The sequence below is a fragment of the Vibrio orientalis CIP 102891 = ATCC 33934 genome (assembly GCF_000176235.1).
GTDB classification, from domain to species: Bacteria; Pseudomonadota; Gammaproteobacteria; order Enterobacterales; family Vibrionaceae; genus Vibrio; species Vibrio orientalis.
Genome location: NZ_ACZV01000004.1, coordinates 1440832 through 1556174, shown reverse-complemented (window position 1 = coordinate 1556174; position 115343 = coordinate 1440832). Strand labels below are relative to the sequence as shown.

Sequence of the window (115343 nt, the reverse complement as noted above, 5' to 3'; positions counted from 1 at the left end):
AACCATCACTACGCTTTCTCAAATTCTAGGGTGCTTTAACTGTGCTGACGGCGCAAATTATCCAAGATAATGCCTGTCGCCATCGCTACGTTCAGTGACTCTGCACCGCCAAAAGCAGGAATGGTAATCTTATCGGTAACAAACTTAGCCGCTTGTTCACGAATACCGTGTGACTCACTGCCCATTAACAAAATGCCTTCAGCAGCAAAGTCAGTTCTATGCACGCTTTCACCTTCTAGAAACGCACCGTAAACTGGCAGGTTTGACTGCTCTAGATAGCTAGGTAAATCTAACTGACTCACCGTAACACGGCCAAAGCTGCCCATGGTTGCGCTGATGGTTTTCGGGTTGTATGGATCAGCACAGTCACTGCTTGCGACAATGTGTTTGATACCGTACCAGTCAGCAACACGAATAATGGTACCTAGATTGCCTGGATCCGACACGCCATCTAGCGCAATCATCAAACCCTGTGCTTTGGGTATTTCAATACTCGGGATTTCAACCACCGCAATCGCAGCGTTATTGCTTACCAGAGTGCTCGCTTTGGTTAAGTCATCAAGTGACGCTTCAATACACTCGAAATGACCAAGTTCACCCTGATGCTCTGTTAAGAACTCAGCAGTAGCAAAAACTTGCTTTACCTTCAGTGAGCTATTTGCCAACTCAAGTACGTTCTTCTCTCCTTGAACCAAAAACAGACCATGTGCTTTACGCTGTTTCTTTTGGCCAAGAGCTCGAAGTAATTTAAGTTGGTTTTTTGAAATCATAATCTATCCAAAGTAAGAGGGCTTAACCCAAATAAAAGCGCGGCAATTATAGAGTAAAGCTCAGCATAGCTAAAGAGGCGAAGCCATTTAACTCGGTTCAGATGAAACCATTTCAATGATTTTCTTTGCCTTCTCAAAATGGTCTAGATGATGAGTTTGAATCCACCATGTTGCCGCTTCCATCAGCAACTCAGGATCGTCGTTCTTATTGGCAAAGAAGGCATAAAATGAAACACCGACGCCATCACCCTTTTGCGCGATTTTCTTTTCACAAACCTGGATGATTTTATCTCTTAACGAACTACGCATTTTAATCCTTTTCTATTCCTTGTTTAATGAGCTAACCCTACTGAAATTACCTGTCACTCACAACCCTTGCCATTGCGTTTTGTAAGCCTGAGACATAGCCATAACCAAGACGATATTCTGCCGTCACATTGGTTTGGTGTTCCGTGTTAATATCTGAGTATCAATGACTTAATGGAGCACATTTGTGGATGTAGTTCAGCGTTTCGAACCTAAACTATTCGAATTTATCAGCCAAGAAATGGTGCAAGACCCTGCTCATGACCTTAGCCATGTAAAGAGAGTGGTCAAAACGGCGATTGAGTTATGCCAGCAAGAAAACGCTCGCATTGAAGTTGTGTTGCCTGCAGCTTACCTACACGACTGTTTTACCTTTGCCAAGAATCACCCTGAACGCGCTCAAAGCTCTACCATAGCTGCGGATAAAGCAACGCAGTTTTTGGCAAGTATTGATTATCCACGCGAGTTTCTCAGCGATATTCGCCATGCTATTTGCGCCCACAGTTACAGCGCTAATATCCCCCCGACTACGATTGAAGCCAAGGTTGTGCAAGATGCAGATAGATTGGATGCACTCGGTGCAGTAGGGATAGCACGCTGCTTACAAGTCAGTGCTAGCTTTGGCGCAAGTCTTTACCAAGTCGATGATCCGTTTTGTGCCAATCGCGAATTAGACGACAGAAACTACACCATTGATCACTTCTACAATAAGCTGTTTAAGCTAGAAGCCATGATGAATACGGCATCAGCAAAACTAGAAGCGAGAAAAAGAACGCAGTATATGGAAGGCTTTCTTAACCAACTGAAAGATGAAATTGAAAGATAAGCCCACCGTTTATCATTCTCGTATCTCAGTAAACAGCTGTTTGTTCATCAAATAATACTGCCTGAAGAGGCGAATACTGCGTGATTCAGCTTGCTAATAACCAAATACCGACACCCATCATCAACGTACCAGCGATGCGGTTCATCAAACGGACATTTTGCGATTGACCAAGCAGACGCTTTAAGCCTTTACCACCTGTGGCATAAAGCGTCATACAGATGAACTCAAACAATAGAATAATTGACACCAATACAATCAACTGAGGCGTAAGATCGGAGTTTTGGTCAATGAAAGGAGGCAATAGAGAGATCATAAACGCCCAGCCTTTCGGGTTAGCAATCGCCGTTACAAAGCCTTGAGCGACCAAACCCCAGTCACTTTGCGGGGCAGACTCTTGCTGATCGACATTAATGGCTAACTTGCCGCGAGAACGCCACATTTGCACGCCCAGATAACATAGATAACCGCCACCCACCAGCTTCAACGCCACGAACAACCAAGGATAATTGAGCATCACTGCCGCGATACCTAACACAGCAGCAACCGCGACTAAACCAACACCCACTAGCTCTCCGGCCATCATCCAGAGTGTACGTCTATAGCCGATACTCATTCCTAAAGTCAGAGCTAACGTCATGCACATACCTGGTGTGATAGAGACAAAAAAGAAAGTCGGAATAAACATTCCCAGCAAAGCGGTATTCATAATGGTGTCTTTATCAATAATTAAATTTATCAAGCGAGATTAGCATGCTTCTCAGGGAAGGTAACCTGAGATTTTGTAGTATGGTGTTTGTCCTCCCTATCGACCACTGCCTATCTAATTTATCAAGGCAGTATCAAAGAAATTATCTTTGAACCCTGCTAACGTACGCCAAATTTTGCTTTTGGTACATGAGCCCTATCTGATGAAATTAACCCAGTTGAATGCGTTTAAAGCGGTAGTCGAATGTCAAACCGTGACAGCTGCGGCAGATCGTTTGAGCTTGAGTCAACCCGCGGTAAGCCGCTTACTCTCTGGTTTAGAGCAACGTATTGGCTTTCAACTCTTTATTCGCAAAGGCAATCGGCTTGAACTCAGTGATGAAGGACAAGCCTTTTATCTTGAAGTTGCTAAAGTATTCGACGCGGTATCTGGATTGTCACAATCAGCATCTTCGATTCGCTCACGCCACTTCGGTAGTTTAAATATCGCGGCGATGCCACTACTGTCTAATGCATTCCTGCCCCGCATCTTAGCGACCTTTCTCAAACAAACTGGCAAGACAAAAATCAGCTTCAAAACATACCGCTCAGAGGAAGTGGTGAATCGAATTCAAAGTCAAACTACCGATATCGGCTTCGCCTTTGTTGACGAACATCTTGCCGGGGTAAAAGCACAGAAAGTGGAATGTGAGTGTGTGTGTTTAATTCCGGTGACTTCCCCGCTTGCCAAGCGTACGGTAATTGATCTGTACGACATCGCAGGTCAGGTATTGATTCGCCACGAGCGAGATATGACCCAAAGACGTGTTGACGCATTACTACGTCGCTACAACCTATCGACGATCGAGCAAATTGAAGTATCTCTTGCCAGTACCGCAGCAGCGTTAGTTCGTGAAGGTATCGGAATTGCAATAACCGATCCCTTTACGGCTCACATCGAAAGTGAGAATGCTAACGTGGTCATGCGTCCGTTGGTGTTTAGCTTACCTTTTGAATTTGACATTCTTTACCCTGCACTCAAACCCATTCACCGTCATGCGGAACAATTTATAGAGCACTTTATGCTGCTAGCCGATCAAATGGACATCTACCTGAAAGTGGGGCCAATGCGAGACCTCAACGAACAGTTGCAAACGTGACTTCACAGTTACACAGCGAGCAAATAGCGTAAGCGAATAAAGTTTAAGTTTTTATATTTCAAACAGTTAAAACGAAAACAAGATAACAGCATTACCTTTTTGCATACTAGTCTACAACTTTGTCATTGGCGAATTAGCGTCGTAATTCCTTAGTCTGATAACGGTTAAATCAGACATCAATAAGGATAGATTTATGAAACCTCGTGTGTCAGTTATCGGATCTGGCAATGCTGGTCTTACAGCGGCTTATCACTTCACATTAAATGGTGCAGATGTATGTTTGTACGGTGCACCCGGATATGACCAACCACTCACAGATATCGAACATCACGGCGGTATTCGTGCCTTGGAGAGCTTTAACGATGCGCCACTGACCTACGCGGGATTCGAGAAATGCGATAAAGTCAGTCGTGATTTAGCCGAAACGCTCGCTTACGCCGATATTCTCGTTTTGCCAGTTCCATCTTTTGCTCAAGAACCTTTGTTCATCGAAATGTTGCCCCACCTTCGAGATGGTCAGATTATCATGCTAATGCCTGGCAACTACGGTTCCTTGGTTCTCAACCGGATCAAAAAAGAGCAAGGCTATCACTCGCTTGATGTCACCTTTGTTGACGCAATTTCTATCCCATGGGCAACGCGTATTGTTGGTCCAGCCGAAATCGCAATTTTGGGTATGAAGCAGTTTCTTCCCGTCGCGGCTTTTCCGGCAGATCGAATCACTCACGCAATTGAAAGACTTCAACGTGTGATGCCGTTACCACTTAAACCTCTGAGAAATGTCATTGAGGCTGGTTTGGAGAATGTTAACTTTGGTGGTCACCCACTTCTCACCACGTTGAATATGGGCTTGCTTGAAAACTTTGACGGTAAGTTCAATTACTACAAAGATTGCTGCTCGGTCTCGACCGCAAAAGCGGCAGCGGTGATGGAAGCCGAACGTCAATCTATCGGTAATGCACTTGGGTTGGAGCTTCAATCTGAACTCAATGCGATGAATGCTTTATACGACATGGATTGTGAGAGTGTGTATGAAGTAAACCGTACCTCGGAAACTCACGGTAAACTCAACAGTGCACCGAATTCTGCCAGTAACCGTTACATCACCGAGGATGCTGCCTACCTTTTAGTTCCTTGCTACGAGTTCGCTCAACTGCTGGAGATCAACACACCGATCATCACCTCATGTTTGCATATCGATAATGCTTACAACGATACCAACTATTTTGAAAATGGAAGAACACTAAAACTCATGGGGTTAGACAACAAGTCTGCTCAAGAAATTATGGACTTCGTTAGTTAAACCGTGGAGCACGTATTCGTGACCAAAAATTTATGGGCTTCGTGCCCATAAAATAAGAGGACAACCCTATGACAAAACTAAAATTTCCTTCCGCTTATACAATTTTAATGTTGCTCACGGTATTGATGGCAATCTTAACTTGGGCAATTCCAGCGGGTCAGTACCAAATGGAAACCAACGAAACCTTAGGAAAAATGGTTCCTGTGGTTGGTACTTATCAAACCGTTGAGCCTAATCCGCAAGGATTAGTCGATATCCTGATGGCTCCGATTCAAGGCTTCTATGACCCTATCAGCTATACTGCACGAGCCGTTGACGTTGCACTGTTTGTTTTGGTTATTGGTGGCTTTCTTTCGGTCGTTACTCAGACCGGAGCTATTGATGCGGGTATCGCTGGCACGATGAAACGTCTAACCGGACGTGAGAAATGGATGATTCCAATCCTAATGGGCCTTTTTGCTCTTGGCGGCACTGTGTATGGCATGGCGGAAGAAACAATCCCTTTTTACGCTCTTTTAATTCCGGTCATGATCGCCGCAGGTTACGATAGCATCGTTGGCGTTGCCATCATCATGATTGGCGCAGGGATCGGTTGCTTAGGTTCGACCATCAACCCGTTTGCAACAGTCATCGCTTCTAACGCAGCAGAAATCAATTTTATGGAAGGTTTTGCGCTACGTGCGACCATTTTGGTACTTGGTTGGATTGCCTGCGTGGTCTACGTGATGCGCTACGCTGAAAAAGTGAAACAAAACCCAGAACTGTCAATTGTTGCCCACCAGCGAGAATCTAACCTCGATCACTTCTTACACGGTAAGCAACAACAAACCCCAGAGTTCACCATTACTCGAAAGATTGTATTGGCCATTTTTGGCATTACCTTTGTGATTATGATGTGGGGTGTATCCATCGCCGGTTGGTGGATGGCAGAGCTATCTGCGTTATTCATAGGTTCAAGTATTGTGGTCGGATTCGTCGCGCGTATGTCAGAAACTGAAGTTACCGAAAGTTTCGTCAACGGTGCTCGTGACTTACTTGGCGTGGCATTGATCATCGCCATCGCTCGTGGCCTTGTTGTCGTCATGGATAACGGCAATATCACCCATACAATTTTAAACTACGCTGAAGGCTTACTTGGCGGGCTGCACGAAGTTGCATTTATCAATGCTATCTATTGGATTGAAATAGTCATGTGTCTCGTCGTCCCTTCATCATCGGGTTTGGCAGTGCTATCAATGCCGATCCTAGCTCCACTAGCTGACTTTGCTGGTGTTAGCCGTGAACTCGTTGTAACCGCTTACCAATCAGCATCAGGGCTGCCAAACCTCGTCACACCGACATCAGGCGTTGTGATGGGCGGCTTGGCAATAGGACGTGTAGCCTACCCACTATGGTTAAAGTTCATCGGTCCATTGCTAGCAATACTGACTGCTATGGTGATGACACTATTGAGCTTAGGTGTTGTATTTAGTTAATACCATAGCCAGCGTGACTTAAAAGCTTGATCAAAGCGGGAGCCCATATAGCTCCCGTTTTTTGATTACGCAGTGGTTAAACTTTCTGTAAAGATTGAGGGGACAGATAAAGTTTGTGAACTCTCAGGGATGCAACAACAAGATTTGAGTACTTTAACTGAAAGTACGACGCCTGACGCTGAATCAATTCCTGAAGCCGTTCTGAGTACTAACCAAGCTATTTAAAGAAATATTTAAGTAACTAGGCGTTGAATGCATGTCGAACTTACCCCAATGATACAACTCGGGAATTTGCAACAAACATCATTAGAAGAATGGATAACTTTTAGTAAGGCAAAAGCTCATGAACAGAATGTTAATGGGGTAAAAGATCGACCAAACTATGGACCAAGAATAAGTCAGCACAAACTCCACTGACTCAATGGGAGTAAATATTCACGCCATGAGGTTCCCTGCTCCTTCCTTCGTCGTTCTATGGAATGACCGAAAATAACGCGCGCCTTCCCTTTACTGTGGCTTGAAAACAATAAAGGGTCTATGTCTGTACCTGTCATCCTCAAGAGGGAGGGACGACCGAGTTGGGGATCTGTAACTCTATTGGTTAATTTTATTTAGTTACAACGCAAAAAAGAGCGACGAATCGCTCTTTTTCTTCAATCATTTCGCTACTGATGAGCTGTGAGAATACGCTGGTGAAGATTATCTTTCAGCATCGCTCTATCGTGTTTCATTTGATGCATATCTTCATCGCTGATCGGAGAGTCTTTTAACTCTAACGTCCTAATCTCCTTATCTAGCCCGTCGTACGTTTTCATGTCTTTCAAAAACGCTTCGTTCATCTTTGCTAGAGCAAGAATCGTCTCTTTAAATTCCGAAAACTCACTAAGTAATGAATGATCTTCACCTAACATAGTTACCCCTTTCGTTTGTGATAGCAAAATGCCGATTTTAGCCGAATAAACTGGTTACTATGCGTACTACACTACCACCTAGAATCGCGCCTAACTGAGACCAAGATCGCCTCTTTACACATCCGTACTGACGGTATCAATTTCGATAAAAAGCGTAACGTCTGACACGTCCTTCACTTGGGTCTTCAAACTCCCCTAAGAACTCGCCAGAACACGCTTCAATCACTCTGCGAGAAGCCGTATTATTGACATCGCATGTCACTATCGCACGCTCGTCAATGGCATTTTCTACAACCCAAGACAACAGATATTTAGCCACGCCTCGCCCACGAGCTGAAGGTCGAGTTTCATAACCGATATGACCGATCACATTTTCAACCCACTCATTGTTGCCGTTGCGAACCCGGATTGCCCCTAATACTTTGTCATTCTCAACACAGTAGTAGGTTGTACTTGGAAGCCAACCCTCAGGGAGATCGGCGCAGTCAGCGCTTTTTCTCGCAACAAGGCTTGCTAAATACCCCTTAGGATCCGCAATGACACGCTCATACATGGGAATACCCGCTGCAGAACACTCATTCGCATAGTCAAGTAAGGTTGCATGCAGATCTACGTTGGCTTCGATAACGTTCATAGTCTCTCCTTAGGAAGGATTAAACTCATAGCCCGTAGTATGAGTGACAAATTGAAAACCGTACTTCTCTACGATAGGTCGGCTCATATCAGAGGCATCAATCGTGAGATACTTTTTTCCTCTTGCCTTGGCTTCCACAATACGCTTGTTAAGCAACAACGAGTAGTAACCTTGACCCCGATGCGCTTCTACCGTGCTCCCACCCCAAATGCCGGCAAACGGACTCTCACCATTAAAGGTTAACCATGCTGAGGTTACGGGCTCACCTTGGTGATACACGACATAAATGGAAATCGCATCCGGATCTTGCTGCTTTAAACTCAACAAATGCTGAAATTGCCAATCAAAGTTGCCACCCCAAACTTGCTCTTGAACACGAATGGCATCACGTATTCCTTGCTCATCATGCACTTCAGTAAACAGTGATTCATCAGTGGGTTTAGCGGTAATTGCTGTCAGATCCACCACCATAAACGCTTCTTTATCCGCTTGCTCAAAGCCATTGTTTAACAAGCGCTGTTGGATATCTGAGGGTAAGTCTGTGTCGTAAGTTTTCCACTCAAAACATTTACCAAGATGGCTAAAAAACGCCTTCTCTCGATCAATCACCGCTTGAGCATTGTCTACGGTCAACGAGAAATAGGCGATGTAGCTGCCATATTGCTGTGGCGAAACAAAGCGGACCAATTCTGGGGTATCCACTTTCTTTCCCCCTTGCGCACTAAACTGCTGCCTTTCAAACTGGTTATATTCCAGCATCACTTGTCGGGTATCCATACCACCTCTCAAAAACCATTAGACTAATACAATCAATGAATTAGAAACGAATATATTCACTTAGATTACTATAAGTTGGCAACAATAAACATGCTTAACAAATCGCCAGTAGCATTCATTTTCACATTAAGGTAGCATTGCCGACCTTTTTTCAATGGTAGGAGGTTCGAATGTTTATTGGCTTTGACTATGGAACAGCAAATTGCTCAGTGGCAAAAATGGAGCAAGGAGAGCCAAAGCTGCTCAAACTGGAAGGCGACAGCGTTTATATTCCTTCTACCCTATCCGCCCCTAGCCGTGAAGCGGTCGCTGAATATCTGTTCAAGTATCGCGATATCAAACCGCTGGATAATATCGGCGAACAGGTGCTGCGCAGAGCAATCAACATTAATCGCGAAGAAGGGATAGAGTTTATTGCCGATGAGGTTGCATTTGGTCAAGCGGCACTGGACCACTACCTGCAAGATCCGAGTGAGAGTTACTACGTTAAGTCACCAAAATCATTCTTAGGCGCCTCAGGCCTGCGTGATGTCCAGGTGAGCTTTTTTGAAGATCTGGTATGCGCGATGATGGATAACATCAAGCGCAAAGCAGAAAGCGATGCTCAGCACACCATCACAGATACCGTCATTGGTCGCCCAGTTAACTTTCATGGTCGTGACAGCGAAGCGGCTAACCGTCAGGCAGAAAACATTCTTCTTAAAGCGGCAACGCGTGCGGGCTTTAAAAATGTCGAGTTTCAGTTTGAACCTGTTGCGGCAGGGCTTGAGTACGAAGCGTCACTTAGCGACAACAAGACCGTTCTGGTGGTCGATATCGGCGGTGGTACGACAGACTGTTCATTGATTGAGATGGGCCCATGCTGGCGCGGTAAAGCAGACAGAACACAAAGTCTGTTGGCGCACAGCGGTCAGCGCGTCGGAGGGAATGATCTCGATATCGCCCTTGCCTTTAAACAGTTAATGACACCATTTGGCCTTGGCAGTAAAACCACGGCCAATATCGTTATGCCAACCATTCAGTTCTGGAACCCAATCGCGATCAACAGTGTTGATGCACAGGCCGATTTCTATTCTCGCGCCAACTTGGCGACGTTAAAGCTGTTGAAGAAAGAAGCGCAAGAGCCTGAAAAACTCGCTCGCCTTCTGGAAGTTTTTCACGAAACGCTCGGCTACCGATTAGTTCGCCAAGCAGAAGAAGCCAAGATCGCTCTGTCTGACCACGCGCACTATCGCGGTGTTATCCAATTATTGTCCGAGCAATTGGAAGTGGACATCCACTTTGAAGATATGACCGATGCGATAGAAACGCCCAAGCAGAAAATGGCTGAACTGGTTAAAGAAGCCGTGGAACAAGGCAATGTTAAGCCGGATGCGATCTTTATGACCGGAGGTTCTGCGCGCTCACCGATTTTACGCGGTGCGGTCCAACAAACCTTACCCAATATTGAAGTAGTGTCTGGTAACTACTTTGGTTCGGTCACGGCTGGACTCGCGCGCTGGGCTGAGGTGTGCTTTAAATAAATCGCTTAACGGGCACAGCTACACAAGAAATCGCCTCAAGTACGGCTTGAGGCGATTTACAATGTAAATTCATATTTAACACACCTTACCTTCACCTACTACTATTCTTGGTAGAGACTTTTGAGCGTTTCTCTTAACCAAGTAATCTTAGGGTTTTGATTGTTACGCTTATGCCAAATCATGGTAAATGGAATCACTAACTTGTGCTGATATTCCTCTCCAATTGGAATCGGTAACGCGACTAGATCTGGGTGAATCTGCTGGCAATAGCGCTGACAATATTTAGGCGCGGTAGTGAGCATCTCATGCCCCGGCTTCTCTGCGACGAACAGCGCTTGCTCAAAAGTCGCCATGGTAACTCTTACATCTCTTACAAGACCTTGTTCAATGAGTATTTCATCAAGCGCCCATTCTTCACTTTTTTCCCAAATCACATTGATATGCGAGTAGCTTAGAAAGGTCTCTAAGTTCCACTCTTGCTCTAATGCTGAGTGATCTTTACGTAAGTAAACCAGAGGAAGATCGGAAAACAGCACCTCAAAGTTGATGAAGTATGGCAGCAAATTTAATGACTCTTTGGAACGAGGGTGGCTCTCACGGCCAGTGAAACCAATATCAACTTCTCCACGCGTTATGGCATCAACCGAATCATAGTCCCAGTTGTAGAACTTAACTTTTGAGTCTGGATAGGTTTTATGGATACGACTGGTCAGCTCATCAACCATAATTAATGATAAAGGCGATTCAACACTTAGATTAAAGCGCACACCAGTAGGCGCTGCATCACCACGACGAGAGATAAGCTCAGTGCCGATCTGGGTCCAATCAGACAAACTTTCTTCCATACTCGTCGCAAGGGTCGTTGGCTTAAGTCCCTGCGGAGTATTAACAAACAGTGGATCACCGAACCAATCTCTCAACTTGGCCAAGGATTTACTCACCGTTGAAGGAGTAACATTGAGTTTTTTCGCGGTTTTAGTGACACTCTGCTCCTGCAATAACAATTGCAGAGTGAACAACAAATTTAGGTCAAGACGGGCAAGAGATTTCTTCATGGCATTCACTAGAGTGCTGATTTGAAACTAATAATATTAGACAGAGACCGACAACACTACCCATCGCCAGAGCAATAAACAACATCATCACTGCAGAAACGCCGAGTAAAGCCATCACCCAGATGTAGAATGCCGAAAAAGAAACCTGAGCAATACCTAGCATGGAACTCGCAAGACCTGCTTTGCGAGAAAATAGACTGAGGGCCTGACTCATCGCGACACCAAAGCCGAGCGAAAATCCCATACTAACCAATACAAAACCCAGCATGTAAAGAGTCGAGCTATCGCCATTCACGTGAGCCGCGAGAATAGCGATAGCCGACATCATGATTATTACTTGCGACGCTATCAGTAATGTTTTTTGCTTGAAGTAACTCAGGAAGATCGGCGCAGAAAATGAAGTCGACATCCCTACCATGGCAAGTAAAGCCATCGCCATCGAGTACTCACCACGAGTGAAATTAAGTGTATCCATTACGATCATTGGAGAGGTGTTCACATAAGAAAGTATCGCCGTCACCCCCAATGCAGTGAACAAGACTCGTGAAATAAAGAATCGATTGAATAACGACTCTTGGCTGTCAGCCTCTTTACTTACCTCCGTTCGAGTCTGCTGTGGCAAGGTCTCTTTCAGTATTACCGTCGCGATAAAACCTACCGCGAGTCCCATCATTGTCATGACAGTAAAAAGGGCTGGCCACGGAAACTTAAGCATAATTAGATGACCAATTACGGGCGCCAACACAGGGATCATGCAAGTAATACCATTGAGCATCGACAGCACTTTAGCTCGCTTATGGTCATCTAATGTGTCTCGTAAAATGGCAAAGGCCACGACGTAACAACAAGCGGCTCCAACCCCTTGGAAAAATCGCATCACAAGAAAGCTGTCACTGGTTTCTGACACTCCAGCCAGCATTGAAGCAATCGAAAATATCACCGCACCTGCCATTGCTACCGGTTTTCGGCCAAAACGATCAGCAAGGCGACCAACAAACAGCATTGTCGTCGCCATACCTGCAAGATAGATTGAGAATGCGATATGGAGTTGCGACTCGCTCGCCGCCAGATCTTTCGCAATTTGAGGCAGTGCGACCAAGTAAAGATCAATCGCGGTTGGATAAAGCAGTACAAAGGCAAAACTGCATAAAAGGAATCGGGACATCGTGGTTCGCTCACAGTAATCGTTTGCGAAGATAATATGTCAATGAAGGGAAATTAGCGTGTTGCCATTGTGACAACAGGTATTTCCAGTTACGACATCGCTAAAGTGATCCATTCATACCTAAATGGATCACTTTACCAACAAGTACTAACGTATTTGAGCTGAGTAGGTTACTTTACGCCACCATGCTCAGCTTGGAGATCTTGGTTTTTATGATAGAGGTGAGCTTGATTTCTCTCAATCAGCACCATGGCTAGCAGAGGATTCAGCGCACGTACCTCCCCTTTTAAGTAAGGGACTGGAATATCCCACGGGTTATTTTGGTACATACCTTCTTCATCAAACTGGACAAAAAAATTCATGCTTACCTCCAACCATAAACGCATCAAGCACCCGTTAATTTTAGTTGGTAATTTATAATTTTATTAGTAAGGTAATTCAAAGATTGAACAGGATGTTTCTTAATCCTTACTATTCAATATATTATCGGTAAACTTTAGCGAGAGTACTAACTCAAAACCATTTAATTTTGGGTTAAGTCCACCACTCCAGAATATCGAACTCCCGCAAGGTGGGCCATTTCCCGATCCCAAGTCGCAAGGTCATAACGATTAAACTGACTCAACTGATGGTGACCACACGCCCTTGCCATTACACTCATCAACTCGGTTGACGCTTCAAAGAAGTTCTTCAATTGATTGGACGCCTTATCGATATTGAGCCTTTGTCTTAAGTCCGCTTTTTGCGTCGCAATCCCAGCGGGACAATTGTTGGTGTTACACATTCTTGCCGCAACACAACCAATCGACTGCATGGCACTATTGGAAATCGCCACACCATCAGCCCCTAACGCCATCGCTTTAACAAAATCCATTGGCACTCGCAGACCTCCGGTAATGATCAAGGTAACCCGACCACTAGCGCCGACTTTGTCCAAATAAGCTCTGGCTCTGGCTAGAGCAGGAATGGTCGGCACGCTGATATGATCACGGAACATTTCCGGCGCGGCGCCCGTGCCGCCCCCTCTGCCATCTAAGATGATGTAATCAGCACTGGCATCTAAAGCAAATTGAATATCTTCCTCGATATGGTTAGCGCTGAGCTTAAAACCAATCGGGATACCGCCAGTGACTTCTCTGACTCGATTGGCAAACTGCTTAAAATCTTCGGTGGTTGTTAAGTCTTTAAATGTTGGTGGAGATATCGCTGCCGTTCCCGCCTCTATGCCGCGAACTTGGGCAATCTTACCAATATTCTTGGCGCCCGGAAGATGGCCTCCGGTTCCGGTTTTCGCGCCTTGACCACCTTTAAAATGAAACGCCTGAACATTCTTCAGCTTTGACTCATCATAACCAAACCCGGCACTGGCTAACTCATAGAAATAGCGTGAGTTTGCTGCCTGCTCTTCTGGCAACATTCCGCCCTCGCCCGAGCAAATGCCTGTACCGGCAAGCTCAGCCCCTTTGGCTAAAGAGACTTTCGCTTCTTCAGATAGCGCACCAAAACTCATGTCAGAGACAAACAACGGGATATTCAGTTTAAGCGGCTTTTTCGCTTGCGGGCCAATAATCAGCTCTGTAGCGACTGGCACATCTTCCATTAATGGCTTGCTCGCCATCTGCGCCACCATCACTTGAATGTCATCCCAATGGGGCAGTAAATGTCGTGGTACACCCATAGAGGTCATTGGGCCGTGATGTCCCACTTTGGCTAAACCTTCTCGCGCCAACTGATGAATAAATTCAACCGTGGGTTCTTCTTTGGTTGCACTTGCTGCTGGAGCGACATCAATGGTTTGGATCTGAACCCCTGGGCCTTCCTTGCAAACATCTGCATCAGTAAATTGCTTATGGGCTCCATCACAAAACGGTGGATTCTGGGTATGTTTACAGCGACATAGGTAGGCATCGCCACTCTCTTCAGTAGTGAAGGCTTTGGGTTTAAAGCCCGTCCCTGCATGAGAGCCATCGCAGTATGGTTGATTGCTAGAACGGCCGCAAGTACAGAAGTAATTCTCTTCCCCGGCAGTGAGTTCGACTTTGATTGGTTTGTTTGCAGCTATAACAGGTTTGCTCATCACGTTATCCATTATTATTGGGTTTATAGTTATGGGATAAAGTAAAGGCACAAAAGTTGGGGATTACAATTTTTGCCGACTCAAAGCTAGTCACTCATGGCTGCGAATTAGAATCGAAAATGAGCGGCTATCTAAAACAAAAACGCCTCCATCTGATTCAGAATAGAGGCGCTTTGGAAACCGTGGGATAATGTGATTACTCGGAAACGAGGGCAACCGCTTCACGAGTGAGCTTAGCCAGTTCGTCCCATTGGCCTGCTTCAATCAGCTTTTTATCAACCATCCATGTGCCACCACACGCCAGTACTCGTGGCACCGCTAAGTAGTCTTTGATGTTGGCAGGATTGATTCCACCCGTCGGCATTAAACTCACGTCGGTGTATGGAGCCAGCAATGCCTTAACCATGTTTACGCCACCTGATGCTTCCGCTGGGAAGAACTTGAGCGTGGTTAGGCCCATTTCTAAGGCCGCTTCAATGGTGCTTGGGTTGTTTACGCCCGGCACGATATCAATACCAATCTCTTGGCACGCTTTGACAGTATTTGGGTTAAAACCCGGTGACACAATAAAGGTTGCGCCCGCTTCTTTTGCTGCCATCGCCTGTTCTTTATTAAGCACAGTGCCTGCGCCGATCAGCATATCTGGCTGCGCTTCACGCAAGAGTCGAATTGCTTCTACTGCCGCTTCTGAGCGAAAAGTAATTTCTGCTGCTGGCAGGCCGTTTTCCGCCAACACTTTACCCAGTGGAATAATGTCTTGTGCATTATCAATCGCAATAACAGGGATAACTTTCAGCGCTTGTAGCTGCTCGTTTAAGGTAGGCATTGTTTTGTTCCTATTTGAATTTATTCTTTGCGGCGTCTGCGTACGTTGTTAATACATTATAGGGTTCATTGACACCCGATTCCGAGACTAAACACCCGTTAGCACCAAGTTTGACGATTACCGTCTTTACCCCAAGAGCAGTGAGCCGTTCGCAAGTTTGCAGAGGTGTATCATCTCCTCCTGACAACCCAAAATAGCGGCTTAGATCAGATAGGGCAGCCCATGATGAGCTGCCCATTTACTTGAGGTGTTTAAGAGCTTAAAACTCGTAATTCACATTTAGCTCGATTGACTGCTCCGCTCCGTACCAACAATTGTACTTGTCGTAGCAAGTGTAATTATCGGTATCAAATAGGTTGTTGATGATAAGGTTCGCTTGAGCACCGCTTAAAGAGTCGCTCGCATAACCTAAATCATAGCCAAGAGAAAGATCGACAACCGTGTATGAAGGGACTTTACCTTGGGTATTGCTCGCGTCCATCTGCATTTCGCCAACATAACGAGCACCACCGCCCAAGCGAGCACCGTCTAATGCCCCCGAGCTTACGTAATAGTTAGCCCAAAGTGTCGCCGAGTGTTCTGGTACATAAATTGGCGTCGTTCCTTGTAGGCCGTTGTCACCATCTTCGGTAATCTCAACATCTAAGTAGGTGTAGCTAGCCAGTACATCGACAGAGTCTGTTGGGTACCAACGCGCTTCAAACTCAGCGCCTTGTGACGTCACTTCACCGACTTGCAACTGACCTTGGTAATCGGCAGATGATGGGTCTGTGATAACCACATTTTCCTTAACGATGTGGAAAACAGACACGGTCGATTCCACTGCACCGCCTTCAGACTGGTACTTCACACCACCTTCGATTTGGCTGCCAGTTTCTGCTTCGAACGGTTCGTTAAATGCACTTACACCAGCAACAGGTTCAAAGCTGGTCGCATAGTTGATGAAAGGAGAGATACCATTGGATAGCTCATACAATGCGCCAACACGGTAAGAGAATTCACTTTGGTCAGCTTTGGTCTCGAAGCCATTGTAGTTACTGGTTGATTCATACTGGTCGTAGCGACCACCAGCAATCAACACAAGTGCGTTATAGCGCAACTGATCTTGGAAGTAGAAACCTAACTGCTCGACATCCACTTTATCGTTGCTAACACTGGTTGCTGTCAGTTGGCTACGATCAATCATGTTGTTGTTCGGGTTAAAGACGTTAAAGCCACTGATTTGACCGAAGGTCGTGTATTTCGCATCACCACTTAGCTGTTGGTAATCAAAACCAAACAGTAAGTTATGTTCAACATCACCGGTAACAACTAGCTTGGACAACTGGTTATCAATCACAAAGCCAGTTGAGCTTTCATCGGTGCTGTAGATGTTACGAGTTAACTCGCCAGTTTGAGCATTAAAATCACAGTAGCCGCTCGCTTCATCGCAGTAGTGATAAGTGTTTTCTTGATACAAAGACGCATCGGTATAGCGAGCGTTTTGTAAGAAGCTCCAACCACTCTCAAAATCGTGGTTAATTTTGTAGCCCAGCATCAGAACTTCACGTTCGAATGTACTCCAGTTCTTGTCTCCTGCTGACGTAGAAGATGAAATTGAACCAACTGGACTGTCAGTCACCATGCCCATAGAAGGCAGGGATGAGTTGATACCCAGCGACGGATCATTTTGGTAGTAGAGGTTAAAGTTGATTAACGTACGATCGGTCACTTGCCAATCTAGTGATGGAGCGAATACGTAACGTTCCTCTTCAGCGAAATCGACCTGACTATCTTGCTTACGAGCAAGCGCAATAACACGGTAAGATAAGTTGCTATCGCCGATTTGCCCTGTGGTATCAATTGAAGCTTCCATCAAGTTTCTAGAACCCGTCGCCACACCGACTGAGGTGCTGTCTTGCAACTGAGGGCTTTTAGCGATGATATTGACCATACCACCCGGTGGCATTGCACCATAAAGAACTGATGTTGGGCCTTTAAATACCTCAATCTGCTGAATCGCAATAGGGTCAATTTGTGGCTGTAAGTTCCAACCGTTTAAGTACTGAAGTGCCAAACCATCGTAGTAGTTAACGTTCTTGTTATCGAAACCACGAATTGAGTAGTTATCATACATGGTCACTGATGCACCTTTTTGCTCAGTCACTACACCCGGCGCATAGCGAAGCGCTTGAGATACGGATTTGACGCCACGCTGTTCAAGCAACTCACCATCAAGAACGGTAATGCCTTGCGGCGTTTCTTCTGGCTCCAGTGCGGTTTTGGTTGCGGTATTTCGATACGCCTTACCTAGCACAGTGATGGTTTCAAGTTGAGTGGTATCAGGGTTGCTTTGATCGGCTGCTAAAATGGGAGCTGAAAATGTCGCTAGCAACGCGAGCGCTACGGCTGAGCGCTTAAATGTCATCGTATTATCCATGTTGTTCTTCTATACCAATGCTTTTCTTTATTGAGAATAAATATCATTTGCATAATATAGGCAGACGGAAATTAAAGTTAACAATTTGGTGCAAGTTAACGAGAAAATGGCAGTGGAGAGGGTTTATCAAACAGCTTAAACCTTGGAGATCGGCACCCAATACTCCATCTCCGCATCTGGAGAATCCGCTTGGTAGTGTTGCGGGTATACTTCCAGCTCATAGCCATCAATACCGCGGTAATCAGAATTCGGTAACCAATGTAAAATGAACCACTCTAAGGTTTTTGGCAAAGTCTCTATCGGACCTTTATGTTTTACCGCAGCGTAAGTTTGCTGGGGAACATTCAAGATATCTAACTCGTCAGAAACCACGCTCGGCAATTGGGGCATTAGCGTGCTCTGGTGCAGCTCAAGCCCAGCCCAATAGAAAAGATTGCTGCCATCAAAAGCCGCTTTCGTCACATCAACGACCCCAAGTAGTTGGCCTTGAGGCACAGAGGAAGGGTGAACAATCGCCTCTAACTGCTGCCAAAGTTTTGGTACCACATAGGAAAAATCAGGCAATAGAGAGAAAAGCCCTTTAATCTCGCCTTTTACCCCCTTCAGAATAAAGGCTTCTTTGGTGTCGATTCGGACCTCAACAAACGCGAGCTCATTGGCGCCATTGATACTTACTTCAGACACTTCAATCGGCTTTTTCAGCCCTATGCGTTGGGCATTGTTGCGGTACGTTCTTGGACTGTGACCAAAAAATTGCTTAAACGCACGGCTAAAGGCAATTTCAGAATTGAAGCCCAGTGCGATGGCAATGTCGATCACTCTCTGATCAGAATCTAATAGCAACTCGGCTGCTGCACTAAGTTTTAATTCACGGACATAGTTGGCCACCGTCAACCCTGTCTCTGCCTGAAAGACGCGTTGTAATTGCCAGCGAGACCAACAGCTCTGCGCCGCGATATCTTCAAGTGAAAGCGGCGCATCCAGGTGACTGTGAATAAAGGATAAAACCTTACTAATACGATTAAACGTCGCTACCGCCTTCGCTGTATTAGATGCCTTTGCCACAATGCCCCCGATAAATTAATGATATTTCTAACACTACCAAGCTAGATATTGTACCAATGGTTATATAAAAATGATAACTATTTACAACAACGAAACGTTATTGCTGAAAAGTGAACCGTCACTGAGAATCCGTTAACTTTACTCACCTCACTGAAATTCCGTCATGGCTTAGGTAGACTCAACTATTCGCTCAAAAACACGATATGAATAGATGGAAAACGTACTTTCAAAGGATTGGAAAAACATTGAATGGGTACTGACTGACGTCGACGATACCTTGACTTGGCAAGGCAAACTTCCGCCAGAAACACTGATTGCTCTCAACGCTCTTAAGCAGCAAGGAATCAAGATTGTGGCCGTCACCGGCGCATGTGCGGGTTGGTGTGATCATATCGCGCAACTTTGGCCAGTGGATGCGGTACTGGGAGAAAACGGTGCTTTCACCTTAGAAAAAGGGGAGCACGGGATTAGCTTAACAAGCAGCGTTCCGCTTGAAACCATGCGCTCCCAACAAGCAGAACTAAAGAGCCAAGTCGAACAACTGCTGAGTCAATATTCAGATATCAACCTGACTCTGGATCAAGCGTACCGCTTATGCGAAGTCGCCATCGATATTGGCCAAAACCGCGAACCGCTTGACCCAAGGGTAATTGAACAACTTGTGGCCCAAATCCACCAACTAGGCGCCCATGCGACGGCGAGCTCTATTCACATCAACGCTTGGTATGGTGAACACTCTAAGCGCAACAGTGCGTTTGCCTACCTGAAAAGCAAAGGGCTCAACGAGCAAGAGATTTTGGATAAATGCTGCTATGTGGGTGATTCGCTCAATGACCAGCAAATGTTCGAGACACTGCCAATGACGGTCGGCGTTAAGAACATAGAGCATTATTGGCACAAATTGAGCCATAAACCGAGTCTTGTCATGAGTCAGCCAGGCGGCTTTGGCTTTTCTGAATTTAGCCAACAGTTGCTCGTACTCAAAAACGAAAATTAATACCCTACCAACCTCTCACTTTGAGCAATCATTGTGGACCTTCGCCTCTGGGTGGGTCACGGCTAACTATACTTTAAATAGGACGTCGTGATTCCAAGGAGGCAAGCCATGGACTTTACGGAAAAACTCAGACTCAGAGGCAAAGCTGAAGAAGACCTTTACTTCGCCCACGTAGATCAAGAGCTGATAGAAGCAATACATAACAACCCGCATTGGTTGGAAGAACACCAAACTCACCATCCTGATGATGAGCCAACTCTTGTCGACACTTTAAGCGAGTAACCTTTTTGACAAGATGCCAAGCTGAAAGGGATTGATAATGGATTAATTGAAAAAGGCAGAGTCCCCCCTGCCTTTTTGTTTTTGCTGTACACGGCTTAAGCTTAAATTAGCTTCTTACGTACATGCACGACCAATGCCTCAGCCAATACAACCACAGCGAAAATGCTCACTAGTACCATCGATACTTTCTGCCACTCAAATAGGTTTTGAGCATCATTTAGAACCACACCAATACCACCCGCACCAACCAAACCAAGTACAGCAGATTCACGCACGTTGATATCCCAGCGGAACAGCACAATCGAGAAGAATGCCGGCATAACCTGAGGCCAATAACCTTTCATCAAGATACTTGCCCAAGAAGCTCCTGTCGCTTTTAGCGCTTCAATGGTGCCCATATTGACTTCGGCAATCGCCTCCGCCAATAGCTTGCCCACGAAGCCAATACTACGGACTGCAATCGCCATAATGCCCGCCAGTACACCCGGACCAAACAGTGCAATGAAAAGTAAAGCCCAAACTAAGGAGTTTACTGAACGCGATGACACTAAGAAGAACTGCGCTATCCAGTTTAACGTTTTATTTGGTGTGATATTTGGCGCATTAAGCAATGCCAATGGAATTGCCAATATCAGTGTAAACAAGGTACCTAACGTCGCGATGTGCAAAGTTTCAATCAGCGCAGCATGGATGGTTGTCGGGTAGAAACCATAATCGAGCGGCACCATTCGACCAAACATATCCGCAAACTGCGCCGGCGCGTCGTAGAGAAACTCAGGAATGACTTCTACCGTCTGCCAAGACCATACAATGGCCGAAACAAAACAAAGGTAGGCTGCGAATCTTGCAATGCGCTCATTAAAGGTAAAACGTTGCCATTCTCTATCAATAGAAGCTGTCGTCATTAGAAGATTCTCCTTACTACATTAGACAAGAACTCACCCACTAGAATCAGCGCGATAATCGTAATCAGAATCGCTGCGACAAAATCATAGTCAAAGCGTTGGAATGCTGAAAACAGTGTCCCACCTAAGCCACCCGCACCAACGATACCGACCATGGTCGAGTTACGTAGATTTGAATCAAGCTGGTAACTGGAAAATCCGATGAAACGAGTAAATACCTGCGGCATGACCGCAAACAGAATCACGCTAATAAAGCTCGCGCCCGTTGCTCGGATCGCTTCCACCTGTTTAAAGGAGATTTCTTCAATCGCTTCGGCAAACAACTTGGCAATAAAGCCGATGGAGGCAAAGACTAAGGTTAAAATCCCGGCTAGTGCGCCAAAGCCTACCGCTTTTACAAACAAGATTGCGATGATGACTGGGTGGAAAGAGCGACATAAGGCGATAAAACCACGCACTGGCGTCGACACAATCGATGGCATCATGTTACGCGCAGCCAATAAGCCCAAGAACAACGATATAACGATGCCAAAAAAGCTCGAAATAATCGCAATTTGTAAGCTTTCCGCTAAACCACTGAGGAGTAGATTAGAGCGAGAAAAGTCAGGCGGGAACATACGAGAAAGTAAGCGTTCGCTTTCACCAAAACCAATAATTAATCTATCAAGCGTTAGATCTAAGGTTGCAAAGCTGTAGAACAAATAGGCCACGATAGCAACGACACCTAAACGACTCGCCCAAGACGTTTTAAATGGGTTTTCTACATTGATTGACGCAGAAGATGAGGAGCTTAATCCAGCCATGACTCACCTCCGTAAATGATCTTGAGATCTTCTTCACTGATGCCTTCAGGACTACCATCATAATGAACTTTGCCGTTACACATGCCGATAATGCGGTTAGCAAAACGCTTAGCCAAGTTCACGTCATGGATGTTCACCAGCACAGGGATCTGTTTTTCTTTGGCGAAGGTTTCCATCAACTCCATGATCTCAACCGCCGTTTTCGGATCGAGTGAAGAGGTCGGCTCATCTGCCAGTAAGATATATGGATCTTGCATGACAGCACGGGCAATACCGACACGTTGGCGCTGACCACCAGAAAGACTGTCTGCGCGCTGATTAGCAAAATCTTGTAAGCCTACGAATTCTAAAAGCTCGAACGCTTTGCGCAAATCTTCTTTTGAATAGTTACGACGCCAAGCATTCCATGAAGACATATAGCCCAATCGGCCACTTAAGACATTTTCAATCACGGTTAGGCGTTCAACTAAGTTGTACTCTTGGAAAACCATACCAATATGGCGACGTTGCTTACGTAGCGCTTGGCCTTGCAACTTGGTTAAGTCTTCCCCTTCGAATAAGATCTCACCGCTGGTTGGATCGTTAAGGCGGTTGATGCAACGAAGCAAAGTACTTTTACCTGTCCCTGATGGGCCAATGATGGCAATAATGCCCGGTTGGTCGATATCAATATCAATACCTTTAAGGATTGGCTTGCCTGCCACGTATTCATGAAAAAGGTTGTTGATCTTTATTCCGTCATACTTAGTTCTGTCACAGCTTGCTACAGCCATACTACTCTTCCTTTTTAATATCTTGAGCCTAAATTTAGGGTGTACGATGCCCCGAGCCCTACACACAAGGCACCGTACTTAGTCGTTATTGATTGAAGAATTACTGGTTGGTTGCTTGCTTCGCTAACTCTGCCGCTTTTTTCTTAGCGCGCTTCGCAGCATCTTTTTCAGCAAGTTTCTTCAGGCCCGCTTTGGTGTAAGCCGTACCTGTTGCGTGTGCGATATCACGGATCACCGCCCACTCTTCTTGGTAGGAAATTGGTGAGAAACGATCAGCACCTTTAAAGGCATCACTCATTTCTTCAGTAAAGCGATAGCTAAAGAAGGCTTCGTTAATTTTCTCTGCTAACTCAGGTTTTAGGTTGTACGCGTAGCCAAATGCAGACGTTGGGAAACGTGGGCTACGGTAAATGATTTTCAGCTCAGAATCATCAACACGACCTGCTGCAACCATACGGTCATAAACATCAGAGGCCACAGGCGCGGCATCGTAGTCGCCATTGAATACGCCTAGAATAGATTGATCATGCTTACCAGAGTAAAGCACTTTGTAATCTTGGTCAGGTACTAAGCCTTGTGCTGGAAACAGAGCGCGTGGCGCAAGGTTACCTGAGTTAGAAGAGGCCGAAGTGTGGGCAACTCGCTTACCTTTTAGATCCGCCATCCCATTAATGCCACTGTCTTTACGTACGATCGTCACTAGGTTGTAGCCTTGGAAGCCCGATTCATCCCCTTTTACGGCGATAGGTACGTAACCCGCTAGGTTTACTGCATAACCCGTTGGACCTGTTGAGAAACCCGCAACGTGAAGGCGACCTGAACGCATCGCTTCAACCTGAGCTGAGTTTGAGTGAACAGTGTAGTAGATAACCTTTTTGCCAGTAACCTTACTTAGGTGCGCTTGGAAATCGGCAAAAGCATCTTTATAAAGCGCTGGGTCTTCTACTGGCGTATACGTAAACACCAAGGTACTTGGGTCGATCCACTCGTTTGCATCCTTTGGCGCATCTGCCACTAAATCTTGGTTTTCATCACAGTATCTATCATCCAGTACCCCGCGAGTAGCACACTCACTTGCCATCGCCAGAGAAGGTAGCAGCAAAGAGCCAGCGATTAACAATCCATTTACACTGTTTTTCATATTAGAACCTTACATTCACGTTATTGTTGATGTTCCCTCTCCATATAGCAGGTGGCGTGCCAATATTTAAATCTTTATTTTTCAATAATTTAAATTGAATTCAAAATAACCAAAAACACTTTGGGTCATTGATGTCCAACGTTAGATAACGCATTTGGGTCATTTATGTCCCATAAATTTCACTCAGTGAATCTACGCTTCCTGCTAGTTAATCAAAGGGGGTGATAGCAAGCTGAGTAGATAATATCTGAATAAAACTTAATCACATGGAAAAATGCCGAACCCGTTTGTTAGCGAGATCATAGAGTGAATGAATAATTTAACTCGGTTATCTGCTCTGTTCACATAAATAGAATATCGACTGAAGATGTCGCATAAATATGTACCCACTCCTGTTAAATAACTAGTACCTCACCGCTATTATTCTTTTCTATCAAACAGTTATTTGGCATATAAATTCAACTTCTTGACCTTAATCTGCACCAAAATCAATGTTTCAATTTGAAGCATTTCACACAAATAAGCCATGCAGCGTGATAGCCTTCTCCTGCTCCCTAAAATAGGTAGCTCAAACCTATAAGCCGCAACTATGTGTTCAATTGGATATTGTCGACAAGCGGCAGATACTGCTCCTCATAGTCTAAGGATCTATTATGAAGAAGACCCTGTTATGCTCTGCACTCTTCACATTGAGTGTGTCTGGATATAGCTTTGCAACCGACGCTCCCACTACAACGAACTACAGTGATAAAGCGGTCAAATACCTTGCTCAAATTGCCGATGGCAGTGATGGGATTGGTGCTCGCCCAGCAAGCTCGGCTAAAGAAATTGAGACTGGCGAATGGATCAAAAACAAACTGACACAAGTAGGCTACGACGTAATAACCCAACCTTTCAGCTACGAGAAGAGCGGTAAAACTAAGACTTCAAACAACTACATTGTTGAAAAAGCAGGACTTTCAACAGACACCATCGTCCTCGTCGCACACTATGATTCCACTGGCGATGACCACGGATCATTAGGCGCAACGGATAATGGTGCGGGTCTAGCGGCCGCAACCGCCATCGCTGAAGCCCTTCATGCGGCGCAAGAGATCCCGTATACCGTTAGAGTTCTATTTGTCGGTGCGGAAGAAAATGGTCTCAACGGTTCTAAACATTACGTCACCGAGGCGCTCAAGAAAGGCCAATTAGACAACGTCATTGCCATGATTAACTATGACACTGTCGGCGGTGGCGATATTGTCTATGTTCACGCGGCACACTCTGACTACAAGCAATACCAGAAAACTTGTGAAGCGATTGGTCTTAGCGATAAAACCTACAATAAAGAGACTTGGGTTCGCGATGGCATGCTCGCAGCTTCAATTGATAGAATCGGTGAAGAGCAAAAGTATGTCGTTCACCCTGGCTTCCCGGGCTACCCAGCGGGAGAAACGGGCTCTTGGTCTGATCACGCGCCGTTTGCCTGTGCAGGCATTCCAATCGCCTATGTCGAGTCGACCAACTTTAATATCAACGGCGAAGAAGGCTATGACGGTTACTCACAGACCGAGAATCCACTGATGTGGGACTGCTACGATGCTGAGAACAAAACCGCTTGCGACCGCAAAACAGAAACCAAGTGGGGTAAGATTTGGCACACTGAGTTTGACCGCCTCGACAAGCTAGAACAAGCCTTCCCAGGGCGAGTGAATAAGCAGACTAAAAACAACGTCGAAGTGGTTGTTGAATACTTAACCAACAACAAATACTTCAAGCAGTCTTAGACGTTAGCGTTATTCCAATACAAAAAAGCCCGAGTTAACTCGGGCTTGTTTATTAGTGACGATAGAATTAGATATCCATACAGTTCGCGTAGTAGGTGACCGTTGAAGGCCAGTCACTGAACACACCAAGTACACCAACATCTTTCGCTAATACATCTAGCACTTTCATCATGTCGCCATCTTGATTGATCTGCTCAGTCACGGTTTGGTAATACCAACCGCCACCTTGCGCTAAAGGACCAGAGCGCTCTAATGTCCACGCGATAATATCGAGATCGGCTTGCTTAGCTAACTTAGCGTACTCTGACTGCACAATCGCATTCTTATCATCAAGTTGAATCAGTGCATAAAGCGGTGGTGCGATGATTTGCACGCCCTCTTTTGATAGCGCTTTCATGTTTTCCAACGTCGCGGTAAAGCCTTCTAGGTTGTAGACACGGTCATCTAAGTAGACCGCTTGTTTACCAAATTCTGGCTCGTTGTTAATCCAGTATTTCACATCATCAAGATTGAATGACTGCACATAAGCATCTTTCGCTGAGAAGCCAGCCTCCTTTAGCTCATCAACTAACTTCTGCGCATAATCCGCTTGGCTAAAGCCTTTGTATGGCATATCAACTGCCGCTGACTTCAGCTCTGGCGTCACCTTCACACCATGCTTTTTGAAAAGCTCAGCACTTTCAGCATGCGTCATCAAAGTACCCGTTTGCGAGTAAAGATCGGTACGCCAGCCCGGAGTGCCATTCATGTACTCTTCAATCGTAGTTGCTTTCGGATTCGCACCATCCATTTTGCCTTTAAGGGTTTTGAATTCCGCCAACGTGAAATCTGATGTACGACATTCCACTTGCGCATCTTCACCTGTTGCTGGGTTAGCAGGTTTAAACGGCACAGAGCACTTTTTAGCCAACTCAGGGTGAGCAAGAACGTCGGTTGTGGTATGCAAATCGCTTTGTGAATGACGACAGACCAGTTCTTTATCTTTAGTGAACGTGACGTCACATTCCAAGACACCTGCGCCCATCGCAATCGCTGCTAGATAAGACTCTTTAGTATGCTCAGGAAACTGCATGGCAGCGCCGCGGTGGCCGATAGAAAAGTCACTACGATAAAATGGGCCGGCTTCGCAGCTTTCCAATTTGGTTTTCAGTGGTCCCTCTTCCATATCACTCACTAGGTATAATGGTCGAGGACCGACTTGAGCGGGTTCATTGCTCGCCATAGCAACTGAACTAACACCTAACAAAAGTGCGATACCACTGGTTAAAATTTGCTTCATCTGTTGATTCTCCTTGCAGCAAAATAGTTTTGTTATAAGGCTCAGTTTGTCGAAGTTGTGGTTCGCCGTTAGCGAAACATTCCCTCACTTCTAACTAAGCCAATTGTCTAAATAGCACGCAGCGTGCCAAAAACTTTTCACTTATAATTCAAACAGATAAATATAATACTTTTATTAAACTTCTATGATGGGTCAATTATGTCTTGTCGGTTATGCTTTGAAGTTCTCTTTATCGAGTTGATGCTTTTTCATCTTACGATAGAGGGTCTTACGTGGCAGATTGAGTCGCAGTGAAACTTCATTGATGTTGCCGGACATTTCAATCAGCGCTTCGGTCAGTACGTTGCGCTCATATTGCTCCATTTGTTGCTCAAAGGCGAACGCATCATTCCCTTGAGTCGGAGGCGCTTGCAGATCAAAACCCTCGCCAACAATCCCGAGTACAAAACGGTCAGCGACATTTCTTAGCTCACGAACATTCCCCGGCCAATCGTGGCGACATAGCTGCTGAATTTGCTCAGAGTAGAGCGTTGATGGGCGGGTTTTATACTTCTGACTCGCTTGGACCACAAAGTGTCGAAACAGAGATTGAATATCTTCTTTGCGTTGCCTTAGTGGAGGTAAGTTTAAACTGGCAATGTTCAATCGATAGAAGAGGTCAGCGCGAAACTCACCTTGTTTACTTAGCTCAGCCAAATCAGCTTTACTCGCTGCCACCACAACAATATCGACCGGAATTAAGCGGTTACCGCCAACACGTTCGATGACTCGCTCTTGGATCACGCGCAGCAATTTAATCTGCACTGCGATTGGCATACTCTCTATTTCATCAAGGAATAAGGTTCCGCCATGCGCTTGCTCTATCTTGCCGATACGCTTTTTGTTAGCGCTGGTAAAGGAGCCTGCTTCATGACCAAACAGCTCACTTTCAATGATGCTTTCAGTCATCCCGCCGCAGTTAATCGCAACAAAGGGGTTATCGCGGCGCTTTGAATATTGGTGCAGAGCGGAAGCAATAACCTCTTTGCCAGTGCCCGTCTCGCCATTAATAATGGTATCGACCCCAGTACGCGCGAGTGCGAGCACTTGAGTTCGCACCATCTCCATTTGGTTAGAGACACCGATCACCACCTCTTCAATCGGCAATTGCTGAGATTCGTTCGCCGCCTCAGGAACGTTACGAATATGAGTAACGGCTAAATCGAGTTTTTCAATCAGCTCATCGCTTTGCAGCGGCTTCTCAATAAAATCAAATGCGCCCAGCTTCATCGCCTCAATCGCCATAGGAATATCGCCATGGCCACTCATTAATATCACTTCGCACTTTGGAGCTCGACTTTGAATCGTATCAAGCATGGCTAAACCATCAAGGTAGGGCATGCGTACGTCACACAGCACCACCTGTTTGCTATCTAGTGATAACGATTTCAGGCCAAGCTTAGGATCGGTAAAACTCGTCACACTGAACCCTTCTAGCTCTAGCATCTCACTCACCGCTTCAACCACATCCAATTCATCATCAATGAGGGTAATGTTCTTTTGCATAACCATGGTTATCTGCCTTGTTCTAGATGTACAACAAACTCACTGCCGATATTGAGCTGAGAGTTAACTCGAATCGAACCACCAAAATCCTTGATGATGTTAAATGCGATGGAGAGGCCTAAACCTAGGCCCTTACCCACCTCTTTCTGGGTGTAAAACGGGTCAAATATATGGGGGATATCTTCAGCTATAATCCCTTTGCCATTATCTTTCACTGCGATTGTCACTTCGTTATCCGCACACTCTACACATACAACGATTAATGGCTCAGAGCACTGCTCTACGGCATCAATGGCGTTGCTGATGAGATTCACCAACACTTGTTCTAAACGTATTGGGTTCGCGCGTACGCTTGCCTTTGATGACAGAGTACAATCTAGGACGATCGGGATCTGTTTGTTGGCAAACAGCTCGATTGCATCATTCACAACGGGCATTACGGCAACCGAAGAAATCTTGCCATCACTCTTGCGCGAAAAGGCTTTAAGATGATGAGTCAACGCCGCCACCTTGCCCAATAAAGTTTCAATCTTAAGTAAATTCTGCGTCGCTTTGTCGGCGCGATCTTGCTCTAGCCATTTCTGTGCGCTGCGAGTATGACTGCTGATCGCGGTGAGCGGTTGATTGATCTCATGAGTAATTCCCACGCTTAACTGACCTAAGGCAGCCAACTTACCCGCTTGCACCAGTTCGTCTTGTGTCACTCTTAACCGCTCTTCAGCCATGCGACGCTCTTCGACCTCTGCTTCGAGTTTTTGATTGGTCTTTTTCACCACTTTGGCGGTCGCTTGGAACACCTGTAGAGACTTTGCCATTTGAGTGACTTCGTCATGCCCTTTGAGCTCTATTTGGGTGTCTAAGTGCCCGGTTGAAATCGCGAACATGTCGTCTCTTAAATTGAGCAATCGCTCCAAGATATTTTTGCGCACATAGAACCAAGCCACGCCTGCTGCGGCAAATAGGCTGAATACCGATAACACCAACGAGAAAGTGCGATTCGAGGCAAGAGACTTTTGAACTTGAGCAATGGAGGAGTCGATTTCAAGGTTAACGTTGGAGGTATTACGCTCAATTTGAACCGACAGTTGATGCAAGTATTTGCGGCTGTTCTCCAGCAAAAACTCTTGTTGGTAATAGTGCTCCAACGCCTGATTTTTGAGCTGAACTAATCGACTAGAACGAGACGCTAAAGTGTAGATAACCGATAACTTTTCATCCAACGCAGGTAGCGACTCAGCAAGCCCACTTGCCAACCACAAACTAAACCATTCTTGGCCAAGTTGCTCCAATCGATAAGTGGTGTAATCCAACTCATTAAAGCTACCATCGTTGTACAGCTTTTCGACCAAACCTAACTGGTAGAAAAGCAGTGCTTTAAGCTGGCTATACTGAAGGCGAGATTTTTGGCTCTCTGGCAGGTTATCGAGTTCTTCACTGACTTGTTGCAACAGAGGATAAAAGCCTTCCAATAAGTTGCGCAGCTCTTTATTTAATTGTCGGGATTCTTCGCCACTTTGGTAGAGCAAACTTAAGCTGTTACTCACCTGCATGATCAAATCTTTAAAATAGGCATGGTATTCAGGAAAGTGGGCCAGAACCAGATTCATACCATTGATGCTCTCTTCGATGCGCTCCATCGCATGACGACGCTCTAGGTTAGAATCTGCGGCAACCAGCTGGGAGGCGTCGGTAATCACTAGGCGCACCATATCATTAAGGCGCGCCGCCTGTTCTAATGCGGGTATCTCTTTTTCTTTTAGATCGACTAACGCCAGTTCTAACTTGTCGTAGGTGGTCGAGCTGTACAACGCCAAAAACAAGGTCGTCATCGAGAGCATCGCAAGTGCTAATCCAAGGCGAACTTCAATACCGCGCCACTTGAACTTGCTACGGGGACTATTCTTTCCGATTGGTTGAGTGCTACGCACATTTGGTTCTTGGCTAGCGTTCTGATTCACAAGGATATTCTCTACGACTGAATAAAGCGCACTGGTTTGCACTTCAGTGCGCTTAACAAATTACATAAAACATCACTACATTTTATTAATAAAGTCGTAAGTATCAGATTTGTGGAATCGGTGGTGAGAAATTCTGTAATTCTTGAAGTTGAGTCTGAGAAGGTCTTACTAAAAAATAAATAAAAAAAGCCACTCGAACATCGAGTGGCCAATCAAAAATAAACAGGCAGTGGATTGTTTATTTTTTCGCAGTAGAGCTCAAATTGAGTTCCAAACTTCTTCTCTGTGTCTTCCGAAAGCATTAATACGTTTCGAACACACCTGAATTGTAATCTTGAATAGCTTGCTCTATCTCTTGCATGCTGTTCATTACAAATGGTCCATAGTGAACCACTGGTTCATCGATCGGTTGCCCAGAAAAGACCAGTGCGCCACTATTTTCTTGTGCCTCTAATGCCAACCGTTCACCTTTGCTTAGCAGCACTAATTCGCCTTGCTTTATACGCTGCTCACCAATAACCAACTCCCCTTTATAAGCATAAACCATAACGTTAAATTGCTCCGGAAGTTCTAGGCTCGTCATTTGGCCTTGATTCGCTCGCCAGTCAGTCACGCTAAGCTCAACACCGGTTTTATCGAGAGGCCCATGCAGTACTTGACCATCGGCAATGATCGAACCCGCTAGCACTCGCAGCAAACCATGTTGCTCAGTGGAATGCTCGGTGATCGTCTCCGGCTGGAAGTCAAAGTATTGTGCTGGCTTCATTTTGTCGCGCGCTGGCTGATTAATCCAAATCTGAAAGCCGTGCAATTCGCCCTCTTCCATAATTGGCATTTCACTATGAATCACACCTCGCCCTGCAGCCATCCACTGCGCCCCACCAGAACGAAGCTCGCCGACATTGCCCATATGGTCTTTATGTTGGAAGTGACCTTTCATCATATAAGTCAGCGTTTCAATGCCGCGATGAGGATGTGGAGGAAAGCCTCCTACATAATCTGAACGCTGATCGGACTTAAGCTCATCGACCATCAAAAATGGTGAGAATTGAGCATTATTGAAACCCGCTACTCGTTGGATTTTCACGCCGTCACCATCAGAGGTCGCATGCGCTCGGATGATTTGATTAATTGTTCTCACGTTGCTCATAACAAAGCTCCTTGATGTCACTCTTGACTGAATGACCTCAGTTTAGCGCTTTGATTTAGCAACATGAGCGGAGGGATTAGAGCTAGTCGTTCGAAAAAATTGAATAAGGAAATATCAACGAGCAATTAAGCTATTTAATGATTTCGGCACGATCACTTTATGTACTGGCGCAACAAAGAACATATACACCTTGCCAAAGGTATTTTTAACATGCACCACTGTAGTGGCATGTAACGTCACTTGATTGCCATTAGGTACTAACAGGAATGACAAGCGTACATTGAGGTGCTTATCGCAATCTTCCACCACGACTTCATTATGACGTAAACTAACAATCGAGAAAATACCGACCTGATCGCCCACTTTGTAATCCTCAACGGGTTTGTTTTGATCGAGATCCGCCATCCGACCTAAATGCTTTAAACCAAGCTTAGACACAATACGATTGCGTAAATCCATTAAAAAGTTCACCCATTTCGGTGTGCGACTGACCATCTCGAAGTAAATTTCTAATGCCGATTCCCCTCGATATGAAAGCTCAATTGAATGGCTATCCGCAAAATAGGATTGGGGAAGATAAGGGTGAATATCAGCATTAGCAGGCAGTTCCATTGGCATTTTTTGCTCCATTTATCATCAATCAATCCACCTTATCCAACACCGCATTCAAAGCAAAGGCGAGGTTGCTCAATCCCTCGCCTTGTCTCACCAATAATACGTACTAGTAAGCGAATGGATCATCAAGCTACTACACCGTATTTCCTACTATATCCAGAATAAACTGACTTGTTGCTTTGGGCATTTTTTGAAAAAATTCGGTTGAAAAAAAAGACAAATAACAAACATATCAGTTAGCGATTAAGGTATCGAAATATCATCGTTCGTTCACCGTTAACTCTGAAGGTACTGGTTAAATGTTCCTCTTTCTACCTTCAATTTTTTTCCCAAAATTCAGGTTCAATGAAATGCAAATTAGGACTGTTTTCTCAACTCTCTTTTGCCTGTTATCGTTAACAGGCTGCGATTTCGACCAAGAACGAAATGAAGAGCCCAAAACGACTGTCACAGAGATAACGTTTAGTGAAAAAAAGCTTTCATTACCGTTGGGCGTCAGACATGCCTTAAAGGTAAACGCGGTCTTCTCAGATGGACGTATTGACGACATCCCCGGCTCCCCAGAGGTAACGTTTTTCGTTGACGACACTCAACTAGCTTACCTTGATAATGGCAAAAACAACGTCGTCGTTGGGCAGACGATTGGCAAAACCTCAATTCGCGCACGTACCAAGCTCAACTCAACGGAACATCAAAGCAGTATGACGTTGGTCATCACTCCCCCTATCATAAAAGAACTTTCTTTGGAGTCAGCATCCACAGCAATAACTGCCGGTGTCCCTCACATACTGCAAGTCATCGCGACAATGTCCGATGGTTCTCAAGTTAATGTTACGGACAACTCAACTCTAGAGTGGGAAGTTGATCAAAGTGGTATCGCAGAGATCACTTCATCTAAAGGCGGGATAGTTGTTACCGGAATTGAAAAAGGCGAAGTCAGCATTTCAGTTAGCGCTAACTCTTTCACTTCGACAATCGCCAGCAACAAAACGTTTACCGTGATACCTAAAAACTTTGCGATTAAGCTGAAAAAGGATGCTCTATCTCCTCTAGCTCGCTCCGTGTTTGCAGGCTATGACATTGATGATGTAAAAGTTCGACATAACGATTCGACAAGCTTTGATTTGTTAAATGCAACACCGCGCTATCTGAACAATCCATTGGTCACCATAAATCAACAGCACTTTCGAATTGATGCAGTAATTCCTCCATTTCAAAGTGTGCGTTTCGACTTGCCTACATGGTTTGATGAACCAATCATCTCTGCTTACTTTGTCGAAGAGCAGCCTTTGTTTAAAGCCCATGTGCGATCTTATGCGGATGTCAAACCCAACGATGATAAGTACGCGCAACCAACAGAAGAAAACGTCTATCAATATGAAAAAGAATTGCGCGGCTTTAAGCAGTTAATGAATAACTATGACTATAACCATCGATTTATCGGTTTCATTCAAAACTACATGAACTCAAAAACGCGCATGGTTCGACATCAAGATCATTGGTGTGAAGTAGAAACGCAATTACCCTTAACTCGTTCAATAGAGAGTAGCTCTACTGACTTTGCCAAATTCAAAGGTAATGACAGCTCACCACAAACATTGAAGCACGTCAGCCTGATTGCGAATAAGCCAAGTGCGACATACACGATGCTGACCCGAGAAGCCAACGGAGTGGCGACCATTGGCGATGGATGGCTAAGCGTACGTGACTATAGGTTGTTTACTGAAGGCGCAACATCACCTAAAACAACCTACCTGCACGAGAAGATGCATAACCACGGTTTTGGTCACTCTGGCGGCATGACTTATGGCTATCCATCTGATACGGGCACATTTGTAAATCGTTATTGGGAGCAGTTTTATGAAGATGGTGCAGTAGAAGCATCGACACCAACGCTCGCAAGTCGATACGAGCTCAAAGATCTTGGTGAGCAATTTAAATTAGAGATTTCGTTTTTGGATAAGAGCTCATCAGGTTCATCAAACAAAGGTATTGATAAGTTCATCTTACTCACCACCTCATTGCCTGAATTGAAACATAGCTACGTGGTTGATGATCAAAACAACGCCAGCGAAATTTTTCCACAGATCAATCCTGGCTATGACCATACGTATCTGTTCAACGATATCGCAAACATCTCAGCTCAAAGCATAAGTGAGGTCAACGCCAAATCTGCTCCATCAAAATTAGCCTTTATTTTTGATAAGCCACAACAAGCAAACCAAAACAATATCCCTGCGTCGATTATCTTCATCGGTGGTAGCGAAGCCGATACCAAGCAGCAAACCAATCTTGTGCTCAATTATTCAGGCTCAGGAGGATTCGTCAGTGAAAGTGGGCAGTACATCTATCTATTGAAACAGTGGAATAAAAATGACAATAACGTTTTCGTGAATGAGGTAAATACTTACTCTCCTTCTGAAGCCGAACAGATTTGTAAAGATAGAGGGCTCACGCTAGGAACCTTAACACCGTTTCGTTCAGATGAGATGATGGCTTTTCAAACCAAATATCAGAAATACGGCAGCCAAGTGGGACTTTCACATGAAACAGGATCGCCAATAGCTATCTCCGTTCCCACTACTTATCGCCCAAACACGATCAAAGAAGTAGAAAAAGGCGCGGTCATCGTGTGCAGTGAATAATCGGTCGTATACTCATGAGCGACATTAATATCTACTAAATAAGACAAAATAAAGGCGAGGAGATTCAATCCCTCGCCTTGTCTCATCAATAGTACGTGCTAGTTATCGAATCTTCTGTTGCCAGTAGTCGTAAAGACCATCGATGTCAGCACTGCTCAGCAGCTTCATTGCTCCAGCCAGTTGTTCATCTGACCAATGCCACCACTGCATTTCAATCAACTTGTCGATCTGCTCAGGAGAGAAGCGAAACTTAATGTGCTTCGCTGGGTTCGATCCGACGACTTCATATGGTTGGACATCTTTGGTCACCACCGCTCTGCTCGCAATGATCGCCCCATCACCGATGGTCACACCGGCCATGATCATCGCCTCTGAACCTATCCAGACATCGTTACCAATCACAGTATCACCTGAGCGCTGAAAGCCATCTTCTGCGCCTACAAAATGTTCATTATTTTGATAGAAAAATGGGAACGTGGTTACCCAATCAGAGCGGTGGCCTTGGTTGCCAGCCATCATAAATACCGCGCCAGATCCGATGGAACAGAAATTACCAATGATGAGTTTATCAACGTCGTCTCTGTCCGGAGTCAAGTAGCGAGCGCAGTCATCAAAGCTATGTCCATGATAATAGCCAGAGTAGTAACTGTGGCGCCCAACGATAATATTGGGGTTGGTTATTTGTTCAACTAGGGGTTTGCCAGCAAATGGCGATTCAAAGTAGTTCATAGTTTCATTCTTTTAGTTAGTCTCTTTGAGGTCTATTGACCTAGCCTGTTTAGGATATGCCTAAATTTGATGCCCGTCACTCTACTTTCGCCGCCGTTGAACTAAGCCCGCACATCATAAAACTTACGTTGGTCTCGGTATGTCATCAGGTTAAGATAAGCCGTCTAATAGTCATGGAAGTTAAAACATAATAATGAACGCTCAAGAATTTATTGATGCGGGAGTTAAATACACCCCGCACACTTTCCAGTTGCCGCTGGACTATGCAAACAAAGATGCCAATACCATCAAAGTGTTTGCCCGCGAGCTATCACTGGTTGCCGATGGTGACAGCAACAAGCCTTGGTTGGTCTACTTTCAAGGTGGACCAGGCTTTCCGTCACCGCGCCAAAACGGCCACAGTGGCTGGGTGAAACGTGCCCTGCAAGATTACCGTGTGTTACTACTCGACCAACGTGGTACGGGTAACAGCAGTGTCATCAACCACCAAACACTGGCTCACCTAACTGCCGAGCAACAAGCTGACTATTTAAGCCATTTCCGCGCGGATAACATCGTGCGTGACGCCGAAGAAATTCGTAAGCAGTTTGGCGTTGAGCAGTGGTCTATTTTAGGCCAAAGCTTTGGCGGCTTTTGCTCGCTGACCTATCTTTCTCTGTTTCCTAAAAGTCTGGCGCGCAGCTTCATTACCGGCGGTGTACCTTCAACGACTCGCCATGCAGATGATGTGTACCAAGCGACGTTTAAACGCACGCTACAAAAGAACCAAGCGTTCTTTCAGCAATTTCCAAAAGCGCAGCAGCTATGTAAGCAGATTGCCGATCATCTGATTGAAAATGAAGAGTTGCTACCAAACGGTCAGCGTTTCACAGTAGAACAGTTCCAACAAATTGGCATCAATTTCGGCATGAGTGATACGTTCTTGCCGACCTACTACGCACTTGAAAATGCCTTGATTGATGTGAACGGTAAGTCTCAACTGAACTATGAGTTCCTCAATAACATGTTGATGGAGCAAAGCTTTCAGACCAATCCTATCTACGCGATTTTGCATGAGTCGATTTACTGCCAAGGCTTCGCTTCTAACTGGAGTGCGCACCGCGTCCGTCAAGACAACCTAGCATTCAACTATGACCCTAGTAAGCCATTCTTGTTTACTGGCGAAATGGTCTTCCCGTGGATGTTTGACCAATACCAATGCTTAAAGCCGCTTAAAGAGGCCGCTGAATTACTAGCAGCAAAAGAAGATTGGACACCACTGTATGACGACAGTGTACTGGCACAAAATAAAGTGCCTGTTAGCTGCGCCGTCTACGCCGATGATATGTTTGTGGAAATGGACATCAGCCGCGAAACACTGGCAAAAATTCCAAACTCAAAAGCATGGATAACCAACGAATATGAGCACAACGGCCTACGCGCTGACGGCGAACGTATTCTCGATAAGTTGATTGCAATGGGTAATCAAACTGCGGTGACTTTGGTATAAATAAACGCCATATGTAATGCAAAAGCCCTGAACTTGGTTCAGGGCTTTTTTGTATGTGCTGCTCACTCAGGACCAATCACCAGTGATCGGTAGCGAAAATGCCAAAAGTAATCATATTCAATGTGTCGGTAACGCTCTCTATCGACTTAATCACTTGCTTGGTCGGTTCATTGTTAAGCAAGTAATGGCTTTTTTCACTAGCCGATTTGTTGTGAATATCCTTATTTTGATTCTCTATTACTTGTTCAGTTTCAATGAGTTGATGTTCTGTCTGAGTGTTTGTATTTTCGTCATCATTTGCACTAAGGAGCATCTTGGAATCATCGTCAGATAATGGCTCTGAATCTGCCGTTAAGTTAGGCTGAATTTCTACACCTGTTGACGCCTTATCTTCGTTGCTCAACCTCTTCTCATTCTGCTGAACTTCATTGCTTGCAGAACAAGCGGCTAGGAATAGAAGGCTAACCATAAATATGATTCTACTTCTCATCATATTGATTACTTATGAATTAATAAAACGCCGTTCAATTGTAAGTTTCTTGGCTTTAAAGATCCAGTGGTAATCAGATTAAACTCAAGGCTCCCTTGTTGAGATTCCCTACTCGCTCCTTCGTCACTCTATGGAATGACGGCAAGCAGAAGTCCCCAAGAACACAAAAGCCCCAACACTAGGTTCGGGGCTTATTAACTTCAATTTACACCCTTGGCGAAGGGCCTTCTCTGTTCGGTACAAAACTATCCATTTGTATTAGGACTCCCATTGATGGTGAGAAAACTCCATCCAAAGCTTCCTCTATAAGGTGCTTAAGAAACTATTGATCTTCTCTTCATGATGCTTGATGGTTTCTTGCGTAGGGATAACCGAGTCCTTATGCGTGAAGTAAACCAAGATAGCCATTTGAGCCGTTAGACGGTTTTCAGCCTCATCGAATGCTACGGAGTATTCACTCTCTAGCGCACCACGAGTCACTTCTTCTTTGTCGTTTGCAGGCAAGCAATGAAGAAGCATCGCGCCAGGTCGAGCTTTCGCCATCAGCTCTTCAGTGATGACGTAGTCCGGCATAAATGCCGCCAAGCGTTCTTCTTTCTCGTCCATTTGAGTAACCCAGTAGAAGCTGTCGCCGTAAACCACATCACAGTCACTGATACGTTCCACGTCATCGGTAATTTCAATCGTACCGCCAGACTCTTCACAGAAGTTGAGCGCCATATCAATCCATTCTTGCTCCATTTGATACTTCTTAGGACCAATTTGCTTAAAGCCCATGCCATATTTGGCACAAGTCAGCATTAAGGAACGGCACACATCCGTAGCATCCCCCATAAAGGCCAGTGTTAAGTCAGACAGCTTACGTCCGTCAGTAATGTGCTCTCTGATGGTATAAAGGTCAGCCAGCATCTGGGTTGGGTGGAAGCGTGTATCAAGGCCATTGATGACAGGCACTGTCGACATGTTTAGCAGACCGTCCAAGGTTTCAGGGCTATTGGTACGAGCCATGATGACGTCACACATACGCGATATAACGCGAGAGGTATCATCAATCGACTCTTTGCCACCTAGGTGAATGTCTTTCGGAGAAAGGAACAGCGCGTGACCACCCAGTAAAGTTGCGGCTACTTCAAACGACACCCGAGTTCGTGTAGAGCCAGCTTCGAAAATCATACCCACTGACTTACCTTTAAACAGTTGTGGAATCGCGTTGTCTTTACGTGCCTGTTTTAGGTAAGTCATTAGCTCCATCATGTTATCCATCTCTTCAACAGAGAAGTCTTTCATTGACACCATATGCTCAAGGTTTGCTTTGCTTAGTTCAGTCGCGCTAGAAGAAGGTAATTTCATAATATGTTCCTATTTTTCGTCGTTTCACGTTTTCGTTTGAGTCGATCTCGTGATGATTTCGTTTTGGTTGGATTTAAATTTTTCTGTTTTTATGTTTGAGGCGATGGCCTCAAGTTAGATTCTTGGTACTTGTTGAGTAATGCAGTGAATATTGCCGCCACCGAGTAAGATCTCTCGCGCTGGAATGCCATTCACTTCATAGCCCGGATAGATCTCTTCTAGGATTTCAATTACATCGTCGTCATAGCGTTTATCGAGCAGTGGCAACACAATTTGTTTGTTTGTAATCAGGTAGTTGGCGTACGATGCGGCTAACCGCTCACCCGCTTCACGCTCCATCCCTTCAGCAATATCAATCCCTGCCGCTTCGTCAGCAGACATATACAAAGGACCTGGCATTGGCAGCTTATGTACTTTGATTTCTCGCCCTTTAGCATCGGTTTGGCTCGTGATGTAGTCATACGCTTCTCGACTGATGTCATACTGAGGGTCGTTTTCATCATCACACCAAGTCAGTACCACTTCGCCCGGCTTTACCACATGTAAGATGTTGTCTACATGACCATTGGTTTCATCGTTATAAAGGCCACGAGGTAGCCAGACCACCTTCTCGACATTGAGGTGTTCACACAGCACTTCTGTCAGCTCTTGCTTGCTTAAGTCTGGATTGCGGCTTTCATGCAGCAGACACTCTTCCGTTGTATAAAGCGTGCCTTCGCCATCAACATGGATTGAGCCTCCTTCCAATACGATTGGCGCTCGATATCTTGAGTCTCGGATGGTTTCACACATCTTTTGTGCGACTTGATTGTCTCTGTTCCAAGGTGAATACAAGCCATCGACGAAGCCCCCCCAAGCGTTAAACTCCCAATCAACACCGCGACGCTCACCATTGTCATCCACGACATAAGTCGCTCCAATATCACGCATCCATGAGTCATCGGTTGATACTTCAAGAACTCGAATATCTTCGGGTAAACGAGACACTGCGTTGTCGTACTGAGCTGAGCTCGCGAGCATCGTTACTGGTGTGGTTTTGCTAATCTGCTTAGCAACATCTGAGAAAACTTTCTGCGCTGGCTTTGCACCATCACGCCAGTTATCCGTACGCTCCGGCCAGGCCATCCAAATTTCATTGTGTGGCTCATGCTCACCCGGCATTCTGAAACCATCATGTTTTGGTGTGGTATCAATTACTTTTTTCATTGCTCTATCCTCCAACTTAAGCTTGAGCTTGTTTATTTTCTGAAGTGTTGTCAGCGCGACTCTCTTGTTCGCTTTGTGCTTTTTTACGCTTGAGAGCCCCCAACAAAATCCATTCACCAATCAAGACTGTCGCGATAACCCCAATCAAAACTGGCCCTGTGTATCCCCAATCTGCCACCGTGAGATCGAGCGCCTCTGGGAAGATAAATAGAATCACCGCTTGGAAAATCACGAAAAAGCACACAATCGATATCAGCCACTGAACAGCCATACCACCCGGTACTTTGAATGGGCGCTCACGTTTGCCATCAACCACACGCAGCTTCAGATACGCTGGGAACATGAACAGATAAGGAAGTAAGAAAATGCAGCTTGAGAAAGCGAAGATAGACCAGAACAGATCATCATTACCTTGAGCAAACAACGCGTACGACAAAATGACAACCGTTGAAACTATGCCTGTAATGTTGTTCGCGCCAACTGGAGAACCTTTCTCGGATACTTTTGCCACTGGAGCAGGGAGTTCACCTTCTTGAGCCGCTTCTGCTGCCGCACGGCTTGCCCCCATCGTCCAGCTCACCATGTTGCCGATCAGCGTGAGTAGAGCGAACGTACCAAAGACGTAAACCATTGCCGTACCGAACGGTCCTTCACCAAACAAGGTTTTAAAGGTGTCGATCAAGCCAGCAACAAGGCCGATACTTTCAACGGGTAAGGCCATCAAAATTCCAACAGTACCGAAGATGTATAGGAAAGCGGTGATACCGATGGAAAGGAAAACAGCCTTAGGCATGTCACGGACGTCTTTCATCTCTTTGGTCATCGTCGCGACAAGCTCGAAACCCATTAGATTAAAGACAATGGCTGGTAAAAAAGAGACCGCTGAATCTAATGACGGCATCATCGCGGGCAAAGTGAACTCATTGGCAACGCCATTTTTCATCGCGTAGATAAATCCGCCCACACCTAGTGTGCTGATTACGATGATTTTTAGTACCGCGCCGATGTTCGTTACCCACACGCCAATATCAGCTGACACATTACAAATCCATACCGTTAACCAAGTTAGCAAGATACAAATGGCAATCTGCCCCCATAAAGACAGACCAGGCATAAACAGCTCTGCGAACATACCCGCAAACATGATGTAGACCGCTGGCATCCACAGACCGACGTTAATCCAATAAAACCAAGTGGTTCTTACTGCCCACTTAAAGTTAAAGGCTTGCTTTACCCAATCGTAAATGCCCCCTTCTCCTGGGTAGGTGGTACTTAACTCTGAAGTGATTAATCCATAGGGAATAACAAAGAAGACCAGCATTAACACCCACCAGCCGATGGCGCTAACGCCAATACTTGCTGACGCGGTTAATGTGTCGACGACTAACACAGCACACAGTGTAAAGAGTGCTATTCCAGTGACCCCCATTTTTCCTTGCGTTTCATTGCTCATCGCTTAGCTCCTTAATATCTAATTCGGAACTTATTAAACGGCAAAGTGATGAGGTGAACTGGGATGAAAATTGAATATCGGTTTTGAGTGAATGAACACAGATTACAAATGAAATAAAGTCGACAAAAACTGGATAAAAAACAGCCAAACGCTGAATGATTGATTTTCATCAACAAAAGCACTGTTTATTTATTGAGCACATTAAGTTGAAAACAAGATCACATATCCGCTTGAATTTGTGATTATTTTCACTTTCTGTGATGAGGAGGCAACTAAATAGACCCACTTTTGAATAGAAATCGAACTGTGATTTTTATCGCCAATAGCTCACTGATATTTCAATAGAGTATTTCCATCTTACTTGGCTTTGAGCCAATCATTATTTGGAGATTAAGATATGTTGAAGCCTATTATTGTTGTTGCGGTCGGTGGCAATGCATTGCTGCAGCGCGGAGAAGTAATGAGCTGTGAAAACCAGCAAAAGAGTATTGAGCAAACAGCAAGTTCATTGGCTGCCCTAAGTAAAGATTACCGCTTGGTTATCGTTCACGGTAATGGCCCTCAAGTCGGCCTACTTTCTCTACAAAATGATGCGTATAAAGAGTGCCCGCCGTATCCATTTGATGTATTAGGCGCTGAAACCCAAGGTATGATCGGCTACCTGATTCAACAGGGATTAAATGCTGCAATCGAAGATCGCTTTACCACCACAATTCTGACTCGCATCGTTGTCGATGAGAACGACCCTGCCATCGCAGATCCAAGCAAGTTTATTGGCCCTGTTTATACTGAAGATCAAGCTAAACAGCTGGCAGAAGCCAATAATTGGATAGTAAAACCAGACGGCGTACATTGGCGCCGCGTTGTTCCATCTCCTGCGCCTAGAGAAGTGTTAGAAATCAAAGCAATTAAAGACTTACTTGAGAAAGAGCATCTTATTATTTGTGGCGGCGGTGGCGGCGCACCAGTTATCGAAAAAGACGGCGCCTATGTCGGTTTTGAAGCTGTGATTGATAAAGATATGACAGCCGCACTGATTGCCGAAGAAATTGGCGCAGAGCACTTACTGATCCTAACGGATGGCACTCATGTGTGTTTGGATTGGGGCACACCACAAGAACAAAAGCTGGAAAGAGTGACGGTTAAAGAGATGAAGGGATATAACTTCCCTGCCGGTTCGATGGGGCCAAAAGTCGATGCATGCTGCCAATTTGTGGAAAATACTAGGCAACATGGTCATATCGGCGATCTTTCCTGCGCACTCAAAATCATAGAAGGGAAATCAGGCACACATATCCAAGTGTAGTTTTGATCAAGCTCGGTTTTTGCCTTGATATTCATACGTTCTAAACAAAGGGTTAATGACGTCAAACTTCATATTGATAAGATTGATTTTTGAGCATCAACCCTTTATTTTTTAATCTGCTTTGACAATAAGTGACGACAGTTTTATGCGAAAAGTAACGACAAAAGAGAAACTTAAAAAAATCCATAACGCCGTTGCTCAATTAATGGAAAGGCGTGAAGCGACAGACATCTCTATGTACGATGTGGCAAAGGAATGCGGTATGGCAACCTCGACCGTTTATCACCACTATCCAAACATCGAGAATCTATTCCATAGCTTATTGGACGATGTGTTTACCGATTTCGACTCACTACTTGGTCAATGTATCGATGCCGACAAAGTCACGCATTGGACTGATATCAACCGTATGATCGAAACCGCTTACGTGGATTACTACAACAATAATCCAATCGCGAGAAAACTGATTTTAGGTCGCCACACTTTTACTGAACTTGGCCACGCTGACACCAAACATGACTTAATATTGGGCAAAGAAGTCGAAGCTATCTATCGTCAATTCTTCGATGTTCCTCAGCTTACTCAACCCGTCAATGTATTCGCTATTTCACTGCAAGTTGCCGACAAGATATATTCATTGTCTTACCGTGAACATGGCTGCATCACCCCTGAACTCGCCAACGAAGCTCTGCGTTTAACTGAGTCTTACCTTCAGCTTTATATTCCGCATATTTGTCAGAAGTCGAATCAGCACGGCATAGTGCAGCATTAGGTAACGCGCAGATTATAATCAGTGTACCTTTCACGAGATTCCCTACTCGCTCCTTCGTCTCTCTATGGAATGACTGAAAATGAAAAGACCCTACACTAGATCATCGTCATCCCCGAGAGGAAGGTACGACCGAGTTGGGGATCTCTAAGAACAAGTGACTCACCTAGTAACCTAGGTATTCGGGATGGATTAAAAGTAGATGTACAAAACAATCTGCCGACTCTTATCCTACTACAGAAAAAGAACCGACAGACTAATTGAAATATTGAGGGATTATTGGAAATTAGGCCATCGAATGAAGGCCAATCATATTGCCTTCGGTATCAGCGACCATTGAAATAAAGCCGTGCTCGCCGATAGAGAATTTAGGGTGTACAACTTTACCGCCCGCACCTTCTACTCGCCCTTGCTCCACTTCGCAGTCTTGGCATGAGAAGTAAACTAGCGTGCTATTGCCACCAGGTGTGACCCCCTCCATTTTTGATAACGCTCCTGCCGCGCCGTATTGCTCCATGGATGATGGAAAGCCCCACATATCGATATCCATCATCGCTTCGCCACCAATCTTCTCTAACGTGGTGTTAAACACCGTTTGATAGAAACCTTTCGCGCGGTCCATATCCTCGACGTAAATTTCAAACCAACCTACTGGATTCGTCTGCATCACCTAGCCTCCTTTATTGCCACATTTAGTGATAATAGAAAGCTAGTTCACACGGAGCATTCTTGCGCAGTTAAAACCTAATTTTCGTTTCGGGTCTCAATGCTGATTCAATTTAGTCGCTTGTGCGATGGTAAGTGGTTTGCACAATCGCATCTAAATGAATTTGGCTTTCAACTAATTTGAAAGATTGCATCATATCTAGCTCACCAAACAACGGTGAACCACCACCCAGCAATACAGGCATAGTGGTAATAGACATTTCATCGATTAAACCTTCTTTTAAGAAGCTCTGAATCGTCTTACCACCATCAATGTAAAGATCGTTATAACCCTGCTCATTAAGATTTTGTACGATCTCTTTGAGTTCACCTTTAACCAAAAAGACTTTATCTTCATAGCCATCTGGTACTTGAGTCAGGGTATTACTTAGCACAAATACGGGCTTTGAATATGGCCATTCAACGCCAAAGCTGAGTACCACATCTAAGGTATTGCGCCCCATCACTAAGGCATCGACTCGCGCCATTAATGCCGCAAAGCCCATATCAATATTGTCTGGATTTGGCACCGACTGTAGCCAATCTAAACCACCATTTTTGTCAGCAATGTAGCCATCTAAACTGGTTGCGATAAATACGATATTCGCCATTAGGAACTCCTCACATTGAGTGTTTGGATAAAAAACAAATCTGGGTTACAATTTAATTCTACACTGTAGAATTTGTATTATTAGATTAAAGAGGAACAACTATGTCTGTCAAGGAAAAGCGTCGCGGTCGACCAAAAGGCAGCCAAGTACAACTCAGCGCAGAGGCGATCTTAACCCAAGCCAAAAGTATGATGCTTGAATTGGGCAAAATGCCAAGTGTGCGTGCCCTTGCCGCCGCGCTAGAAGTTGATGCCATGGCAATTTATCATTACTTTGCCAATAAAAATGCGCTACAAGAAGCAATAGTTGTTTCCTTGGTTGAAGAGATTTATCAGCCGCAAGATAACGGGCATTGGCAGCAAGAACTCAGCCAGCTGTGCTTTAGTTATGTCTCGCTGCTTCATCAATATCCGGGATTACTTGAAACGCTGTTGAAGATGGAAGCAAGCGGGCCCGCAGAAGTCTTCATTGAACGCTTTGACCAGATTGCTGAACCGCTTTCATTACCAAGTGAAACCAAGAAAGATGCCATTGATTTGCTCGCAGATTACCTGCACGGTTTTGCATTAGCACTGAACTGTCAGCCCGGCGGTGAGTTAAGCCTTGAAATGATGCAAAGGCCACTCAATTTCTACTTCCAAGCATTTCAGCCCACGCAGAAAAGCTAAATCGTTTACAATAGCGCTAAGATAGACAAGAGTTACTACAATGCTGAAGATTTCAAATACCGTTACCCTGCAAGCGTGGGAGATCCAACTCACAGCAATTCGAGCTCAAGGGGCCGGCGGACAAAACGTCAATAAGGTCTCTTCAGCGATCCACTTACAGTTCGATGTAAAGCACTCTACACTGCCTGCTATCTACAAAGAACGTATCTTGGCGCTGAAAGACTCGCGCATCTCAAAAGAGGGCGTTATTACCATTAAAGCCCAGCAGTTCCGTACTCAAGAGCAAAACAAAGAAGATGCCCTCAACCGTCTTGCGGAGATGATCCAAGCAGCAATGGTGGTACAGAAAAAGCGCCGTGAAACGAAGCCGACGCGCGCCTCTAAGGAACGTCGCCTAAAAGGTAAGAACATCAAATCTCAAACGAAATCTTTACGTGGCCGAGTCAGCCACTGACTGTTTTTAATCATCAATTTGTATATGCTAGAGATAAGGATGATTTGGAGATAGGAACAAAGATGACGAACTTAGGGAAAAGTGCGTTACTGATTGGATTGTTTGTTTCATTGCCCATTTGGGCGGAGGCCTTTACTGGCTGGAAATTTGAAGGAAATAACGACGGTATTTCAATCTATTCTCGTGAGCACAGTGATGGACTTGTCGAAGTGCGAGCACAGATGTTCACCCCCACCAGCTATGGCGCTTTTCTGACCTTGCTTGAAGACAGCGAAAATGTCCCAAATTGGATTGATAATGTCAGTCATAGTCGTGTATTAACTCAGCTTTCTGCTAACGAGAACATCGTGTATACCCAATTTTCTGCGCCATGGCCTGCCCTAGACCGAGATATGGTGACCTACTCAAAATACACCATTGATGATTTGGGCTTTATCCTAAAGATTAAGGATGCCCCTGAGTCTGCTTTGCCAGAGCAAGATGGCTATATTCGGATTCGTAACGTTGATGCCACATGGACGCTGCAAAAACTCACCAATGGCACCACGTTAATTGAATATACCGCTTTCGCCAATCCTGGCGGGATTCTTCCCGATTGGCTCATCAATAATCTAACCAAAGAAAGTGCGCACAATACCTTTGAAAACTTGCGTCAGCAGCTTCCTCAGTATCAGCAATTTAGTCATCCTAATATCAGAGAGTCGTCTCAGTAACGAAAGGGGTCAGGCAAACAGCCGTCAACTCGCTCGCTAGGTTTGCCCAACCATCCGCTAGAAACGCTTTACTGCTAGAGCTTGTTGCTCTATTTGATTCCGTATTTCGCCAGTATTTTATCGAAAGTGCCATTGGCCTTAATTTCTACTAACCCTTTATTGAAGGCTTCAATATACTCGGCATGATTAGGGTTCGCTAACCCCGACGTTACATGCAATGGGTTTACCGACAGAGCATTGTTAGTGAAATCAAAGTCGTCTAAATTCATACCCGCAGCAGATAAAGTGGACTTCGCCACAAGTTCATCTTCTAGAGTCAAATCAACGCGTTTTGCTGTTAGCTTTTTCGCATTGGCTATCAGGTCGTTGGCTTCAGGTTTTTTAAAGTTAGTCGCGGATAAAAACTCATCACCATAGCCATAATTACGAATGATCCCTACGGTCTTGCCTGACAAGCTGTCTAAGCCGTTATACTCAAACCCTTCCCCCTTACGCATAATAAACTTAAGTGAGTTCTCTAAGTAAGGATCACTGTATTTTAAGAATGAAGTACGCTCATTGGTAAACCAGGTAGCAACTAATACATCCACCTTGCCACTTTTGACTTCATTGAGCGCTCGTGTCCAAGGCATAATTTTAAAATCGACGCTATGCCCCTGCGACTTAAACGCTTCAGTGATGATCTCTACCGAGACTCCTGGATTCGCTTTATCCTTTTGAACAAATGGGGCCCAAGGGTCTTGCGCAGCCGTTATAACCGCTGAATTAACAGCAAAAGAAATGAATGTGCTAACCACTAATAAAATGAGATTTCTCATAACATGTCCTCTGTTTATATTTAGGTACGGAACTTAGTCATATGGTCGGCAATACTTTGACTTAAGCTCAATACTTCTTCTGTCCTTTGTGCATTCTTCGTCGCGCCTGAAGAGACATCATTGGTTGCCTCCGACGCTTCAACAATAGCTCGGCTGATTTCCTCTACCGCCATACGTTGTTCATCTGTCGCTTGAGAAATTTGCCCACTTCTATCTGAAATAATGGTGATCAGGCTTTGCACTTCACTCACTGAGTCTTGTGATTCACTCACTCGTGAAGCCGTCTTCTCAAGTAATGTCGCAATTCGAGTGAGCTCATCTTCGACCGATTTGGTTGCTGCATCTAATGCTGTAATATTCTTTTGAATTTGTTCCGTCGATTCACTGGTTTTCACCGCCAAGTTTCGCACCTCATCAGCCACGACAGCAAAGCCTCGTCCTTGCTCCCCAGCCCTTGCAGCTTCGATAGCAGCATTGAGTGCTAAAAGATTAGTCTGCTCTGAAATGTCATTAATAACATTCAGAACCGTAGTGATTTTTTCCCCTTCATCGATCAAGATATGCATTTCCGCATTAACATGACTCATCTCTTCGCGCATGTTAATAATATCGTTTGCAGAGCTTTCAATTGCATCATTAACATTCGAAGCTAAAGAGGTCGCGGTATGAGCTTGCTGAGCAGTCTCTGAAGCCGTATCTGCAACGGTAGAAACCGATTGATTCAACTCGGTAGCCGCAGCTGCAACCGTAGTGAGCTGATGCTTTTGCATCTCCAATTTTTCAGCATTTGTTTTCGCTGTCACCCCATTAGCCTGCGCCTTGTCCTTAAGGGTATTCGAGGATTGATTCACATCTTGCACAATCACCCGAAGTGATTCTGTAAAGCTATTGACCCCTTCAGTAATGTCGGCAAATTCTCGATATTTGGCAGGAGCTAGCTTATTGGTAAGATCACCATCACCAGAGGCGAGATCCTTAATCACCTCGGTAAGGTCTGAAATAGGGCGAATAACGGTCATAGACAAGGCTAAGACAATCACAACCGATAAAATTATGTCGAGCACGATCAGCTCGATGATATTCGTCTTTAATGAGTTTGCGAGCTTGGCATCTAACGCATGCGTATCAAAATACACTGTGACTTTTCCGACAGAGTTTTCTTCACCATACTCAACAAATGTAAGGTTCTCAGTCATTCCATTTTCAGCCAAAAACAGAGATTTGTTCTCCACTGCAACGGTTTCCCGCTCCTCACCCGACATTTTCTGAGTTAAGAACAACAAATCCTTACCTTCATTGTCGATCAACTGAATAGCGGAAATTTCTGGTAAGTTCAGCTCCGCAGACATTGAGACCTTGGCAGAATCTAGATCAAAGTCCCATACCGCTTTAGGAAGGCTAATCATCATCCGCTGAGTTGTATTCTCTACCGAATTCTGTAACTCAACTAGCAGGTTATCTTTGAAGCTCTGATACTTAATGAATGCCGAAAGTAGTAACACAATAGTCAGAGCAACAATTACCTGAACTAGAAACACAACTTTTAACTTTTTCAAAACTGCCCCCTAAATTAATCGACAGTTAATACAAAGGTAGTAACTGATTGTTCAGTTATCAAACAGAGTCATTAATTTGATGTTTGTCACAAAATATTCAGATATGTAGCGACTGTGATACTAAGAGAGCCGACGACAAATAATAAGTTCAGTGTTTCCTGTTTCGGTTACTCCATACATGACGAACATAAAAAAGCCCCCAATAGTCGGTAACTCACTATTGGGGGCGGTTCATTTTACTGGACTAATTACTTAGACCATCACATTCAATTTAACTTATAGAAAATCGTCGATAATGGCGGCACTCTTAATTGAATTGACTGCTCTAAGCCTTCGCTTGTCACGTCTTCGGTCATCACAGAGTCAAGCGCATCAAAATCACTACCATGGTACTTGGTATCATCAGTATTAAGCAGCAACTGGTAAGTCCCTTTATGCGGTACACCCAATCTGAACTCTTCATGCGGAACGGGAGTGAAGTTAGTCACCACAAGAATACGCTCACCGGTGTCACTCAATCGCTCATGGGCCAAAATCGATGCTTCAGCGGCATCTTGCAGTCGCCATTCAAAACCGCGCGGTTCGCAATCTAACTCATGCATTGCCTTTTCTGAGCTGTAGAGCTTGTTCAAGTCACGAGTCAGCGATTGCACACCTTGGTGGCGTTCAAAATCAAGCAAGAACCACTGCAGTTGATCGTCATGATTCCACTCAGCTGTTTGACCAAACTCTGCGCCCATAAAGTTAAGCTTTTTACCCGGCTGCGCGTACATGTAGCCTAAGTAAGCACGTAAGTTGGCCGTTTGCTGCCACTCATCGCCCGGCATCTTGTTATGGATAGAGCCTTTGCCATACACCACTTCATCATGGGAGAGTGACAATACGTAGTTCTCACTGTGGGCATAAACCAGCGGGAAGGTAATGGTGTCGTGATGGTATTTACGATGAACAGGATCTTCTTGAATGTACGACAATGAGTCATGCATCCAGCCCATATTCCACTTAAAGCCAAAGCCTAAACCGCCCATAAAAGTCGGCGCTGAAACACCAGGGAAAGCGGTTGATTCTTCCGCAATGGTCATCGCATTCGGGAAGTGTTTGTACACCTCTTCGTTCATCCACTTCAGGGTTGCAATTGCATCGTAGTTCTCGTTACCACCATCGATATTAGGAATCCACTGATCATGGCTACGTGAGTAGTCGAGGTACAGCATTGAAGCTACCGCATCCACTCGAATACCATCAATGTGGAACTGTTCGAACCAATACAGCGCGTTTGAAACCAAGAAACGACGAACGTGCTCACGACCTAAATCATAGATGTAAGAGTTCCAATCTTGGTGCCAACCACGGCGTGGATCTGGATCGTGGAACAATGGCGTACCATCGAAGTTAGCTAGACCGTGGTCGTCCGACGGGAAATGCGCGGGAACCCAATCGAGTACAACGCCAAGACCTGCTTGGTGACACTGATCGACGAAGAACTTAAAATCATCTGGCGAACCAAAACGGCTGGTTGGCGCAAACAGACCAACTGGTTGATAGCCCCATGAACCATAAAATGGGTGCTCAGATACTGGCATCAATTCAATATGCGTGTAGCCCATATCGACAAGGTAAGGGATCAACTGCTCTGCCAACTCACGGTAGCTAAGGAAATCACCGTTTTCATTACGACGCCAAGAGCCTGCGTGTAACTCATAGAAAGAAAGCGCTTGTTTACCTTTCTCGGTGACTGGGCGTGTTTGCCATTTAGTGTCTTGCCACTGGTAACGGCTGTGATCGTAAGTCACTGAAGAGAAAGAAGGATATTGCTCAGAGTAAGCACCCCAAGGGTCCGCTTTGTGTGGTAAACCTTCGCCATTTGGCCCTTTCAATTCGAATTTGTATTGTGTGCCTTCTGGCAAGTTCGGGATGAAGATACCCCAGATACCATAATCAAGCCGCTGCATTGGCGTGCGGCGGCCATCCCACTGGTTAAACTCACCGACCAAACTACAGGCGGTAGCGTGTGGCGCATAAACTAAGAAGCGTGTGCCAGAAATCTGCTTACCACCGCGTTCAAGGGTCATGAACTGAGCACCCATCTGCTTGTACATCTCTTTTGGTGTATGCAGATCGTCATACTCAGCGTAGATAGTGTGGTACTGGTATGGGTCATCGACTAGCTGCTCGGAGTCACCCCAGTTAACCGCAAGCAAATAGTGCGTAAGATGTAACTCTTTACCTTGTTTTAAGATGAAGCCAGAAGCATCTTCACGCTCAAGTTCAATGCGCTCATCATCAATAATAAGTGCGACACTTTCTGCCCCCGGCATCCACACACGTAGCGCGCCTTGCTTAGGGTCGATAAAGGGACCAATAAAGGAAAATGGGTCAGCAAACGAAGCGTGTGAAAGTTGGTTATATGTCTGTATCGCTTTATCTAACATTTTGGTTTTCAAGTTAATTCTCTCCCTAACCTAACTTTCGATAATCCGATTTTCTCGGTTGTTATGATTCCAACCAAAGCCACTTTTTGACTCAGTTGGTATAGAGGCCAATGACCCCAAAAGCCCGCAATGTGCGGGCTTAAACAGTATTGAGTAAGTTTACCGAATTCCGGTTCTACTTAGAGTGACCAATTCGATCATTTTCTATGTATACCATGCAACTTGATGTTTACTTACTTACCTTCGCACGAACCTCGGTCAACTTATGTGCAATACGGTTAACGCCTGCATGAGCAAAGACTTCATCAAGGTTCATCGACAACTTACGACGCCAGTTTGGATACTCATCGACCGTACCAGGAATATTGACCGGTTGGTCCATCTCAAGCCAATCTTCAAGCTGAACGCTCAGCAGGGTCGAAGAGCCTGCCGCAATATGCATTTGCAATGCTTCAGCTAAGAATGAATCCATTGGAACATATTGAGCATCACGGCCAACGCCTTCAGGTAGGTAACCATGCCAAGCGACAGAGTCTAAAATACCTTGCTTCGATGCTAAGCGATCCGCAAACAGTCCTTTCAACTGCTCTGCATCAGGGTAGAGGCCAAGCTCTTCACCCATCTTCAGGTCATCACAATGCCAGAAACCACGCAGTGTTGGCATATCGTGAGTACACAGCGCAGACATAGATTGGTCCGCGTAGTGTTTTGGTGAGATGTAACCACCATCGTCTTCCGATGTTTCAAAGAAGAACACCTTGTAAGAGTGAACGCCCGCATCACGCAGAATATCGACAATTTCGTCAGGCACTGTACCTAAATCTTCACCGATAACACTACATTGATGACGATGAGACTCTAGCGCTAAGATTGCAAGCATGTCCTCTACTGGATAGTAGATGTAAGCACCTTTGGTCGCGTTTTCACCTTTTGGAATCCACCACAAGCGCAGCAGACCAAGTACATGGTCAATACGCAATGCGCCACAGTGCTTCATATTGGCACGTAGCAGTTTGATGTACGCATCGTACCCCGTCGCTTGCAGCACTTGTGGGTTAAGCGGTGGCAGCCCCCAGTTTTGACCTAAAGGACCAAGTACATCCGGCGGAGCACCGATGCTTGCATCCATGATTAGGTTGCCATCATCCGCCCACGTTTCTGAGCCTGAGTCAGCCACACCAACCGCAAGGTCACGGTATAGACCGACAGACATGCCTTTCTCTTCAGCGAGAGCTTGTGCTTCTTTAATCTGCACATCAGCAAGCCACTGCAGGTACATGTAGAGGTGTACTTTATCTTGGTTTTGCTCGATAAATTTCTGCACCGCGCTAGAGTCAAAACGGCGGAACTCTTCTGGGAATACAGGCCAACCCCATACGCTTGAATCTTCGGCATGTAATGACGTATGTAATGCATCAAATGCCGCTTGGTGAACTAGGCTTTCTCCACCCTCTTCAACAAAGGCTAAGAAGGCTTGTGCACGCTCAGTATTCTTGTCGAGATGACGCTTTTTAAACTCTTCGAACAACTGCGGTAGTACGCTTAATTTAAGCTCTGCGACTTCACTGTAGTTAACCCAGTGTGACTCGCGTGCTTTTTGTAGACGTTGCTGGAACTCTGCACTACCGACCATCTGCTGCGCTTCGATACTTAAAGCAAATTCAGGTACTGAGCTAACATCAATATAAAGAATGTTCAACCAACGGCGAGAAGACGGGCTGTATGGACTCGCCCCTTCAGGGTTAGCAGGGAACAGTGAATGAATCGGGTTAAGACCGACAAAATCACCACCGCGCGATGCGATATCAGCGACGAGTTGCTTTAGGTCACCAAAGTCTCCGATGCCCCAGTTGTGCTGAGTACGCAGTGTGTAAAGCTGGACACTTGGCCCCCACATTTTTTTACCATTTAAGATGCCATCTTGCTTGTAACACGCTTTTGGCGTCACAATCAGAGTCATCTCATACGGCGCTTTACGTCGCTTACGAGTGATGGTTAATTTGTGGTAACCCCAAGCAATATCGCTTGGTAATGCAAACACTAAAGGGCCACCCTCTTTGCGCTCATCGCGAACGATTTGCGACTGAAGATAGCCTTCAAGTACCTCTCCCTGTTCGGTATCTAAACGCCAGTTGAACTCACTTTCGCGAGCACTTGCGCCAAGGTTCAGTGCAATTTCAACAGGTTCTCCATCTCGAACTACCAGCACAGGATCAAGCACGTCTTTTTTATGCTTTTTTTCTGCTGACTTAAGAAGAGTTTCATCATTGGTTGTGTCATAGCCTAAAGACGCAAGTAAGTGACGGATTGTTTCGTCTTCTACCTTAGCTTCATCTCCCCACGCGCTAACGTAGCTGTCGGCAATTTTCGCCATTTCTGCGACTTGTTTTAATGCGTTATTCTCTTTCATCGCTCTCTCCGAAGGACTTCTTAACCTTCAAACTTGTAGGGTTTTACGTTGTTATTAATCAATAGAGCCAAGACCCGAAGGCCTTGGCTATTTATCGTGAAATTAGCGTTTTATTGTCTCTAATTTCCAAATGTTGTTTACATAATCTCGAATTGAGCGGTCCGATGTAAACTTGCCAACCAAGGCGGTGTTTAGAATGGCTTTCTTAGCCCAACCCGCTTGATCTTGGTACTGCTTGCCCATATCTTCGTGAGCTTGAACATAAGAAGCAAAGTCAGCCAAACATAGGTATGGGTCGCCACCATCAAGCAAGCTATCAAACGTTGCTCGCAGTAGACCCGGTTGACCCGGTGTGAACTCATCACCTAACAACAGATCCAGTGACGCTTTTAGTAATGGGTCTGAATGGTAGTAATCGTACGGGTTGTAACCTTGTGCTTTAAGCGCTTGTACACCATCAACATCTAGACCAAAGATGTAGATGTTCTCATCACCCACTTCTTCACGGATCTCAACGTTCGCTCCGTCCATCGTACCGATAGTTAGCGCGCCGTTTAGCGCCATCTTCATGTTACCGGTACCCGACGCTTCTTTACCCGCTAGCGAGATTTGCTGAGAAACGTCTGCCGCTGGAATAATGATTTCCGCCATGCTTACGCGGTAGTCTGGAATGAATACCACTTTCAGCTTGTTGCCGATACGCGGGTCGTTATTGATCTTCTCTGCAACCTTGTTCACCGCGAAGATGATCTCTTTCGCTAGGTGGTAACCCGGTGCCGCTTTCGCAGCAAAGAAACATACGCGAGGCGTACATTCAAATTCAGGTTCATTGATGATGCGGTGGTACAGAGACAGAATATGTAGCAAGTCTAGGTGCTGACGCTTGTACTCGTGCAGACGTTTGATTTGAACGTCAAAGATCGCGTTAGTATCTAGCTCGATGCCCATATTCTCTTGAACCCAATCAGCAAGGCGCTGTTTGTTCTGCTTCTTAACCACCATGAATTCTTTTTGGAATTTCGCGTCTGTTGCAAACTGAGCTATGCCTTCTAGCTGCTCTAGTTTTGCTGGCCATTCTGTACCGATTTTGTCTGAGATTAGGTTTGATAGACCCGGGTTACAGAACTTCAGCCAACGACGTGGCGTAATACCATTCGTCACGTTAGTCAGTTTACCTGGGAAGATTTCATTGAATTCAGGGAAAAGATCTTTCTTAACCAGTTGAGAGTGCAGCGCTGCAACACCATTCACCTTGTAAGAACCAATCACACATAGGTTAGCCATGCGAACCATGCGGTTGAAGCCTTCTTGAATGATAGATAGCTTCGCTTGCTTCTCACCATCGCCCGGCCACATCTTACGAACTTCTTGTAGGAAGCGGTGGTTGATTTCAAAGATGATTTCCATATGGCGAGGCAGTAGACGCTGAATTAGCGACTCTGGCCAAGTCTCTAGTGCTTCTGGCAATAGCGTGTGGTTGGTGTAGGCAAATGTATTTGCACTGATTTCCCACGCTTTATCCCAAGATAGGCCTTTCTCATCAATCAGGATACGCATCAGCTCAGGAATCGCAATCGTTGGGTGAGTGTCGTTAAGCTGAATGGTTTCTTGCTTAGGTAGCTCCGCCAGTGAGTAACCTGCCGCTTCATGACGACGTAGAATGTCGCGTACCGATGCTGCTGAGTGGAAGTACTGCTGCATTAGACGCAGAGTCTTGCCCTTCTCGTGGTTATCATTCGGGTAAAGTACTTTAGTAATGTTGCCAGCATCGATTAGTGAGTGCTGAGCTTCAAAGTAGTCACCGTTGTTAAAGCTAGCGAGTGAGAATGGGGCAATGGCCTGACATTCCCAAAGGCGCAGTGGGTAAACCGTGTCTGATTCGTAACCCACGATTGGCAGATCCCAAGGCATCGCTTTCACTGTCATGCCCGGTACCCATTTGCGTACTTCTTTACCGTTGACATATTCAACGTCAACATGGCCGTAGAAGCCAATTTCTTGAGCCAATTCAGGGCGAGCGACTTCCCATGGGTAGCCTTCTACACCGCGCCATGCGTCCGGTGCTTCTTTCTGGCGACCTTGTTCAAAAGATTGCTTAAATAGACCGTATTCGTAGTGCAGACCGTAGCCCACAGTTGGGAATTCTTGCGCGGCACACGAGTCCATAAAACACGCCGCTAGACGACCTAAACCACCGTTGCCTAGTGAAGGATCACGCTCTTCTTCTAATAGGTCAGTTAAGTTGCGGCCCATTTCTTCCATCGCCTGTGTGATTTGCTCGTACAAACCCATGCTGATTAGGTTGTTACCGGTTAGGCGACCGATGAGGAATTCTAGAGATAAGTAGTTAACGCTTTTCGCGTTCTGAATCTTAGGATCTTGTTCAGTCTTAAGAAGATCTAATGTTGTTAGCTCAGCCAGTGCACGGCCCATCGCTAAGTACCAATCACGCGGCGTTGCGGTTGCTTCGGTCTTCGCGTAAGTAGTCGATAAGTGTTGCTTTACACTTTCTTGGAATGCAGCTTTATCAAATTTTTTCTGTTGCGTAGGTTTCATCAGAGAAATCTCACTTATTAGTTCTAATCCATCTGTGACATATCGTGCATGGATATAATCTTCGAAACATCCTCCTACCTAGACGGCGTATTGGGAGGAGGACACAGGGCGTAGAGGGCGTACTAACCAAGACTCAGTGATCTAACTCTCATTAAATTTTTAACAAGTCAGAGTCCTGGTGATTGAGATCACACCGCCAACGAATTTACCCTACAACTGATGTATTAAACTTACGTGTCTTACAAAATACTCAATTGATTAATATGCATACTCGATCACATTAAGATTCACGTTCTAATGAAAATTTCATAACTTTTGGTGCAAACACGTGTTTAAACCTCATTACCATCCATTCTTTTAAGTGACTCCCATCACATTTACGGGGCGTAGTTCAGCACAAAGTGTGAATCAACCAAAAATCCCACCCTTGGCCGATAACCGAGACTTGGCTTCTCAAGTAACATGCCTACCCATCAGCGATTACGGTCGTTTTTTGTACACTATGGTGGAATAGGGAATAGAAATATGTGGATTCCTTCGAAATTGACGCGTCCCGGACGACTGCACAACGCAATTGTTCGTCCAAGAGTTTTAGACCTTCTGCAACAAGCGCCTTGTTATAAGCTCGTACTTTTCCGTTCTCCAGCGGGCTACGGCAAAACAACAATGGCGGCTCAATGGTTATCTGATAAGTCACATGTCGGTTGGTATAGTATTGATGAAAGCGACAACGATTCGTTCCGCTTTATGAACTACCTACTGCAAGCCCTTAATAAAGCGACGGATGGCAGTTGTCCAAATTCGCAGAAACTTGCCGAAAAGCGTCAGTTCTCTTCCCTTCATTCTCTGTTCGGTGAAGTCTTTACCGAAATTTCGAGCTTCCACCAAGAGTGTTACCTAGTACTGGATGACTATCATCTGATTAGTGATGATGAAATCCACGAAGCAATGCGCTTTTTCTTAAAGCATATGCCTGACAACTTAACTTTGGTTGTTACCAGTCGCGCAGCGCCGCCGCTGGGCACCGCGAACCTACGTGTCCGCGATCTAATGATCGAAATTGGTGACGAATTGCTGGCATTTGATACCGAAGAAACCACTCGATTTTTCAATCAGCGAGTCGCCGATGGCATTGATGACACAACGGCAACTAACTTACGTAATTATGTTGAGGGCTGGCCTTCTGCGCTGCAATTGATTGCCCTACAAGCGCAGCATCAACATAAAACCTTGGCGCAATCTGCTGAATCTTTCTCCGAGTTCAATCACGCCCACCTTTGGGATTACTTAGTTGAAGAGGTGTTTGATTTACTCGATCAAGAAACGCGTCAGTTCTTACTGCAATGTTCTGTACTTGACCACTTTAATGATCATCTCGTCTCAGAGCTCACCAAACGTGAAGATGCACTGAGCATGATTGAGTCATTAAACCGCTTTGGTCTGTTTATTCACCCACTTGAAGGTGAGCACAACTGGTACCGCTTCCACAATCTGTTTGCAGAATTCTTGGCGCATGAACGTATTGCTCGCATTCCACAACAAGAGACTCAACTGCATCAGTCCGCAGCAAAAGCCTGGCTGAAGCTCTCATCACCGCACCAAGCATTGCATCATGCTCAAGAAGCGAAAGATAGCCAACTGACGGCAGACATTTTGACTCAGTATGGCTGGAAGATGTTTAACGGCGGCGAGCTGCAATCACTTGAAAAAGGCATCAACACACTGACGCCAGAACAGCTTTATAGCGAACCTAAGCTGTGTATGCTGCAAGCATGGTTAGCCCAAAGCCAACACAGATATGACGATGTCGGCGACTTGCTATCAAAAGCTGACGAACAGATGTCGAAGTTCAATGTCAGTTTGAGCACCAAAGAGCAAGGTGAATTTAATGCCTTGCGAGCGCAAGTGGCGATTAACCAAAATGAACCGGAAAAAGCGTTAGAGTTAGCTGAACTGGCATTAAGCCAAGTTGATAGCACCGTTTATCGCAGTCGTATTGTCGCAACATCAGTGGTTGGTGAGGTTAACCATGTACTTGGTCATCTAAGCCGCGCTCTACCTATGATGCAGCAGACGGAAAAACTTGCTCGCCAATATCAAGTTTACCATCAGGCGCTATGGGCAATGTTGCAGCAAAGCGAAATCTTGATTGCTCAAGGCTACGTGCAAGCAGCGTTTGAGATCCAAGATAACGCCTTTAAGTTGATTGAAGAGCAGCAATTACAACAAGTACCACTGCATGAGTTCTTACTGCGTGTTCGCGCGCAGATTTTGTGGTGCTGGAACCGCTTAGATGAAGCGGAAGAGTGTGCTTACAAAGGGTTAGATATTCTTGGTAATCACAGCCCAAGTAAACACCTTCATAGCTATTCGATGCTAGCTCGTATTGCGATTGGCCGCGGCGAGCTAGACAAAGCGGGTAAGTTCATCGAACAAATCACCCACTTGCTCAAGCAGTCGACCTATCATGTGGATTGGACAGCGAATGCTTCCCTTTCATTGATTCTGTTCTGGCAAGCGCGTGGCGAGCACGATGAAATCGAACAATGGCTTGAAACGACAGTACGCCCGGAGCAAGCCTGTAACCACTTTACTCAGCTTCAATGGCGCAATATTGCCCGAGCTCAAATCGCGCTAGAAAACTACTCCGAAGCCAGAGAAACCCTGACGTTCTTACAACAACAAGCAAGCGAGAACGAGCTGGTTACCGATACCAATCGAAATCTGATTGTCGAAGCGGTATTAGCAACGTCTCAAAACGATGATGCATCCGCTCACCAGCATCTAAAAGAAGCGATTTCTCTGACTAATCAGACCGGTATCATTGGTAACTTCTTGGTTGATGGCAGCAAGGTTGGTCATATTTTGGAGTCACTAAGTAAGAGCAATGAGCTCAGCGATTTAGAGCGTCATCGTACCCAGCAACTACTGAAAGATATTTCCACCACGCAGCGCAGTAGTTCAGTGCACTTTGATGAAGAATTTATTGAAAAGCTGGTCAATCACCCGAATATTCCCGAGCTAGTGCGCACAAGTCCGCTGACACAACGTGAATGGCAGGTATTAGGTTTAATCTATTCCGGTTTCAGTAACGAACAGATCGCTCAAGAGCTTGATGTAGCAGGCACCACGATTAAAACCCATATTCGTAACCTGTACCAAAAACTCAATATTGCCAATCGAAAAGAGGCGGTTAAAACTGCTGAAAATCTGATTCAATTAATGGGTTACTAAGCAATTTACAATGACAATTAGCCACTACTCTTTGTTGTGGCTAATTTTCTTCATTCTTGTTTCAAACTGATCCGTGAGCTATTTATCGTTCACCTAACACTTCAAACTCATCATAAGTTAATCGCGCTTCACCATCACTTTGTAGCGTCCAGACTTCTTTATGCACAACACCAAATGCTTTATTCATCGTCCATTTAGAGGTCAAAATGTAGCTAGTGTCATCAACCTTTTCCCACTCTGTCTCTGTGTAAGAAACATCAGCAAAGCCCTGCTCAATGATGCTTTGCCAAAACGACTCAATTTGTTCACGTCCTTCAAATGTACCAAATGGCTTAGCATGCATCGTTGTACCTTGAGCATATTGCTCAGCGCACCCTTTTGCATCTTGTCGGTTAAACGCAGTTTTCCACGCAGTGATGCCTGCCTGACATGCTTCTAATACGGATTGGCTCATAGTTTGTTCTCCTCTAAATCAATACGCTCAGTTTAGTGTTACGATTAAAGGAGAAAAACAATCAAATAAGAATTAACCGTTCTATAAAAGAGAACAATAAAATGAATAAGCATCGTCAGATGAGCCTATTCCTTAGCATTATCGAAAATGGTTCTATCTCCAAAGCCGCTGAAAAGCTCGATTTATCAAAATCCGTTTTGAGTAGCGCCTTAAAACAACTCGAACAGGACCTTGATACGGTATTGCTTAAACGAACCACACGTAAGCAAAGTTTGACGCCGCAAGGAGAACGCTTCTATCACCATTGTTTAGCGATGAATACCATCGTCGACCAGGCGTGGGAAGAAGTAAAACAAGCTCAGACTATCCCATCAGGCTCAATCACCCTTACTGCTCCTCATGCTTTGATGGAAAGTGTTGTCGCCCCAGCAGTTGCAAGCGTATTCGTTCATTATCCTGAAGTTAAAATTGAGCTTATCGCAGAGGATCATCAACTTGATTTAATGCAGCATGATATTGATTTGGCGATTCGAGTCGGCGAATCAGTCGATAGTAACTATCGTCAAAAAAAGATTGGGTCATTTAGAGATGTACTTTGTCAGGCAAACAACTTTTGTGAAACGTTGACGACAGCAGCTTACGTGGCCAACCATTGGCAACGTAAACAGATTAACCACACGCTACAGAGCAAAACCAAAGGTAACGAGAAAACATTTTGTTTCTCTACCACCCATAGAGCAAACACAATCAATCAAGTAGCCACTATGATTTCATTAGGCCTAGGTGTTGGAATCATACCGGAATTCCTTATCAAGCAATATCCGACGCTCACCCCTTGCTTGCCCAGTTATCAGCTACCAGAGACTAACCTATACGCTTTACACGCCTATGCCCAAAAGCCACCGATTGCCGTGGTGATGGCAATCGAGGCAATACAGAGAAAACTACAAGAAATGGAAATTGGTGAGCAAGCCTGCAAATAAAAACCACGACCTATTGTCGTGGTTTCAGTTTATTCAGGCTTTGACTTAAATATGGTTTTGAACTCAAGAACATGCTCAGGGCAAACATCAATACACCGACCACAACTCATGCAATTCTGATCCATCACTCGCCTATCACCTTCTTTAAGCGGTTGACGCAGCACCACAGGTTCTGGGCAGACGTTGTAGCAGTCCATACACTTGGTACATGCTTCTCGGTTCGTGGCAGTAACTCGAATAACACTCTTACGCCCAATCACCCCATAAGTCGCACCGAGTGGGCATAAATGTCCGCACCAACCATGATCAACCAACAGCAAGTCGACGATAAACACCAACAGAATGAGAATCCAGCCTGCGCCCATACCAAATAGAATCCCTCTGTGGAGCGCGGCAACGGGGTCAATCCAGTTCCACAGCACGGTACCGGAAGCGGCACTACCAATCAGCAGCGCCAATAACAGCCAGTAACGCAACTGAGGGTTCCAACGAAAGCTCGCTTTGATCTCTAGCTTACGTTTGAGCCAAGCAGCAAAGTCGGTCACGACGTTCATTGGACACACCCAACCGCAAAAGGCTCTAGGACTAATCAAAGCATAGAAAACCACTACAATCGCCACGCCAATAATGGCACTCAGTTCTGGCATATGCCCAGTAAAGGCAATCTGCATGAAAATGAGAGGATCGGTCAGCGGCACGGTATCAAGCAGCAGGCTAGATGAAAGGTTGCCTTTTAGAATCCCAATCGTTGGACCAAGTAGAAACAGCCCAATCACGCCAAACTGACACAAGCGGCGTAAAATCAAAAAGCGATGAGCATGCCACCAGCCAAGTTTTTGCCTTGCCTCTTTACCCGCGTCTTTCGCCAAATTCTTAGCCATTACTTGCTCCCTCCTAAGGTTTCTAGTGCCCCAGATGGAATCACCCTATCTGGTTCACTATTGCCAAGAGGCTTAGTCACTTCTTCCCAACCCAATTGGTAGTGAGAGCCCATTTTTCCCTTCGCAAGTTCGGTTGGAATAATCTTAATCGCTGCCACTTCAGTAACACAGGCCTGCTCACATTTACCACAACCGGTACATTTATCGGAGTGAACGGTAGGAATGAGCTTGGCGTGGTAACCAGTACGTTCATTACGAATATGTTCAAGCGTAATCGCCTCATCCACTAACGGACAAACTCGATAACAAACGTCACAGCGCAGCCCTTGCCAGTTAAGACAGGCTTCATGGTCAATGAGCACTGCCGTGCCCATGCGTGCATCATCAATATCCGTCAAAGAAGGATCGAGAGCGCCACTCGGGCAAGCAACAACACAAGGAATGTCTTCACACATCTCACAAGGGATATCGCGGGCGTTAAAGTAAGGTGTACCTGACTCTACAGATGAAAGTAATGTCGCGAGTTTTAGCGTGTCATAGGGGCAAGCTTGAACACAGAGTCCGCAACGTGTGCAGGCTTTTTCAAACTCTCCTTTAGCCAGCGTCCCAGGCGGACGAACGGGCACTCCGCTGCCGTCTCGCGCTTGTGTTTGTACTGACTGTAAACCCAAGATAGTTGCTGCGGCGCCCACACCTGCAGCCGTTCGCGCCGTATCGCGTAAAAATCGCCGACGGCTTTCAGAAGTTGTCGTTTTAGGCTTGCTCATCACATTGTCCTAGTTGAAGCCTCTTCTAACAGAGTACTTCTCTGTATTCGGCTTCTTATACGTATAACCATGTTAATTGTAGTTGTTTACGCTCTAGTTTATGTGAGTTGTCATTGTATTCGACCACCCCAAAAGAGGTAGTCACAAGCTTGATTGCGTTAGATCAAAAATGGAGATGGCTATGCATCACAAATCGTTGAAATAGGCACTAAAAAGCAATGGCTATAAGGTTAATCGTTAACTCTCTTTCACTAATGAAATGACAATATCACCACTCGCAGGCGAGGATTCATCCGCTTGAGCCAACACTTGGATCTGATTTTTACCATTAACAATAAACAAAGGGACCACTGTTGCCGATTTATACTGCTCTTGGTAATCCTCGTAGCCAAAGCTATCACTGAGCTTGGTGTGTTTAATTTCAGCGCCTTGGCTGATTAGACTCGCCAGCTTTTTGTAACTTGTGCTACCTCCTAGCAACAAGGAATAGGCATGTTCCGAGTTATGACTGTGCTTATCTAACCTCTCTTGCTCTTTCTTATCTTGCAGGCTAAACACTTTACGATGACCAAATTCATTCGAGAAATGAACACTCGCCACCGAGTTTAAGTGCTGGTCGGGGGTCACCGCTAACACCTGCCCTATCCCAATCAAATCAAGGTATTCATCAGCATGACTCGATGTTGGATTGCCGTAATAGCTGTCAAAGCCACCCATTCGCGCTTTACTGACGTAGTCCCAGTTGGTGTCTGACATAAGCACGCGGCAGTCATAGGTTTGAATCGCTTTACCCAAGGTTCTCGCGACGTCGTTAGCGCCAACAATTAGAAAGCCTCTCGGCGCGGGCTCAGCAACTCCAAGTAGATTGGCAACCGGACGAGCCGTGGCACTTTGTAGTACCACGGTGCCGATGATGACCATGAAAATAAGCGGCACCAGTAGATTGGCTTGCTCAACATTTTGCTGAGTTAACTTAATGGCAAATAGAGATGACACCGCTGCCGCAACAATGCCTCTTGGTGCCACCCAAGCAAGAAAGGCTTTCTCTTTAATCTCTAGATTACTTCGCATGGTGGATAAGAAGATTGAAACTGGGCGCGATACCAATTGAATGACAACAAACAATGCTAGTGCCGCCCAACCTAGCTGAGCAAAATCCGTTAACTCAACTCGAGCCGCAAGAAGAATAAACAAACCAGAAATAAACAAAATAGTCAGGTTTTCTTTAAAGTGAAGAATATGACTGATGTTGACTCCCTTAGCGTTTGCCAACCAAATACCCATCACTGTCACCGTCAACAGACCCGACTCATGCTCTAGATAATTCGAGAGTGCAAACACACCGAGCAAAATCGTCAGCACGGCAAAAGGCTGTAAGTATTCCGGTAACCAGTGGCGGCGAATCATAGCGGCAACTAGCACGCCTGCAGCGATGCCTACGGAAAAACCAATCACCATAATCAGACCAAATACCGCTAAGCTGTGCATTTGACTATGCGAGACAATAAACTCGTACACCATCACCACAAACAGCGCACCCAGAGGATCAATCAGTATCCCTTCCCAACGTAAAATATTGGAGAGTTTAGAGTTTGGTCTGACCGTTCGTAATAAAGGGACAATCACAGTGGGTCCAGTGACCACCGTCAGGCTGCCGAATAAGAACGCCAATGACCAATCTAGACCTAACAAATAGTGCGTCGCTACGGTGGTAATAATCCATGACACCACAGCGCCAAGCGTTACTATGCTCCAAACACTCTTACTGATCCCTTTAATCTGCTTAAAATTTAGAGTTAAGCTACCTTCAAAAAGGATCACGGCTACTGCTAAAGAAATCACAGGAAAGAAGAGGTCCCCTAACGCTTCTTGGGGAGAAAACAAGCCAAGCACAGGGCCCACTAGTAAACCAGCGATGAGCAGAAATAAAATAGCAGGAAGTTTTAGCTGCCATGCCACCCATTGGCAAATCAAACCCAGTAAGCCAACACTAGCAAGGGTTAGCGCAATCGTCTCCGAAGTCATTGAGTATCCTTATAACGAGCGAAGTAGAATTTTCGATACTAAACAGCGAACAATAGTTAGACAACAATGCCAAATGAAACCTAACCAAATCATTACTGTTTATTTATAGACTGTTAAATAAAAAAGGGCTCTAAACTAGAGCCCTAAGTTGGTATAGGTGAAATCAACTAACGATGAACATGGGTAGGATACTTCAGTCTCAGCATCACCCATTGACCTAATTGAGAAAAGCTTGGCATCAAGGTATAAACGGCAGCAACAAATAGAATCGAGCCAACAAGATCGATTGGCCTATGCATGCCCAGCCATAGACGGCTATAACCAACACAGATGGCCCACACACCAACCATTAACGCCAAACCGTAGCGTTTATGCTGCATAAATAGCCCGCCAAAAAATGCTAAACAGATGGATGCAAAAATTGTGTGCCCTGAAGGGAATGAGTAATCTTTTTCACCTTGCCAGTGACTGGTGCGCCACGGCGACACCTGCTGTGAGATTTCGTTGATCACCTCTTCTTTCTGTATCGCATCTAATTTGTAGAAATGTACAGGGTTAGGAATGAGAAGTTGGTGAGTTAATAATTCAGTGTAAGGTCTTGGGCTTTCTGTGACATGTTTAAGGCCAGTCTTGGCAGCAAAGCCGATAACAAGAATCACCCCAAGTTGGAAAAGCTTAGCCAAAAATTCGCGATTGAAGCCGATGACTTTCCAGCTCATGAGTACAAGGATTGACAAGGTAATAAGAAAGCCTTTAGAACCTGCGGACTCAGTAATGGCCGTAAAGCTAACTCCTGTTGCGTCACTGACCTCAGATAAAAGATCGATGTGACTAACAAATAGAGACATTGGCGCAATAATGAGCAAAAAGCCAAGTAATAGCAGTAGGCCTTCACGTTTGTCTTGGAATATTTTTTTAATCATCTGGAATCACAGCAAGCAAAAAACTCGATTCAGCATAATAGTCGAGAACACATGGGAAATTTATCAACTTAATGTCAATTTGGTGAAAGATAGAGCACCCTCGCTGACCACATCACAAATATACATTTGCTGACAAAGCCTCATCATTTGGCATATAACTCGCAGAATGTCGGTTGCACCAAGCAGCAACAGTATCGCGCCCTCTACCTCTTGGCTGTGCACAGTTAAATTAAGATAATTAAGCTATAAGTGTGATTGCATAACCAAGAAGACTCCTTTAATCTCAAAAATACAATCGCTCATCGCATCATATTTATGCTGGGTAGCTTATCGGCTAGGTGATTGTGAGGAGGAAAATAGTGTGATTGAAGAACGTGACTTTGAACGCATACTTCAGTGTATTGAGGATCTAAGCCCAAGGCAGAAGAGACGTCTGTCTTTAAAACTCAAGTCTACGATGGCTGACCAAACGCTCAGCCATGCGTATGAACTTATCACTCAAGAAGAGCTTGATATGTTGGCAAAAAGAGAACTTGCTGAGGAAGAAGGAAGCTAGCACAGCAATATGTGCGCTTACTCCCCTCCCCCAGAAAAGGTCTATAGGTTGGCATCAATCCCTTGCTGCCAGAATGCTACTTCCATTCTAGTTGCTGTCTTAAAGACATGAATTAGGTTTTGCCCCTTCTGACTATTGCTCTCTATCTCTTCGAGTAACTGATCAAAGTGTTCTGCGCCTTGAGCCACTCCAGACTGAAACTCCTCACCACCGTAAAGTTCTATCCAGCTTCGATAAGGATTGCCTTCTAACTGGGTATCAGAACTTTCTAACAGGGCTTTACCAATCACCGCATAACCGATCGAGCACGGAGCCAATGCAGCATACAGCTCAACGAGATCACCCGTCATACCTGCGTCTAAAACATAGCGAGTATAAGCAACAGTACCAAAGTCTTCAGGCTCATTCTCCAGATCCGCTTCCGTTAGTCCCCACTGACCACAATAGGTCACGTGATGGTTGATTTCTGTCTCAAGTAGATCAGAAACGCTCGGTAATGCACGACGCATATCTTCAAGATTACGTGCTTTGTAAATCGCCAGCGCGTAAGCACGTGCATATTGCTTGAGGAACAGAAAATCCTGCTTCAAGTAGTGTAAGAAACACTCTTGAGGTAACGTTCCGACGGCCAATTGCTGAACAAAACTGTGCTGTGTATACTCTTGCCAATCAGCTTGGCAAGCGGTAATTAAGTCGCTGTATTTCATCAGTTAATCTCCGGCACGTAGTCCGCGGCTTTCGGCAAGGTTTCAATCAGCTTCTGTGAGTACATAAACTCGGCATAGTCATCGTAACGTTTATGATCTACCGCTGATGGACGCAGCGCAAAACGCGTCAATGTATCGTTCCACGCACGCTGGTTGAGCTCGTTATTGAGCGTATCTGGCGAGTAAGCAACAAACTCTTTCCATGATTGCTGCGGGTGGTTAACAATATAAGTCGTTGCCTGCTCAAGCGCTTTATTGAACGCTTTGATTGCCTCTGCATCATAGCTTTTCGCATTGGCAACGAAGACTAACTCATCATAAGTCGGCACACCGTGCTCTTCAGGATAGAAGGCTTTGGCTTTGTAGCCTTCAAGTTCCAGTTGATTAGTTTCGAAGTTACGTAACCCGCCCCAAATCGCATCCACTTTGCCAGATGCCAGAGACGATGACAGTGCCCAGCCGACATTAATGATGTTTACGTCGGAAAACTTCACCCCTTCTTGACCCAGCATGGTGCCAATCGTTGCTTCCTCATTGCCCGCAATCGCGATACCAATGTTCTTACCTTTTAAATCGGCTAGAGTGTCATTCTTACCATTATCTAGCACCATTAGTGTGTTCAATGGAGTCGCAATTAAGGTTGCAGAGCGAATAAGCGGTAGACCCGCAGCCACGTCGATAGTGAGGCTTGGTTGATAAGAGATAGCCAAGTCAACTTTACCCGCCGCCACCAATTTTGGCGGTGTGCTTGGGTCAGCCGGCTCTTGAATATTCACTTCAATACCTTGTTGCTTGAAGTAACCACGCTCTTGCGCTATCACAATTGGCCCATGGTTTGGGTTGACGAACCAATCTAGCATCAGAGTAAGCTCTTTATCCGCAGCAAATGCATTTACAGAAAATAGAGATGTCATTAGTGCCACTGCACTGAGTTTATTTGTCGTTTTCACGGAGTGTCCTTTCTTATTGATTTTCCCAAGGAATAAACTTTTTAAGTAATTTATCGGTAATGAAGTAAAGCGAAACGGAGAGCAAAGCGAGTATGAAGAGTGCGGCAAACATTTCATCAATGATCATTCGCGCATTGGCTTGCAACATTAGATAGCCAAGACCCGCACTTGAGCCAACCCACTCACCAACCACCGCACCAATTGGCGCAATGACCACGGCCACGCGGATGCCTGAAGCTAATGTTGGTAACGCCGCTGGAAGCTGAATATGTTTTAGTAACTGCCACTTACTCGCCCCCATGGTTTTAGCTAGGTCCAAATAGCCCGTTAGAGTATTTCTAAGTCCGTCATAGCAGCAGGTTGTCACCGGAAAGAAGATAATGATTGCGGCCATAACCACTTTGGATGCAATGCCATAACCTAGCCACAGCATCAATACTGGTGCGATGGCGAATACAGGGATAGCCTGACTGGCAATCAGGACCGGTAGCAACCAACGCTTAAGCGGCTTAAACAGCAACATTTGCAGAGCAAACATCAGTCCCATTCCCAAGCCCAGTAATAAACCTAAAATGATCTCTTGCCCGGTGACTAAGGTGTGCTTCATCAACACATCAAATCGCGTTACAAGCCGAGAGAGCACTTCCATGGGCGCAGGCAAGATAAAGCTCGGCATATCAAAGGTAACAACCACGGCCTGCCACAAGCCAAGAATGACCAAGAGGCTAATCACTATTCGAGCCACTGGGTGCGTCATTTGTCGCGTCATATCACTTTGGCGTTGAGCAATTTTGAGACTCGATAGTTCACTCATAATCTTGCTCCAACTGAGTCAAAATGGCTTGTTGCAACTCGGCGCACTGTGCATCAATGGTTCTTGGAGGTTGCGCATCAGGCACGGATAACCGCTGCGCATGAGCTGGACGACCTTGAAGCAAATACAGTTGGTCTGCGAGCCTGACCGCTTCTTGCGGATCATGAGTAATTAAGACCACTGTCTTATCTTTAAGTAAGCTTGCCGATAAGTTCTGCAACTTATATCTGGTAACGGCATCCAGCGCGGAAAAGGGCTCATCCATTAACACCACCGGTTTGTCTTGCATCAGCGTACGAGCCAAAGCGACACGCTGACGCATACCACCTGAAAGCTGCGAAGGCATTGCCTGTTGGTAATCTGCCAAACCAACAGAATCCAGTAATCGCTCGGCCTGTAGCTGGCTTTCTATTGAACTATGCTCCGTTGCATCAAACTTGCGGCTTAGCAGTACGTTGTCCAAAACATTTAACCAGGGGAGTAACAGATCTTGTTGCGCCATATAGGCCACCTGACCTTGCAAAGAACGACCATGGGTGAGGGCTAGTTGGCCTGTCCACTCGACCTTGTCACTGAGCAAACCAGCCAAATAACGCAGCAGTGTCGTTTTGCCACATCCACTTCGACCCAATAAACATGTCCATTGACCAGCAGGAACAAACATATTGAGGCCAGATAAGGTCGCTATTTGGCTGTCTCGATAGAGCAGGTGCGCATCGTGTAACTCAATACCAATTGCCTGTGCTGAGTATGAAGTCGACGATGGGTTACTAACGGACATTTGTATGGCCACAGAAGAAATGATGCACGGGCCCGTGACCTTGGCCCACCTCTAGCTTGTCCGCATTGGCAATAGCCTGAGAAATATACTGCTTACCAAGATAAACCGATTTGTGCAGACGGTTACCTTGAGCCAAATATGAAGCAATCGCCGAGGACAAAGTACAACCTGTGCCATGAGTGTTTTTCGTCGCCACTCGCTTAGCGCTAATCAACTCGCTACTTTCAGCCATGATGAGTAGATCATTACTGTTGTCGTCTTTCTCTAAGTGGCCGCCTTTAAGCAGTACAGCTTTGGCGCCAAGTGCACGAAGCTCACTGATCATTGCTCCCATTTGGTCCTCATCTTGCGGCACTGCGCCACCAATTAAGGCAGCGCCTTCCGGCAAGTTGGGCGTGATTAAGTCAGCAAGCGGTAGTAACTCTTGCTTGAGAGTTGAGATAGCGTTGGTTTCAAGAAGAAGGTCACCACTGGTCGCAACCATGACTGGGTCGACCACAAGGTGTTTAGGTTGGTACTGACGAATTTTATCGGCAACCACTTTGATGATCTCAGAATCTGCCAACATACCAACTTTGACGGCGACAACATTGAGATCGGTAAACACCGCATCCAATTGACTTTTTATATGCTCAAGAGGAATCGGGTGAATAGCAGATACACCAAGCGTGTTTTGCGACGTGATAGCGGTAATCACCGAACATGCGTAACCACCCGTGGCAGAGATTGCTTTGATATCGGCTTGAATGCCTGCACCGCCGCCGCTGTCTGAGCCCGCGATGGTTAATACGATTGGAGTCGTGTCTTGTGAATGTGGCATTATTGCTCCTACTACAAGACGTACAGGAACTCTCGGCCACGAAAGAAGGGATCAGAAAATGAGGTGATCAATCCATCGAATACGAGTGCACAAACCAGTAAGGTAATGTGCGCATAGTTCCCTACGTCAGTGCTAACTGAATCAGGTTCAACGGGTCTCGCATTGCGATCTCAGCCCTTTCCATAATGGTTAGGCTCCCCGACTATTTCCCGCAGATGATAACAATAAAATTAACGTAATTGCATCATTTGCTATCAAAAATCCATTTTGAGTCGTTTCAAAGTGTGTTTTAAACCTTCACTTCTTGAATTTTTTGTTATCGTTTAAACTAAACAAGATAATTTTTTATTATGAGTAGAAGCCATGTTGAACCCTATCTGGTTGAAGACGTTTGTCACTCTTATCGACACTGGTCACTTCACCAAAACCGCTGACAAATTATTTATGACACAACCGGGGGTGAGTCAGCACATTAAGAAACTAGAACAAGCCTGCGGACACGCTCTGATAAAAAGGTACAACAAAAGTTTTGAAATTACTGAAGCAGGGAAAACGGTCTATGACTACGCCAATCATTTAGATACTCAGCAGGCGCAAATGCTTCAATCCCTTAATCAGGATGACCCTCGTTCCGGCACTGTTTCCCTTTCATGCTCTGGCTCTTTGGCACTATCACTTTACCCTCGACTGCTTGATTTACAATGTAAATACCCTCAACTAATTACCTATTTAGAAGCGGCTCCACATCATAAGATTCTTGCAGAAATCATCTCTGGGGATATGGATTTGGGAATCGTGACACATGAACCTTCAGACCCAAGAGTAGATTCAGAACAATTTGGACAAGAGCCTCTTTGTTTGATGATGCCTAAGCCACTGGCAACCAAGGCACTCGATGAAGATCAGCTAAAAAAAATAGGGCTAATTCGTCACCCTGATGCTGAGCACTACCTTTCACTCTATTTTTCACGTTGTGGTGAGGAAGAACTAGAAAGAGTTAATATTCATAAACTACCAATCACGGGCTATGTTAATCAACTTAACCAGATTTTACTGCCTGTCGCTAAAGGGCATGGATTTACCATTCTGCCTAAAAGTGCTTTAGATACTTTTCCACTTAGAGAGCAAGTTGCGATTTACCAACCTCATAAGGAAGTTATCGAAACACTCTACCTACTCACTAAGCGTCACCGACAACTTCCAGCAAGATTTAACACCGTGAAAGATGTGATTCGAGAACAATTACAAAGATAGCAAAACTAAAAAAGGAGCCACTATCGGCTCCTTTTTCTCTCTATTTTTGCGCTTTATGCTTCGAGAACGTCTTCACCAGACATTTCTGAGATGAGCAGCAAATCCGCTTCATCAAGCTTCATGCCGAGAACGGGTAAACCGTGTTGAACAACCCAGCAACCTAAGAATACGAATACACCTAATGCGAATAAACCTAGTGGTAACATAGCCAAACCTCCTCCATGGTTATCAGACAATGTATCGATAACTAGAAAGTGCGACTATTTAAAGAGGGGAAAAGCAAAAGGCCTTTGAAAATACTTAATTCTTATACGTTTTTGATGGCACTCTTAGCGGGTTGGACGCTAAGCCCTGTGTCTCTCTGCGTTCAGTTTGTTCGTATTCACTCTGGGAGTTTACTCAGTCTCTACACCTTAAAGTTATGTGGGATACCTTTTCAATATAGTTATACCGTACATATGAAGCAACTATATTTAGTGCTTAATTGTTTAAAGATCACAAATTTTATGCCTTTGAGCGCATAATTATCCTCAAACTATCTGTAGAACTAAAAAAATGGGGCACAACGCCCCATTTAATCTACTCAAGCTTTTCGATTTAGGTCTGATGCTGCTTTGGTTTATCATCATTGCCAATTTCGAGGTAATCAAACACCTTACGTATAAACGGAGCGCCAACCTTTGAGCCACCGTTACCATGTTCAATCACGACAGTCGCGACATATTTTGGCTGATCGCATGGAGCAAAAGCGGTAAATAAACCATGGTCGAGTAAGTCATAACTCAGCTCTTTAGAGTTGTAGACCTGATCTTTCTTGAGACCAAACACCTGTGCAGTACCTGATTTACCACCACTGCAATAACTCGCGCCCTTAAATGCTCGTCGACCTGAACCTCGACTGCCCGAGTTCACCAGACGCATGGCGTTGATAGCAATATCCCAAGAAGCATCACTGACTCCTTCAATCTGACTTGCAACTTTCACCGCTTTAGGCGCTTCTTGGTGGAAGGGCACCCCATGAGGCAAGGTGTTACGGAATAGATGAGGAGCGATAACCTCACCATGGTTGACCAATACGGAGGTTGCTTTAGCGATTTGCAGCGGCGTTGCTGTCCAATACCCCTGACCAATACCAATCGGAACGGTATCGCCCTTATACCATGGCTGACGATAGCGTGACTCCTTCCACTCCCGTGTTGGCATATTGGCGCGTGTTTCTTCCGGAATATCGATCCCAGAAAGCCGACCAAAACCAAACATATTCATCCAGTCGGAAATGCGGTCAATCCCTAACTCATAGGCGATATGATAGAAAAACGAGTCGACGGACTCTTCAATCGCCAAAGTGACATCAACTGGACCATGCCCCCAACGCTTCCAATCGCGCCATACTTTAGTCTGCTTGGTTAAACCTGGGATGTGCCATGCACCATGATCGTCACGCACGGTATCGGGTTGAATAATGCCTTCGCTTAAGCCAGCAATGGCCATAAAAGGTTTTATCGTGGAAGCTGGTGGGTACACACCCAATGTCGCTCGGTTGACTAACGGATGAAATGGGTCATTAAGCAACTTGTTGTAAGCTTTGCTCGAAATGCCTTCAACAAACAGGTTCGGGTCATAACTCGGACTTGAAACCATAGCAAGGACACTATTATCACGTGGGTCGAGCACAACCGCACTGCCCTCGCGATTGTCTAACTGCTTGAAGACAAATTGTTGTAAGTCTACGTCGATATTAAGCACCAGATCCTGCCCCGCAACAGGAGGAACATATTCGATAGTACGGATAATTCGGCCGCGGCTGTTTACCTCAACTTCTTGATAGCCTTGTTTACCATGCAGAGTATGTTCGTAGTACTTTTCTATTCCCAATTTGCCAATGGTTTTAGTCGCACGATAATTTGCCAGTTCGCCACTTTCTTCTAGCTGTTTTAGGTCACGATCATTGATATGTGCAACATAGCCCAATACATGAGTCAGCACCTCGCCATATGGGTAGTCTCGCTTCATATCAACATCGATTGAAAAGCCCGGAAGCTCATACTGATGAACGGAAAACTTGGCGACCTCTTGCTCCGTGAGGCCATTTTTAACCACAACTGGCTTAAAGCGTTTACCATGAGGCTGCGTCATCCGCTCTATTTGAGAATCAGACAGCTGCATAACTTGTTTAAGCTTAGCGATAGAGCCATTTAAGTCTTTAACCTTTTCCGGAGTCATCTCAAGTACGTAAACTGGAAAGTTGTTGGCAAGAATTTTACCGTTGCGGTCGTAGATCAACCCGCGAGTAGGCGCTATCGGCAGCACTTGGATACGATTGTCATTCGCTCGGGTGGTGTAGTAATCAACTTGTTTAACTTCTAATCGATAAAGATTGGCGACCAGTACACCGAGCAGAACCACCATTCCGATAAACGCTGCAACAGCGCGATTTCGAAATAACTTTGCTTCTTGATCATGATTTCGCATCTTGTGGCTGGGGTGATGATTATTCATAGGCGCTAGCAGTAAAGAGCAAGGAGCTTTACTTATTTACATTTAGTTACAGTTAGCACGCACGGTATCAATAACCAGGTGCATCTATGTACGAGCAATGTAAACAAAGTCAGAGAAATCCCATCTAAAACAAAAAGCCCCGAATGTCTCCATCCGGGGCTTAAGTTTTATCTCTTTATTAGTTATGCGCCAATCACGCCGCCATCTTCGCGGGTAATCGCCATAATGGTTGAACGCGGTTTGCTCTCGCCACCGGCAGGGAAATGAGACGGCGCGCCTTTTTCGCCAGGGTGCTGCACACCAACAAACATGGTCTTACTGTCTGCAGAGAAGGTTAAACCAGTGATCTCACAAGCAATTGGACCTGTTAGGAAGCGGCGAACTTCACCCGTCATCGGGTCACCACACAGCATTTGGTTGTTGCCCTGCCCTGCAAAATCGCCTTTGTTCGAGTAATTACCGTCAGTTTGAATCCACAAGCGACCTGCTTTATCAAAACCGATACCATCTGGGCTATTGAACATATTGCTGGCATTGATATTCTCACTACCCGCATACAAGTTGCCTTTGTGCACTTCTGGGTTACCCGCAATTAGGTATAGATCCCAGTCAAAGCTGTCGCTGGCATGATCATCATTCTGTGGTACCCAGCGAACAATCTGACCATAGTGGTTTTCTTGGCGTGGGTTTGGCCCACCAACTGGCTGACCTTCTTTAACACCGCGGTATTTGTTGTTAGTCAAAGTGCAGAACACATGCTTATTATCCGGATGAACCGCAACCCATTCAGGGCGATCCATTGTCGTTGCGCCCACTTGTGTTGCAGCGCGACGGGCAAAAATCATCACTTCCGCTTGGTCATTAAAGCCGTTTTCTTTGGTTAAGCCGTTCTTCCCGTGAGTAAGCTCTAGCCATTGGCCTTTGCCTTTCAGCTCTTGAGAGTCAAACTCAAACTTGGCCACATACAATGTGCCTTCTTCTAGCAAATCGCGATTCGCTTTATCGTTACCCGGCTGATATTTGTTCTTAGAGACAAATTTGTACAGATGCTCGCCGCGTTCATCATCACCAAGGTAAACCACCACATGACCATCGCCATTAATCAGTAATGCTGCGTTTTCATGTTTGAAGCGCCCCAGAGCGGTACGCTTAAGTGGCGTTGATGTAGGGTCGTTCGGATCAATTTCAACAACCCAACCAAAACGATGCGGTTCATTCGGGTGTCTCGCAACGTCGAAACGTTCATCGGTGTCATGCCATTGATACTTGCTCTTGGCTGCTTTCACGCCGTAACGCTTGTGATCGTCGGAAACGTCAGCGCTACCACTGGTACCAAAGTAACCGTTGAAGTTTTCTTCACACGTTAGGTAAGTGCCCCAAGGCGTTTGTCCATTGGCACAGTTATTAAAGGTACCCAGTGGTTTCATACCAGATGGGTCAAGCTTGGTCTTCATCAAGTCATGACCCGCAGCAGGACCCGTTAACTGCATTTGCGTATTGGCGGTAATGCGGCGGTTTAATTTACCGTTAATATCTAGCTTCCACTGACCACCAGAGCGAACAATTTCAAATACCGTTACACCATGCGCTGCTTGCGCTTTAAGTACATCATCAGCAGTCATGGCTTTACCACCATGATCAAACAGAAGCTCATAGTTGGTGTACTCGTTGTTCACTGCAATAACCGCACGATCTTCGCTGATTGGGAACAAACTCATACCATCGGTGTTATCACCAAACTGACTAAGTTGAGCTTTTGAGTCTTGTTTACCGCTTGGGTCAAATGCTGGCGCACTCGGGAAGATTGGGTCTCCCCATGAAAGTAACGGTGTCGCCTTGTAACCTTTCGGCACAATAAACGCGTCTGCCGTTGAGGCTGGTACTGCTTCAAAATTGAGTAGTGAGCTTTCGCTTGTTGCCGCAAAAGCTTTAGTAATTGGGTTTAGCGATAAGAATGCACCTGCGCTTACCGCGGCTGTACCTGCCAAAAATCGACGACGGGATAATCGAGCATCAATCATTTGACTGAATTCAGAATCTTGATCATCACGCTTCTTGTTTGAAGTTGGGCACATTGCTGACTCCTTGCTGAGTATTTTTATAAAAATGCGTGCAAATCGTAGAACCGAAAAGTGACAAATACGTTAACCTACTGTTTCAGATAGATTAATTATAGAAGGCAGAAATATTCCACTTACATGTCAGGCTTATTAAACTGCGCTATGGTTCACTTTTTATGCATAAGGAACGCCGTTCACTCAAAAAAATGTGATCAAACCCCTAGATCTTTGCCGAATTGATGGCTACATTGTTTCCTGTTCATGAGGAACTTGATTCACATAAGCTCAAGAAAGAGCAATTTTCTATAAACGTGAGGGATTATCATGAAGAAAATGAGAAAAGCACAATTGCATCGCGTACGCATTCAGTACTGGAAAGAGTCGAACAAAGACGCAAGCAAAAATTCATAATGTGCAATACAACCGTACTAAGCTGGCTTAATCGCCAGCTTTTGTGTTTTTAGGGATCTGAAAAGCTAAATATCTGAGTCCTCCTATCGATAGAGTGACTTACTACTTTTCCCATAGAAACAAAAAAGCCCCAACGCTTGTTGGGGCAAGTGGCTGGAGAGAGCCTATTTCAAATAGGTAGACTGGTTGGCTTTATCAACTTCCTCTAGGAATAGATTCAGCAGTTCCGTACCTTTGTCGCCATGTGTCTCTTTCACGTAAGCAATTACGCCTGGCTGCGTCGCTTGTCGCATTGACTCACGCTGTTCCGCCGTTAGTGAGTTGACTTTCATACGCTTTTTCAGCCCTTCTAAACCACGATCACTTGATGCTTCAATCAGACGAGAAAGACCTCGGTTAGCACTCAACGCAATCTCCACCGCGTCAGAAACAATCTTCTTCTCCTCTTCTGTTAAACCATCGTAGAAACTTTTATTGACCATAAAGGTGTACGGGGCAAATAGGTGATTCGTCAGTGTTAGATATTTCTGCACTTCGTTGAACTTGGCAAAAGAGACCGTCGGTACTGGGTTCATCTGACCATCAATCACGCCCGTTTGCAGTGATGAATACACTTCGCCCCAAGAAAGTGGGTAAGCTTCTGCGCCCAGAGATTGAATGATTTTTTGGTGTGTTGGCAGCGTCATGGTACGAATACGTAAGCCTTTAAAGTCATCAAGGCCTTCAATAGCGCGCTTGGAGTTTGTGACTGAGAAAAAGCCACCTGTATCAGGGAAGCCAAGAATTTTGACGTCTTTTAGCTCTGACTCAATATCACCCGCTAAAGCCTTACCAAACTTGCCATCAAGTACTTCATAGGTAGACGCATTGTTATCAAACGCAAATGGTACATCCAATACACCAATACGCGGGTAGTAACCGGCAAGCGGACCCACTGGAGAAAGCGTGCCTTGCAGCTGACCATCTCGCACCATCTGAATATGTTCCTTCGCCGTACCTAACTGGTTGCTTGGGAATACTTGAACCTTAATTTCACCGTTGGTTGCAGTTTCAACAATGTTTTTGAACACCCCAGTAAACGCATGGGCAGGGTTTTCCATGATGTCAGCTTTGTTGTCATGGCCGATACGTAATACTTTTTCTGCCATAGCAAAAGGGGCGGTAAATAGACTGGTTGCCAATGCAGTTGCGATCAGTGATTTGGTTAGCTTTTTCATAATAACTCCATTATGTATGAATTTTAGTTATTACCTGGCTAAGGCTAATGCGATCGCCAGGATTTGTAGGGTAAAGGGGTGTTGCAGTGTTAGTAGCCCAATAGTCGCGGGATAAACAGCACTATGTCAGGGAAAAATGCGATGGCGAATAACAGTAGTAGTTGCCCAATTAAGAACGGCATTAACTCTTTTGATATGCCTTCTATTTTTGCTCCAGTTACTGATGAGAGGACAAATAGGCAGGCACCTATCGGCGGTGTCATCAATGAGATGTTAAGAGCAAGAATAAAGACAATACCCGCATGCAGAGGATCCATACCGATCTCCATCGTCAATGGTACTAAGATTGGCGCTAAGATAATCAACATCACATTGATATCCATGATCATACCTACCGTTAGCAGCAAAGCGATGATCAACGCTAGAATAACGTGCGGATTATCCGATAATGAGATGAACATGTCCGCGATCATTTGAGGGATCTGGTTGAAGCTCAGCCACCAGCCAAGAATCGAAGCGGAGCCAATGATGAGATAGATAACCGCCGAGATCTGCGCTGTTCGAATGACCATCTGAAATAGCGCATTTAACGTTAAGTTACGGTAGATGAAGGTGCCAATCACCAACGCATAAGCGACCGCGATTGACGCCGCTTCCGTTGGTGTCACGATACCAAATACAATGCCGCCAAGGATGATAAGTGGCATCAGCAATGCTAAGGCTGAGTTTTTAAAGTGATCCAGTACTTCCGCTAGCGTTGCTTTTTGGCTCATCTTAGGTAGATTTTTACGCTTACCGGTCGCGCCAATAATCGCCATACATACAAGACACACCAAGATGCCTGGTAAGATGCCCGTTGCAAATAGGCCGCCAATCGACACTCCCATAAGTGAGCCATAAACCACCATAAGACCTGATGGAGGAATGGTTGGGCCGATGATTGAACCCGCAGCCGTAACCGCACAAGCATAATCTTTCGAATAGCCTTGTTTAACCATAGCAGGCACTAATGTTCGACCAAACGCCGCCGCATCAGCGGTTGCCGAGCCGGTAATCCCAGAGAAGAATACCGATGCCACCATGTTTGAATGCGCTAGACCACCACGGAAGTGACCAACCAGAGCTTCCGACAAGTAAACCAGTCGATTAGTGATACCAGTGTGGTTCATGATCTCACCCGCTAAGATGAAAAACGGCATCGCTAAGAAAGGGAAAATATTTAAACCATTAAAGATTTTACTTGGTGCCAGTGACGCAAAGTGCGTACCGCCCATATCGTACATGCCGGTAATTCCTGCCACACCTAAAGCGATAGCAATCGGAGCACCAATCAGCATTAATAATAAAAACACTACACCGACAATCATAACTGCTCACCTTGCACATCAAACTTCTCAGACGCTAAGTAAAATTTCAGCGCGTAGATATCTTCAAGCCAGACCAAGAAAGCTTGGAAGCTAGACAGAGCAAAAGTCACGGGGATTGCAGCATAGGCATAAGCCATAGGCATAGAAAAGACAGTTGAAAGCTGGTTTGCGCCCTTCTCTGCAAAGGTGTACCCCAAATAAGCAATGTAGCCAAAGAAACTAAAAGTCAGTGCTCCAACACAAATCTTGATGATTTGCTGGGCGACTAGCGGAAAGCGCTTGGTGACAAACTCTAACCCCATATGCTCTCTGCCTGCGGTGCAACATGGAACCGCCATTAAGATTGCCCATATCATGATGTAACGCGCGAGCTCTTCAACCCACACCAATTGCAGTTTCAGTAGGTAACGGTCCAACACGCCTAACCAGACATCTAAAATCAATAAGACTGTCAAAATTCCCACCGCAAATTGATTGGCTTTATTTAGCCGATTCTTTGTTGTTGTAATGATGTTGTTCGGTAATGTCATAAACCCAATGTCCTTCCTTTTTGACAGCATTCCTTGGAGGCGCTTCCACATTAATTCTGCTCACTGAAGTGCGGATAAATTAACCATACCGATAAGATTTTCGTGGTGAAGTGTTCATGATCACAAAAATAACTTTGTGTGATAGTTTCTAACACAAAATCAACAAGATTTTATTAAATCATTGTTTATTAAGAATTTTATATTCATTCCCATTCTTGGTGACGAACAAAACGGTTAAAAAGTAACATGACGTGAGACACGTAAGAACAAAGGGTTAGTGACAAGGATGTTACTAGTTTGGTGAAAAGTAACACGACACAAAGAGTAAGGACTTTGTTGCGGAAAAGTGAATTTGGTCACACTGAGCGACCTATATATTAAGAGGGGTAAAGGCGAAATTGAAACCGAAAGCTATGCACAAATAGGCATTTATTGAGCCCCTACTGATCGAGGCTCATGATCGCTTTATGGGTTCAGAGAGTGAGTTTTCCAGAACAAACAACAAATGTTAGAAAGTAACATTAAGCAGCACAATTATTCGAAGGAAACATTTGCGTAAGCTCATGCAAAATCGCTTTAGTCTGCTTCGAGTAAAGATGCTTATCTTTGTAGCCGACCAGTTGTACTTGACGCACCTTACCTGAGATCAGTAACTGACGAATCATCCGGCTTACCACTTGAACATCAAGAGCACTGCCTCGTTCTAGACGTGAAACGGGGTACAAACTTGGTAAGTCGATATTGACGACAACTTCATCGCAATGAGACAAGTAATTAGCGAGCTGGTGCTTAACCTGAAAACGTTGGCTAAAGCTGCACTCTGATAGCGTCATCCAATCGCACCCTAAATCTTCTGCGTACTCGAATGTGCGTTCATCTTGTTGCGTCTGGTCAATCCCTAGGCAAAACAGACGACTCTCATTGTAGCGTGATAAAGCAAAATGAAATGCGCTGCCTTGAACTGGCTCTAGTGATGCCTTTAGCTCAAACTGGCGTCCAATGTGTATGATACCGATCTCTTTGTGTTGAGAGCTGAGCAATGGCAAGCTATGCAGCAGTGTTTCACTGTTGTTGGTCAACACCACAGGTAGTGCTTCTGAGCCAAGAAAGCGACTCAAGTGAAGTTGATATTGGCCTGTAGGGCTATTGGATAAATCATAGTGGCCACCATTGACCCAACGGTAGCCATCTAAATCAGAAATCCATTCATACATTTCTTCTAAGCTTTGGTCGGCCATTTCGAAATCAACTTGTCTCATCGGCTTCAGTTGCTCACTGACACTGAGTAAAACAAGGTGATGTGACAATACACCAGTGATACTTTGCACTTTATTGCGTCGAAATAGCCCGAACATATCCGTTACCTTTCTGGGGGCAGTGCCCTCGCTGCTTGAAGAACGTGCAGAATAATTTTCTGCTGATTCATTTGAACTCGATGCGCAGGAGCCATAACAGAAATAGCGCCAACTAGTTTAGAGCCTTTCATGACAGGAGCACTAATGCCCGAAACGCCGGAATCAATTTCTGACGTACTGACGGCGTACCCTTGATTACGAATTTGCTCTAGCTCCTTGTGCCATTGCTCGATTCGAGATTCTTCACCGAAGTAGCGAAGAATTTTTTCGCATCGCGCGGCGGGTAAATACGCCAACATCACTTTTGATGATGCCCCTCTAAGCAGAGGTTGGCTTTGGCCTTGAACATAGCTGCAACGAAGCGCTTGCATGCTTTCTTTGCGGCTCACACACAAAGCTCGATAACCGACAGGCACCATATAGGCGGCCATTTCTCCCGTCTGCTTTTGCAAACGGTTGAGAACTGAATCGACCATATCGAGATCATGCTGGCTCGTCTCATAGCTGCGCATTAACAACAACGCTGCCGGACCTATGATCAAGGTTTTGTCATTTGGACTTTCCTCGATCAAATTCCACTCTCTCAATAACTTCAAGTGTCGATAAAGGCTGCTGATTGGTGTACCCAGTTGCTCACTTAACTGCTTTGCTGTCACTGGTTCATCATTGACGGCCACTTGCATCAAAAGTTGCAGTACTTTCTCGTTTACTTGCCCACTATTTTGCTTCATAGAGTTCACACTAATGTTGTATCGCCATATCAAAGTAACGATCAAATTGTATTCTTATAGAATAGGAATTTATAAACAATTTTAATGTTCAATTCTTATATTTTAAGAATAATAATTAACTCAGACTGTAGGTAGTCTCGGTTTTAAAGCACAAGATAACGCATGGGGCAGTTCAATAATCGAACAAGTAATCCAACATCAAAAGTCTCATCTTTGGCTATTGAATAGCGCTGTTTTCATTGCGACAATTCCACTGCTCCCGCTTCTTATCAAGGCGTAATCTATGACCCATGACCAATTCAATCTGTTCTGCGACTCACTTGCTGCCACAACCTATGTAATGCAATGGGGTAACTCTCATGTTTGGAAGGTCGGAGGTAAGGTGTTTGCGATAGGGACAACCCAAGAAGGTGGCAAAGAGGCCTATACGTTCAAGACGTCTGATCGCAATTACGACTTTCTCAAAGACAATGACGGTTATCGTCCAGCCCCTTACTTTGCAACCCGCGGTATGAAGTGGATCCAGCAAATCGCCACTGAGGGTGAGTTGATTGATGAGCTACAATACTACCTCGCCGAGTCACACCGAATTGTCGCGTTGGGTCTAAGCAAACGAAAACGCGCAGAATTGGGACTAGAAGAAACTGACTAATACAACAAAGGAGCCCGTTTAGGCTCCTTTGTGATTCTATTACGCTTTTAAGTTCGCACCATTAGAGCCAATAACATCTTGGTACCAGTAGAAACTCTTTTTACGTTTGCGCACTAACGTACCGCTCCCATCATCATGGCGATCAACGTAGATGTAACCATAGCGCTTGCTCATTTCTGCTGTAGAGTTAGCGACCAAGTCAATCGGCCCCCAACTGGTGAAACCCATCAACTCAACACCATCGAGTACCGCCTCTCGCGCTTGAACAAGGTGATCATTGAGATAAGCAATTCGGTAATCATCAATAACCTCTCCATTCTCGTTAACTTCATCACGAGCGCCAAGGCCATTTTCAACAATAAACAGAGGCTTTTGGTAGCGATCATGCAGAAAGTTAAGCAAAATTCGTAAACCTTTGGGATCAATCAACCAGCCCCATTGACTCTTTTCAAGGTAAGGGTTCGGCACGCTATCAACAATGTTACCGACCTCTTTCTGTTTCGGATCAGCGCTTGCGCACCCACTGGCGTAATAGCTAAACGAGATAAAGTCGACACTTGCGCTGGCTAACTCTTCCACATCACCGGTTTGCATCTCGATCTCAATGCCGTTTTCACGGAAATAGCGCAGCATATAGCCTGGGTACTTGCCACGGGTCTGTACATCGCCAAAGAACAACCACTTATTGTTTTCTTGCATGGCGGCAATAACATCATCAGGGTTACACGTGTATGGGTAGTTAATCGCCCCCAGTAACATGTTACCAATCTTGGCATCGGGAATGATTTCATGACATAGCTTCACCGCCTTAGCATTGGCGATCAACTGATGGTGGATAGCTTGATAGATCGCTTGCTCGGTAGCTTCTTCTTGTAAACCAACCCCAGTAAACGGTGCATGCAAAGACATATTGATCTCATTAAACGTCAGCCACAGTTTGACTTTGTGCTTGTAGCGCTCAAATACGGTCCGTGCATAACGCTCAAAGAAGGTGATCAGTTCACGACTCCCCCAGCCACCATAGTTTTCTACTAATGCGTAAGGCATCTCATAGTGAGAAAGCGTCACAAATGGCTGCATATCATGTTTGGCTAACTCGTCAAAAATCTTGTCGTAATACGCGAGACCTTCTTCGTTTGGCTCAAGTTCATCACCATTAGGAAAGATACGTGTCCAAGCAATCGAGAGGCGCAGACAGTTAAAGCCCATTTCATTAAATAGCTCAATGTCTTCTGGATAGCGATTGTAGAAATCGATGGCGAGGTCTTTGATGCCATCCGTTCGTTCTTGTCGCGCTTGGTGTGGGCTTAAAATACCATTGGGTAGCATATCTGAGGTTGAAAGGCCTTTGCCGTATTGATCAAAAGAACCTTCGACTTGATTGGCTGCGATAGCGCCGCCCCACAGAAAGTTATTTGGAAATGTTTTCATTGTCGATCCCTAAATCAGCATTGATATCTATTGCTGATTGTAGATCTGAAACGAGGAACAAATGAGGGCCAAACTCCCCACATCTTGTTCCTCGTTTTAATAGACTAGAACGCCCTAGAAGACGAAGTTAATCATCAAAGTATATAAGTGCGCATCAGTATCGTCAGGTGCCGTCCCTATCGGGGCAGTCACAAAGGGGCCATTGCTTTTCGACACTTCAAAGTATTGCCACTCTGCATTCAATGACAAGTTATCTAATAAGTCATATCGTGCGCCAATAAGATAACTATCGCTTTCCTTATGCTCACCCTGGTCAAACTCGACACCATAAGTGATGTAAGGTGTTATGCGACCAAAGTGATGCTCACCTGTCGCATAAAATGAGGAAGATAAATCGTTAATCTGCCCTTCAGCTCGCAACGTAGATTGACCAAACTCATACTCCAGCCCCAAAGACCATAACTCTATATTTTGATCTTTGGTTTCAGTAACAAGTTTCGGTATCGTAATTGAACCTCCGGAAGGCAAGCTTTGCACCACGTCATACATCGTCAAGGTTTGATCGTAATCGGCACTAATATAGGCAAAGTGCCAACGATACCCATCACCAAACAAGTTAAGGTCGAGCCCCCATAAACGACTCGACTCAAATTTAAATTCCGTTTGCTGGTTATATTGAATGTCATTGATATCTTTAAATCCGATAAAAGGGGTAACCAAAGCGGTCAAGGAATCAGATACTTCATAGTGCCAACTCACACTTAAGCCGTTATAAGCCGTAATACCTAGAGCACTGTCATAAACCTCAGAAGCAGGGCGAGCCGAGCTGTACGCTTGACCAACATAATAATATTCAGATGCCAAAAATAGTGGCAACCGTAAGCGGCCAGCTTTAAATTCAAGCGTCTGCCACTCATAGCCAACGTAAGCCCATTCCAACTCTGGTTCATCCCAATGATCTTGAGGACGTTTCACTACCTGCACGGACGCTTTAAAGGCGTTGCGGAAATAATCAAGCTGAAGACCAAAAGTAGTGTCGCAATCATAGCAACTCTCATCTGTAATGTTTCGGTGCACCATCAGTCGTTCTTGATTGTCTGACTTAGCCCATGATGTCGATCCAAAACCACTTAGTGAGAAATTATCGGTTATTTCTATCGCCCCTAAAGCAGGCCAAGAGAACACGCTAAGCACAGCCAAAGCTTTCATCTTATTCATGCGTTATTTCTCCCTACTGACCACATACAAGATGGTGGCATTGTCAGGTAGTTGGTTAAGTGGCGCATAGCCAATTCGGTGCGGCTTTTCAGACATCCAAGCCAAGAGTAATTCAATATCGGCATTCGCTATCTCTTTAGGGGGTCTTGCTTTACCAGAAAACGATAAGCTTGCCCAATGGGCATTCATCTGCGCGGCATTCTTGCCGAGTAAGGCATGATAAAACCCGACTCGCTCTACACTGTGCTCTGGCCAATCTGCGAGTTCGACTCGTTTTCCATCTAAGCGCTTGGTTTTTCCTCGGTATAATTTGCGCGCTTTCGACTGAGACAGCTCTGAGAAAACAGGGTCTATCGAAAAAATTGCTATAGGTAGGTTGTCTATATCTTGATTAGCATTGGTGGGTAGTGAAAGTAGGCTAAGCCCAACAATCATTACACCAACAATGATTCGACTGAAGTACACGCTAGGAACACCTCTCCACTGACTGATCCGGCATCAAGTTACATTGGCTATTTCGTGTAGTAGTTTTTCCTTTTTCACTGGTTTGGCTACATAAGCATCCATCCCTGATTCAAAACAGCGCTGTATATCATCGTCAAGTACACTCGCTGTCAGCGCGATAATCGGTGTTTTCGTTAAACCGCATTCAGTCTCTATCTGACGAATTTCTCGAGTTGCCGTAAAACCGTCCATCACCGGCATCATGCAATCCATCAAAATCAAATCGTAATGTTCTTCACTTTGGAATTTATCGAGTGCAATCTGGCCGTTATCTGCAATATCAAACTGGTAACCTGCTTTCGCCAAGAGCAGCGAAGCGACTTTTTGATTCACTCGATTATCTTCCACAATCAAAATTCTATGACCATGTAAGGTTTTAAGGGACTCCGAAAGTTTAAAGCTAGTTTTGGGCGTGACGTCGCATGCTTTCACTCCTCTGAGCAACCTCTGACCTAACAACGGCCTTGTGACTAATGAACGAATCGTGTCACCAAAGTTGTGGCGTTTAGCAAGGAAGTGGCGTATCAAGCACACTTGGAACCCTTGTTTTTTCGCTTGCTGAAGTTGAGTTTCACTGACAAATATCGCATTCTTTTCGCATTCAGCGACCAATAATATTGGTTTATCTTGCTGACTAAAACGACGCTCAAGCCCCGTAAGATGAGAGAATCGTTCTCCAACCGTTAGACCATAAAAACGCAGCTCATTTTCGAGTAACTCGGCCAATCCATCATCTTTACATACCACAGAAATAGAGGCGTCAACCTTATCTTCTTCTTTGGTTGGGTAGTGATAAACGTCAATCGGCAAGGTTAAAGTGAAATAGAAGCGACTGCCCTCTCCTTTTATCGAGGTCAGTTCAATCTGGCTACCCATTAGCTCTACCAGTTGAGTACTGATCGCAAGACCTAACCCTGTGCCACCAAACTTCCTAGTCGTAGAATCATCTTCTTGTGAAAAAGGCTCGAAGATTTTCTTCTGTTGTTGCTCATCAATACCTACCCCTGTGTCTTGCACTGCAAAGGTCATCTCAATGATATTTTCACCCACATGCTTGCTGGATAATTGCAGCGACACCACACCGCTGTTGGTAAATTTCACAGCATTGGACATAAAGTTCATTAACACCTGTCTTAAGCGGTGGTCATCCACAATGACGCGGTAGGGAGTTTCTGAACTGATCGATACATGAAGATCGATTCCTTTCTCTTTCGCCTGAGGAGCGACGATAGAAGCAATGTCATAGATTGACTCACGCACACAAGTCGAGTGCGGACTTACCAACAACATACCGGATTCAATTTTAGAGAAATCAAGCACATCATTGATCAAACTCAGTAGGAGCTGTGAAGAGGTTTCAATCGTTTCAACATAGTCTTTTTGGCTTGGGTTAAGGTCAGTATCAGAGAGCACTTCGGTAATACCAATAACACCATTCAAAGGCGTTCGGATCTCATGGGACATGTTTGCTAAAAAGCTACTTTTTGCTTTGCAAGCCATCACTGCTGCATCTTTCGCTTTCTCTGCATCTTCTTTAGCTTGTGTTAAACGCTCTTGAGCTTGTTGCCGTTCAATCGTTAATCGCTCCACTTCAACGGCAAACTGGTTTAACTCATCATTGCCTCGCACCGATTTACTTAAGCTCGGTAGCGAAGTCGCATCATCATGGCTTAAAAACGCCAACACCGCCTTCAAGTTTGTGGTCAAGCGTTGAGCAAGCTTAATGGCAAACACCATAACTAAAATCGTTAACAAAGAGACTAAACCTAACGAGATTACCCGCTGTTTTTCTGCCTGACTGATTGCACTATCAACCGCAGAGCTAAGTTGTAGTTCGATAGTCGAGCCCACTTTTTTCAACAATATCAGCCGAGCAGACAACGCTGCTAAGCCTTGATTTAACTCCTCGGCTGAAAGCGTACTAATAGACGCCTGATCAGAAAAACGGTGGCGAAATTCTTGGCTCTGACTGAATGCCTTATCGCTGAACACTTCCAGCATCATGCTGACTTGCGCCTCATCAGCATTAAGGGTAACAAAGCGCTCTAAGTAAAGCTGTTGGTTCTGCACCAAGGCCAGTATTTGCTCATGAACTTCACGATCAAATTCACCATACTGATTCCATATCCCTATCAGCCCTTTGGTGATGCGTGTCTCTTCTGATGACCAAAACATCAACCATTCAAGCTGCAATAAGGCGGTCAAATTCTGTGCAACGTCTGGTTTCACACCAAAAAAGTTAACCCGTTCTAGTTTGATTAAAAGTTGTTCATAAACATCTGCACGCCACTCTTCATTGTCGAGTTCATCGTATACATCGCTGATTCGACCTCGCTGGGCGCGGGCGTCTTTTAACTCAAAAATGAGGTTATTTACCGATGTTTTTTGCTCAATGCCAAATACCGAGGAGGAAAGTGCCTGTAGAGATTCTGCTGTTGGAATAACGAGGTAAGAGCCTTCATCAGCTTGATACAACTGACTACTTTTCGCCAAAAAGTCTACATATTTCTTTGACTTCTCGAGACTTTCCATCTGGTTGGAAAGAAGGTGAACTTGCCAACTTACGAACACCAACAATAGCAGTACTGGCATTGCGACCAGTATAAATAGCTTATGTCTGACAGAAACATTGCGCGAGAATGAAGCCCTAACCATACTTAACATCCGTGTTTTTATTATACGAAAAGCGTAGCACAGCATTAAACACTTCGTACGTTTACAACTATCTACACTTTAAATAAGGCACTAATAAAGAGAAATTAGTGGAAAACTTATAAAGATTCGCGACCCAGTTAACACCCTTTTCCCCATGCAATGATTAAGGTTATAACAGGTACTGACAATGAGGACTCGATCATGAGATATACGCACATACTGGTTGCACTTGAACGCACTGATGAAAGTAAGATGCTCATAGACAGGGCATCCTATATCGCCGAACTAACCAATGCTTACGTCTCTTTTGTACACATAGACGGTTCCCACGGGGAGATTTATCCAGAACTGGTTGATATTCAACTCGACAGCGAAGAACACCCACTCGGTGAAAAAACCATCAAAGAAATCCGAGAATTTGAAGCCTATAGTGAACAACCCATCAAACACATTTTGGTTGGTACAGGAGATTTAGCAGAAAAACTGCAAGAGACGATTACAGCTAATCATATTGACCTGCTCATCTGTGGCCACCATCATGACTTTTGGAGCAAAATCGCCTCGTACTCGAAACACCTCGTCGATAAGTCACCCATCGATATTTTAGTCGTGCCTATGTAGGGCTTACCCCAACTTTGTCTAGCGGAACTCTTCCGCTAGACTGTCACACCCAACCCTTATTATGGACCTTTTCTTCCATAGTCATTGGTGCAATCCGCCATTTTTTCTAACTCATAAAGCGTTTAACTTACCCCCATCGACACACGGCGCGCTATAAACGTAGCCATCGGGGTATGTTCTCTGACGATTGAACAACTGAACATCGAACCCTAGTCATCCATTAAAATTAGATAGTTAGGAATCAATATGACTCATCCAATCATCAAAGACTTAAACACTCGTTACACAGCAAAAAAATACGACACAGAAAAACGCATCTCTGCTGAAGATATGGATGTGATTAAACAGGCTCTGCGCCTATCAGCGTCTTCAATCAACTCTCAGCCATGGAAATTCATCGTATTAGAGAGCGACGAAGCCAAACAAAAATTCCATGATACGTTTGCCAATATGCACCAGTTCAATCAGCCGCATGCGAAAGAAGCGTCTCATACTGTTTTATTCGCTTACGATCCAAAATTCACTAAAGAGAAGTTTGCTAAACGTGTTGATGCAGAAGTGACATCAGGACACCTACCTGCAGACATGTATGATGCATTTATGGGCGCCTACGCATTTGCTGAAATGAATACCGATGAAACAGGCTTTAATGGCAACTGGACCAAAGCTCAGACATACATCGCGCTAGGCAACCTAATGCACACGCTAGCGCGTTTAGGTATTGACTCAACACCGATGGAAGGGGTTGATGGTGAACTTATCGGCAAAGCATTCTCTGAGGAACTAGAGGGCCATGTTTGTGAGCTTGCGCTGTCAATTGGTTACCACAAAGATGGCGAAGATTACAATCACGGCTTGCCTAAAGCACGTTTAGCTATGGACCATGTTGTCACGACGCTGTAATTCACGCTATTCAAATATATCGAGGACAACCAATGAGCAAACTAACGATTATTGCCAATATCATTGCCAAAGAAGGTCAAGTTGAGTTGGTCAAAGCTGAGCTGATCAAGCTGATAGATAAGACGCGTGCAGAAGACGGTTGCATTAACTACGACCTTCACCAAGATAACGCCAACCCTGCTCATTTTGTTTTCCATGAGAATTGGGCGTCACCAGCTGCGCTAGAGGCACACTTAGCAACGGCTCACATCACAGATTATATTGCTGCTGTGGAAGGCGCGGTTGAGTCATTTACTCTCAACCAAATGACGCACATAGCTTAACTAAATTTCAATTCATTGCCTTTAAAGCCCTGCATGCCCGCAGGGCTTTCTCTTTTTATCAATCACGCTAAAATACCTTTTCAGAATAGTAGGTGGTATGAATAGTCACCTTGAATCCCCGAGAAGGTTGGAACATGAAAGTCCGAGATAGTGGCATGCCACAAGAGCAGTATTGGGCAAGTTTTTTTGACGTCGAGCAAGCATTAGACGCGTTGATCCCGCAACAAAATCGCCACGGTGATTGGCTAGAAATTGGCTGTGGGTACGGCACATTTAGCCTGCCGGTTGCGACGTGTCTAAGTGGTCAATTAACCAGCTTTGATATTGAATCTAAAATGGTAGAGCGTGTGAATGGCTTGGTCAAAAAGCAAGCACTTACCAACCTGTCAGCGATGGTCAGGGATGTTATTCAGCTTGGCACAGGCCAAAAAGAACAAAGTCACCAAGGGGTCATGATTTACAATCTACTTCATTTAGAAAACCCCGTGGCACTGCTCAAAGAGGCTCACCGCAATCTTGAAGTTGGAGGCTGCCTTTCCGTAATTCATTGGCGCTGTGACATCGAAACGCCTCGTGGCCCTTCCCTTGATATTCGCCCTACACCGGAGCAAATCATTCAATGGATGGAACAAGCCGGTTTTCAAAATATTCAAAACGTCGATATTGAGCAAAGCTGCCCATATCACTACGGTGTATTAGCGTGGCGTTAAAACCAGAACCCAATTAAAATCTGCTACAATCACCCGGTTAACCTACACCTGAGAAGAAATCATGATTATCTTATCCACCACCTATGGCGACATCGAAATTGAACTGAACATGGAAAAAGCGCCTGTCAGTTCGAAAAACTTTCTACGCTACTGTCAGGAAGGCTTCTATGAAGGCACTATTTTTCACCGTGTGATTGATGGTTTCATGATTCAAGGTGGCGGTCATACTGAAGATATGACCGAAAAAGAAACCCATGCGCCTATCGCCAATGAAGCGAATCGTGGACTGAAGAACAAAACCGGTACCATTGCCTTTGCTCGCACCGATGCGCCGCATTCCGCAACTGCGCAGTTCTTTATCAACTTAGACGACAATGACTTTCTTGATCATACCGCCAAAACCAATAACGGTTGGGGTTATGCCGTATTTGGCAAAGTGACTGCCGGTATGGAAGTGGTCAACAACATCGGCAAAGCGATGACTGGCACGAAAAAACGCCATGATGACGTACCTCTAGACACCATCAAAATCGAGAAAGTAACCATCGTCGAGTAACATACCTTGCACTGGTAAGTCAGAGCTTTCTTACGCAAGTGACATTGCTTGGCTCAGGATCACTATACTTTGTAAAGAAGAGTAAAGTTAAGGCAGTTATTTATTCTAACAACTCATAATGCTTTTGAGCGAACAAACCAAAAGCTAGGAGGCTAGAATGAAGAAACTCGCGATCGCGTTACTGGTCCTGTTTGGGCTATCCGCCGGCAGCGCTTATGCCCTAGATGGGTGGGGAGAACATTGGGATTGGCACACGCATAGTCTTTTCTCCGATCACCATGACTCGTCATCCTCTCATTCGGAGCATAATAGACACGGTGACTGCTGTTAACCTGTATACCAACGGGTTTGTGATTACGCCTTTAAACGAAAAATCCCCAAGCAATCTGCTTGGGGATTTTTATTTGGGAGCAATAAACCTAATTGTAAGCGCGGGCTAAAATGCCATTGCCTTGGCATTGATACACTCCTGAGTCATTACTAATAAATACTGAGTCCCCGGGACGCAGCAGTAGCTTCTGTTGCTCGACTTCAATTACGACCTCTCCCTCAACACAAAACAGTATCTCAGCACTGCGCAGGTACTGCTGCCTAGTGACATCACTAACCGTCACAATATCAAAGCCAAAGTCGTCTACAGGAATCGGGTAGCTGAGCTTACCCTCTTTTTCGATTGGCAACAGTTTGATGTTGTCTGGATTGGTAGATTGAAAGCGCGTGTTATCAATTAACTCATCCACATCAATATGCTTGGGCGTTAGCCCTGCACGCAGCACATTGTCTGAGTTGGCCATAATCTCAAGCCCCGTGCCTTGCACGTAAGCATGAGGCGTCTCTGCATGAAGAAACATGGCTTCTCCCGGAGCGAGCTCGATCGTATTTAAGATAAATGGCGATAATAGGCCAATATCATTGGGATAGTGCTTTTTAAACTCCGCCACATACTCAAACACTTCACGCAATAAGGCAGTCTTTGGCCCTAGCTTTAGTGCTTGTTCAAGATCGGCCAGAACATTGGCTTTGCTCTGCTCATCAAGCGACATCACCGCAGTAAAAAACTCACGCAGACCATTACTATTTGGCTTGCTTTCAAGCGCACTAACCTCTACCGACAAACTCTCGATACCCGCTTGTTGAAATAAGCTAACGATCTGACTGATTGGGCGAAAGCCATTCATCGCCTTATAAAAGGTCAATGCATAGACGAGCTCAGGCTTATGGTTCGGATCTTTGTAGTTGCGACATGCAGAATCAAGCGCAATACCTTGCTCATTTTCGCGTGCAAAACCTGCCTCGGCTTTGTGCTTGCTTGGGTGTACTTGAATTGAGAGTGGTGTCTCGGCCGCGAGTACTTTGAATAGATACGGCAGCTCGCCAAAACGTCTTGCCGTATAGTCACCAAACATGTTTTTGCTGTCTTGGGCAATCACATCCGACAACAATTCCCCTGTTGACGCAACTCGTGAGCAACCGTTCGGGTGGGCGCCCATCCAGATCTCGGCCTGAGGTTGATGCTCGGAGTTATCGATACCAAACAGCTTTGAAATCGACTCTTTGCTACCCCAAGCGTAATTTTGGATAACGTTATTCAGTTTGAATAAAGACATGTCACTCCTCTCCCAGATTGATGGCTGAGCGTTGCAAACCAATCGCTTTGATAAGAGCAGTTAATCCTTGCTCAACTTTGGCTCGTGGACAACCAAGATTGAGGCGAAGATACCCTTTCCCTGTCTCACCATAAACTTCACCAGACATAATCGCGACATCGCAGTGTTCGATTAACGCCTGATTAAGCTGTGACATATTGAGGTTCAAAGGAGAAAGATCTAACCACGCTAGGTAAGTTGAATCTGGCACGGTATAACAAAGCGTTGGAAAAGCTTGTTCTAGCGTCGCTTTCACATATTCATGATTAGCGTGTACATATTGATTGAGTGCATTGAGCCACGGTTCACCCTCGCTGTAGGCAGCCATCATCGCCAGCACACCTAGAATTGAAGGAGAAGAAAGCCCATCAACTTCTTTCAGCTTATGTAAGTAGTTCGCTCTGGCATTTTGACATGGGATCAACACATAAGCCCCATTAAGAGCCGGTATGTTGAATGACTTCGACGCCGAAGTGACCAATGCCCAATCAGAGGAGTTGCCAAAACCGGTATAAGGCGTATGTGGTTTGAAGCTAACGTCCATGTGGATCTCATCAGAGATTACCTTAACCCCATACTTTTCACATAAACGAGCGAGCCTCTCTAGCTCATCTCTGCTCCATACTCTCCCCGTTGGGTTATGAGGGCTACAGAGCAATAGCACCGTATTGTTGCTATCCGACAGCTTGTGCTCTAAGTCTTGCCAATTGATTTCAAATCGATGCTTCTCTTTGATTAACGGTGAACGAATACACTTCCTTCCTTGCCCCTCAATCATTTTGTCAAAGGCATCATAAGCTGGAGTGTGAAAGATCACTCCTTGCCCCAGTGTTGACCATTGCTCAATCAGCTTCGATACAATATAGATAACCGAAGGCCCATAGACCAAACTGTCTTTCTCTATATGGCAATGAAAGCGGGACTGATACCAGTCACTAATAGCGCCTTTAAAATCATCATGATTCCAACGGCTATAGCCTAACACTGGGTGTTCTAAGCGTTGCTTTAGTGCGTTTAACACTGGTTGAGGTGCGGCAAAATCCATATCTGAAATCGTAAATGGCAGCAATCCTGATTTGCCAAATCTGTCTTGAACATAGTCCCATTGAGTGCAATATGTCCCTGTGCGATCAATTGGAGTGTCAAAATCGAATTCTTGCGTCATGTGTATTATCCCAAGGTTAAAAGTCCCTCGGCACTTGGGGGAGAAGGAGCGTACCGAGGGAGAAGCAAATATCTAAGGCAACAATCAGCTTGCTGACATAATCGCTTGCATTTCGTTTTTGACTAGGTGAACTTGGGTACCTATCACCACTTGCAGGTTATGCTCATCCAACTTCACCACACCTAAAGCGCCATGTGCTTTTAGTTTAGCGTCGTCGACTAAGCTCATATCGTTCACTGACATACGTAGGCGAGTAATACAGTTATCTAGTGCGGTGATATTCTCTTTGCCACCCAGCGCCGCTAACACTGCCGCACCTTTACCAGACTCATTGATAAATGCCGCTTCGAGCTCTTTATCCACTTCCGCTGTATCAACTTCGCGCCCTGGAGTCTTAAGGTTGAATTTAGTGATTGCAAACTTGAACACTGAGTAGTAAACCGCAAACCAAATACCAGCAACGAGAGGCACCAAGTACCATTTGGTTGCTGTGCCTTGCAGAACACCGAAGACTAAGAAGTCGATGATATTGCCGTCGGTATTACCGATTGTGACATCCAACATTCCCATCACCATAAAGCCAACACCGGTTAAGATGGCATGGATGAAGTAAAGCACTGGGGCAACAAACAGGAACAAGAATTCTAGAGGCTCAGTAATACCACCCACTACACAAGCAACAACACCAGAGATAAGTAGCGCTTTGATTTTCGAGCGATTTTCAGGTCGAGCACAGTGGTACATTGCTAATGCTGCACCCGGTAGGCCACCAAGGAAAGTTGGCATTTTGCCCTGTGATAAGAAAGCCGTCACTTCTGGGGTAAATGCAGTGGTATCAGGACAAGAAAGCTCAGAGTAGAAGATGTTCAGCGCCCCAGAGACCGTTTGACCACACACTTCCATCGTACCGCCTGCTTCGGTGAAACGAATCAGAGCCACTAAGATATGATGAAGACCGATAGGCAGTAGTAGTCGCTCACCAGTACCGAATAGCATTGGGCCAAAATCACCCGCTCCTGCAATCGCATAGCCAATACCGTTGATACCAGCCGCGAAGTAAGGCCACACAAACGGAATGAAGACGCCAACCACACCCAATACGATTGCAGAAATGATTGGTACGAAACGCGCACCACCAAAGAAGGCTAACGCATCTGGCATTTTAAATGTGTAATAACGTAGGTGAAGCTTAGCCACGATGATACCGACCATCACGGCACCTAGAATCCCAGTGTCGATGGATTCAATACCAATAATGCTTTTCACGCCGTACGCTGAACGCTGCGCTTCATCACCGAGTACACCTGCAACGGTTAAGAAAAAGTTGATTGCTAAGTTGAATGCTGCATATCCAACGAAACCCGCAAAACCCGCGACACCTTTTTCTTCTCGTGCTAAACCAAGAGGAATTGCGATGGCGAACATCACAGGTAGATAAATAAAGGCGACCAGCCCTATCTTAGTCATCCACATGAACAGATATTGAAGCAAGGTGTTGTCTAGGAAAGGGATAGCTTCTTTAATCGCAGCGCTAGAGAATGAACTACCCACACCGAGCAGGATGCCTGAAAATGCGAGTAGAGCGACTGGTAACATGAATGTCTTGCCGAGGCTTTGCAAGAACTCCCACATAGTCGATTTATTGGTATTAGACATATTGCGTCTCCGAAACTTGAGAACTTGTAGGGCTCATACACATAACGAGGTGTGTGCATGAAGTTTTGTATTTATGCGCTCAATATACGCCGCTAAAATTCTTGATAAAACGTTTTACCAAAATTTCTGTGATCGAGTTAAACAAGTTTTTCCATGTTCAAAGTGGGGCTTTTAAAATCAGGCTAATAGGGGTAAAGTTTCCTGATAAAACGTTTTTCTAATCCATAAAGTGAATCTATGTCGTCAAAAAAAGTGACCATTACAGAAGTCGCTAAACACGCAGGAGTCTCTGTCACTACCGTTTCAATGGTATTGGGCAATAAGGGAAGGATCTCTCCTGACACTATCGAAAAAGTAACTTCAGCGGTTGAAGAGTTGGGCTATATCCGTAATCGAGCGGCTGCTAACCTACGCTCCAACTCCAGCGAAATCATTGGATTAATCCTAAAAGACATTAGCGATCCCTATTATGCTGAGGTCGCAGCAGGACTCAGTGAAGAGATCGAACAGCAAGGCTACATGCTGTTTCTTGCTCAAAGTGGTGATAGCCAAGAAAAGTTTGAAAAGTGTGTATTGACCATGGCGCGACAAGGCGTTGGCGGCATCGCATTTTGTCCGATAGGTGAAAGCCAACAGTTCAACGTTGAAAACCTAAAAGAGCATAACCTGCCTATGGTGTGCATCTCCCGAGCCTCCGTCGATAAACAAATCGACTATGTGGGTCCAGACAATATGTACGCCGCCAAGCTAGCAACAGAGCACCTTATTAAGCAAGGGCATAGAAGAATCGCTTATGTCGGTGGGGTAAGCAGCTCACTTTGCCGAGCAGAACGTATTGGCGGTTATTGCTCAACTCTGATGCAGTTTGGCTTGCCATTTAAACCAGAATGGGTAGTTGAGTGTGGTAAAAGCCAAGCGTCAGCAGCACAGTCCGTCCAGCAGCTACTGTCAGAACATCCTCAGATCACTGCAATTTTATGCCATCACTCTTCTACCGCTCTTGGAGCCGTATATGGAGTACATCGAGCCGGGCGGTCAATCGGCAAAGATCAATTTATAGGAGAACAAGTGTCCGTCATTGGCTTTGATGATGTGGAGGAGGCCGAGTTGACCGAGCCCTCACTAACTTTCGTTAACTCCAATGCTCGTGAGATGGGAAAGCAAGCTGCCAAAAGGCTGATCAACCAATTGAAGCAAGAAGACCCTCAACCATATAGTTTGATCCTTCCACCCGAGCTAATTGTGCGTGACTCCGCTTAATTCAGATCTAGTCTCGCTTCATAACGAAGATAAGCCCTATTCCTCCGAGTACGAGCATTGAAGCGATCACCGATGTGGAGGTGATGGTTTCTCCTAACCCAATGCCCCCAGCAGCGAATGCGATGACTGGCACAGAAAGTTGGGCAACTGACGCTTGCAAGACCGAAATCTTTTGCAAAACCTGATACCAGAGAATGTAGCCAAAGCCTGAAGCTAACACGCCTGATACCATCGCCCATAGCACCCCCGAAATCTGTGGCATTTGCGAAGTCAGCAGCAATGGGCTTATCGCGAGTGCCAAAAGACTCGCAATGATAAAACCTTGGGTAATCGAGACTGAAGGCGCATCACTACTGTATCGCCCTGCAAGAGTGAACCCAGCCCAACATAGTCCAGAAAGCGCCATCAGCAGAGCCATCCCCCAGTCAGGAGTTTGAGCCGATGGCAACATCAATACAACGAAGCCTCCAACAGAGAGCATAACCCCTAGCCATTCCCATAGTCCTAATCTTTGGCCTAAGACGATATAGGCTGCAATCAAGGTCAGTTGCACAACACCAAATAAAATCAGTGCACCCGTCCCCGTTGAAAGCTCAGTGTACGCAAATGAAAATGCCACGGCATATCCAAACAGAGCACCGCCTGCAAGCCAACTGCGACCAGACAAGAGGAAATTACCGCGAAACTCCCCTTTAATTTTCATCAGAATAACTAAAGTTAACGCCCCAGATAACAGGCGAATTAAGGTAAAGGCACCGGGCTCAATTGACTGCTCTGAGAGAGCAAACCGGCAGAAAAATGAATTGGCAGCAAAAGCTATTAAGGCTATCGGTAGCGTCAAAGACGTCGGCATAGTAATCCTTTTGAATAAAACCCGTTTATTGATGATGCTCTAAATACGCCAGTGCTTGCTCTCGCCCCATGTATTTCCCCAAAGTACGGGCAGGAACATTGGTCAAATCCACCACAATAAGGCCATCCAACGCATAGTTAAACGCAGGATCAACATTAAAACAGACCAGCTTGCCATTCATTCCCAAATATTGCCTTAGCAGTACAGGAAGCCCCATCCCTTGTTCAAGCCGACTCAACACTTTAGATAATAGTGGGAGTTTGGATAAAGAGCTCAACATATCTGGACGCCAAAACTCCTGACCACTTTTTTCAAGCGGGGTCGTCGGTTCGACTAACTTGGCTTTATCCTCATCATAGTAATGAACGGACATCACCGAAGCGATTAATTGCCTTGCTACTGGGCTGTAGTCATTACTGATGCTCACCGGACCAAATAAATGGGTATATTTGGGGTTGCGCTGAACAAAGGCTGCAATGCCTTTCCAAAGCAGTAAGAGTGAATGCATATTGCGCTGATATTGACGAGCCACAACTGAACGACCGAGTTCGATGGACTGACCTAAGCTCTCAACAAATTGCTGGTCATACTTAAATAGGCTGGTCGAATACAGAGACTCGATACCTCCGCTTTGTATCAGCTCATCAACTAACCCCAAGCGGTACGCCCCAACTAAATCACGATTCACCCGATTCCAGACAAACAACTGCTGATATTGCGAGTCGAACTTATCAATGTCGCACGCTTGACCGCTGCCCTCACCCACTTCTCGAAAACTCTCTTCGCGGACTCGGCCAATCTCAAGCATCATATTGGGGATATATGCGGTCGGCACACAATAGACATCGAAATCACCTTGCTGTAATAACTGAAACTGGCCCAAAACAGAGAGCTCTCGTTCAATCAGTTCAACCTCGACAGGAGCGATAATCGTCTCCCCATCGCTCTGCACCAACGCCTGTGTTTTCTCATTCTCAAAGCTACTCATCAAATAGGTATTTAAACGGAAGTAACGAGTAATATCTTCATCGGTGGCAAAGCCTTTTATCTCACCATAAGGAATCGGCTGACCTACTGACACTGAAATGGTTTGACCCGATTTATTCAGCAGCTCTCTGCCGAGCAGGGCGGTTCTCAATAGTGGATGAATCTTCCCTGCTTGATAGAAAAGCTTGCTGTTCATGCCATTAATGAAGATCGGCACCGTGGTCGCTTCAGCATGGCGGACAAATTTAGCGACCGACTTACTCCACTCTTTATCGGTGACCTTATGCTCTTTCGATTGCCAAGCCGACACTTCACCAGCAGGAAAGACAACCAACACACCACCGTCTTTCAAGTGTTGATTTGCCTCTTTGATCGCACGGCGGTTGGTTGATTTTGCTTGCTCACCACCAAATACATCGACGCCAATAAACAGCTCATCAAGCTCTGGGATACGCTTGAGTAGCTCGTTGGCCAGCACCTTCACGTCTTGACGTACCTGAGAAATAAGTGACGCTAAAATAATGCCTTCGATGCCACCAAAGGGATGATTGGCAACGATCAGAACTGGGCCTTCACTAGGAATATCATCAACACTGCCGTGGTCAACACGATATTGTGTGCCAATACGAGCCAGTGCTTCATGCATAAATTCGATGCTATTTTCAGGCAGTTTTTCTTGCTGATAGAGCGCATCTAAAGTAGCAAGGCCGGTCGCCCACTCAACAACGGATTCCCCTAATCCAAAGGGCGTTTTACGCGGTAATCGAAAAGGACTGGTGATCATAATGCGTCTCTCTTACTAACGAATATTTACTGTAGTAGGGCTGGCCAATTTTGGTCGCCCTGAGTAATGTGGCCGCTTCGATCGTCGTCCCACCACGCTTTAACTTCTGCGTTGTAATTGAGGTAAAGCTTGCCATCAACAATCGCCCACTGGTTTGGGTCCGCAGGAGCAAAGTCGTTTTTAGCAGAGACGGCCCACGCACAATAGCCACCATATTGAGGAGCGTAGGTTTGAGGATCGGCTTTGAATTTATTGAGATTCTCTTGTGAAGAAAAATACCAATCAGCGCCTTGATATTCTGTTTGCCACTGCTTATCCCCTTTCACCGGTTTACCATCCGTGAAATACGCGACGGTGTCATAGCCATCGAGTGCTTTATTGCTAAAAAAACCTGTATAAACAGGGTCTTCAGCAAAGACTGAAAAACTCATCAGAGAAAGAATTAAGGCAAATAACTTGTTCATTTAAATATTCCTTGTTCAGAAATAGGTGAACGCAGCCAGCGTTGATAACCTTGAAAGTCGATCGTTCGATCCTCATCCACGGAGCGATAACTCATCTCCTGTTTAGTAGAGGACACGATGACGGAGGTAAAACTTACAGTGCGGGCATCATCTCTCTCCATTAGCGGAGAAAGATGCGGGAAGTGAACGTCATGAGTTTGGTGAAACAGACGACCAATATCCTTGCTTGGTGTTGTGACAACCAGCTCGTTAAACAAATTTAAGCGATATTGAGAGGCTTGCTCAAAATGCATCGCCGCTGAGACCATAGGCGCAAAAGCTCGTGAACGAGACAAACGGTGGCCGTCCCATGTCCAAGCCACCGTTTCATTGGCTGTACGCCGAGTATCAAAAGAAACCACAGTAAACGGAGCAAAACGCTCCAACGCCATTTCCATCAATCGAAGATCTAAATTGTGACTTGAACTGCTACTAGCTAAGCGTTTAACGATCAACCCACGACTGATCAACGAACCTTTTGGCATCTCGCCTTGATAGTAGTTGAGTAGGCATACCGTCACACCGTGCTCGTTGGTTGAGATCCAACTGCCTCCCCCGACAGGATCAATCGGCATCACGCAGTGGACTCCGTCGATCATCATGTTTTGCGGTTCTAACGCGGGAAGGCGCGAGCGTTGCTCATCACGATTAAAATAGACTTCGTAATGGTTATTGCCGTGGTAAAGCCAAGATAATGTACACATAACCTATTGGGCCCTCTGGTACGTTGCGGTCGCTGGTGCTACGCCAAACTGAGAATCTAACGTCACGCCACGCAGTGAAGCGACCACCTTTGCCATCGCGAAATGATGCGTGGCATGCAGAGCGGCAAACGTCAGCTCTCGCTCCAGTGTTGAAGAGACTTCCTTGCTGTGCGTCTGAGACAGCATCACTTCCGTTTCGACCGCAACAGATTGACTCAAAATGCGATTCGGCAAATGGAACAACCACTCACTGAGCTCTTTTATTTCCTGCTTGGCGATATGGAGATTGCGCTCTACTTCGTGGCCTCGCCGGCGCACGTTGTAATCAATATGGTCGGGTTCCAGTTTGATGGCATAAAACAGATCCAGCCAATGACGGAAATGCTCACCGATCGAACTTGATACATGCGGTTGTGCAATATAGATGTAATCTTCCTGGGTAAGGCTTTCTAGAAACAAGTAACCTTGATTAAGCGTTTCAATACACCCGAGTACCGTTTGATCGGGTCGCTTATCTGGTTGTGATGCAGCGTAAAGCTGAGCATTTTTCATAGTAGGCTCCGGTGTTGGTTTAGTCGGTCATCGGATAAAGTTGAGTCAGCAGTTTCTCTTCGCGCCAAGCTTGCAACAAAGCACCTAACGTTGGCGTTTGGTGCCCTTGTTTCTTATGCTTTGAGCCAATTTGGTAGAGCAAACGGTACTGCTTGAGTAAAGTTGAGAAGATATCGCTTAGCGGCGTGTCACTATCCCAAATATGCGCCGCTTCACTACTCGCACCATTGATCTCCAAGATATCGAAGCTCTCTCCTCTCATGAGTGACTGAATATCGGTAAACTTCACATCTAAGCGGCCATAGTTAAAGCCTTCGAAATCGCCTAGTACTTCATCTAGCTTTTGCTCCAGTTGCTCAGTAATGAACTGGTTACCATCACGAAAGATAGAGCCTCTTGAATGGCTGCCGGCAAATGCCAATTGAAATTCGTCGTTAACAGGAATCACGGTCTCAAGATGTTCGGTATGGCGAGGTAAGTAGAGGTGCTGCAGTTTTCCCGCTCGCGGACAGTTGGCAATCAATTCTTTGAGTGTCGATGTGCCATCACCAACCACTCGCGGCGAATACTTCAAGGTAATAGAGATAACCTTCCCTTTCGTTTCCCCTGGCTGTTTGACATAGAACACCCCCGCTTCCGCGCTGTAGTGAGATTTTTGCTGTAGAAGAAAGCGTCCTGAATGTGGAAACGATTGAATATAGTCTGTGAGCTGCTGATCTGAGTGGATAAGCTTGACCCCAACCCCGCGACAGCCCAAATCCGGTTTTGCCACCAGCGGATAGCCTAAATTCGCTGCAGATAGTTTCTCTTTGGCGAGCGAAAGTAGCGATTCAATGGATTGCTCACTTTTAGTCACAGTGACAAATGGCAAAATCCACTGATTGGTATGCTCACCTGCAGAGTGAAAGATGTCATGTTTCGATTCCCCCACCATGCCACTCAATTTGATCGCTGGATTGGCAATCAAGGGCAGCGCCCAATCACGATGAAACAGACTTAATGCGACACTTTGAGCGACAACAGGTGTATAAAAAAACCAAGCAGGTAGAAATTCAAACGGAGAAATCACTCGCTTAGGTTCATCAAGTACAGGCATCCCCGCATTGACTCTTCCTGCTGGAACCATTGCAACGTTAGCGAGTTGCGTCATAAGTACCCCTTAACAACGTTTTAGTAATCAATTTGTTCATCAACCACATCAGACACAGCCCCACAGGAATCAGTAACCAACTGTATTGGCTTTGCGCAATCCATTGGCTGCTGCCGAGCTGAAAAAATGAACCGAATATCACCGCCGTCCAAAGTGCGGTTGCGGTAATCACGGCGATAAAAAACTGCCATTTGGGTACATCAAGAAACCCACTAAGCGAAAAACCGAGTGTTCTTAAGCCGGGAATAAAGCGAATAATAAATAAGCTCATAAAGGCATTTTGGCGTAACTGACGCTTTACTCTTCTCGCTCGTTGATAGCGAAACAGTCGATAGCGAAGGAAACGAATCCGCTGCGCCGCTTTACCAAGGAGATAAAGACCAAAGTCACCGCTACTAATGCCGATAAAAATGGCGACCAACGCAAGACTGGCGGGCATCAGTTGCTCTACCGCAAGCGCCGCAGCAGAAACAATAGCGAGATCTTCGAGTAGATAAGAAAGCAAAATAACGCCGATAAACATCATCAACAAAGACGCTTCGCCATAAAACAGCCACTCTCTAATCGTCTCTGCTAATTCAATCATCCTACCTACCAACATCACTGCAGCGCTGCTACATCCATAAATACGTCACTAAACTCACCGCCTACTTAGCGATGCATTCGTAATATTTATAAAGATAGATTAATCAATAGAAAAATTTCACTTGCGAACAATTTTTATCTCTTCGCCTCAAGAAAAGACGAATAGACGAGAGCTGCAATGGGATCGCGCTCCCTTGTGCGCAAACAGAAGTCATGCAACTCTATAAAACAAGCGAAGCTAGCCATGAAGGCGAACAACAACAAGGAATATAGGCATTAACATGACATCACTTTCACTGGCACAAGCACAAAAACTGGCGTTAATTTCTCAGCAACTTCCAAATAGCATCAGCAAAGGGAGCAGTTACTATAGAACCCTCGCTACATTTGAGCAGCTTGGCTATGTGCAGATTGATACCATTTCAGTGGTGCAACGTGCCCATCACCACACGCTTTGGGCTCGTAACCCCAGTTACCAACCCAAACACCTCGATAAACTTGTCGCAGATAAACAAGTGTTCGAATATTGGTCCCATGCTGCTGCTTATCTGCCAATGTCCAACTATCGCCATAGCTTGCCAAGAAAAGCGGCGATCAAATCCGGTCAGCAGCGTCATTGGTACTGCAAAGATAGAGAGTTAATGAAAAACGTCTTTGCGCGCATCGAAGCGGAAGGACCACTCATGGCCAAAGACTTCGAGTCTAAAGCAAACAAAACCCAAGGCTGGGGCAGTAAGCCAACCAAGATCGCGTTGGAGAACCTCTACATGCAGGGAGATTTGATGATTGCTGAGCGACGTGGTTTCCATAAAGTCTACGATCTGACCGCTCGTGTACTGCCTGATAATATTGATACCTCAATGCCAAGTCGTGAGGAACATGCCGAGCACCTAGTGATGAATTACCTCAAAGCGCATGGTTTTGGCAGCTTGCCTGAAATGATTTATCAGCTTAAAGATGTAAAGTCAGATGTGGTTAATGCACTTGAAAGCCTTATTGAAAACAAAAAAATCGAGCGAGTTGAGGTAAACGGTGAGGCTTACTACGCCACAACACAAGCCTTGAGTTTGTTAGACAAACGCCTCAACCGTAGACAGGCGAAGATCCTCTCTCCATTCGATAACTTACTGATTCAGCGCAAACGTGCCAGCGTAGTATTTGATTTTGATTACTTAATCGAGTGTTACGTGCCTCAGGCAAAAAGGCGGTTTGGCTACTTTTGTTTGCCGATTCTTTGGGATGGTAAATTGGTGGCTAGGGCTGACTGCAAAGTAAATAAACAAAGCTCAACACTGGAAGTCTTACACCTAGTGACCGAACCTTCGATAAAGCGTTCAGACACCTTTATATCTGCACTTGAGAAAGAGCTTCAAGCGTTTGCTCAATTCAATCAATGTGAACAGTTTGCCATCTTGAAGGTTTCTGAGAACACCACTAGATAGCCACAACGACTCTACTCAAGCGTCATTCGCACCACCTCGCCTTAGGGTTTTAAGCTACGCTATTAATGAACCATTTGATCTCTTTTTCAAGATAGTTAACTATCAGCATAATTGTTGTCGCTTTGAAGTTTAAACATGAATAAATTAACGATTCTCGACGGTGGTATGGGTCGAGAACTAAAGCGCATGGGAGCGCCATTCTCGCAGCCTCTTTGGAGTGCTCAAGCCTTGATCGAATCCCCTGAGATCGTGGCGCTTGCTCATAAGAATTTCATTCACGCAGGTGCAGAAATCATCATTGCCAATAGCTACGCGTGTGTCCCGTTCCATTTAGGCCAAGAACTGTACGAATCTGATGGTGCTCGCCTAGCTAAAGAAGCTGCAATACTTGCTCATGACGCTGCAGTTCAAACAGAACAACGGGTTAAGGTCGCAGGGGCGCTGCCACCCGCGTTTGGCAGCTATCGACCAGACTTGTTTAATGCTGTCGAAGGCGAGAAAATCTTCCGTACTCTGTTTGAGGCGCAAGATCCGTACGTCGATATTTGGTTGGCAGAAACCATCTCTAGTATTGAAGAGTTTGATGTTATTCAATCCATTTTGTCGCAGACAGCGAAAACCTGCTATTACGCCTTCTCTTTGCAAGACGCACCAAGCAATACTGCGTCGATTCGTTCTGGTCAAAGCGTCCGAGAAGCAACAAAGCGTGTATGTGAATCTGGGGGGCAAGGAGTGTATTTCAACTGCTCAGTCCCTGAAGTCATGGCCCAAGCGATTCAAGAAGCAAAGCAAGTGATCGATGAGTTAAATGCTGAGGTTGAAATAGGTGTCTATGCCAATAACTTTGCACCGATTGGTAGCGATCATGAAGCTAACGACACAATTCAAACAATGCGAGAACTTTCTCCTCAAGATTACCTAGCCTACAGCAAACAATGGCATCAATTAGGCGCAACAACCATTGGTGGCTGTTGTGGTATTGGGCCAGAACATATCCAAGCACTCAGCGACTGGAAACTGAGTCAATACGGATAATCGCGGCGTTGCTAGCGAATCAATGATAAACTTGCGTGCGCCCTGATTGGGCGTGACATTTTTTCATCAATCGACACTCTCTTTTATCTTTCAGGAATACTTCATGGCGGCAGCGAACTCAGTTATTGTCCTCGACTTTGAGACCACCGGACTTTCTCCAAATATGGGCGATCGCGCGATTGAAATTGGTGCGGTGAAACTCATTGATGGTCAAGTGGTCGATACGTTCCAACAACTGATGAATCCTGGATTTCGCGTCAGTTCCTTTATTGAAGGCTATACCGGAATTACAAACAACATGTTAGCAGGAGCTCCGAGCTGCGCGGAAGTGATGTCTGATTTCAACGACTTTATTGGCAATGACAATTTGGTTGCCCATAACGCCTCATTTGATAAACGCTTTCTCGATGCGGAATTCGAACGCATTAACCGCAACTATCGAGGTGAATTCGCCTGCTCTTTATTGGTATCACGCCGATTAAATCAAGAGGCACCGAGCCACAAACTAGGCGATTTAGTTCGTTACATGAACATCGACAACGATGGCGTATTTCACCGCGCCTTAGCGGACTCACAAATGACCGCCAAACTGTGGCTGTTAATGCTTGAGGATATGCAGCAACAAGGTATCCACCAACCTTCATTCTCATTGATGCAAAAAGTCAGTAAAACCAGCAAGGCTGCGATCGGGAAATTGCTTCAGCAACAGGCGGTATAACCAGCAATGAGCCAAACCAATATTCAAGAAAAGATCGCCAGCTTTACCTCGATTGAGCAAGCGTTAGATTACTTTGAGATTGGCTACGACAGTAAGTTTATCAATGAATATCGTATTGAGTTGATTAAACGCTTTAACGGCTACTTAATTCTTGAAAAGCCAGATGATTGGTTTTCTGGCCGCCGGGCGCTTAAAAATGCCTATTGTAAAATACAGCGAGGGCGACTCGATAAGCACACCCGCTCTGCGTGTCGCGGGTGCACTACATGTCAACGTCGATGAGGTAACTACACTTCTTGTTGGTCTAAATCGTCATCCTCAAACATCGATGAGAACTTGATTTCAAATTGATTGAAGCTGAACACACTCGGGCCATGAACGCGCTTGGTGACCGCTTTTTCTTCACCATATTGAACAGTCACGTGAGTGTAAACTTTATTCTTCACTTCCACCTTACACTCTTCCAGTGCCACCTCTAGCTCCTGTTCGTGATGATCACGAGCCTGTTTCACTTTTTCTAGGTGAGCATTGGCTTTCTGCTTATCCGCTTCTAATGCTTGCTCTTGTTCTTCAGTACGCTCAGCTTTTGGCGTCTTTTTGAACTCGAGCTCTCGACGAATAATCTCCATGGTCTGTTCTTGCGCTTGTGTGTACTGCTCTTTGAGCTTCGCTTGTCGATCTTTAAACATCTGAAAGCGTGCAAAAGCGTGTAGGTAGGTTGCAGTATCCCCTTCAACACCGAGATTGATACACGTTACCTTGCCGCCGACTTTGGCATGACCACCACTTAACGTACCTTGCTTGCCTGCGGCATCTGAAACCGCAAGGTCATGACCACAACGAAGTTCATTATTCAAGCAATGAACACTAAGGTGAATGTCGTTGGCCGCTTGTAATTCAGAAAACTGTGCATAGTTAGCGGTAATCGATCCACCTGATTTCACTATACAGCTTTTAGATTGGTCTTCAGACACATTGTGCCCAATGATGCCTTTCGCAACCTCAATATCACCTTGAACTTGTACATCGGCAGACTCTATAAAACCACCAACGGTTAACGAGCCCGTCGCACGAACCACCATATCGGATTCAATATTACCGAGAACAACCACATTCCCTTTAAACTTAACGTGACCCGTTGCAACACCGATAGTCGGTAAACATAACGCATCTTCAACATCGGCGCCGCGCTCTTTTAAAATCGGCATGCCAGAGACTTCTGCAATCAACAGATTTGGATTATCTGGAGAGATTTTTGTCCCCTTGCCTTCTTTGAGCATGGCGTCATTACCCGGTTTCGGCGGAATTACCTTACCTTGAACCGTCAAGCCAGGCGTTCCTTTCGTTGCGGGAATTCGTTTCATCAAAGGATCATTTTCAGAAACAGTGATGGTTTCACCAAGGTTGAGCATATCAACCTTGCCGTCCGGTTCGGACTCTTTCGGTGCAAGAACTTGCTTAGTTGGATCTTTAACCAGAGGGACAAACTTGGCGTCTATACCTTGAATGGGATTTTTGCCTTTAGCGACAGGCTGGGAAAAAGTTTCACCCGGCTTGAGTTGGTGACTCATCACGAGCACCTTTTTCAAAGCCAGTTTATTGATGCCTTTCGTCACATGTGACTGGGCTAACGCATGAACTATTTGCGGGCCCTTAAGAGGTACGCCCTTATGAGCTCCTGTGACGACCATACTGGCGAGCATATCATGGTCTGAGAGTACAACCTCAACCGACGCATCTCTCACTTCAGCAATAGCGATACCGACATACGCTTCGCTTTTCATCTCTTTCGCTAAATTGATAAAGCGTAATACTTCATCTTCCATCAGAAAATAATCCTGACCTCCGATAGAAGTTAGAGCGTCATCAAGCCCTCGCGTATCAAAGTTACCATCAACGACTATATCTGCGGTCAACTTCGCGACAACTTGGCGACTATCCTCAGAAAAAGCGACAAATTTATCCCACATGCCATTCTGCCTTATGTACATCCTAGAATGAGTGTATAGAAATAATTCTAATGGCTGTATCACAAGTGTGACAAATTAAGGCGTACATCACTCCCTGACGTTTTTACACTGTAAATAACGTTAGCTAGAACTCGGAAAGTGATGCTCTGCCGCTAATGAGTATACCGCCGTGACACTCCGCCCCTGTTTAGAATATTCCAACGAATCACATAATTCTGAAGCAAGAACAATACCACGACCGTGAGTCAGCGACTTATCGGGAGCATCATAATTTCTCTTATAGTCAAACCCTTCGCCATTATGCTCAAGCTCCATAACCAATTGAGCCCGCTCAGGACAATATTCGATGTTCAACTCGATATACGCAGTGTTTGATAAGTCTTTAAGTTGTTCTTCTCGCATTTGATAGAAGAGGAAAAATCCATCGGGCTCTTCTTTGATAGAGGAGTCTAAACGCAATAAACCATGTTCAATCGCGTTAGCAAACAGCTCTGACAGAACTGAACAAACCAAATCAAGATGGGCTCCACTATGTAAAATACCGGTCAAAAATTTACGAACTTCAGTCATCACGGTGACACGTTTTATCACCTCTCCGTCCAACCTCAAGCTCGATCGAATTGGGATTTGGTTTTGGATTTCCTGATTAGGTGGTGACTCTTGAGCATTGCCATTAGAGATAGGAAACGTCATGGCGAGTATAGATAAATCATCACCGACGGATTTGTGAGCAAAAGCGCGTACTGACTCGTAAAGTGTTGGGATAATGGCTTGCTGACTATAGAAGGCACTTTCTAGTCGCTCTTGACCAAATTGCTCGCCCTCTTCATTCATCGCTTCGATCACGCCGTCGGTATAGCAGATGATTTGCTGGTCAGGTTCGAGCTTAAAGTGCTGTATGTTTGCCTCAAACTCATGAGTGTTTAACACACCTAATGGCATGTGATCCGATGTTAAGCGGCGCACAATCGTACCATCACGCTCGATAAGATAACCATCCGGCAAACCGCCTCCCCACCATGAGACTTCAAAACCATTTGCTCGTACTTCAAAAATACTTGCCGCCAGCATCATTCCCATCGGTAAAAATCGCACCAACACTTCGTTGATCTCTCGGGCAATCTCACCCAATGATAACCCCTTTGCGGCCATGCTAAAGAACGCCCGTGTGGCGGGTATGGCGGAAATAGCGGCTGGTAAACCATGACCAGTCGCATCCGCAATCATCACATAGACACCACCATGAGGTCGATTCGCAACCACGATAAGATCGCCATTGAATACCGTCGATGGGGTTGAAAGGTAATTGATACCATAGATACTTTTAACCTGAGAGCTCATCTCAAGCATTAAGTTGGAAAAGATCGACTCTGCAATAGCATAGTCATAACGGACTTGTTCATGAAAGTGACTGAGCTCATCGCGCTGCTCTTTCACTTCATTGTGCATACGGACAATTCGGTAGTGCGCTTGAACCTTAGCAAGTAACACACTGCGCTCCACCGGCTTTAGAATAAAGTCATCACCATAAGTTAAACAGCGCTCAAATGAGGCATGGTCATCCAGAACCGTCAGAAAAATAATGGGAATATGAGCATCAGGAAACGCTTGCCTAATTTCTTGCGCAGTCGTGATTCCATCTTTTACTGGCATCATCACATCAAGCAATATCACATCAGGTAAGCTGTCCATCTTTGTCATTGCTTCAACCACACCTTGACCATTTTCAAAAGTTGTTACCGTTTCAGCTAAATGACTCAGCATAAAGCGGCACAGCTCTCGATTGGTGGCATGGTCATCAACAATCATTACATGCATAAGAGCTCCTTAGCTATCACTCAATAGCGAACTTCTTATCAAAGCGCGAAATAGTAAGAATTTTTCGTACTTGGGGTAAAGTATTGGTGATACGAATCATGCCATCCTCTTGGCCAAGATAGTTGTGCATGTTGAGTAACATCCCCAAGCCAGCACTATCAATGTAATCAACTTTACGTAAGTCGATGGTGAAGCGAAACTCCTGCCGATCGTTATAACAACGGCGAAATTCTTGTACCAAATTGAAGCCAAACGCTCCTTCAATCAGAATCGTGATATGTTTTGCTGCTGAGTCCATTTGTGCTTCTACAGTCATACTTTTTTCCTCACAGTAATTCAGTCTGAAAGACCTAAAACAGCTCGACCTCTCCTTCATCTATGCTCTCTTGCGATGCTGCTGGTGCACCCCGACTTTCTATTTGATTTTGCAGTTCAAGAATCGCGGCTGTAAACTCATCTACATCTATCGCCCCTTGTCCCCATAGCTGACAAGTCTGCGCGAACTCTTGTAAGTAGCCCACCGTTGTTTGTGCGTACTCCCCTTGCTGAACGATAATGTCAGCAAATTGCAATGCACGAATTCCGTTATCGACCTGAGAGTGGATAGAATCGCCACTAGAACGAATTTTTTGTACTTCTTGCTCAACCGTGACATTGACTTCTTGAACGCCACGCAGCATCGCATCAACCTTCTCTTTCGACTCAATTGCCTCAGTCATATCAATGGAGGCCATTTCTCCCACTGTTTTATTAGCTTCGTTGACCGTTTGTTGCGCGACATTAATTTCCATTTCAATCTGATCATTAAGCTCTTTGGCTTTCACTGAAAGATCTCGTACTTCTTGGGCTACCACCGCAAAACCGCGCCCAGCATCTCCGGCTCTTGCCGCTTCAATGGCGGCATTCAACGCCAGAAGATTAGTTTGTTCTGAAAGGCCCCTCACCCGCTCTAGAAGTTTAAAAACGGCATCAAGCTTATCGGACATATCATGAATACTGTGTACCGCTGAGATGCTTTTTTCTGATACGTTCACCAAGGTATCGACAAACTGACGGATAATGGCTTCGGTCTTAGGTAAAACATGGCTAATATCATTGCTGCTGTCTTTGTTTCCGAGCAGAGTCTCAACCAACTCTGAAGTGATTTGATTTTGCTCTTCGGCGAGTTTTTGTAACTCGAAATAGCTTTCATTCAGTGTTTCAACCGACTCGTCAACCACACTTCTTTGGTGGTTCAATGGATCGGTTAATTGTTGAGAGATGGTTGATAGCACTGGGTATACTTCTTTTGGTGGCGTTAACTTAGCCGATGAGATCGCTGAAGCATCATCGCTCTGTTTCTCTCGCACCTTCTGCGCAGCCCTAGGAATCACAAACCATGGGACAGCGGCAGCCATCACCATCAAAGCAACATGCAATGCCGACGACGACATACTCATTGCCGTCGACAGGAGAATGATCTGCAAACCAATTGCGATGAAATATCGTGCGTTATTTGTATTTTTTTTAATGTTCATCCATTCTTCCCTGACGTTGTAGCCTGACTATGAATCAGGAGATAAGTAGCGGCATATCTGTCCTGCCACACTATGTAAATCCACTACCGCTAGGGCAGCCCCCATCTCTGTGGCAACGCGTGGCATCCCCCACACCACTGACGATGCCTGATCTTGGGCGATTGTCTTCGCGCCCAGCTGCTTCATTCGCAACATCCCCTTTGCTCCATCTTGTCCCATCCCCGTAAGAATGACCCCTATCGCTTTATCACCCACCGTTTCAGCGACCGTATCAAACATCACATCCACTGAAGGCTTGTGTCTATTTACCGCAGGTCGATCATCCAATTGGCAGTAAAGATGTGCCCCCCTGCGAACTACCACAAGGTGCTTGTCCCCAGGTGCTAAATAAGCGCACCCAGCGACTAAAGGCGCTCGATTTGCGCCAAGCTCTTTCACTTCAATGTCACTGTTCTCATCCAGTCTTTGGGCAAAAGAGGCCGAGAACATCGCGCTAATATGTTGAGTAATAATAATCGGCGGCATATTCGCGGGTAGCATAGACAGGACCTGCTTGACCGCTTCAGTCCCCCCTGTCGATGCACCAATGGCAACGACTTCAATGTGATCGTTGTGCTTAGGAACACTCAACTTGCATTGTGTCTTCTGCTTAGAAAAAGTAGCGCCCGAAGTCACGTTTGCACCGGCCGCCATCTTTATCTTTTCGATGACCAGTTTCTTGTCACTGGCAATCTCGCCGGTGCGGTCTACGGAAGGCTTAGGGAAGTAATCAACTGCGCCATACTCCAGAGCGGCGAGCGTTGCCTCCGCCCCATGCTGAGTCAGAGTTGAAATCATCACAACAGGCATGGGTCTAAGACGCATAAGATTCTTTAGAAACTGAACACCATTCATCTTTGGCATCTCGATGTCTAAAGTCAGTACATCGGGATTGTGGACTTTGATCAAATCCCTCGCTTCAAATGGATCTTCTGCCGTCGCAACCACTTCCAGTTCGGGATCAGAATTGATCAACTCAGATAGTAAAGCGCGATAAACGGGGGAGTCATCAACCACCAATACTTTTATTTTTTTCATTAAAACAGCTCCACGTCATCATCATGAAGACGATGACTTTCTCTATCCAACTGACGTGCATATTGCTCTTCTTGGTCTTGCAGGTGATGAACTTCAGTAAATGGAATTCGCTTAAGCCACGCCTTTCCACTATATGGGTCAAACATCACTTTACGTGGTTCTAAGCCACCTAAATCCTGAGCGACCACCTCTATTCCTTCTTGTTTGACGTAATTAAGAATAAAGGCGACATTTTTTTCACCAATCATGGAGCTACGCCCTAGCATTTGCGCACCTCCAAATAGCTTCACTTTGAGCGACGAACGCTTTGAGCCTCTTTCTATCATTGCGTTCAATAGCATCTCCATTGCATAACTGCCGTATCGAGAAGCCGTCGATATCACCTCATCGGGTTTCCATGATTTAAGCTGGCTCTTACTATCAAACGGTAAAAGAAAGTGGTTCATTCCACCTATATGTTCGTGGCAATCCCAAATACACGCCGCAACACAGGAACCTAAGCCAGTAGCAATCAGCTCATCTTGTTTTGAAGAGCAATACACCCCTCCAGGTAGCACCTTGACTATATGCTTGTCTTTTGTCGGGTGATAAAAGCGATTAAAGTGCAGATTTTCATACTTTGGAGCCGCGCTCCTTGCTTCAATCATGCATGTTCCCTATTTCTTGACGTAAATGGTATGCCCGAGGTGGTGGAATAGATCTAAACTCGCTGGCACACTTTCCGAATGTCCGATGAATAAAACACCACCGGGTTTTAATTGCTGATAAAAGCGCTTAATCAGTTTTTCCTGAGTATTTCGGTCAAAATAGATCATCACGTTTCGACATGAAATCAGATCAAATGGTTTGTCAAAATCCCACTTTTCGAGCAAGTTGAGCTGGCGAAAATTGATGATCTTCTGCAACCCTGATTTACATTTCACATTCCCAGCCTGCTTACCTGTCCCTTTAACAAAACAGGGCTTTAGGTATTTACTTGGAATACTATTTATCGCCTCTTCGTTGTAAATACCTTGCTTTGCATGTGCCAAAACTTTTGTGTCAAGATCGGTCGCTGTGATCTGAACACTTTCAAACAACTCAAAAGCCTTCGCCCAGTACAAAGAGGAAACTAAACTATAAGGCTCCTCACCTGTTGAACAGCCCGCAGACCAAATCCGCACTTGCTTTAAGTTCTGTCCCTTCCACTCGGCCAGCAATACTTTTTCTATGAATTCAAAATGGTGATATTCACGAAAGAACTGCGTTTTGTTGGTCGTCAGACAATTGATGAAATTTACCTGTTCTTGCGAGTCGCCCTCCATCAATTGTCGGTATTGACTAAAACGCTTCAGGCCCAGTCGCCTAAGTTGGCGACTGATACGGCCATAAACCATGGTCCTTTTTCTATCAGAAAAGAAAATGCCGACATTCTTGTGCATGAACCATTGAATAAACTTAAAGTCTTTATCCGTTAGCTCAAACTCACTCGACTCTGGCACCGATTGCTCAGTCCTGGCTAGAACTCTTCCCATTCGTCTCCATCCTCTTCAAGCTTGAAGCTAGAGTTAGCGACCTTTGGGGTGCGAATCTCTCGAACATTACTGCTCGCGACCTTTCCCATCGCTTTCGATTCAAATGTAGTCACGTTGTTGTCATCGCTAAAGAAGTTCATCAACTGCAGCAACTGTTTGCCTTCATCTCGCAACGACTGACTCGCAGCCGATGTTTCTTCAACCAAGGATGCGTTCTGCTGAGTCATTTCGTCCATGGTCGCAATCGCTCGGTTGATTTCATCAATCCCCGTTGACTGCTCTAGGCTTGAAGAGGCAATTTGCGCGATAAGTTCTGTCACCTTAGCAACGGCATCAACAATTTCATTGAGTGTTTCACCGGATTCATCAACCAATCGAGAGCCTTCATCAACCTTTTCAACACTGTCCTTAATAAGTCCTTTGATCTCTTTAGCAGCGGCTGCACTGCGTTGCGCTAGATTTCTCACTTCCCCAGCTACAACGGCAAATCCACGGCCTTGCTCGCCCGCTCTCGCAGCCTCAACGGCGGCATTCAGTGCCAAGAGGTTAGTTTGGAAAGCAATCTCATCAATCACGCCAATGATGTCTGCAATTTTCTTACTGGCGGTATTGATTTCCGCCATAGCAGAGACTGCTTGGCCAACGACTTCGCCACCTTTACTGGCTTTCTTAGTTGCGTCATCAGACAGTTCATTTGCCCCTTTGGCATTGTCTGCGTTTTGTCGAACCGTCGCGGTCATTTGCTCCATACTTGCTGCGGTTTCTTCTAGATTTGATGCTTGAGCTTCAACACGCTGGCTCAAATCATTATTACCTTCAGCAATTTCTGTGGACGCGGTTGCCACACGAGCAGACGATTGTGTAATTTTGTCGACCATATTACGAATGTTAACAATCGACGTATTCACTGCATGAGAAAGTCGCGCAAACTCACCGGTATTATCTTCCGGCATGGTGGTATT

At 45.3% G+C, this 115343-nt stretch carries 104 protein-coding genes, 1 pseudogene and 1 riboswitch (1 of these 106 running past the window's edge); of the genes and pseudogenes, 30 read left to right on the top strand and 75 right to left on the bottom strand.

What is annotated here, in order from left to right:
• Nucleotides 1-35: 35 nt before the first annotated feature.
• The gene (locus VIA_RS10475; RefSeq protein ID WP_004412964.1) at nt 36-770 is read right to left on the bottom strand and encodes an RNA methyltransferase; all 735 of its coding nucleotides are present in this window, start codon (nt 768-770) and stop codon (nt 36-38) included.
• Between the two features lie 87 nt (nt 771-857).
• Nucleotides 858-1079, bottom strand: a complete 222-nt coding sequence (locus VIA_RS10470; protein WP_004412963.1) for a DUF6500 family protein — start codon at nt 1077-1079, stop codon at nt 858-860.
• 238 nt (nt 1080-1317) lie between these two features.
• On the opposite strand from VIA_RS10470, the gene VIA_RS10465 reads away from it, so the two are divergent.
• Nucleotides 1318-1902, top strand: a complete 585-nt coding sequence (locus VIA_RS10465) for an HD domain-containing protein (RefSeq protein ID WP_174269810.1) — start codon at nt 1318-1320, stop codon at nt 1900-1902.
• A gap of 85 nt (nt 1903-1987) precedes the next feature.
• On the opposite strand, the gene VIA_RS10460 is transcribed toward VIA_RS10465, so the two are convergent.
• The gene (locus tag VIA_RS10460) at nt 1988-2608 is read right to left on the bottom strand and encodes a LysE family translocator (RefSeq protein WP_004416470.1); all 621 of its coding nucleotides are present in this window, start codon (nt 2606-2608) and stop codon (nt 1988-1990) included.
• A gap of 202 nt (nt 2609-2810) precedes the next feature.
• Here VIA_RS10460 and VIA_RS10455 point away from each other — a divergent pair, with 202 nt between their 5' ends.
• The 3 genes from VIA_RS10455 to VIA_RS10445 all read left to right on the top strand — a co-directional run bounded on the left by VIA_RS10455 (nt 2811) and on the right by VIA_RS10445 (nt 6524).
• A complete protein-coding gene (locus VIA_RS10455) occupies nt 2811-3746 on the top strand; it encodes a LysR family transcriptional regulator (protein ID WP_004412960.1) in 936 nt (311 codons plus the stop codon).
• A 193-nt stretch (nt 3747-3939) separates the two neighbouring features.
• The gene (locus tag VIA_RS10450; protein WP_004412959.1) at nt 3940-5049 is read left to right on the top strand and encodes an NAD/NADP octopine/nopaline dehydrogenase family protein; all 1110 of its coding nucleotides are present in this window, start codon (nt 3940-3942) and stop codon (nt 5047-5049) included.
• A 68-nt stretch (nt 5050-5117) separates the two neighbouring features.
• The gene (locus tag VIA_RS10445; protein WP_004412958.1) at nt 5118-6524 is read left to right on the top strand and encodes a YfcC family protein; all 1407 of its coding nucleotides are present in this window, start codon (nt 5118-5120) and stop codon (nt 6522-6524) included.
• A gap of 665 nt (nt 6525-7189) precedes the next feature.
• On the opposite strand, the gene VIA_RS10440 is transcribed toward VIA_RS10445, so the two are convergent.
• The 3 genes from VIA_RS10440 to VIA_RS10430 all read right to left on the bottom strand — a co-directional run bounded on the left by VIA_RS10440 (nt 7190) and on the right by VIA_RS10430 (nt 8846).
• A complete protein-coding gene (locus tag VIA_RS10440) occupies nt 7190-7435 on the bottom strand; it encodes an HP1242/YdcH family protein (RefSeq protein ID WP_004412957.1) in 246 nt (81 codons plus the stop codon).
• A 136-nt stretch (nt 7436-7571) separates the two neighbouring features.
• Complete coding sequence (locus tag VIA_RS10435) at nt 7572-8069, bottom strand: GNAT family N-acetyltransferase (RefSeq protein WP_004412956.1); 498 nt, start codon at nt 8067-8069, stop codon at nt 7572-7574.
• 9 nt (nt 8070-8078) lie between these two features.
• The gene (locus tag VIA_RS10430) at nt 8079-8846 is read right to left on the bottom strand and encodes a GNAT family N-acetyltransferase (protein WP_004412955.1); all 768 of its coding nucleotides are present in this window, start codon (nt 8844-8846) and stop codon (nt 8079-8081) included.
• A gap of 170 nt (nt 8847-9016) precedes the next feature.
• Here VIA_RS10430 and yegD point away from each other — a divergent pair, with 170 nt between their 5' ends.
• Nucleotides 9017-10369 carry a molecular chaperone gene (gene yegD, locus VIA_RS10425; protein WP_004412954.1) on the top strand — a complete coding sequence of 451 codons (1353 nt, stop codon included), beginning with the start codon at nt 9017-9019 and terminating at the stop codon, nt 10367-10369.
• Between the two features lie 101 nt (nt 10370-10470).
• Here yegD and yidZ read toward each other — a convergent pair whose 3' ends face one another.
• The 8 genes and pseudogenes from yidZ to VIA_RS10390 all read right to left on the bottom strand — a co-directional run bounded on the left by yidZ (nt 10471) and on the right by VIA_RS10390 (nt 18976).
• A complete protein-coding gene (gene yidZ, locus VIA_RS10420; RefSeq protein ID WP_004412953.1) occupies nt 10471-11424 on the bottom strand; it encodes an HTH-type transcriptional regulator YidZ in 954 nt (317 codons plus the stop codon).
• Entirely contained in the window at nt 11399-12589 is a 1191-nt protein-coding gene (locus VIA_RS10415) for an MFS transporter (RefSeq protein ID WP_004412952.1), read from the bottom strand. The genes yidZ and VIA_RS10415 overlap by 26 nt, the downstream gene beginning before the upstream one ends.
• A gap of 170 nt (nt 12590-12759) precedes the next feature.
• Complete coding sequence (locus tag VIA_RS10410; RefSeq protein ID WP_004412951.1) at nt 12760-12951, bottom strand: hypothetical protein; 192 nt, start codon at nt 12949-12951, stop codon at nt 12760-12762.
• 161 nt (nt 12952-13112) lie between these two features.
• Nucleotides 13113-14666 carry a glutamate synthase-related protein gene (locus tag VIA_RS10405; protein WP_004412950.1) on the bottom strand — a complete coding sequence of 518 codons (1554 nt, stop codon included), beginning with the start codon at nt 14664-14666 and terminating at the stop codon, nt 13113-13115.
• A 196-nt stretch (nt 14667-14862) separates the two neighbouring features.
• Complete coding sequence (locus tag VIA_RS10400; protein ID WP_004412949.1) at nt 14863-15492, bottom strand: bifunctional 4-hydroxy-2-oxoglutarate aldolase/2-dehydro-3-deoxy-phosphogluconate aldolase; 630 nt, start codon at nt 15490-15492, stop codon at nt 14863-14865.
• Nucleotides 15493-15568: 76 nt separating this feature from the next.
• Nucleotides 15569-15670 (bottom strand): annotated as a pseudogene (locus VIA_RS22495) (sugar kinase); the annotation flags it as partial.
• A gap of 81 nt (nt 15671-15751) precedes the next feature.
• Nucleotides 15752-17911, bottom strand: a complete 2160-nt coding sequence (locus tag VIA_RS10395; RefSeq protein ID WP_004412948.1) for a TonB-dependent siderophore receptor — start codon at nt 17909-17911, stop codon at nt 15752-15754.
• A gap of 135 nt (nt 17912-18046) precedes the next feature.
• On the bottom strand, nt 18047-18976 hold the full coding sequence (locus tag VIA_RS10390; protein ID WP_004416476.1) for an AraC family transcriptional regulator: 930 nt from the start codon (nt 18974-18976) through the stop codon (nt 18047-18049).
• Between the two features lie 211 nt (nt 18977-19187).
• Between VIA_RS10390 and VIA_RS10385 the strand changes: the two genes are divergently transcribed.
• Nucleotides 19188-19973, top strand: coding sequence for an HAD-IIB family hydrolase (locus tag VIA_RS10385; RefSeq protein ID WP_004412946.1), 786 nt, complete (start codon nt 19188-19190; stop codon nt 19971-19973).
• A 108-nt stretch (nt 19974-20081) separates the two neighbouring features.
• Nucleotides 20082-20255 (top strand): hypothetical protein, encoded by a 174-nt coding sequence (locus VIA_RS22350; protein WP_004412945.1) that lies wholly within the window; start codon nt 20082-20084, stop codon nt 20253-20255.
• A gap of 101 nt (nt 20256-20356) precedes the next feature.
• Here VIA_RS22350 and phnE (VIA_RS10380) read toward each other — a convergent pair whose 3' ends face one another.
• From phnE (VIA_RS10380) to phnD, 4 genes are all read right to left on the bottom strand, one after another.
• Complete coding sequence (gene phnE / locus VIA_RS10380; RefSeq protein ID WP_004412944.1) at nt 20357-21160, bottom strand: phosphonate ABC transporter, permease protein PhnE; 804 nt, start codon at nt 21158-21160, stop codon at nt 20357-20359.
• Nucleotides 21160-21963 (bottom strand): phosphonate ABC transporter, permease protein PhnE, encoded by an 804-nt coding sequence (gene phnE / locus VIA_RS10375; RefSeq protein WP_004412943.1) that lies wholly within the window; start codon nt 21961-21963, stop codon nt 21160-21162. The genes phnE (VIA_RS10380) and phnE (VIA_RS10375) overlap by 1 nt, the downstream gene beginning before the upstream one ends.
• Nucleotides 21951-22736, bottom strand: a complete 786-nt coding sequence (gene phnC / locus VIA_RS10370; protein ID WP_004412942.1) for a phosphonate ABC transporter ATP-binding protein — start codon at nt 22734-22736, stop codon at nt 21951-21953. Before phnC ends, phnE (VIA_RS10375) begins: the two co-directional genes overlap by 13 nt.
• Nucleotides 22737-22836: 100 nt before the next feature.
• Entirely contained in the window at nt 22837-23877 is a 1041-nt protein-coding gene (gene phnD / locus VIA_RS10365; RefSeq protein ID WP_004412941.1) for a phosphate/phosphite/phosphonate ABC transporter substrate-binding protein, read from the bottom strand.
• Nucleotides 23878-24530: 653 nt separating this feature from the next.
• Between phnD and VIA_RS10360 the strand changes: the two genes are divergently transcribed.
• A complete protein-coding gene (locus VIA_RS10360; protein WP_004412940.1) occupies nt 24531-25646 on the top strand; it encodes a M28 family metallopeptidase in 1116 nt (371 codons plus the stop codon).
• 67 nt (nt 25647-25713) lie between these two features.
• Here the strand turns inward: VIA_RS10360 and VIA_RS10355 are convergent, their stop codons facing one another.
• The 5 genes from VIA_RS10355 to VIA_RS10335 form a co-directional block, all read right to left on the bottom strand.
• Entirely contained in the window at nt 25714-26925 is a 1212-nt protein-coding gene (locus VIA_RS10355) for a glycerophosphodiester phosphodiesterase family protein (protein WP_004412939.1), read from the bottom strand.
• Nucleotides 26926-27135: 210 nt separating this feature from the next.
• On the bottom strand, nt 27136-28476 hold the full coding sequence (locus VIA_RS10350; protein WP_004412938.1) for a sigma-54-dependent transcriptional regulator: 1341 nt from the start codon (nt 28474-28476) through the stop codon (nt 27136-27138).
• A gap of 2 nt (nt 28477-28478) precedes the next feature.
• The gene (locus tag VIA_RS10345; protein WP_004412937.1) at nt 28479-30308 is read right to left on the bottom strand and encodes an ATP-binding protein; all 1830 of its coding nucleotides are present in this window, start codon (nt 30306-30308) and stop codon (nt 28479-28481) included.
• A 421-nt stretch (nt 30309-30729) separates the two neighbouring features.
• Nucleotides 30730-31578 carry a pirin family protein gene (locus VIA_RS10340; RefSeq protein WP_004412936.1) on the bottom strand — a complete coding sequence of 283 codons (849 nt, stop codon included), beginning with the start codon at nt 31576-31578 and terminating at the stop codon, nt 30730-30732.
• Nucleotides 31579-31692: 114 nt separating this feature from the next.
• The gene (locus tag VIA_RS10335) at nt 31693-32190 is read right to left on the bottom strand and encodes a DUF2867 domain-containing protein (protein WP_038210913.1); all 498 of its coding nucleotides are present in this window, start codon (nt 32188-32190) and stop codon (nt 31693-31695) included.
• 353 nt (nt 32191-32543) lie between these two features.
• Between VIA_RS10335 and VIA_RS10330 the strand changes: the two genes are divergently transcribed.
• The gene (locus tag VIA_RS10330; protein WP_235801277.1) at nt 32544-34838 is read left to right on the top strand and encodes a hypothetical protein; all 2295 of its coding nucleotides are present in this window, start codon (nt 32544-32546) and stop codon (nt 34836-34838) included.
• A 102-nt stretch (nt 34839-34940) separates the two neighbouring features.
• Here VIA_RS10330 and catB read toward each other — a convergent pair whose 3' ends face one another.
• Nucleotides 34941-35567: a type B chloramphenicol O-acetyltransferase gene (gene catB / locus VIA_RS10325; protein ID WP_004412933.1), complete on the bottom strand. Its 627-nt coding sequence runs from the start codon at nt 35565-35567 to the stop codon at nt 34941-34943.
• Nucleotides 35568-35760: 193 nt separating this feature from the next.
• Here catB and VIA_RS10320 point away from each other — a divergent pair, with 193 nt between their 5' ends.
• Entirely contained in the window at nt 35761-37056 is a 1296-nt protein-coding gene (locus tag VIA_RS10320) for an alpha/beta fold hydrolase (RefSeq protein ID WP_004412932.1), read from the top strand.
• A 76-nt stretch (nt 37057-37132) separates the two neighbouring features.
• Here VIA_RS10320 and VIA_RS10315 read toward each other — a convergent pair whose 3' ends face one another.
• The 4 genes from VIA_RS10315 to VIA_RS10300 form a co-directional block, all read right to left on the bottom strand.
• A complete protein-coding gene (locus VIA_RS10315) occupies nt 37133-37525 on the bottom strand; it encodes a hypothetical protein (RefSeq protein ID WP_004412931.1) in 393 nt (130 codons plus the stop codon).
• Between the two features lie 324 nt (nt 37526-37849).
• Nucleotides 37850-38896 (bottom strand): ornithine carbamoyltransferase, encoded by a 1047-nt coding sequence (argF, locus tag VIA_RS10310; protein WP_004412930.1) that lies wholly within the window; start codon nt 38894-38896, stop codon nt 37850-37852.
• Nucleotides 38897-39010: 114 nt separating this feature from the next.
• Nucleotides 39011-40102, bottom strand: coding sequence for an agmatine deiminase (gene aguA, locus VIA_RS10305; RefSeq protein WP_004412929.1), 1092 nt, complete (start codon nt 40100-40102; stop codon nt 39011-39013).
• 16 nt (nt 40103-40118) lie between these two features.
• A complete protein-coding gene (locus tag VIA_RS10300) occupies nt 40119-41555 on the bottom strand; it encodes an APC family permease (protein ID WP_004412928.1) in 1437 nt (478 codons plus the stop codon).
• Nucleotides 41556-41952: 397 nt separating this feature from the next.
• On the opposite strand from VIA_RS10300, the gene arcC reads away from it, so the two are divergent.
• Complete coding sequence (gene arcC, locus VIA_RS10295; protein ID WP_004412927.1) at nt 41953-42861, top strand: carbamate kinase; 909 nt, start codon at nt 41953-41955, stop codon at nt 42859-42861.
• Nucleotides 42862-43006: 145 nt separating this feature from the next.
• Nucleotides 43007-43633 carry a TetR/AcrR family transcriptional regulator gene (locus VIA_RS10290; RefSeq protein ID WP_004412926.1) on the top strand — a complete coding sequence of 209 codons (627 nt, stop codon included), beginning with the start codon at nt 43007-43009 and terminating at the stop codon, nt 43631-43633.
• Between the two features lie 283 nt (nt 43634-43916).
• Here the strand turns inward: VIA_RS10290 and VIA_RS10285 are convergent, their stop codons facing one another.
• Entirely contained in the window at nt 43917-44297 is a 381-nt protein-coding gene (locus VIA_RS10285; RefSeq protein WP_004412925.1) for a VOC family protein, read from the bottom strand.
• A gap of 112 nt (nt 44298-44409) precedes the next feature.
• Nucleotides 44410-44946 (bottom strand): dihydrofolate reductase family protein, encoded by a 537-nt coding sequence (locus VIA_RS10280; RefSeq protein WP_004416480.1) that lies wholly within the window; start codon nt 44944-44946, stop codon nt 44410-44412.
• Nucleotides 44947-45047: 101 nt separating this feature from the next.
• Between VIA_RS10280 and VIA_RS10275 the strand changes: the two genes are divergently transcribed.
• From VIA_RS10275 to VIA_RS10265, 3 genes are all read left to right on the top strand, one after another.
• Nucleotides 45048-45614 carry a TetR/AcrR family transcriptional regulator gene (locus VIA_RS10275; RefSeq protein WP_004412923.1) on the top strand — a complete coding sequence of 189 codons (567 nt, stop codon included), beginning with the start codon at nt 45048-45050 and terminating at the stop codon, nt 45612-45614.
• A gap of 40 nt (nt 45615-45654) precedes the next feature.
• On the top strand, nt 45655-46068 hold the full coding sequence (gene arfB / locus VIA_RS10270) for an alternative ribosome rescue aminoacyl-tRNA hydrolase ArfB (RefSeq protein WP_004412922.1): 414 nt from the start codon (nt 45655-45657) through the stop codon (nt 46066-46068).
• Between the two features lie 62 nt (nt 46069-46130).
• The gene (locus tag VIA_RS10265) at nt 46131-46781 is read left to right on the top strand and encodes an START domain-containing protein (RefSeq protein WP_004412921.1); all 651 of its coding nucleotides are present in this window, start codon (nt 46131-46133) and stop codon (nt 46779-46781) included.
• An 89-nt stretch (nt 46782-46870) separates the two neighbouring features.
• Here VIA_RS10265 and VIA_RS10260 read toward each other — a convergent pair whose 3' ends face one another.
• The 5 genes from VIA_RS10260 to VIA_RS10240 form a co-directional block, all read right to left on the bottom strand.
• Nucleotides 46871-47599, bottom strand: a complete 729-nt coding sequence (locus VIA_RS10260) for a transporter substrate-binding domain-containing protein (RefSeq protein ID WP_004412920.1) — start codon at nt 47597-47599, stop codon at nt 46871-46873.
• A 20-nt stretch (nt 47600-47619) separates the two neighbouring features.
• Nucleotides 47620-49155 (bottom strand): methyl-accepting chemotaxis protein, encoded by a 1536-nt coding sequence (locus VIA_RS10255; RefSeq protein ID WP_004416481.1) that lies wholly within the window; start codon nt 49153-49155, stop codon nt 47620-47622.
• 266 nt (nt 49156-49421) lie between these two features.
• Nucleotides 49422-51599 (bottom strand): 1,4-alpha-glucan branching protein GlgB, encoded by a 2178-nt coding sequence (glgB, locus tag VIA_RS10250; protein ID WP_004412918.1) that lies wholly within the window; start codon nt 51597-51599, stop codon nt 49422-49424.
• A 217-nt stretch (nt 51600-51816) separates the two neighbouring features.
• Nucleotides 51817-53997, bottom strand: a complete 2181-nt coding sequence (gene malQ, locus VIA_RS10245) for a 4-alpha-glucanotransferase (protein WP_004412917.1) — start codon at nt 53995-53997, stop codon at nt 51817-51819.
• 102 nt (nt 53998-54099) lie between these two features.
• Nucleotides 54100-56553, bottom strand: coding sequence for a glycogen/starch/alpha-glucan phosphorylase (locus VIA_RS10240; protein WP_004412915.1), 2454 nt, complete (start codon nt 56551-56553; stop codon nt 54100-54102).
• A gap of 525 nt (nt 56554-57078) precedes the next feature.
• Between VIA_RS10240 and malT the strand changes: the two genes are divergently transcribed.
• On the top strand, nt 57079-59787 hold the full coding sequence (gene malT / locus VIA_RS10235; RefSeq protein ID WP_004412914.1) for an HTH-type transcriptional regulator MalT: 2709 nt from the start codon (nt 57079-57081) through the stop codon (nt 59785-59787).
• 82 nt (nt 59788-59869) lie between these two features.
• On the opposite strand, the gene VIA_RS10230 is transcribed toward malT, so the two are convergent.
• Entirely contained in the window at nt 59870-60241 is a 372-nt protein-coding gene (locus VIA_RS10230; protein WP_004412913.1) for a nuclear transport factor 2 family protein, read from the bottom strand.
• A gap of 101 nt (nt 60242-60342) precedes the next feature.
• On the opposite strand from VIA_RS10230, the gene VIA_RS10225 reads away from it, so the two are divergent.
• Nucleotides 60343-61224 carry a LysR family transcriptional regulator gene (locus tag VIA_RS10225; protein ID WP_004412912.1) on the top strand — a complete coding sequence of 294 codons (882 nt, stop codon included), beginning with the start codon at nt 60343-60345 and terminating at the stop codon, nt 61222-61224.
• Nucleotides 61225-61253: 29 nt separating this feature from the next.
• Here VIA_RS10225 and napH read toward each other — a convergent pair whose 3' ends face one another.
• From napH to VIA_RS10205, 4 genes are all read right to left on the bottom strand, one after another.
• On the bottom strand, nt 61254-62105 hold the full coding sequence (gene napH, locus VIA_RS10220; RefSeq protein ID WP_004412911.1) for a quinol dehydrogenase ferredoxin subunit NapH: 852 nt from the start codon (nt 62103-62105) through the stop codon (nt 61254-61256).
• Complete coding sequence (napG, locus tag VIA_RS10215) at nt 62105-62872, bottom strand: ferredoxin-type protein NapG (RefSeq protein ID WP_004412910.1); 768 nt, start codon at nt 62870-62872, stop codon at nt 62105-62107. Before napG ends, napH begins: the two co-directional genes overlap by 1 nt.
• Before the next feature lie 237 nt (nt 62873-63109).
• A complete protein-coding gene (locus VIA_RS10210) occupies nt 63110-64897 on the bottom strand; it encodes a cation:proton antiporter (RefSeq protein WP_004412909.1) in 1788 nt (595 codons plus the stop codon).
• A gap of 167 nt (nt 64898-65064) precedes the next feature.
• Nucleotides 65065-65820 (bottom strand): phosphatase PAP2 family protein, encoded by a 756-nt coding sequence (locus VIA_RS10205; RefSeq protein WP_004412908.1) that lies wholly within the window; start codon nt 65818-65820, stop codon nt 65065-65067.
• A 361-nt stretch (nt 65821-66181) separates the two neighbouring features.
• Between VIA_RS10205 and VIA_RS10200 the strand changes: the two genes are divergently transcribed.
• Nucleotides 66182-66376 (top strand): hypothetical protein, encoded by a 195-nt coding sequence (locus tag VIA_RS10200; protein ID WP_004412907.1) that lies wholly within the window; start codon nt 66182-66184, stop codon nt 66374-66376.
• Nucleotides 66377-66417: 41 nt separating this feature from the next.
• Here the strand turns inward: VIA_RS10200 and tenA are convergent, their stop codons facing one another.
• From tenA to thiD, 5 genes are read right to left on the bottom strand one after another with little or no spacing between them, the layout of a single operon-like run.
• A complete protein-coding gene (gene tenA, locus VIA_RS10195) occupies nt 66418-67083 on the bottom strand; it encodes a thiaminase II (protein WP_004412906.1) in 666 nt (221 codons plus the stop codon).
• Entirely contained in the window at nt 67083-67997 is a 915-nt protein-coding gene (locus tag VIA_RS10190) for an ABC transporter substrate-binding protein (RefSeq protein WP_086027900.1), read from the bottom strand. The genes tenA and VIA_RS10190 overlap by 1 nt, the downstream gene beginning before the upstream one ends.
• A gap of 49 nt (nt 67998-68046) precedes the next feature.
• Nucleotides 68047-68802 carry an ABC transporter permease gene (locus tag VIA_RS10185; protein ID WP_412774845.1) on the bottom strand — a complete coding sequence of 252 codons (756 nt, stop codon included), beginning with the start codon at nt 68800-68802 and terminating at the stop codon, nt 68047-68049.
• A 37-nt stretch (nt 68803-68839) separates the two neighbouring features.
• Nucleotides 68840-69628, bottom strand: coding sequence for an ABC transporter ATP-binding protein (locus VIA_RS10180; protein ID WP_004412903.1), 789 nt, complete (start codon nt 69626-69628; stop codon nt 68840-68842).
• Nucleotides 69618-70448 (bottom strand): bifunctional hydroxymethylpyrimidine kinase/phosphomethylpyrimidine kinase, encoded by an 831-nt coding sequence (gene thiD / locus VIA_RS10175; RefSeq protein ID WP_004412902.1) that lies wholly within the window; start codon nt 70446-70448, stop codon nt 69618-69620. Before thiD ends, VIA_RS10180 begins: the two co-directional genes overlap by 11 nt.
• Before the next feature lie 101 nt (nt 70449-70549).
• Nucleotides 70550-70659, bottom strand: a riboswitch (TPP riboswitch).
• A 152-nt stretch (nt 70660-70811) separates the two neighbouring features.
• Between thiD and VIA_RS10170 the strand changes: the two genes are divergently transcribed.
• Nucleotides 70812-71702, top strand: coding sequence for a LysR family transcriptional regulator (locus VIA_RS10170; RefSeq protein WP_004412901.1), 891 nt, complete (start codon nt 70812-70814; stop codon nt 71700-71702).
• Nucleotides 71703-71755: 53 nt separating this feature from the next.
• Here VIA_RS10170 and VIA_RS22345 read toward each other — a convergent pair whose 3' ends face one another.
• The 8 genes from VIA_RS22345 to VIA_RS10135 all read right to left on the bottom strand — a co-directional run bounded on the left by VIA_RS22345 (nt 71756) and on the right by VIA_RS10135 (nt 81872).
• Nucleotides 71756-71908, bottom strand: a complete 153-nt coding sequence (locus VIA_RS22345; protein ID WP_004412900.1) for a hypothetical protein — start codon at nt 71906-71908, stop codon at nt 71756-71758.
• A 391-nt stretch (nt 71909-72299) separates the two neighbouring features.
• Entirely contained in the window at nt 72300-74201 is a 1902-nt protein-coding gene (gene mrdA / locus VIA_RS10165) for a penicillin-binding protein 2 (RefSeq protein WP_038210901.1), read from the bottom strand.
• Nucleotides 74202-74383: 182 nt separating this feature from the next.
• Nucleotides 74384-76276 (bottom strand): PhoX family protein, encoded by a 1893-nt coding sequence (locus VIA_RS10160; RefSeq protein WP_004412898.1) that lies wholly within the window; start codon nt 76274-76276, stop codon nt 74384-74386.
• Between the two features lie 560 nt (nt 76277-76836).
• The gene (locus VIA_RS10155) at nt 76837-77889 is read right to left on the bottom strand and encodes a TRAP transporter substrate-binding protein (protein WP_004412897.1); all 1053 of its coding nucleotides are present in this window, start codon (nt 77887-77889) and stop codon (nt 76837-76839) included.
• An 89-nt stretch (nt 77890-77978) separates the two neighbouring features.
• Nucleotides 77979-79256, bottom strand: a complete 1278-nt coding sequence (locus VIA_RS10150; RefSeq protein ID WP_004412896.1) for a TRAP transporter large permease — start codon at nt 79254-79256, stop codon at nt 77979-77981.
• Nucleotides 79253-79786, bottom strand: coding sequence for a TRAP transporter small permease (locus VIA_RS10145; protein ID WP_004416488.1), 534 nt, complete (start codon nt 79784-79786; stop codon nt 79253-79255). Before VIA_RS10145 ends, VIA_RS10150 begins: the two co-directional genes overlap by 4 nt.
• A gap of 521 nt (nt 79787-80307) precedes the next feature.
• Entirely contained in the window at nt 80308-81141 is an 834-nt protein-coding gene (locus VIA_RS10140) for an arginase family protein (protein ID WP_004412894.1), read from the bottom strand.
• A gap of 5 nt (nt 81142-81146) precedes the next feature.
• The gene (locus tag VIA_RS10135) at nt 81147-81872 is read right to left on the bottom strand and encodes an IclR family transcriptional regulator (protein ID WP_004416491.1); all 726 of its coding nucleotides are present in this window, start codon (nt 81870-81872) and stop codon (nt 81147-81149) included.
• Nucleotides 81873-82155: 283 nt separating this feature from the next.
• Between VIA_RS10135 and VIA_RS10130 the strand changes: the two genes are divergently transcribed.
• The gene (locus tag VIA_RS10130; RefSeq protein ID WP_004412892.1) at nt 82156-82524 is read left to right on the top strand and encodes an MmcQ/YjbR family DNA-binding protein; all 369 of its coding nucleotides are present in this window, start codon (nt 82156-82158) and stop codon (nt 82522-82524) included.
• A gap of 39 nt (nt 82525-82563) precedes the next feature.
• On the opposite strand, the gene ascB is transcribed toward VIA_RS10130, so the two are convergent.
• From ascB to VIA_RS10110, 4 genes are all read right to left on the bottom strand, one after another.
• Entirely contained in the window at nt 82564-83955 is a 1392-nt protein-coding gene (gene ascB, locus VIA_RS10125) for a 6-phospho-beta-glucosidase (protein ID WP_004412891.1), read from the bottom strand.
• A gap of 114 nt (nt 83956-84069) precedes the next feature.
• On the bottom strand, nt 84070-85173 hold the full coding sequence (locus VIA_RS10120) for a porin (protein WP_004412890.1): 1104 nt from the start codon (nt 85171-85173) through the stop codon (nt 84070-84072).
• A 3-nt stretch (nt 85174-85176) separates the two neighbouring features.
• Complete coding sequence (locus VIA_RS10115; protein WP_050778698.1) at nt 85177-85608, bottom strand: hypothetical protein; 432 nt, start codon at nt 85606-85608, stop codon at nt 85177-85179.
• 63 nt (nt 85609-85671) lie between these two features.
• Nucleotides 85672-88332 carry a hybrid sensor histidine kinase/response regulator gene (locus tag VIA_RS10110; protein WP_004412888.1) on the bottom strand — a complete coding sequence of 887 codons (2661 nt, stop codon included), beginning with the start codon at nt 88330-88332 and terminating at the stop codon, nt 85672-85674.
• 201 nt (nt 88333-88533) lie between these two features.
• On the opposite strand from VIA_RS10110, the gene VIA_RS10105 reads away from it, so the two are divergent.
• From VIA_RS10105 to VIA_RS10085, 5 genes are all read left to right on the top strand, one after another.
• Nucleotides 88534-88953, top strand: coding sequence for a universal stress protein (locus VIA_RS10105; RefSeq protein ID WP_004412887.1), 420 nt, complete (start codon nt 88534-88536; stop codon nt 88951-88953).
• Between the two features lie 246 nt (nt 88954-89199).
• On the top strand, nt 89200-89856 hold the full coding sequence (locus tag VIA_RS10100; RefSeq protein ID WP_004412886.1) for an NAD(P)H-dependent oxidoreductase: 657 nt from the start codon (nt 89200-89202) through the stop codon (nt 89854-89856).
• Nucleotides 89857-89888: 32 nt separating this feature from the next.
• A complete protein-coding gene (locus VIA_RS10095; protein ID WP_004412885.1) occupies nt 89889-90179 on the top strand; it encodes a putative quinol monooxygenase in 291 nt (96 codons plus the stop codon).
• 134 nt (nt 90180-90313) lie between these two features.
• Nucleotides 90314-90889, top strand: coding sequence for a class I SAM-dependent methyltransferase (locus VIA_RS10090; protein WP_004412884.1), 576 nt, complete (start codon nt 90314-90316; stop codon nt 90887-90889).
• A gap of 61 nt (nt 90890-90950) precedes the next feature.
• Entirely contained in the window at nt 90951-91445 is a 495-nt protein-coding gene (locus VIA_RS10085) for a peptidylprolyl isomerase (RefSeq protein ID WP_004412883.1), read from the top strand.
• Between the two features lie 419 nt (nt 91446-91864).
• Here the strand turns inward: VIA_RS10085 and manA are convergent, their stop codons facing one another.
• From manA to malX, 3 genes are all read right to left on the bottom strand, one after another.
• Nucleotides 91865-93052, bottom strand: coding sequence for a mannose-6-phosphate isomerase, class I (manA, locus tag VIA_RS10080; RefSeq protein ID WP_004412882.1), 1188 nt, complete (start codon nt 93050-93052; stop codon nt 91865-91867).
• A 1-nt stretch (nt 93053) separates the two neighbouring features.
• Nucleotides 93054-94256 (bottom strand): MalY/PatB family protein, encoded by a 1203-nt coding sequence (locus tag VIA_RS10075; protein ID WP_004412881.1) that lies wholly within the window; start codon nt 94254-94256, stop codon nt 93054-93056.
• 84 nt (nt 94257-94340) lie between these two features.
• Nucleotides 94341-95912 carry a maltose/glucose-specific PTS transporter subunit IIBC gene (malX, locus tag VIA_RS10070; RefSeq protein ID WP_004412880.1) on the bottom strand — a complete coding sequence of 524 codons (1572 nt, stop codon included), beginning with the start codon at nt 95910-95912 and terminating at the stop codon, nt 94341-94343.
• Between the two features lie 237 nt (nt 95913-96149).
• Between malX and malI the strand changes: the two genes are divergently transcribed.
• On the top strand, nt 96150-97172 hold the full coding sequence (gene malI, locus VIA_RS10065) for a Mal regulon transcriptional regulator MalI (RefSeq protein ID WP_004412879.1): 1023 nt from the start codon (nt 96150-96152) through the stop codon (nt 97170-97172).
• Nucleotides 97173-97179: 7 nt separating this feature from the next.
• Here malI and VIA_RS10060 read toward each other — a convergent pair whose 3' ends face one another.
• From VIA_RS10060 to VIA_RS10030, 7 genes are read right to left on the bottom strand one after another with little or no spacing between them, the layout of a single operon-like run.
• Nucleotides 97180-98025, bottom strand: coding sequence for a DMT family transporter (locus VIA_RS10060; RefSeq protein WP_004412878.1), 846 nt, complete (start codon nt 98023-98025; stop codon nt 97180-97182).
• 25 nt (nt 98026-98050) lie between these two features.
• On the bottom strand, nt 98051-99796 hold the full coding sequence (locus VIA_RS10055) for a lysophospholipid acyltransferase family protein (protein WP_004412877.1): 1746 nt from the start codon (nt 99794-99796) through the stop codon (nt 98051-98053).
• 26 nt (nt 99797-99822) lie between these two features.
• The gene (locus tag VIA_RS10050) at nt 99823-100260 is read right to left on the bottom strand and encodes a YHS domain-containing (seleno)protein (RefSeq protein ID WP_004412876.1); all 438 of its coding nucleotides are present in this window, start codon (nt 100258-100260) and stop codon (nt 99823-99825) included.
• Nucleotides 100257-101003, bottom strand: a complete 747-nt coding sequence (locus VIA_RS10045) for an NRDE family protein (protein ID WP_004412875.1) — start codon at nt 101001-101003, stop codon at nt 100257-100259. Before VIA_RS10045 ends, VIA_RS10050 begins: the two co-directional genes overlap by 4 nt.
• Before the next feature lie 3 nt (nt 101004-101006).
• Nucleotides 101007-101555, bottom strand: coding sequence for a hypothetical protein (locus VIA_RS10040; RefSeq protein ID WP_004412873.1), 549 nt, complete (start codon nt 101553-101555; stop codon nt 101007-101009).
• Nucleotides 101556-101574: 19 nt separating this feature from the next.
• Complete coding sequence (locus tag VIA_RS10035; protein WP_004412872.1) at nt 101575-102705, bottom strand: ATP-grasp domain-containing protein; 1131 nt, start codon at nt 102703-102705, stop codon at nt 101575-101577.
• Nucleotides 102689-103291, bottom strand: coding sequence for a DedA family protein (locus VIA_RS10030; protein ID WP_004412871.1), 603 nt, complete (start codon nt 103289-103291; stop codon nt 102689-102691). Before VIA_RS10030 ends, VIA_RS10035 begins: the two co-directional genes overlap by 17 nt.
• 280 nt (nt 103292-103571) lie before the next feature.
• Between VIA_RS10030 and VIA_RS10025 the strand changes: the two genes are divergently transcribed.
• The 4 genes from VIA_RS10025 (at nt 103572) to VIA_RS10010 (ending at nt 106767) form a co-directional block, all read left to right on the top strand.
• Nucleotides 103572-104732, top strand: coding sequence for a winged helix-turn-helix domain-containing protein (locus VIA_RS10025; RefSeq protein WP_004412870.1), 1161 nt, complete (start codon nt 103572-103574; stop codon nt 104730-104732).
• A gap of 135 nt (nt 104733-104867) precedes the next feature.
• Nucleotides 104868-105767, top strand: coding sequence for a homocysteine S-methyltransferase family protein (locus VIA_RS10020; RefSeq protein WP_004412869.1), 900 nt, complete (start codon nt 104868-104870; stop codon nt 105765-105767).
• A gap of 103 nt (nt 105768-105870) precedes the next feature.
• On the top strand, nt 105871-106485 hold the full coding sequence (locus VIA_RS10015) for a 3'-5' exonuclease (protein WP_004412868.1): 615 nt from the start codon (nt 105871-105873) through the stop codon (nt 106483-106485).
• A 6-nt stretch (nt 106486-106491) separates the two neighbouring features.
• On the top strand, nt 106492-106767 hold the full coding sequence (locus VIA_RS10010) for a nitrogenase-stabilizing/protective protein NifW (protein WP_004412867.1): 276 nt from the start codon (nt 106492-106494) through the stop codon (nt 106765-106767).
• 5 nt (nt 106768-106772) lie between these two features.
• Here VIA_RS10010 and VIA_RS10005 read toward each other — a convergent pair whose 3' ends face one another.
• The 8 genes from VIA_RS10005 to aer2 form a co-directional block, all read right to left on the bottom strand.
• A complete protein-coding gene (locus VIA_RS10005; protein ID WP_004412866.1) occupies nt 106773-108455 on the bottom strand; it encodes a DUF342 domain-containing protein in 1683 nt (560 codons plus the stop codon).
• 120 nt (nt 108456-108575) lie between these two features.
• Nucleotides 108576-110273 (bottom strand): ATP-binding SpoIIE family protein phosphatase, encoded by a 1698-nt coding sequence (locus VIA_RS10000; protein ID WP_004412865.1) that lies wholly within the window; start codon nt 110271-110273, stop codon nt 108576-108578.
• A 16-nt stretch (nt 110274-110289) separates the two neighbouring features.
• Complete coding sequence (locus tag VIA_RS09995) at nt 110290-110589, bottom strand: STAS domain-containing protein (protein WP_004412864.1); 300 nt, start codon at nt 110587-110589, stop codon at nt 110290-110292.
• 34 nt (nt 110590-110623) lie between these two features.
• Nucleotides 110624-111790, bottom strand: a complete 1167-nt coding sequence (locus VIA_RS09990) for a methyl-accepting chemotaxis protein (protein WP_004412863.1) — start codon at nt 111788-111790, stop codon at nt 110624-110626.
• A gap of 27 nt (nt 111791-111817) precedes the next feature.
• Complete coding sequence (locus VIA_RS09985) at nt 111818-112867, bottom strand: protein-glutamate methylesterase/protein-glutamine glutaminase (protein ID WP_004412862.1); 1050 nt, start codon at nt 112865-112867, stop codon at nt 111818-111820.
• Nucleotides 112867-113514: a chemotaxis protein CheD gene (locus VIA_RS09980; protein WP_004412861.1), complete on the bottom strand. Its 648-nt coding sequence runs from the start codon at nt 113512-113514 to the stop codon at nt 112867-112869. The genes VIA_RS09985 and VIA_RS09980 overlap by 1 nt, the downstream gene beginning before the upstream one ends.
• Before the next feature lie 9 nt (nt 113515-113523).
• Nucleotides 113524-114381, bottom strand: coding sequence for a CheR family methyltransferase (locus tag VIA_RS09975; protein ID WP_004412860.1), 858 nt, complete (start codon nt 114379-114381; stop codon nt 113524-113526).
• Nucleotides 114366-115343 carry the end of an aerotaxis transducer Aer2 gene (gene aer2, locus VIA_RS09970; protein ID WP_004412859.1) on the bottom strand. 1425 nt of this gene lie beyond the right edge of the window, so 978 of the gene's 2403 nt are visible here — the last part of the coding sequence; the start codon falls outside the window, past its right edge — the gene reads right to left on this strand; the stop codon is at nt 114366-114368. Before aer2 ends, VIA_RS09975 begins: the two co-directional genes overlap by 16 nt.

Excerpts from the sequence above, each read along its gene's own strand:
- VIA_RS10475 (WP_004412964.1), bottom strand. The coding sequence starts at position 770 with ATGATTTCAAAAAACCAACTTAAATTACTTCGAGCTCTTGGCCAAAAG.
- VIA_RS10470 (WP_004412963.1), bottom strand. The coding sequence starts at position 1,079 with ATGCGTAGTTCGTTAAGAGATAAAATCATCCAGGTTTGTGAAAAGAAA.
- VIA_RS10465 (WP_174269810.1), top strand. The coding sequence starts at position 1,318 with ATGGTGCAAGACCCTGCTCATGACCTTAGCCATGTAAAGAGAGTGGTC.
- VIA_RS10460 (WP_004416470.1), bottom strand. The coding sequence starts at position 2,608 with ATGAATACCGCTTTGCTGGGAATGTTTATTCCGACTTTCTTTTTTGTC.
- VIA_RS10455 (WP_004412960.1), top strand. The coding sequence starts at position 2,811 with ATGAAATTAACCCAGTTGAATGCGTTTAAAGCGGTAGTCGAATGTCAA.
- VIA_RS10450 (WP_004412959.1), top strand. The coding sequence starts at position 3,940 with ATGAAACCTCGTGTGTCAGTTATCGGATCTGGCAATGCTGGTCTTACA.
- VIA_RS10445 (WP_004412958.1), top strand. The coding sequence starts at position 5,118 with ATGACAAAACTAAAATTTCCTTCCGCTTATACAATTTTAATGTTGCTC.
- VIA_RS10440 (WP_004412957.1), bottom strand. The coding sequence starts at position 7,435 with ATGTTAGGTGAAGATCATTCATTACTTAGTGAGTTTTCGGAATTTAAA.
- VIA_RS10435 (WP_004412956.1), bottom strand. The coding sequence starts at position 8,069 with ATGAACGTTATCGAAGCCAACGTAGATCTGCATGCAACCTTACTTGAC.
- VIA_RS10430 (WP_004412955.1), bottom strand. The coding sequence starts at position 8,846 with ATGGATACCCGACAAGTGATGCTGGAATATAACCAGTTTGAAAGGCAG.
- yegD (WP_004412954.1), top strand. The coding sequence starts at position 9,017 with ATGTTTATTGGCTTTGACTATGGAACAGCAAATTGCTCAGTGGCAAAA.
- yidZ (WP_004412953.1), bottom strand. The coding sequence starts at position 11,424 with ATGAAGAAATCTCTTGCCCGTCTTGACCTAAATTTGTTGTTCACTCTG.
- VIA_RS10415 (WP_004412952.1), bottom strand. The coding sequence starts at position 12,589 with ATGTCCCGATTCCTTTTATGCAGTTTTGCCTTTGTACTGCTTTATCCA.
- VIA_RS10410 (WP_004412951.1), bottom strand. The coding sequence starts at position 12,951 with ATGAATTTTTTTGTCCAGTTTGATGAAGAAGGTATGTACCAAAATAAC.
- VIA_RS10405 (WP_004412950.1), bottom strand. The coding sequence starts at position 14,666 with ATGAGCAAACCTGTTATAGCTGCAAACAAACCAATCAAAGTCGAACTC.
- VIA_RS10400 (WP_004412949.1), bottom strand. The coding sequence starts at position 15,492 with ATGCCTACCTTAAACGAGCAGCTACAAGCGCTGAAAGTTATCCCTGTT.
- VIA_RS10395 (WP_004412948.1), bottom strand. The coding sequence starts at position 17,911 with ATGGATAATACGATGACATTTAAGCGCTCAGCCGTAGCGCTCGCGTTG.
- VIA_RS10385 (WP_004412946.1), top strand. The coding sequence starts at position 19,188 with ATGGAAAACGTACTTTCAAAGGATTGGAAAAACATTGAATGGGTACTG.
- VIA_RS22350 (WP_004412945.1), top strand. The coding sequence starts at position 20,082 with ATGGACTTTACGGAAAAACTCAGACTCAGAGGCAAAGCTGAAGAAGAC.
- phnE (WP_004412944.1), bottom strand. The coding sequence starts at position 21,160 with ATGACGACAGCTTCTATTGATAGAGAATGGCAACGTTTTACCTTTAAT.
- phnE (WP_004412943.1), bottom strand. The coding sequence starts at position 21,963 with ATGGCTGGATTAAGCTCCTCATCTTCTGCGTCAATCAATGTAGAAAAC.
- phnC (WP_004412942.1), bottom strand. The coding sequence starts at position 22,736 with ATGGCTGTAGCAAGCTGTGACAGAACTAAGTATGACGGAATAAAGATC.
- phnD (WP_004412941.1), bottom strand. The coding sequence starts at position 23,877 with ATGAAAAACAGTGTAAATGGATTGTTAATCGCTGGCTCTTTGCTGCTA.
- VIA_RS10360 (WP_004412940.1), top strand. The coding sequence starts at position 24,531 with ATGAAGAAGACCCTGTTATGCTCTGCACTCTTCACATTGAGTGTGTCT.
- VIA_RS10355 (WP_004412939.1), bottom strand. The coding sequence starts at position 26,925 with ATGAAGCAAATTTTAACCAGTGGTATCGCACTTTTGTTAGGTGTTAGT.
- VIA_RS10350 (WP_004412938.1), bottom strand. The coding sequence starts at position 28,476 with ATGGTTATGCAAAAGAACATTACCCTCATTGATGATGAATTGGATGTG.
- VIA_RS10345 (WP_004412937.1), bottom strand. The coding sequence starts at position 30,308 with ATGCTCTCGATGACGACCTTGTTTTTGGCGTTGTACAGCTCGACCACC.
- VIA_RS10340 (WP_004412936.1), bottom strand. The coding sequence starts at position 31,578 with ATGAGCAACGTGAGAACAATTAATCAAATCATCCGAGCGCATGCGACC.
- VIA_RS10335 (WP_038210913.1), bottom strand. The coding sequence starts at position 32,190 with ATGGAACTGCCTGCTAATGCTGATATTCACCCTTATCTTCCCCAATCC.
- VIA_RS10330 (WP_235801277.1), top strand. The coding sequence starts at position 32,544 with ATGCAAATTAGGACTGTTTTCTCAACTCTCTTTTGCCTGTTATCGTTA.
- catB (WP_004412933.1), bottom strand. The coding sequence starts at position 35,567 with ATGAACTACTTTGAATCGCCATTTGCTGGCAAACCCCTAGTTGAACAA.
- VIA_RS10320 (WP_004412932.1), top strand. The coding sequence starts at position 35,761 with ATGAACGCTCAAGAATTTATTGATGCGGGAGTTAAATACACCCCGCAC.
- VIA_RS10315 (WP_004412931.1), bottom strand. The coding sequence starts at position 37,525 with ATGGTTAGCCTTCTATTCCTAGCCGCTTGTTCTGCAAGCAATGAAGTT.
- argF (WP_004412930.1), bottom strand. The coding sequence starts at position 38,896 with ATGAAATTACCTTCTTCTAGCGCGACTGAACTAAGCAAAGCAAACCTT.
- aguA (WP_004412929.1), bottom strand. The coding sequence starts at position 40,102 with ATGAAAAAAGTAATTGATACCACACCAAAACATGATGGTTTCAGAATG.
- VIA_RS10300 (WP_004412928.1), bottom strand. The coding sequence starts at position 41,555 with ATGAGCAATGAAACGCAAGGAAAAATGGGGGTCACTGGAATAGCACTC.
- arcC (WP_004412927.1), top strand. The coding sequence starts at position 41,953 with ATGTTGAAGCCTATTATTGTTGTTGCGGTCGGTGGCAATGCATTGCTG.
- VIA_RS10290 (WP_004412926.1), top strand. The coding sequence starts at position 43,007 with ATGCGAAAAGTAACGACAAAAGAGAAACTTAAAAAAATCCATAACGCC.
- VIA_RS10285 (WP_004412925.1), bottom strand. The coding sequence starts at position 44,297 with ATGCAGACGAATCCAGTAGGTTGGTTTGAAATTTACGTCGAGGATATG.
- VIA_RS10280 (WP_004416480.1), bottom strand. The coding sequence starts at position 44,946 with ATGGCGAATATCGTATTTATCGCAACCAGTTTAGATGGCTACATTGCT.
- VIA_RS10275 (WP_004412923.1), top strand. The coding sequence starts at position 45,048 with ATGTCTGTCAAGGAAAAGCGTCGCGGTCGACCAAAAGGCAGCCAAGTA.
- arfB (WP_004412922.1), top strand. The coding sequence starts at position 45,655 with ATGCTGAAGATTTCAAATACCGTTACCCTGCAAGCGTGGGAGATCCAA.
- VIA_RS10265 (WP_004412921.1), top strand. The coding sequence starts at position 46,131 with ATGACGAACTTAGGGAAAAGTGCGTTACTGATTGGATTGTTTGTTTCA.
- VIA_RS10260 (WP_004412920.1), bottom strand. The coding sequence starts at position 47,599 with ATGAGAAATCTCATTTTATTAGTGGTTAGCACATTCATTTCTTTTGCT.
- malQ (WP_004412917.1), bottom strand. The coding sequence starts at position 53,997 with ATGAAAGAGAATAACGCATTAAAACAAGTCGCAGAAATGGCGAAAATT.
- VIA_RS10240 (WP_004412915.1), bottom strand. The coding sequence starts at position 56,553 with ATGAAACCTACGCAACAGAAAAAATTTGATAAAGCTGCATTCCAAGAA.
- malT (WP_004412914.1), top strand. The coding sequence starts at position 57,079 with ATGTGGATTCCTTCGAAATTGACGCGTCCCGGACGACTGCACAACGCA.
- VIA_RS10230 (WP_004412913.1), bottom strand. The coding sequence starts at position 60,241 with ATGAGCCAATCCGTATTAGAAGCATGTCAGGCAGGCATCACTGCGTGG.
- VIA_RS10225 (WP_004412912.1), top strand. The coding sequence starts at position 60,343 with ATGAATAAGCATCGTCAGATGAGCCTATTCCTTAGCATTATCGAAAAT.
- napH (WP_004412911.1), bottom strand. The coding sequence starts at position 62,105 with ATGGCTAAGAATTTGGCGAAAGACGCGGGTAAAGAGGCAAGGCAAAAA.
- napG (WP_004412910.1), bottom strand. The coding sequence starts at position 62,872 with ATGAGCAAGCCTAAAACGACAACTTCTGAAAGCCGTCGGCGATTTTTA.
- VIA_RS10210 (WP_004412909.1), bottom strand. The coding sequence starts at position 64,897 with ATGACTTCGGAGACGATTGCGCTAACCCTTGCTAGTGTTGGCTTACTG.
- VIA_RS10205 (WP_004412908.1), bottom strand. The coding sequence starts at position 65,820 with ATGATTAAAAAAATATTCCAAGACAAACGTGAAGGCCTACTGCTATTA.
- tenA (WP_004412906.1), bottom strand. The coding sequence starts at position 67,083 with ATGAAATACAGCGACTTAATTACCGCTTGCCAAGCTGATTGGCAAGAG.
- VIA_RS10190 (WP_086027900.1), bottom strand. The coding sequence starts at position 67,997 with ATGACATCTCTATTTTCTGTAAATGCATTTGCTGCGGATAAAGAGCTT.
- VIA_RS10185 (WP_412774845.1), bottom strand. The coding sequence starts at position 68,802 with ATGACGCGACAAATGACGCACCCAGTGGCTCGAATAGTGATTAGCCTC.
- VIA_RS10180 (WP_004412903.1), bottom strand. The coding sequence starts at position 69,628 with ATGTCCGTTAGTAACCCATCGTCGACTTCATACTCAGCACAGGCAATT.
- thiD (WP_004412902.1), bottom strand. The coding sequence starts at position 70,448 with ATGCCACATTCACAAGACACGACTCCAATCGTATTAACCATCGCGGGC.
- VIA_RS10170 (WP_004412901.1), top strand. The coding sequence starts at position 70,812 with ATGTTGAACCCTATCTGGTTGAAGACGTTTGTCACTCTTATCGACACT.
- VIA_RS22345 (WP_004412900.1), bottom strand. The coding sequence starts at position 71,908 with ATGTTACCACTAGGTTTATTCGCATTAGGTGTATTCGTATTCTTAGGT.
- mrdA (WP_038210901.1), bottom strand. The coding sequence starts at position 74,201 with ATGAATAATCATCACCCCAGCCACAAGATGCGAAATCATGATCAAGAA.
- VIA_RS10160 (WP_004412898.1), bottom strand. The coding sequence starts at position 76,276 with ATGTGCCCAACTTCAAACAAGAAGCGTGATGATCAAGATTCTGAATTC.
- VIA_RS10155 (WP_004412897.1), bottom strand. The coding sequence starts at position 77,889 with ATGAAAAAGCTAACCAAATCACTGATCGCAACTGCATTGGCAACCAGT.
- VIA_RS10150 (WP_004412896.1), bottom strand. The coding sequence starts at position 79,256 with ATGATTGTCGGTGTAGTGTTTTTATTATTAATGCTGATTGGTGCTCCG.
- VIA_RS10145 (WP_004416488.1), bottom strand. The coding sequence starts at position 79,786 with ATGACATTACCGAACAACATCATTACAACAACAAAGAATCGGCTAAAT.
- VIA_RS10140 (WP_004412894.1), bottom strand. The coding sequence starts at position 81,141 with ATGTTCGGGCTATTTCGACGCAATAAAGTGCAAAGTATCACTGGTGTA.
- VIA_RS10135 (WP_004416491.1), bottom strand. The coding sequence starts at position 81,872 with ATGAAGCAAAATAGTGGGCAAGTAAACGAGAAAGTACTGCAACTTTTG.
- VIA_RS10130 (WP_004412892.1), top strand. The coding sequence starts at position 82,156 with ATGACCCATGACCAATTCAATCTGTTCTGCGACTCACTTGCTGCCACA.
- ascB (WP_004412891.1), bottom strand. The coding sequence starts at position 83,955 with ATGAAAACATTTCCAAATAACTTTCTGTGGGGCGGCGCTATCGCAGCC.
- VIA_RS10120 (WP_004412890.1), bottom strand. The coding sequence starts at position 85,173 with ATGAATAAGATGAAAGCTTTGGCTGTGCTTAGCGTGTTCTCTTGGCCT.
- VIA_RS10115 (WP_050778698.1), bottom strand. The coding sequence starts at position 85,608 with ATGATTGTTGGGCTTAGCCTACTTTCACTACCCACCAATGCTAATCAA.
- VIA_RS10110 (WP_004412888.1), bottom strand. The coding sequence starts at position 88,332 with ATGGTTAGGGCTTCATTCTCGCGCAATGTTTCTGTCAGACATAAGCTA.
- VIA_RS10105 (WP_004412887.1), top strand. The coding sequence starts at position 88,534 with ATGAGATATACGCACATACTGGTTGCACTTGAACGCACTGATGAAAGT.
- VIA_RS10100 (WP_004412886.1), top strand. The coding sequence starts at position 89,200 with ATGACTCATCCAATCATCAAAGACTTAAACACTCGTTACACAGCAAAA.
- VIA_RS10095 (WP_004412885.1), top strand. The coding sequence starts at position 89,889 with ATGAGCAAACTAACGATTATTGCCAATATCATTGCCAAAGAAGGTCAA.
- VIA_RS10090 (WP_004412884.1), top strand. The coding sequence starts at position 90,314 with ATGAAAGTCCGAGATAGTGGCATGCCACAAGAGCAGTATTGGGCAAGT.
- VIA_RS10085 (WP_004412883.1), top strand. The coding sequence starts at position 90,951 with ATGATTATCTTATCCACCACCTATGGCGACATCGAAATTGAACTGAAC.
- manA (WP_004412882.1), bottom strand. The coding sequence starts at position 93,052 with ATGTCTTTATTCAAACTGAATAACGTTATCCAAAATTACGCTTGGGGT.
- VIA_RS10075 (WP_004412881.1), bottom strand. The coding sequence starts at position 94,256 with ATGACGCAAGAATTCGATTTTGACACTCCAATTGATCGCACAGGGACA.
- malX (WP_004412880.1), bottom strand. The coding sequence starts at position 95,912 with ATGTCTAATACCAATAAATCGACTATGTGGGAGTTCTTGCAAAGCCTC.
- malI (WP_004412879.1), top strand. The coding sequence starts at position 96,150 with ATGTCGTCAAAAAAAGTGACCATTACAGAAGTCGCTAAACACGCAGGA.
- VIA_RS10060 (WP_004412878.1), bottom strand. The coding sequence starts at position 98,025 with ATGCCGACGTCTTTGACGCTACCGATAGCCTTAATAGCTTTTGCTGCC.
- VIA_RS10055 (WP_004412877.1), bottom strand. The coding sequence starts at position 99,796 with ATGATCACCAGTCCTTTTCGATTACCGCGTAAAACGCCCTTTGGATTA.
- VIA_RS10050 (WP_004412876.1), bottom strand. The coding sequence starts at position 100,260 with ATGAACAAGTTATTTGCCTTAATTCTTTCTCTGATGAGTTTTTCAGTC.
- VIA_RS10045 (WP_004412875.1), bottom strand. The coding sequence starts at position 101,003 with ATGTGTACATTATCTTGGCTTTACCACGGCAATAACCATTACGAAGTC.
- VIA_RS10040 (WP_004412873.1), bottom strand. The coding sequence starts at position 101,555 with ATGAAAAATGCTCAGCTTTACGCTGCATCACAACCAGATAAGCGACCC.
- VIA_RS10035 (WP_004412872.1), bottom strand. The coding sequence starts at position 102,705 with ATGACGCAACTCGCTAACGTTGCAATGGTTCCAGCAGGAAGAGTCAAT.
- VIA_RS10030 (WP_004412871.1), bottom strand. The coding sequence starts at position 103,291 with ATGATTGAATTAGCAGAGACGATTAGAGAGTGGCTGTTTTATGGCGAA.
- VIA_RS10025 (WP_004412870.1), top strand. The coding sequence starts at position 103,572 with ATGACATCACTTTCACTGGCACAAGCACAAAAACTGGCGTTAATTTCT.
- VIA_RS10020 (WP_004412869.1), top strand. The coding sequence starts at position 104,868 with ATGAATAAATTAACGATTCTCGACGGTGGTATGGGTCGAGAACTAAAG.
- VIA_RS10015 (WP_004412868.1), top strand. The coding sequence starts at position 105,871 with ATGGCGGCAGCGAACTCAGTTATTGTCCTCGACTTTGAGACCACCGGA.
- VIA_RS10010 (WP_004412867.1), top strand. The coding sequence starts at position 106,492 with ATGAGCCAAACCAATATTCAAGAAAAGATCGCCAGCTTTACCTCGATT.
- VIA_RS10005 (WP_004412866.1), bottom strand. The coding sequence starts at position 108,455 with ATGTGGGATAAATTTGTCGCTTTTTCTGAGGATAGTCGCCAAGTTGTC.
- VIA_RS10000 (WP_004412865.1), bottom strand. The coding sequence starts at position 110,273 with ATGCATGTAATGATTGTTGATGACCATGCCACCAATCGAGAGCTGTGC.
- VIA_RS09995 (WP_004412864.1), bottom strand. The coding sequence starts at position 110,589 with ATGACTGTAGAAGCACAAATGGACTCAGCAGCAAAACATATCACGATT.
- VIA_RS09990 (WP_004412863.1), bottom strand. The coding sequence starts at position 111,790 with ATGAACATTAAAAAAAATACAAATAACGCACGATATTTCATCGCAATT.
- VIA_RS09985 (WP_004412862.1), bottom strand. The coding sequence starts at position 112,867 with ATGAAAAAAATAAAAGTATTGGTGGTTGATGACTCCCCCGTTTATCGC.
- VIA_RS09980 (WP_004412861.1), bottom strand. The coding sequence starts at position 113,514 with ATGATTGAAGCAAGGAGCGCGGCTCCAAAGTATGAAAATCTGCACTTT.
- VIA_RS09975 (WP_004412860.1), bottom strand. The coding sequence starts at position 114,381 with ATGGGAAGAGTTCTAGCCAGGACTGAGCAATCGGTGCCAGAGTCGAGT.